Raw genomic sequence first — 115,343 nt, forward strand, 5'->3', positions numbered from 1 at the left:
ATCCGAGTCCACTGGTCATCGGTCAGCAGAGCAGTACGCGACATTCCTCCAGCCTCCCAAACGAATCACGATTCGATTAGGAGACACGCCCTAGGCGCCGGTGTCGAACTTGGTGATCAAACCGAGCACGACGATGCAGGAAATCCACAGCAGGCCGAGAACGAGGGTGATTCGGTTGAGGTTGCGTTCGGCAACCCCGGATGCGCCGAGGTTGGAGGTGACGCCGCCGCCGAACATGTCGGACAGGCCTCCACCTCGACCCTTGTGCAGCAAAATGAGCATGGTGAGCAGGAGGCTCGTAATGCCGAGCAGTACCTGCAACACAACCTGGAGAATGTCCACGAAAACCTTTCACAATGCGATGGGCGCGCGCGGGCCCACCAAGACACTGGCAATTATAGCCTGACGGCCAAGCCCACCGGCGGTTGCCCCTCCGGACGGGCGCGTTGGCGCCTAGATTCCGACGTGTTTCTGGAACCGGACGATGCCCGAGAACTCATTGATGTCGAGGCTGGCACCGCCGACGAGCGCGCCGTCGACGTTGGGTTCGCGCATGAACCCGGCGATGTTGACGGCCTTGACCGACCCGCCGTAGAGGATGCGGGTCTTGTCGGCCACGTCCTGGCCGAGCGTCTCGTTCAGCACGACACGCAGCGCGGCGGCCACCTGCTCGGCCTGCTCGGGCGTCGCGGCCTGTCCGGAGCCGATCGCCCAGACCGGCTCGTACGCCACCACGATGTCAGCGGCCCTGGTGACCCCGGCGAGGGCGGCGCGCAGCTGCGCGACCGGGACGGCGCTCGGGCCGTGCAGTTCGAGGTCCGCGGCGGTCTCGCCGACGCAGATGATCGGGACCAGGTTGTGTGTGAGGGCGGCGACGACCTTGGCCGCGACCTGCTCGTCGGTCTCGGCGTGCAGGGTGCGACGCTCCGAGTGGCCGATGATCACGTACTGGCACTCGAGCTGGGCGAGGAACGCACCGGAGATCTCGCCCGTGTAGGCGCCCGACTCGTGTTCGGAGAGGTCCTGCGCGCCGAAGGCGAGCGGGAGCTTGTCCGCGGCGACGAGGGTCTGCACGGACCGCAGGTCGGTGAACGGCGGGAAGACGGCCACCTCGACGGCGGTGAAGTCGTGCCGCGCGTCCTTGAGGCTCCAGGCGAGCTTCTGCACGAAGGCGATGGCCTGGAGGTGGTCCAGGTTCATCTTCCAGTTGCCCGCAATCAGCGGGGTGCGCCGTGGGTTGATGTTCACTGCCATCCGAGGACCTCCAGTCCAGGCAGGCGCTTACCCTCGAGGAACTCGAGGCTGGCGCCACCGCCGGTAGATATGTGACCGAATTGGTCGTCGTTGAAGCCGAGAATGCGTACGGCCGCCGCGGAGTCTCCCCCGCCGACGACGCTGAGTCCGTCGACCTCGGTGAGCGCCGCCGCGACCCTGCGCGTGCCCTCGGCGAAGGCGGCGAGCTCGAACACGCCCATGGGCCCGTTCCAGAACACCGTCTTCGACGCACGGATGATGTCGGCGAACGCCCGGGCGGAGTCAGGTCCGATGTCCAGGCCGAGGCCGGAGGCGCCGAACGGGGTGTCCTCGATCGCGTCGGCCGCGGTCACCTCGTGTTCGGCGTCCGCGCCGAACTTCGACGCGACGACGATGTCCGTGGGGAGCACGATCTTCACCCCGAGGCGCTCGGCTTCCGCGAGGTAGCCGCGGACGGTGTCCAGCTGGTCGCTCTCCAGCAGGCTGGAGCCGACCTTGTGGCCCTGGGCCGCGAGGAAGGTGAACACCATCCCGCCGCCGATGAGCAGCGAGGTGACCCGGGGCAGCAGGTGCCCGATGACGCCGAGCTTGTCGGAGACCTTCGAACCGCCGAGGACCACCGTGTACGGCGCCTCGGGCTTCTCGGTCAGGCGGTCGAGCACGTCGAGCTCGGTCGCGATCAGCAGGCCGGCCGCGCTCGGCAGGAGTGTCGCCAGTTCGAAGACGCTGGCCTGCTTGCGGTGGACGACGCCGAAGCCGTCCGACACGAGCACGTCGCCCAGTGCCGCGAGCCGGGCGGCGAAGGCCGCCCGCTCGGTGTCGGCCTTGCTGGTCTCCCCGGCGTTGAAACGCAGGTTCTCGAGCACGACGACGCCGCCGTCGGTGAGCCGGGCGACGGCATCCGCGGCCGAGTCGCCGACGGTGTCGGTGGCGAAGGCGACGTCGGCTCCGAGCAGCTCGCCCAGGCGGGCGGCGACCGGGGCCAGGCTGTACTTCGCGTCGGGCGCCCCGTCGGGGCGGCCGAGGTGGGACACGACGACGACCCGGGCGCCCTGGCCGATGAGGGCCTGGAGCGTGGGCAGGGATGCGCTGATCCGGCCGTCGTCGGTGATCCGTCCGCCGTCGAGCGGGACGTTCAGGTCACAGCGGACGATGACGCGTTTGCCCCGGAGCGAACCCAGGGACTCGATGGTGCGCAGCAAACCGCGGCCCCCGGTTAGAGGCGCTCGGCGACGAACTCGGTGAGGTCGACCAGTCGGTTCGAGTAGCCCCACTCGTTGTCGTACCACGAGGCAACCTTGACCTGGTCGCCGATGACCTTGGTGAGGCCGGCGTCGAAGATCGAGGAGTGCGGGTCGCCGACGATGTCGCTGGAGACGATGGGGTCTTCGGTGTAGCTGAGGATGCCCTTGAGGGGCCCCTCGGCCGCGGCCTTGTACGCGGCGTTGACCTCCTCGACCGTGACCGGGCGCGAGGCCGTGACGGTGAGGTCGGTGATCGAGCCGGTCGGGACCGGGACGCGCAGCGCGTAGCCGTCGAGCTTGCCGACGAGCTCGGGGATGACGAGGCCGAGCGCCTTGGCGGCACCGGTCGAGGTCGGGATGATGTTGGCGGCCGCGGCGCGGGCGCGGCGCAGGTCGCTGTGCGGGCCGTCCTGCAGGTTCTGGTCGGCCGTGTAGGCGTGCACCGTCGTCATCAGGCCGCGCTCGATGCCGAAGTTGTCCAGGAACACCTTCGCGAGGGGCGCGAGGCAGTTCGTCGTGCAGGATGCGTTCGAGATGACGTCGTGGACGGCGGGGTCGTAGATGCCCTCGTTCACGCCGAGCACGATCGTGGCAACGTTGTCGCCGGTCGCCGGTGCCGAGACGAGGACCTTCTTCGCGCCGGCGGCGATGTGCTTGCGCGCGGCCTCGGCCTTGGTGAAGAAACCGGTCGACTCGATGACGATGTCGACGCCGAGCGCGGCCCACGGCAGGTTCGCGGGGTCGCGCTCGGCGAGCACCTTGATCGCCTTGCCGTTGACGACGATGGAGTCGCCGACGACCTCGACGGTCGCGTCGAGGCGGCCGTTGGTCGTGTCGTACTTGAGCAGGTGCGCAAGCGTCTTCGTGTCGGTCAGGTCGTTGACCGCGACAATCTCGAGTTCGCTGCCCTTGGCCAAAGCCGCGCGGAAGTAGTTACGACCGATGCGGCCGAATCCGTTGATGCCGATCTTTACAGACACGAATGACTCCATTTACTCAAGGCGCCGACGGCGCAGTTGGGGGTAATCAAAGGTACGGACGGCGCTGTCCCGTCAAGGCTGGGGAACCACGACGCTATGACAGTAGCAGCAGGCCGTTGGTCTTCTCACGGGCGGTTACGAAGCGCGTCTGCACGTTCGACCAGTCGACGATGTTCCAGAACGCCTTGACGTAGTCCGCACGAACGTTGTGGTAGTCGAGGTAGTAGGCGTGCTCCCAGACGTCGAGCATGAGCACGGGAACCGTGCCGGCCGCGAAGTTGGCCTGCTGGTCGAAGAACTGCTGGATGATCAGGCGCGCTCCGATGGAGTCCCAGGCCAGGACGGCCCAGCCGGAGCCCTGCACGCCCAGGGCGGTCGCGGCGAAGTGGGCCTGGAACTTGTCGAACGAGCCGAAGTTGTCGTCGATCGCCGCGGCGAGTTCGCCGGTGGGCTTGTCGCCACCGTCCGGGGACATGTTGGTCCAGAAGATGGAGTGGTTGACGTGGCCGCCGAGGTTGAAGGCGAGGTCCTTCTGGAGCTTGTTGACGTTGGCGAGGTTGCCGGCGTCCCGGGCTTCGGCCAGCTGCGCCAGGGCGGTGTTCGCGCCGGTCACATAGGCCTGATGGTGCTTGCCGTGGTGGAGTTCCATGATGGTGCCGCTGATGCTGGGCGCGAGGGCCGAGTAGTCGTAGGGCAGGTCAGGCAGGGTGTATTCAGCCATTTCAGTTCTCCTCTGGGTGTAGCCGGATGAGTAGCCGGTGCGGAGATTCCGCTGCCGGCGGTGGGCGACCATGACAGTCTAGTCAGGCGTGCGGGTGCCGCTCGCGATGTGTCATCACACGTCGTCGAGGTCCGGCGGAAGGTTGGCGTCGGTGCCCGGAATGCCAAGGTCAACGGCCTTTTTGTCGGCCATGGCGAGCAGACGGCGGATGCGCCCGGCGACGGCATCCTTGGTCATCGGCGGGTCGGCGTGGTGGCCGAGCTCGTCCAGGCTGGAATCCCGGAAGCTCAGGCGCAGCTCGCCGGCGTAGCGCAGGTGTTTGGGGATGTCGTCGCCGAGGATCTCCATCGCCCGGTCGACCCGGGCGCAGGCGGCAACGGCGGCCTGCGCGGACCGGCGCAGGTTCGCGTCGTCGAAGTTGACCAGGCGGTTGGCGGTGGCCCTGACCTCCCGGCGCTGGCGGAGTTCCTCCCAGTTGAGCACGGTGTCCTGGGCGCCCATGTGCACGAGCATGGCGCCGATCGCGTCACCGTCGCGGATGACGACCCGGTGCACGCCGCGCACCTCGCGGGCCTTGGCGACGATTCCGAGGCGCCCGGCGGCGCCTACGAGCGCCATGGCCGCCTCGTTGCCTGGGCAGGTTACCTCGAGGGCCGCCGACCGGCCGGGATCGGTGAGCGAGCCGTTCGCGAGGAACGCTCCGCGCCAGACGGCGGCGACCTCTTCCTTGGAACCCGTGGTGAGACGGTTCGGGAGGCCGCGGATCGGCCGGCGGCGGGCATCCAGCAAGCCGGTCTGCCTGGCCAGGGTCTCGCCGCCTTCGACCACGCGGACGAGGTAGTGGTTGGTGCGGCGCAGGCCGGATGCCGGCACGACCGACACCTCGCTGCGCACGCCGTACAACTCGGCGAGATCCTTGCGCACCCGACGCGCCAGCAGCGCGGTGTCGAGTTCGGATTCGACGGCGATCCGCCCGGAAATCATGTGTAGTCCCCCGGAGAACCGGAGGATTGTCGCTAACTCGGCCGCGCGCACGGTGGTCTTGGAGACCTCGATGCGAGCAAGTTCGTCTTTAACGTCGGCGGTGAGTGCCAATCGTATTTTCCATTCTGTTGTCCGGGCCAGGGTCTTTCGAACCGAAGGCCGTGGTTATTCTCGACCCAGGTCGCGGTGCTTGACGCTGACCGCGACGCCTGGGAATCCTTGGATGAGAGAGGCGAGTTCCTTGGCCATGGCCACGGAGCGGTGTTTGCCGCCCGTGCAGCCGATGGCGATCGTCGCATGCCTCTTGTTCTCGCGCTGGTAGCCGGCGAAGACCGGCTCGAGGGCGGCCGAGTAGTGGGCGATGAAGTCGCGCGCGCCGGGCTGGGAGAGCACGAAGTCGCTGACCTGCGGGTCCTGGCCGGTGAAGGCACGCAGCTCGGGGATCCAGAACGGGTTGGGCAGGAAGCGCGCGTCGGCGATCATGTCCACGTCGGTCGGCACGCCGTACTTGAAGCCGAAGCTGAGGATGGTCACCTGCAGCCCGGCGGCGTCTTCGGCGGCGAAGCGCTCGGTGATGGTGGTGGCCAGCTGGTGAATGTTCAAATCGGACGTGTCGATGACGATGTCGCAGACCTCGCGGACGGCGGCCAGCCGGGTTCGTTCGGCCGTGATCCCGTCGAGCAGGGTCCCGTCGCCCTGCAGCGGATGCGGGCGGCGGACGGACTCGAAGCGGCGCACGAGCACGTCGTCCCGCGCCTCGAGGAAGATGACCCGCACCTGGGTGCCGCTGCGCAGCGACTGCACGATCTCCTGGAAGTCGCTGAAGAACTCGCGGCCTCGGATGTCCACCACGGCCGCGATCTTCGGCAGGGTGCTTCCGGCCCGTTCGACCAGATCGACCAGGGGCCGGAGCATCTGCGGGGGCAGGTTGTCGACGACGTACCAGTCGAGGTCCTCGAGGGCGTTGGCCACCGTCGACCGACCAGCTCCGGACATTCCCGTGACGATCAGCACTTCCTGCTTCTCGATCTCCGCTGTCATTCTGGGCTGCGCCTTTGGTCGTGGTGGGCTGGTTTGTCCAGCCTACCTACCGGCGCGGGCGTTCAGGCGCGTAAATGCTGATGAATCGCGCCCGCGAGGGTCGGGCCGATGCCCCGCACGTCGGCAATCGCCTCCTCGGGGGCTTCCTTCAGCCGGGCCACCGAGCCGAAGTGCGCCAGCAGCACCTTGACCCGGGCCGGGCCCAGACCGGGGATCTCGGCGAGCACCGTCGAGATGTCGCGTTTGCGCCTGGATCGCTGGTGGGCGATGGCGAAACGGTGCGCCTCGTCCCTGATGCGCTGGATCAGGAACAGGGCGTCGCTGTTTCGCGGCAGGATCACCGGGTACTCCGAGTCCGGCAGCCAGATTTCCTCCAGCCGTTTGGCGATGCCGCAGAGCTGGATGCCCGTGATCCCCGCGTCGGCCAGCGCCCGGGCGGCCGCGGACACCTGGGGCTGGCCGCCGTCGACGATCAGGAGGTTGGGCCGGTACCGGAACTTCTTCCGTTTCTGCTCGGCGGACTCGGCCAGGACGGGGTCGGCCAGGGCGAGGTCAGCCAGGGCGAGGTCAGCCCCGGCCTGGTCGTCAGCGGGCACCAGGTAGGCCAGCCGCCGGGACAGCGTGCGGTAGATGGAGTCGGTGTCGTCGGTCGACTCGGGGATGGTGAACCGGCGGTACTCGTCCTTGCGCGGCAGGCCGTCCTCGAAGACCACCATCGAGGCCACGATGTTCGTGCCGCTCAGGTGCGACACGTCGTAGCACTCCATCCGGAGTGGCGCCTCCGCCATTCCGAGGGCTTCCTGGATGTCTTCCAGCGCCTTGGACCGAGCCACGAAGTCGGAGCTCCGCCTGGTCTTGTAGAGCATCAGGGCGTGCCGGGCGTTCTGCGCCGCCGTGGCCAGCAGCGCGGCCTTCTCCCCGCGCTGGGCGGCCACGATCCGCACCTTGCGCCGCGCCAGCCCCGCCAGCAGCGTCTCCAGCGCCTCGGCGTCGTCCGGGAGCTGCGGCACGACGATCTCCCGCGGCGGGGGGCTGTCGGCGCTGTAGGCGGTCTGCATGATCGAGTCGATCAGTTCCCCGGTGGTCACGTCGAGTTCCTTGTCGACCATCCAGCCGCGCACACCGCGGATCCGGCCGCCGCGCACGATGAACAGTTGCACCGCGGCCGCCAGCTCGTCTTCGTCGATGCCGAAGAGATCGATGTCGACGCTGTCCCGCAGCACGACGGCGCTCTTTTCGAGCACGGCATTGAGCGCCATCACCTGGTCGCGCCGCTTGGCGGCCAGTTCGTAGTCCTGGGCGGCCGCGGCGACCTTCATTTCGGCCGTCAGCTTGTTGATCAGCTTCTTGTCCTGGCTGCCCATGAAGCTGACGAACTCGTCGACCCTGGCGCGGTGTTCCTCGATGCTCACCGTGCCGGAACACGGACCGAAACAGCGGCCGATCTGGCCGGCGAAACACGGCTTGCCCGACTGCATGGCCCGCTTGTAGTTGGCGTTGTTGCAGGTGCGGATCGGGAACGCCTTGAGCATCAGCTCGATCGTCTCGTACACCGCCCACACCTTGGGGTACGGCCCGAAATAGCGGGCGCCGCGGATGCCGGTGGTCCGGGTGACCAGCGCGCGCGGCGCCTCGTCGGCGAGCGTCACGGCCAGGTAGGGGTAGGACTTGTCGTCCTTGAACTGCACGTTGAAGGGCGGGTCGAACTCGTTGATCCAGGTCCACTCGAGCTGAAGGGCCTCCACCTCGGTGCCGACGACGGTCCATTCGACGCTGCTGGCGGTGGTGACCATCCGCCGGGTGCGCTCGTGCAGGCTGCTCAGCGGGGCAAAGTAGTTGCTCAGCCGGGCCCGCAGGTTCTTGGCCTTGCCGACGTAGAGGACGCGCCCCGCGGCATCCCGGAACCGGTACACACCGGGGCTGGTGGGGATCTCACCCGTTTTCGGGCGGTAGCTCAGCGCGTCAGACATCGGCTCTCCTGGCGGCGGTCATCGCGGTCGTCAGTCATCGAGCGTCGAGCATCTCCTTGAGGAAGGTGCCAGTGTGGCTGCGCTTCACGGTGGCCAGGTGTTCCGGCGTGCCGCTGGCGAGCACACGGCCTCCCCCGGAGCCGCCCTCCGGGCCTAGGTCGATCACCCAGTCGGCCGATTTGATGACGTCGAGGTTGTGTTCGATCACGACGACGGTGTTGCCCTTGTCGACGAGGCTGTTCAGCACGAGCAGAAGCTTCCGGACGTCCTCGAAGTGCAGTCCCGTCGTCGGTTCGTCGAGGACGTAGACGCTGCGCCCGTTCGACCGGCGCTGCAGTTCGGTCGCGAGTTTGACCCGCTGCGCCTCGCCGCCGGACAGGGTCGTCGCGCTCTGGCCGAGGCGCACATAACCCAGTCCCACTTCGACGAGCGTCTTGAGGAAGCGGTGGATCGCCGAGATGGGTTCGAAGAACTCGGCGGCGTCGCTGATGGGCATGTCGAGCACCTCGGCGATGTTCTTGCCCTTGTAGTGCACGGTGAGCGTGTCGCGGTTGTACCGCGCTCCCCCGCACACCTCGCAGGCGACGTAGACGTCGGGCAGGAAGTTCATCTCGATCTTGATCGTGCCGTCGCCGGAGCAGGCCTCGCAGCGTCCGCCCTTGACGTTGAAGCTGAACCGGCCGGGCAGGTAGCCGCGCGCCTTGGCCTCCATCGTCTCGGAGAAGAGCGTGCGGATCTTGTCGAAGACGCCGGTGTAGGTGGCCGGGTTGGACCGCGGTGTGCGACCGATCGGCGCCTGGTCGACGTGGATGACCTTGTCCAGGTGGTCCAGGCCGGTCACCCGGGTGTGCTTGCCCGGGAGTTTGCGGGCGCCGTTGAGCTTGTTGGCGAGCACGCGGTAGAGGATGTCGTTGACCAGCGAGGACTTGCCGGAACCGCTCACGCCGGTCACCGCGGTGAACGTGCCGAGCGGGAAGCTCGCGGTCACCTTGCGCAGGTTGTTCGCCTCGGCGCCGGTGACGACGATCTGGCGCTCTGGGTCGATTTCGCGCCGCGTGGTCGGCGTCGGGATCGACTTTCGGCCGGCGAGGTAGTCCCCGGTGAGGGACTTCTTGTTGGCGAGCAGGGCCTCGTAGGAGCCGGAGTGCACGACGTGTCCGCCGTTGACGCCGGCGCCGGGGCCGATGTCGACGATCCAGTCGGCGGTGCGGATGGTGTCCTCGTCGTGCTCGACGACGATCAGGGTGTTCCCGAGGTCACGGAGCGCGACGAGGGTTTCGATCAGGCGGCGGTTGTCCCGCTGGTGCAGGCCGATGCTGGGCTCGTCGAGCACGTAGAGCACCCCAGTCAGGCCGGAACCGATCTGGGTGGCCAGGCGGATGCGCTGGGCCTCGCCGCCGGACAGGGTCGCCGCGGCGCGGGCCAGGTTGAGGTAGTTGAGGCCCACCCGGATGAGGAAGTCGAGGCGCACCTTGATCTCGCGCAGCACCTGGGCGGCGATGGTCTGTTCCCGCTCGGTCAGTTCGAGCTTGTTCATGAACGCGCGGGCGTCGGTCAGGCTGAGCTCGCAGACATCCGCGATGCTCGCCTCGTGCACCTTCACCGCGAGCACCTCGGGCTTCAGCCGGGTGCCGTCGCAGACCGGGCAGGGCACTTCGCGCAGGTATTCGCCCCAGCGCTGGCGCTGGGTGTCGGTCTCAGCCTGGAGGTACTGGCGTTCGATGTACGGGACGACCCCTTCGAAGCCGGAGGTGTAGCTCATCTCGCGGCCGTAGCGGTTCTTCCACTTCACCCGCACCTCGAAGTTGTCGCCGCGGAGCACCGCGTTCTGCACCTCGCCGCTGAGGTCGCCCCAGGGGGTGTCGAGGGAGAAGTCGAGGTCCCGGGCGAGCCCGGCGAGGAGCTTCTCGTAGTACTGGAACAGACCCTTGCCCTGGGTGGTCCACGGCAGCACGACGCCTTCGGCGATGCTGAGCTCGGGGTCGCCGAGGAGCAGGTCGGCGTCCACGGACATCCGGGTGCCGAGCCCGGAGCACTCCGGACAGGCGCCGAAGGGGGCGTTGAACGAGAACGTGCGTGGTTCGATCTCGGTCAGCTGCACCGGGTGGTTGTTGGGGCAGGAGAGCTTTTCGGAGAAGCTCCGCCAGGCGGCCTCTCCCTCGAGGTCGATGTAGTTGATCTGCACGAGGCCGGAGGTGAGCTTGAGCGCGGTCTCCAGCGAGTCGGTCAGGCGGCTGAGCAGCTCCGGGCCGGCGACGAGCCGGTCGACAACGACGGAGATGTCGTGCTTGAGCTGCTTCTTCAGGGTGGGCGGCTCGTTGAGCTGGATCTGGACGCCGTCGACGATCGCGCGCGAGTAACCGCCGGCCGCGAGTTCCTTGAACAGGTCGACGAACTCGCCCTTCTTCTGGGAGACGACCGGGCTGAGCACCTGGTACCGGGTGCCGGCCTCCAGCTCCATCAGCTGGTCGGCGATCTGCTGCACGGTCTGCGACTGGATGACCTCGCCGCAGACGGCGCAGTGCGGCACGCCGATGCGAGCCCAGAGCAGACGCATGTAGTCGTAGACCTCGGTGATCGTGCCCACCGTGGACCGCGGGTTGCGGTTGGTGGACTTCTGGTCGATCGAGACGGCCGGGCTCAGACCCTCGATGAAGTCGACGTCGGGCCGGTCGACCTGGCCCAGGAACTGCCGGGCGTAGGCGGAGAGCGACTCGACGTACCGCCGCTGGCCCTCGGCGAAGATCGTGTCGAAGGCGAGCGAGGACTTGCCCGACCCGGACAGTCCGGTGAAGACCACCAGCGAGTCCCTCGGGATCTCAAGGTCTACATTGTGGAGGTTGTGAACGCGCGCACCGCGGACGCTCAGTACGGGCCCGGACTCTACCTTGGTAATTGACACCCATTGAGTCTATTCAGTGCCGCTGACAGCTCGGTGACACCCGGTGCCGCCGGGTGCCGCCCGGTTCGGTCCAGGTGCCCGGTTCAGTCCAGGTGCCCGGCCTTCTCCATGTTGCGGAGTTCGCGCTTGAGCTCGGACAGTTCGTCGCGCAGCCGGGCGGCGAGCTCGAACTTGAGTTCGCCGGCGGCCTCGAGCATCTGCCCGTTCAGGTCGGCGATGATCGACTCGAGGTCGTTCGCGCCGTTGGCGGCCAGGCCGACCCGCTTCCCGCCGGGAGTCGGCGTGCGGCGGCGGGCATCCCGGCCGGCCAGGAGTTCGGCCGTGTCGGCCTCCTCGCGAGCGAGGACATCCGTGATGTCGGCGATTCGTTTGCGGAGCGGCGTCGGGTCGATCCCGTGCAGGGTGTTGTACTCGACCTGCTTCTCCCGGCGGCGGTCGGTTTCGTCGATCGCCCGGGCCATCGACGGGGTGAGCCGGTCCGCGTACATGTGCACCTGCCCCGACACGTTGCGGGCGGCCCGGCCGATGGTCTGGATGAGCGAGGTCGCGGACCGGAGGAAACCCTCCTTGTCGGCGTCGAGGATGGCGACGAGGGACACCTCCGGCAGGTCGAGACCCTCGCGCAGCAGGTTGATGCCCACGAGCACGTCGTAGAGGCCGGAGCGCAGTTCGGTGAGCAGCTCGACCCGGCGCAGGGTGTCGACGTCGGAGTGCAGGTAGCGCACCCGCACCCCGGCCTCGGTGAGGAAGTCGGTGAGTTCCTCGGCCATCTTCTTGGTCAGGGTGGTCACGAGCACGCGTTCGTTGCGTTCGACCCGGAGCCTGATCTGTTCGAGCAGGTCGTCGATCTGGCCGGCGCTGGGCTTGACGATCACCTCGGGGTCGATGAGGCCGGTCGGGCGGATGATCTGTTCGACGATCCCGTCGGCGATGCCCAGCTCGTATTTGCCGGGGGTGGCCGAGAGGTAGACCGTCTGGCCGACCCGGTTCTTGAATTCGTCGAACTTGAGCGGACGGTTGTCGAGCGCGCTGGGCAGCCGGAAGCCGTGCTCGACGAGGGTGCGCTTGCGCGAGGAGTCGCCCTCGTACATCGCGCCGATCTGGGGCACGGTGACGTGGGACTCGTCGATGACCATCAGGAAGTCATCAGGGAAGTAGTCGAGCAGGCAGTGCGGCGCCTCGCCGGGGCTGCGGGCGTCGATGTGCCGGGAGTAGTTCTCGATCCCGGAGCAGAAGCCGATCTGTTCCATCATCTCGAGATCGAAGGTGGTGCGCATCCGGAGACGCTGGGCCTCGAGCAGCTTTCCTTCACGTTCGAGCTGTTCGAGCCGTTCGGCGAGTTCTTCCTTGATGGTTCCGATGGCGCGGTGCATGACGTCAGTGCTGGCGACGTAGTGGGAGCCGGGGAAGACCGAGACGGCGTCGAGCTTGCGCACGATATCGCCGGTGAGCGGGTGCAGGCTGTAGAGGGCCTCGATCTCGTCGCCGAACATCTCGATCCGGATCGCGAGTTCCTCGTACATCGGGATGATCTCGATGGTGTCGCCGCGCACTCGGAAGTGGCCGCGGGAGAAGTCGATGTCGTTGCGCTGGTACTGCATCGAGACGAACTTGCGGATCAGCCAGTCCCGGTCGACCCGCTGGCCCACCTGCAGCGCGACCATCGCCTGGAGGTAGCCCTCCGGCGTGCCCAGGCCGTAGATGCATGACACGGTGGACACGACGATGACGTCGCGGCGGCTGAGCAGCGCGTTCGTCGTCGAGTGCCGCAGCCGTTCCACCTCCGCGTTGATCGACGAGTCCTTCTCGATGAAGGTGTCGGTCTGCGGGACGTACGCCTCCGGCTGGTAGTAGTCGTAGTAGGAGACGAAGTACTCGACCGCATTATTGGGCATCAGCTCACGGAACTCGTTGACCAGCTGGGCGGCGAGGGTCTTGTTGTGCGCGAGCACCAGCGTCGGCCGCTGCACCTGCTCGATCAGCCAGGCGGTCGTAGCCGACTTGCCGGTTCCGGTCGCGCCGAGCAGGACGACATCCGTCTCGCCGGCATTGATGCGGCCGGCAAGCTCCGCGATGGCGGTCGGCTGGTCGCCACTGGGCGTGTACTCGCTGACAACCTCGAACGGGTGCACAGAGCGCGTGGGTTCCATGCGTCTAGTCTACGGAGCGCCTCTGACAGTCGACCGACCGAGCTCCGCGCGCACCCGCTCGTACAGCGCGTCGACCTGGGCGAGGGTGTGCGCGAGCGTGCCGTCGGTGTCGATGACGACGTTGGCGATGGCGAGGCGGTCGGCGGCGCTGGCCTGCGAGCCGATCCGGCGGGCGGCATCCGTTTCGTCCATCCCCCGCAGGTCGACCATCCGGCGCATCCGGGTCTCCTCGTCGGCGTGCGCGACGACGATGAGGTCGAACGGATGCGCGACGTCGGCCTCGACGAGCAGGGGCACGTCGTAGACGACGATCGCGTCGGGGTCGGCCTGCTCTGCCGCCCGGATCAGCTCGTCCGAGAGGGCCCGGACGGCGGGATGCACGATGGCGTTGAGCTGGGCGAGGGCGGCCGGCTCGCCGAAGACCAGCGCGCCCAGGGCCGCACGGTTGAGGCTGCCGTCGGCGTTCAGGACCTCGTCGCCGAAGGTCTCGCGGATCCGGGCCAGGGCATCCGTGCCGGGTTCGACGACGACCCGGGCCAGGTGGTCCGCGTCGATGTGCACGGCCCCGTGCTCGACCAGGCGCCTGGCCACGGTGCTCTTGCCCGATGCGATCCCGCCGGTCAGCCCAATCACGTACACGTCTGCCATGCTAACCGCCCCCACTCGTCGAACCGTGAGTTTGGCACCTTCCCGGCCCCAACGAAGGTGCCAAACTCACGGTTCGGCGAAGGATGTGGAACGAGAAAAACGGAACAGGCCGCACCCCGGAGGGTGCGGCCTGCTTGCGGTGCTGTCGAACTCGTGGTGCTGTGTGACTAGTTGGAGCTGGAGAGCTTCTCGCGAAGTGCTGCCAGTGCCTCGTCGTCCGCGAGGGTGCCGGCGCCGGCAGCCTCGGTGGAGAAGGAGGACCCGGCGGCCGGCGCGACATCGCCGACGGCGATGATCTCGTCGTTCGCGGATGCGACCTGCTTCTTGTGGGCTTCCCAGCGAGCCTGGGCCGCAGCGTAGTCCTGCTCCCACTTCTCGCGCTGGGTTTCGAAGCCTTCGCGCCACTCGTTGGTCTCCGGGTCGAAGCCCTCGGGGTACTTGTAGTTGCCCTTGTCGTCGTACTCGGTGAGCATTCCGTAGAGCGCCGGGTCGAACTCGGTGCCTTCGGGGTCGACGTTCTCGTTGGCCTGCTTGAGGCTCAACGAGATGCGGCGACGCTCGAGGTCGATGTCGATGACCTTGACGAAGACCTCGTCGCCGACGGAGACAACCTGCTCGGCCAGCTCGACGTGCTTGCCGGAGAGCTCGGAGATGTGAACCAGGCCCTCGATGCCCTCGGCGACGCGAACAAACGCGCCGAACGGAACGAGCTTGGTGACCTTACCCGGTGCAACCTGGCCGATGGCGTGGGTGCGGGCGAAGACCTGCCACGGGTCTTCCTGCGTGGCCTTGAGCGACAGGGAGACGCGCTCGCGGTCCAGGTCAACCTCGAGGATCTCGACGGTGACTTCCTGGCCAACCTCGACGACCTCGCTGGCGTGCTCGATGTGCTTCCAGGAGAGTTCGGAAACGTGAACCAGGCCATCGACCCCGCCCAGGTCGACGAACGCACCGAAGTTGACGATCGAGGAGACGACGCCCTTGCGGACCTGTCCCTTCTGGAGGTTGTTGAGGAACGTGGTGCGGCTCTCGGACTGGGTCTGCTCGAGCAGGGCGCGACGCGACAGCACAACGTTGTTGCGGTTCTTGTCGAGCTCGAGGATCTTCGCTTCGATCTCCTGGCCCAGGTACGGGGTCAGGTCGCGAACGCGACGCAGTTCGATGAGCGAGGCCGGCAGGAAGCCGCGGAGGCCGATGTCGACGATGAGGCCACCCTTGACGACCTCGATGACCGAACCGGTGACAACGCCATCGGATTCCTTGATCTTTTCCACATCGCCCCAGGCACGCTCGTACTGTGCGCGCTTCTTGGAGAGGATGAGGCGGCCTTCTTTGTCTTCCTTCTGAAGGACAAGGGCCTCGACCAGGTCGCCGACCTTGACAACCTCGGAGGGGTCAACGTCGTGCTTGATGGAAAGTTCGCGGGAGGGAATGACACCCTCGGTCTTGTAGCCCACGTCGAGGAGAACCTCGTCGCGGTCGATCTTCACTACGGTTCCTTCGATGAGGTCGCCGTCGTTGAAGAATTTCAGAGTCTTTTCGACCGCGGCAAGGAAGTCTTCAGCAGATCCGATGTCGTTGATGGCGACCTGCTTGGGTGCCCGTTCGGTCGTTGCGATTGTCATGTAGTAGTTGCTCCAGGATGGACATAGTTAGGCCACACGCAGAAAGAGGGATCTTTTTTTTACTCCGCGCATGGCAACGGATAGGACGTCACAAACGTGACGTTCAACCTTAGCTGTTTGCGGAGGCGTGCGGCAACCTCGCGGGTGAAAGCTACTTCAGCAGCGCCGAACGCAGCGTGTCGAGGCCGACGCCGCCGAGGTCGAGCGCCTTGCGGTGGAACTCCTTGATCGAGAAGGCGTCGCCCTCACGCTCCTTGTAGGTGTCCCGCAGCTGCTCCCAGATGCGCTGCCCGACCTTGTAGGACGGGGCCTGTCCGGGCCAGCCGAGGTACCGGTTCACCTCGAACTTGACGAAGCTCTCGTTCATGTTGACGTTCTTGCCCATGAATTCGAGGGCGTAGTCGGCGTTCCACGTGCCGGAGTCGTCGGGCAGCGGCTTTTCGAGGTGCACGCCGATGTCGAGGACGACGCGGGCGGCGCGCATCCGCTGGCCGTCGAGCATGCCCAGGCGGTCGGCCGGGTCGTCGAGGTAGCCCAGCTGCTCCATCAGGCGTTCGGCGTAGAGCGCCCAGCCCTCGGCGTGGCCCGAGGTGCCGGCCAGCTGGCGGCGCCAGGTGTTGAGCTTGGCGCGGTTGTAGACGGCCTGGCCGATCTGCAGGTGGTGCCCGGGGACGCCCTCGTGGTAGACCGTGGTGAGTTCGCGCCAGGTGTCGAATTCGGTGACGCCGGCCGGTACGGACCACCACATCCGGCCGGGGCGGGAGAAGTCGTCGGTGGGGCCGGTGTAGTAGATGCCGCCCTCCTGGGTCGGGGCGATCATGCACTCGAGCTTCTTGATCTCGTCGGGGATGTCGAACTGGGTCTCCGAGAGTTCGGCGACCGCGCGGTCGCTGGTCTCCTGCATCCACTTCTGCAGGGCGTCGGTGCCGTGCAGTTTGCGGCTCGGGTCGGTGTCGAGGAACGCGATGGCCTCGAGCACGCTCGCGCCAGGCTTGATCTGGTCGGCGATGCTCTCCTGCTCGGCGACCATCCGGGCGAGCTCCTCCCGGCCCCACTCGTAGGTTTCGTCGAGGTCGATCTTCGCGCCGAGGAACCGGCGCGAGGCCAAGGCGTAGAGTTCGCGGCCGATCGCATCCTTCTCGGTGGCAGCGGGCTGGAGTTCGTCGGCGAGGAAGGCGGCCAGTTTGCCGTACGCGGCCGCGGAGCCCTGGGCGGCGGTGCCCAGGTCCCTGGCCAGGCTGGCGGGCAGGCTGCCCTCGGCCAGCGTGGCATCCGCGGTGAAGTGCGCGAAGAAACCGTCGTTGGCCGCGTGGCGCTGCGCCTGCAGGAGGACCTCCCGGACCTGGCGGCGGGCCGGCGTGACCCCGCGCTCGATGCCGAGGCGGAGCGTCTCGATGTAGCCGTCGATGGCGGCCGGCAGGTTGCCGAGGCGCGAGGAGATGTTCTCCCAGTCGTCGACGGTGGAGGTGGGCATGAGGTCGAAAATCTCGCGGATGCCCTGGGCCGGGGAGGCGATGACGTTCAGGTCGCGCAGCTGCAACTGCGCCTCGGAGCTCTCGACCTCGAGGGCGAGGTCGCTGCGCAGGTCCGTCTGGGTCACCTCGTCGACATCGTCGACCGCCGTCGCCGCATCCAGCTGGGCGATGACGCGCTTCGCGGCCTCGAGGGTGCGTTCGTGGCCGGCCGGCGAGTAGTCGCCGAAGCGGCCGTTGCCCTCGGTCCGTCCGATGTACGTGCCCACGGTGGGGTCGAGCTCGACGAGGGTATCTACCCACTCCTCGGCAATCCGGTCGATTGCCGTCGGGGTGCGCTGGCTGTCATGAGTCATGGGCACGAGCCTAGGACACGGAGTGTCCCTTGAGCGGGAGCCGAACCACAAAGCGCGCGCCGGGCGGCCGGCGACTGCCGCCGACAATCGCCGATTCCGCCGACTGTCGCCGCTGTACCGGGTATTCTCGGCACGAACGGCGACACTCGCCTCGCGGGGGCGCCGCGGACCCCTAGTGCGCCGCGTCATCCCAGTTCTGGCCGCGGCCGACCTGCACGTCCAGGGGGACCAGCAGGTCCGCCGCGGTCGACATGCGGTGGGTGACCACGGCCTGGAGCGCCTCGAACTCGCCCGGTGCCACGTCGAAGACCAGTTCGTCGTGCACCTGGAGCAGCATCCGCGAGCCCATGTCGGAGTCGGCGATGTCCCGGGCGATGCCGTTCATCGCGATCTTCAGGATGTCCGCCGCCGAACCCTGGATCGGCGCGTTCAGCGCGGCCCGCTCGGCGTTCTCGCGGAGCACCCGGTTGGGGCTGTGCAGCTCTGGGAACGGACGCCGACGGCCGAAGATGGTCTCGGTGTAGCCGTCCATCTTCGCCTGTTCGACGACACGGCGGAGGTAGTCGCGCACGGCGCCGAACCGGGCGAAGTAGTCCGTCATCAGCTGCTTCGCCTCGCTGGTCTCGATCCGCAGCTGCCTGGACAGCCCGAAGGCGCTCAGGCCGTAAGCGAGGCCGTAGGACATGGCCTTCACCTTGGTGCGCATTTGGTTGCTGACCTCGTCCGGCGCGACGCCGAAAATCCGCGAACCGACGAAGCGGTGCAGGTCTTCGCCGGCGTTGAACGCCTCGATCAGTCCGGGGTCCCCGGACAGGTGCGCCATGATCCGCATCTCGATCTGCGAGTAGTCGGCGGTGAGCAGGCACTCCGCGCCGACGCCTGCCTGGAATGCCGCCCGGATGCGGCGTCCCTCCTCGGTGCGGATCGGGATGTTCTGCAGGTTGGGGTCGTTCGAGGAGATCCGCCCGGTCGCGGTGCCGATCTGCAGGTAGTTGGTGTGGATGCGCCCGGTCTCGTCGATCGCCTTGTCCAGCGTCTCCACGATCTGGCGCAGCTTGGTGGCGTCGCGGTGTTTGAGCAGGAGGTCGAGGAATGGGTGCGGGTTGCTGGCCTGCAGGTCGGCGAGGGCGCCGGCGTCCGTCGTGAAGCCCGTCTTGTTCGCCCGGGTGCGCGGCATGCCGAGCTGGTCGAAGAGCACCTCCTGCAGCTGTTTGGGCGAGCCGAGGTTCACCTCGCGGCCGATCTCCGCGTACGCGGCCGCGGCGAGCCCGGCGGCCTTGTCGCCCAGTTCGCTGGAGAGCACGGCCAGCTGGTCGTGGGACACGGCGACCCCGGCCAGCTCCATCTCCGCCAGCACCAGGAGAGTCGGCATCTCGATCTCGGTCAGGACCCGGTGCGAGCCCGGGTCGAGCAGCGGCAGCACGGCCGCCGCCAGGCGCAGCGTGTACCAGGCCTGCTGCGGCACTCCCCCGTCGGCGGTCTCGTCCGGCACCAGTTGGTTGGGGTCGTGCACGGGGAGGACCTCGTCGAGGTACCGGGAGACCAGGTCGGACAGGGTCTTGTCCGGGGTTCCGGGGCGGAGCAGCCAGCCGGCGACGAGCGTGTCGACGGTCAGCCCGCCGAACGCCAGCTTGCTGCGTTGGAGCGCCTTGACCTGGTTCTTGGCGTCGTGCATGATCTTCGGCGCGTCGCCGGCCAACCAGGCCTCGAAGGGCGCGTAGTCGGTGCGGTCAGGCTGCCAGGGCAGGTTGAGCGCCTCCGTCTTGCTGGACAGGCCGAAGCCGATCGCCTTGCCGTCCTGCACCTCCACGGTCAGGCCCAGCCCGTCCGGGCAGGCCGCGGTGGAGCGGGTGATCCAGGCGGCGAGTTCCTCGTCGAGCAGGTCGCGCGCGCGCGGGGCGGCCGGCGCGTCGGAGCGCAGTTCCGCCGGGGCGGTCACGATCGCGGCACCGCCGGACGCGGCGTCCCCGCCCTCGAGTTTGATCACGCGTTCGAGCAGGTTTTTGAACTCGAGGCGACCGAAGACGTCCCTGACGGCGGGTTCGTTGATCGGTGCGCGGGCGAGGTCGGGGAGCTCGACCGGCAGGTCGAGGTCGGTGATGAGGTGGTTGAGCCGGCGGTTTCGGATCGCGTTTTCCTTCTGCTCGCGCAGATTGTTGCCGACGACGCCCTTGATCTCGTCGGCGTGTTCGAGGATGCCGTCCAGGCTGCCGTAGAGGCCCAGCCACTTCACGGCCGTCTTCTCGCCGACCTTGGAGATGCCGATCAGGTTGTCGCTGGTCTCGCCGACGAGGGCGGCGACATCCGGATACTGGCCCGGGTCGATGCCGTACTTCTCGCGCACCCGCGCCGGGTCGTACCGGGTCAGCGCCGAGACGCCCTGGCTCGCGGGGTAGAGCAGGGTCACGTTCTCGTTGACCAGCTGGATGGTGTCCCGGTCGCCGGAGACGACGAGCACGTGGTAGCCCTCGGCGGTGCCGCGCACAGACAGGGTCGCGAGGATGTCGTCGGCCTCGTAGTCCTCTTTGGTGAGGGTGGTGATGTTCATCGCGGCGAGGGCCTGCTCGAGCAGGGGCACCTGGCCGATGAACTCCGACGGCGTCCCGGCCCGGGTGCCCTTGTACTCGGGGTACACCCGCGTGCGGAACGAGGCCCGGGAGATGTCGAAGGCGACGGCGATGTGGGTGGGCTTCTCGTTGCGCAGCAGGCTGAGCAGCATCGACAGGAACCCGTGAATGGCATTGGTGTGCTGCCCGTCATGGGTTTGGAAACTGTCCAGCGGCAGGGCATGGAACGCTCGGAACGCCAGGGAATGGCCGTCAATGATCATGAGGGTAGGCTTTTCGGAGTCCAACACACTCCCAGCCTACAAGCGTCCTCGGACCCGGCCGGGCCAGCAATCAAAGGTGAACATGATCAATCAGACCCAGGATTCGCTCGCGTGGGTGCAGGAGCGCGGCGCGGGAGCCCTCGCCGAGAAGATGGGCATCGAGTTTGTTGAATTCACCGTCCAGCGGGCCGTGGCACGGATGCCGGTGGAGGGCAACACGCAGCCGGCGATGCTCATGCATGGCGGGGCATACGTCGTGCTCGGTGAGTCCCTCGGTTCGATGGCGGCGAACCTGCACGCCGGCCCGGGGAAGCTCGCGGTCGGCATCGAGATCAACGCCACCCACACGGGCTCGGCGACCTCCGGCTACGTGACCGGGGTGTGCACGGCGATCCACCTGGGCCGCACGCTCACCACGCACGAGATCGTGGTGACCGACGATCGGGGCCGCCGGTGCTCGACCATCCGCATCACGAACCTGATCAAGGACCTGCCGACGGAGGCCTGACCGCGCGCAGCCGAACGACAGCGGGGCCGGGGTTCTCCCCGGCCCCGCTTCGTCTGAACTTCGCTGCTTCCTGGTTTCGCTGCCTGGCTTCGCTACTTTTTGGCGGAGAGTTGCTCGATGATCGCCTGGGCGACGTCGTGCATGGTGAGGCGCCGGTCCATCGATGCCTTCTGGATCCAGCGGAACGCCTCGGGTTCGGTGAGGCCCATTTTCTCGTTGAGCAGGCCCTTGGCCCGGTCGACGAGCTTGCGGGTCTCGAAGCGCTCGACCAGGTCGGCGACCTCGGCCTCGAGGGTGATGATCTGGCTGTAGCGCGAGAGGGCGATCTCGATCGCGGGCAGCAGGTCGTTGGGGGTGAACGGCTTCACCACGTAGGCGAGCGCGCCGGCCTCGGTCGCCCGTTCGACGAGCTCCTTCTGGCTGAACGCGGTCAGCAGCACGACCGGGGCGATGTGCGCCTTGGTGATGCGCTCGGCGGCCGAGATGCCGTCGAGGTGGGGCATCTTCACGTCCATGATGACCAGGTCGGGCCTGAGCTCCATGGCCAGGGCCACGGCGGTCTCCCCGTCGCCGGCTTCGCCGACCACCTCGAAGCCGTTGTCACGGAGAATTTCGACGATGTCGAGACGGATGAGGGATTCATCCTCCGCAACGACAACGCGGCGGGGAGGAGTGGGGGGAGTCTCTTGGTCGGTCACAGCCAAAAGCCTACGGTATTCTGGGGCAGGTGTTGTGAGCCGGTGTGGCGGAATGGCAGACGCGGAGCACTCAAAATGCTTTGTTCGAAAGGACGTGTGGGTTCGAGTCCCACCACCGGTACCACTGACACCCTGATTGTTGCCGCTCGCGCACACCCACCGCGGGACACCCGCTGAGTCGCGGACAAAGTACCTTCCCGTGCGAATTGAAGGTACTTTCTCCGCAACTCAGCCCCGCGCGGGGTGAACGTCGTGACCCGCCCACCAGGCGAACGCGTCGTCGGCCACGTCGTCGATCCACTCGAACCGGTCCAGCTCGGAGATCTCCGCCCTGGTGAACCAGCCCAGCTGCGAAACCTCGTCCTGCTCGAGCCACTGCACGCCGGAGTTCAGCCGGCAGGCGTAGACGGTCGTGACGTACGACACCCGGTCGCCGTTCGGGCACGTCGTGGCCAGCCGTCGGCCGCCGTAACTGCCGACGACCCCGAGCACGTGCCCGTCGGCGCCGGTTTCCTCCATGAGTTCCCGGCGCACGGCATCCAGCGGTTCCTCGAACGGTTCGATGCCGCCGCCGATGAATCCCCACTTGTCGCCGGCGACGTGCCGGGCGAGCAGCAGGCGTCCGGCGTCGTCGAAGACGGCGGCCGTCACGCCCGGCAGGAGCACGAGGTCGTGCCCGATGTGGCGACGCAGGTGTGAGACGTAATCGGAGGCAGGCATGCGCCCCACCCTACGTTGACACCAGCTGAGTCGCGGACAAAGTACCTTCCCGCGCGAATCGAAGGTGCTTTTTCCGCAACTCAGCCGCGCGCGGGGCCAACCACGCGCCGGACGAACGCTAGTTGCGGGCGTACGCCGGGGCGACCTCGTTGTGGGCGTCACCGACGCGGTGCACGCGGATGTCGTTCGTGGAGCCGACGATTCCGGGAGGGGAACCGGAGATGACCACGACCGTGTCGCCGATCTCGGCGAGGCCCTCACCGAGCAGGATGTCGTCGACCTGGCTGAACATCGAGTCCGTGTGGGTCACCCGGTCGACCAGGTAGGTCTGGATGCCCCAGGTCAGCGCCAGGCGACGGCGGATGCCGGGCTCGGGCGTGAAGGCCAGCATCGGGATCTTCGACCGCAGGCGGGACATCCGCCGGGCCGAGTCGCCCGACTCGGTGAAGATGCAGAGGTACTTGGCCTCGACGAATTCGGCGACCTCGATGGCGGCGAGGGTGATCGCGCCGCCCTGGGTGCGCGGCTTGTTCGTCAGCGGCTGGATGCGCTCCAGGCCGTGCTCCTCGGTCGAGACGATGATCCGGGCCATGGTCTGCACCGTGACGACGGGGTACTCGCCGACGCTGGTCTCCCCGCTGAGCATGACGGCGTCCGCGCCGTCGAGCACGGCGTTGGCGACGTCGGAGGTCTCCGCGCGGGTGGGTACCGGCGCGTGGATCATCGACTCGAGCATCTGGGTGGCGACGATGACGGGTTTGGCCATGCGCCGGGCGATCTCGACGGCCCGCTTCTGCACGATCGGGACTGCCTCGAGCGGCAGCTCGACGCCCAGGTCGCCGCGGGCGACCATGATGGCGTCGAAGGCGTCGATGATCTCTTCGAGGTTGTCGACGGCCTGGGGCTTCTCGATCTTCGCGATCACCGGGACGCGGCGGCCCTCTTCGGCCATGATGTTATGCACCCGGGTGACGTCGGCGGCGTCGCGCACGAACGACAGGGCGATCAGGTCGGCGCCGAGGCGCAGGCCCCAGCGGAGGTCGGCTTCGTCCTTCTCGGACAGCGCCGGGACGTTGACGGCCACGCCGGGCAGGTTGATGCCCTTGTTGTTCGAGACCGGGCCGGCCACGATCACGCGGGTGGTGACGACGATGCCGTCGGTCGCCTCGACCTGGACCTTGACCTTGCCGTCGTCGATCAGCAGGAAGTCGCCCGCCTTCACGTCGAGGGGAAGGCCCTTGTAGGTCGTGCCGGAGAGTTCCTTCGTGCCCAGCACGTCCTGGGTGGTGATCTTGAAGATGTCGCCCACGGCGAGCTCGTAGGGGCCGCCCTCGAACTTGCCGAGCCGGATCTTCGGGCCCTGCAGGTCGACCATCACGGCAACGGCGCGGCCGGAGTCGTTGGCGGCCTTGCGGACGTTGGCGTAGATGCCCTCGTGGACGTCGTAGGTGCCGTGGCTCAGGTTCATCCGGCAGACGTCGACGCCCGCGTCGATGATCGCCCGGATCTGCTCGTAGCTGGATGCTGCCGGCCCGAGGGTGGCGACGATTTTAGCGCGTCTCATACTGGTGGGGCTCCGATTTCCGCGCTGGTGGCGCATTGGGACTTGCGTAAGTTACATCCCCTGGGGGACGTCTAGTTAGAGGGCGAAGGGCCGGTCGGTCGGTTTGACCGGCGACGGCAGCTGGGTTTCGCCTTCGAGGAAACGGTCGACGGCCGCAGCGGCCGCGCGCCCTTCCGCGATCGCCCAGACGATGAGCGACTGGCCGCGGCCCGCGTCGCCGGCCACGAAGATGCCCTCGTGGCTTGTCTGGTAGTCCCCGTCGCGTTCCACGGCTCCGCGTTCGTCGAACGGCAGTTCGAGCTGGTGGCTCAGCTCCTGCGATTCGGGGCCGGTGAAGCCGAGCGCGAGGAGAACGAGGTCGGCGGGGATCTCCCGCTCCGTCCCGGCCTTGGGCACGCGGCGGCCGTCCATGTACTCGGTCTCGGCGACCCGGATGGCCCGGACCTCGCCGGCGTCGTTGGCCAGGAACTCGACCGTCGACGCGAGGAACTGCCTCGTGCCGCCCTCTTCATGGGCGCTCGAGACCTCGAACAGGGTCGGCGACATCGGCCACGGCTGGTGGTCGGGGCGGGCGTCGCCGGGCTGGCGGCCGATGGCCAGGTTGGTGACGGATGCCGCGAGCTGGCGGTGCGCCGTCCCGATGCAGTCCGCCCCGGTGTCGCCGCCGCCGAGCACGACGACATGCTTGCCGGCCGCGTCGATCTGCGAGTCGACGGTGTCGCCCGCGCCGACCCTGTTCTGCTGCACGAGGTATTCCATCGCGAAGTGCACGCCGGGCAGGTCGCGCCCCGGGATGGCCAGGTCGCGCGGGACGAGCGCGCCGGTGGCGATCACGACGGCGTCGTACCGGGTGCGGAGCGCATCCCAGGTGATGTCGACGCCGATGTTCACGCCGGCGCGGAACCGGGTGCCCTCCGCGGTCATCTGGGCCAGGCGGAGCTCGAGGTGCTTCTTCTCCATCTTGAAGTCCGGGATGCCGTAACGCAGCAGCCCGCCGATGCGGTCGTCGCGTTCGTAGACGGCGACCGTGTGGCCGGCGCGGGTGAGCTGCTGCGCGGCGGCCAGGCCGGCCGGCCCGGAGCCGACGACGGCGACCGTCTTGCCGGTCAGGCGACCCGGCGGCTGCGGCTGGACCCAGCCGCTGGCGAACGCCTGGTCGATGATCGACACCTCGACCTGTTTGATCGTCACCGCGGGCTGGTTGATGCTCAGCACGCAGGAGGATTCGCACGGTGCCGGGCAGAGCCGGCCGGTGAACTCGGGGAAGTTGTTGGTGGAGTGCAGGCGCTCGATCGCCTGGCGCCCCTCGTCCCGCCAGACGAGGTCGTTCCACTCCGGGATCAGGTTGCCCAGCGGGCAGCCCTGGTGGCAGAACGGCACGCCGCAGTCCATGCAGCGCCCGGCCTGGCGCTTCAGCACGGCCGCGTCACCCTGCTCGTAGACCTCTTTCCAGTCCATCAGGCGCACGGACACGGGGCGCCGCGCGGGCAGCTCCCGTTCCGTGGTCTTCAGGAAACCCTTCGGGTCAGCCATTGGTTGCCTCCAAAATGCGGTTCCAGACCACGTCGCCGTCGGGGTCGAGGCCTTCGTCCACGGCGTTTTGCCTGGTTTCCAGGACGGCCGCGTAATCGCGCGGCAGAACCTTGACGAACGTCGACATGGTGTTTTCGAGATCGGCCAGGAGCCGGACGGCCAGCTCCGAGTCGGTCTGGTCGCGGTGCTGCTCGAGCAGGTCCCGCACGATTTCCTGGTCGGCGCCGCCGAGAGGCATCAGCACGAGCTCGCCGGAGTCGAGGGCCTCACGGTTGACCATCTCGGTGCGGAGGCCGTGCACGTACGCGGTGCCGCCGGACATGCCGGCTCCGAGGTTGCGCCCGGTGCCGCCGAGGATGACCGCCAGGCCGCCGGTCATGTATTCGAGGGCGTGGTCGCCGACACCCTCGACGACCGCGGTGGCCCCGGAGTTGCGGACCAGGAAGCGCTCCCCCACGATCCCGCGGATGAACATGCTGCCCTGGGTCGCGCCGTAGCCGATGACGTTGCCGGCGATCACGTTCTCCTCGGCCGGGAACACGCTGGCCCGGTCGGGGCGGACGGTGATCTGGCCGCCGGAGAGGCCCTTGCCGACGTAGTCGTTCGAGTCGCCCTCGAGCCGGAGGGTGATGCCGCTGGGCAGGAAGGCGCCGAACGACTGGCCGGCCGAGCCGGTCAGGGTGACGTCGATGGATCCTGACGGCAGCCCGTTTTCGCCGTGCCGGAGGGTGACCTCGTGGCCGAGCATGGTGCCGACGGCCCGTTCGGTGTTGCGGATCGGCAGTTCGATCTCCACGTGGCCGCCGTGTTCGAGCACGCTCGCGCTCCGGCGGATCAGTTCGTTGTCGAAGTGCAGTTCCAGTTCGTGTTCCTGCGGCCGGCCGGACTGGCGCGGCTCGGAGTCCGGGAAGTCCGGACCGATCAGGATGGGCGCCAGATCGAGCCCGGACGCCTTCCAGTGCCGCAGCGCGCCGTTCATGTCGAGCAGCTCACGGTGGCCGACGGCCTCCTCGAGGCTGCGGAATCCGAGTTCGGCGAGGTACTCCCGCACCTCCTGCGCGATGAACTCGAAGAAGTTGACGACGTAGTCGGCCTTGCCGGTGAAGCGCTTGCGCAGTTCCGGGTTTTGCGTGGCGACGCCGACCGGGCAGGTGTCCAGGTGGCAGACCCGCATCATGATGCAGCCCTCGACCACGAGCGGGGCGGTGGCGAAACCGAACTCCTCGGCGCCGAGGAGCGCGCCGACGATGACGTCCCGGCCGGTCTTCAGCTGGCCGTCGACCTGCAGCACGACGCGATCGCGCATGCCGTTGAGCATGAGCGTCTGCTGGGTTTCGGCCAGGCCGAGTTCCCAGGGCGTGCCGGCGTGCTTGAGCGAGTTGAGCGGGCTGGCGCCGGTTCCGCCGTCGTGCCCGGAGACGAGGATCACGTCCGAGAGCGCCTTCGCGACTCCCGCCGCGACCGCGCCGATGCCGGACTGGCTGACCAGCTTGGTGTGGATGCGCGCCTTCGGGTTCGCCCGCTTGAGGTCGAAGATCAGCTGCTTGAGGTCCTCGATGGAGTAGATGTCGTGGTGCGGGGGCGGGGAGATCAGGCCGACGCCGGCGGTGGCGTGCCGGGTGCGGGCGATCCACGGGTAGACCTTGGTGGGCGGCAGCTGGCCGCCCTCGCCGGGCTTGGCGCCCTGCGCCAGCTTGATCTGGATGTCGTCGGCGTGGGTCAGGTACATGCTCGTGACGCCGAACCGACCGGAGGCCACCTGTTTCACCGCGCTGCGGCGCTCGGGGTCGAGCAGTCGATCGAGGTCCTCGCCGCCCTCGCCGGTGTTGGACTTGCCGCCCAGCCGGTTCATGGCGATGGCGAGGGTCTCGTGGGCCTCCTGCGAGATGGAGCCGTAGCTCATCGCGCCGGTGGAGAACCGCTTCACGATCGACTCGACCGACTCGACCTCGTCCAGCGGGACGGCCCGGCGCTGCCCGGTGTTCAGGGCGAACATCCCGCGCAGCGTCATCAGGTTCTCCGCCTGGTCGTCGACGAGCTTCGTGTACTCGCGGAAGATGTCGTAGCGGCGCGTGCGGGTGGAGTGCTGCAGGCGGAAGATGGTTTCCGGGTTGAAGAGGTGCGGCGAGCCGTCCCGGCGCCACTGGTATTCGCCGCCGGTGGCCAGTCGTTCGTGCGCGGTGACGGCGGCGTCCTCCGGGTAGGCCAGGGCGTGGCGGCGTTCGTTCTCGGCCGCGATGACGTCGATGCCGACGCCGCCGAGCTTGCTGGTCGTGCCGGTGAAGTACTGGTCGATGAACGCCTGGCTCAGGCCGACCGCTTCGAAGGCCTGCGCGCCGGCGTAGGAGGAGACGGTGGAGATGCCCATCTTGGACATGATCTTGAGCACGCCCTTGCCCAGCGCGGTGATCACGTTGCGCACGGCCTTCTCGGGCGTGACGGTGGTGATGAACCCGCTGCGCACGAGGTCTTCGCAGGTCTCCATCGCGAGGTACGGGTTGACCGCGGAGGCCCCGTAACCGATCAACAGCGCGATGTGGTGCACCTCGCGCACGTCGCCGGCCTCGACGACGATGCCGACCTTCATCCGGTTCTGCGCCCTGATCAGGTGGTGGTGCACACCGGCGATCATCAGCAGCGACGGAATCGGCGCGAGGTCCTTGTTCGAGTCGCGGTCGGAGAGAACGATGAAGTGGGCGCCGTCTTCGATGGCCTCGTCGACCTCGGCGCACATCTCGGCGATCCGCGCCGCCAGGGCGTCCGGGCCGTCGTCGAAGCGGTAGAGCCCGCGGATCGTCGTCGTGGTCCGGCTGCCCGGCGAGGTGTCGATGTGCTGGATCTTCGCCAGCTCGTCGTTGTCGATCACCGGGAAGTCGAGCACGACCTGCCGGGCGTGCTCCGGTCCGGCGGCCAGGAGGTTGCGCTCGGGCCCCAGCCCCAGTTTCAGGGAGGTGACGACGGCTTCGCGGATGGAGTCCAGCGGCGGGTTGGTCACCTGGGCGAACTGCTGGGTGAAGTAGTCGAAGAGCAGGCGCGGGCGTTCGCTCAGCACCGCGATGGGCGTGTCGGAGCCCATCGCGCCGAGCGGCTCGGCGCCGGTGCGCGCCATCGGCGCGAGCAGGATCCGCACCTCTTCCTCGGTGTAGCCGAAGGTGCGCTGGCGCCGAACGACGGATGCCGGCGGGTGCACGATGTGCTCCCGGTCGGGAAGGTCCTTGAGGTTGATCCGGCCCGCGTCCAGCCACTGTCCCCACGGCTCGCTGCCGGCCAGTTCCGACTTGATCTCGTCGTCCTCGATCAGCCGGCCGGCCTCGGTGTCGACGAGGAACATCTTGCCGGGGCGGAGGCGCCCCTTGCGCACGATCCGGGCCGGGTCGATGTCGAGCACGCCGATTTCGCTGGCGAGCACCACGAGGCCGTCATCGGTGATCAGGTACCGACCGGGGCGGAGCCCGTTGCGGTCGAGGGTGGCGCCGACGAGGGAGCCGTCGGTGAAGACGATCGCGGCGGGGCCGTCCCACGGTTCCATCGACATCGAGTGGTACTCGTAGAACGCCCGGCGCTCCTCGTCGAGGTCGGTCTGGTTCTCCCAGGCCTCGGGAACCATCATCATGACGGCGTGCGGCAGCGAGCGGCCGGACAGGCTGAGCAGTTCGACGACCTCGTCGAAGGAGGCGGAGTCGCTGCCCCCGGGCGTGACGATCGGCAGGAGCGGCGCGAGGTCGCCGAGCAGCTCGGACTGGAGCTGCGACTGGCGGGCGCTCATCCAGTTGCGGTTGCCCTGCACCGTGTTGATCTCGCCGTTGTGCGCGATCATCCGGAACGGCTGGGCCAGCGGCCAGGAGGGGAAGGTGTTGGTGGAGTAGCGGGAGTGCACGAGCGCGAGCTTCGAGACGAAGCGCGGGTCGGAGAGGTCAGGGTAGAACGGCTCGAGCTGCAGCGTCGTGACCATGCCCTTGTAGACGAGCGTGCGGCAGGACAGGGAGGCGAAGTAGATCTCGAGCTCGCGTTCGGCGCGTTTCCGCAGGCGCACGGCCTGGCGGTCCAGGTCGATCCCGCCGATGCTCTCGCCGGATTCGGTGGTGCGGGCGCTCTGCACGTACAGCTGCTGGATGGCGGGCATCGCCGCGCGGGCCAGGTTGCCGACCTCGTCCGGGCGCACGGGGACCTCACGCCAGCCGAGGATGGTGAGGTTCTCCTCCTGGGCGATGCGGGCGATCTCCCGCTTGATCCTGCTGCGGAGCGTCGGGTCGGTGGGCAGGAAGACGTTGCCCACCGCGTAGCGGCCGGCCGGGGGCAGGGCGAAGTCGGCGACCTCGCGCAGGAAGTCATCCGGGATTTGGGTGATGATGCCGGCGCCGTCGCCGGTTCCGGCGTCCGAGCCCACGGCTCCGCGGTGCTCGAGGTTGCGCAGGGCGTCCAGGGCCAGGGTGATGATGTCGTGTCCGGCCGTGCCGCGCAGCGTGGCGACCATCGCGAGGCCGCAGGCGTCGCGTTCTTCGGCGGGGTTGTACAGGCCCTGCGGCTCGGGCGGGCTGCCGAAGCGGGAAAAGGGTGATGTCTGGGCCATGGGACCGTCCTCACGAAATGACTGGCAAGTAGGGACGACTTTGGCCCGCTGGTAGGTGTGACTTGCACGCCGGCCCGTCATGCCGGGACCGGCCGTGGACCGCGTGGAGGGGTTACCGGGCCTGGGGAGGTGAGTCGCGTTTGCTTGTGGCGGCGACGTCACCCGATTCGATGGGTTCGCCGGCTTCGTCGCCGTGATCCTCTGAGTCAAAATCGATGTCGTCAGATTCTACATCAGCGCCCGCGCGCTTCCATTCGCGTCCCGGCACATAGACCGAGAGCGGGACGCCGGTGTGGCGGTGCCGCTGCACGAGGATGATGGCGATTCCCAGCACGACGGCGGCGATCGAGGCCCACACGTTCGTGCGCAGCCCGAGGATGAGCTCGCTCGGATCGACGCGGATGCTCTCGAAGACGCTGCGTCCAAGGCCGTACCAGATCAGGTACACGCCGAAGGCCTTGCCCCAGCGCAGGTTGATCCGGCGCTCGAGCAGGATGATGACGGCCACGCCGGCGAGGTTCCAGATGATCTCGTAGAGGAACGTGGGGTGGAACAGGGTTCCCGGCGGCAGGCCGAGCGGGTAGGCGGCGTTGGTCGATTCGATCTCGAGCCCCCACGGCAGGGTGGTCGGCAGGCCGAACAGTTCGTGGTTGAACCAGTTGCCGAGGCGGCCCATCGCCTGGGCGAGGAGCATTCCGGGGGCGACGGCGTCCAGGAACGCCCAGAAGCGGATACCGGACAGGCGGCAGCCGATGTACGCGCCGACGGCGCCGCCGATCAGCGACCCGAAGATGGCGTTGCCGCCCTTCCAGATGGCGAACACGTCCCAGAGGTTGGCGCCCTCGTAGAAGTAATCACCCGGGTGGGTGAGCACGTGGTAGATCCGGGCCCCGATGATGCCCAGCGGCACCGCCCAGAGGATGATGTCGAGCACGACGCCCGGCTCCCCGCCGCGCCTGGTGAGGCGCCGCGAGGTCAGGATGGTGGCGGCGATGATGCCGGCGAGGATGCACAGCGCGTAGGCGTGGATGCGGAACGGGCCGAGGTCGAAGAAGCTCCACTCGGGGCTCGGGATGCTCAGGGGCATAAACACTGGTGTACAGCCTTTCATCGTGGCGCATGCGTCACTCGGGGGCGGACTGGCGTCCGCCTCGGTCAATTTAGCCTAGTTGGCGGGCCGGAGGTCCCGCGTTCCTGTGGAGAGCCGCTTCGCCAGGGCGGCGACGGCGTCGACTCCCCCGTCTGCCAGCGCCTTGACCAGGGCGGAGCCCACGATCGCGCCGTCGGCGTAACCGAGGATCTCGCGCACCTGCTCCGGGGTGGAAATCCCGACTCCGACGCAGGTGCTGGTCGAACCGGCCGCGCGCAGCCGGTCGACGAGGATGCGGGCGGCAGCGTCGACGTCGGCCCTGGCCCCGGTGATCCCCATCGTGGAGACGGCGTAGACGAACCCTCGGCTCGCGGCGACGGTCTGGGCGAGCCGGGCGTCGGATGACGACGGCGCGGCCAGGAAGACCCGGTCGAGGCCGGTTCGTTCGCTGGCTGCCAGCCACTCGGACGCTTCGTCGGGGATCAGGTCGGGGGTGATCAGGCCGGCGCCGCCGGCGGCGAGCAGGTCGTCGGCGAAACGATCGACGCCGTACTGCACGACCGGGTTCCAGTAGGTCATCACGAGCACCGGCGCGTCGACCTGTGCGGTGATCGCCCTGACGGCCTCGAAGCCGTGGCGCAGCCGGAATCCGCCGGCGAGGGCCTCCTGGGTGGCGGCCTGGATGACCGGGCCGTCCATGACCGGGTCGGAGTAGGGCAGTCCGAGTTCGAGGATGTCGACGCCGTTCCGGACGATCGCCACCGCGGCGTCGATGCTCTCGGTCAGCGTCGGGAAGCCGACCGGCAGGTACCCGATCAGGGCGCCACTGCCGGCCTCCCGGCGGAGGGCGATGGTCTGCTCGACCGACCGTGTGCCGGTTCCGGCGCCGCTCATGACTGGGCCGCCCCGGCGTCGAGGAGGTCGAAGTACCGGCCGGCGGTCTCCATGTCCTTGTCACCGCGCCCGCTCAGGTTGACCAGGATGGTCGCGCCTGGGCCGAGTTCCCGGCCCAGTTCGAGCGTGCCGGCGAGGGCGTGCGCCGATTCGATGGCGGGGATGATGCCCTCCGTGCGGCTGAGCAGGCGCAGCGCGTCCATCGCCTGCGCGTCGGTGACGGGCAGGTAGGTGGCGCGGCCGATGGAGGCCAGCCAGGCGTGCTCCGGCCCGACGCCCGGGTAGTCGAGGCCCGCCGAGATGGAGTGCGACTCGACGGTCTGGCCGTCCTCGTCCTGCAGCAGGAGGCTGCGCGCCCCGTGCAGCACGCCCGGGCTGCCCTTGGTGATGGTGGCGGCGTGCCGGGGCGTGTCGACGCCGTCCCCGGCCGCTTCGTAGCCGTATAGGGCAACCTCCGCGTCGTCGAGGAACGCGTGGAAGATGCCCATGGCGTTGGAGCCGCCGCCGACGCAGGCTGTGACGGCGTCGGGCAGGCCGCCGGTGAGGTCGAGGACCTGCTGGCGGGCCTCCTCGCCGATGATCTTCTGGAAGTCGCGCACCATGGCCGGGAACGGGTGCGGCCCGGCGACCGTGCCGAAGATGTAGTTGGTGTTGCCGACGTTGGTCACCCAGTCGCGCATGGCGTCGTTGATGGCGTCCTTGAGAGTGCGGGAGCCGGACTTGACCGCGACGACCTCCGCGCCGAGGAGGCGCATCCGGGCCACGTTCAGGGCCTGCCGTTCGGTGTCGACCTCGCCCATGTAGACGACGCAGTCGAGGCCGAACAGGGCGGCGGCGGTGGCCGTGGCCACGCCGTGCTGGCCGGCGCCGGTTTCCGCGATCACCCGGGTCTTGCCGATCCGCTTCGTGAGCAGGGCCTGGCCGAGCACGTTGTTGATCTTGTGCGACCCGGTGTGGTTGAGGTCTTCCCGCTTGAGGATGATGCGGGCGCCGCCGGCGTGGGCGGCGAAGCGCGGCACCTCGGTGATGATCGACGGCCGGCCGGTGTAGCTGCGGTGCAGTTCGGCCAGCTCCGCGGCGAACGCCGGGTCTTCGCGGGCGAGGGCGTATTCGGCGCTGAGCTCGTCGAGCGCGGCCATGAGCGACTCGGGCACCCAGCGGCCGCCGAACTCGCCGAAGTAGGGGCCGGATTCTGTGCGTAAGGACATGTATTAAACCGCCAGGAACTCGGTGAGGGTACGGATGGGGTCGCTCGTGACGAGCGCTTCGCCGACGAGGACGACGTCGGCGCCGGCCGCGCGGTAGTGGGCGACATCCGCCGCGGTCTTCACGGCGGATTCGGCGACGCGGACCACGCCGGACGGGATGCGGTCGGCGAGGGTGCCGAACAGGTCCTGGTCGAGTTCGAAGGTCGACAGGTTTCGGGCGTTCACCCCGACGAGGCTCGCGCCGATGTCCAGCGCCCGGTGCACCTCGTCGGCGCTGTGCGTTTCGACCAGGGCGGTCATGCCGAGTTCGCGAACGAGGTCGTGCAGGGACTGGAGGGTGCCCTGGTCCAGGGCGGCGACGATCAGCAGGACGAGGTCGGCACCGGCGGCCCTGGCCTCGAAGACCTGGTACGGGTCACCGATGAAGTCCTTGCGAAGGACCGGGATGCTCACGGCGGCCCGCACCTGCTCGAGGTCGTCCAGCGACCCCTTGAATCGCCGGCCTTCGGTGAGGACGCTGATCGCGCTGGCCCCGCCGAACTCGTACGACACGGCGAGGGCGGCCGGATCGGGGATCTCGGCGAGCTGGCCCCTGGAGGGGCTGGCACGCTTCACCTCGGCGATGATCTTGACGCGGTCGGCCGGCGCGAGGGCGGCGAGGGCGTCTATCGCCGGGGCGCGGGCGAGGGCCGCTGCCTCGACCTCGACGGACGGACGGACGGCCCGGCGCGCTTCGGCGTCGGCGACGGCACCTGCCAGGAGCTCGGTCAGCACTCGGTCAATGACTCTCGGAGGCGGATTTGGAGCCGCCGACGCCGTGGCCGACCTTCGCCATGATCCAACCCACGGCGGCGCCGACGAGCAGGAGCGCGACCGAGGCCCAGACGAGCCACTCCAGCTCGAGGAAGAACGCGACGGTCCCGATGGTGAAGGCGAGCAGCATGATCGTGACAGCGGTCCACGCCGCCGTCGAATGGCCGTGACCGGGGTCCGACTCGAAGCTCATGGTTCTCCTCTTATGCGTTCGTGGTGGGGTGGTGACACTCGCGCGGATGGTGCTGCGCTTCCGGCTAAAACAAGTCTAGCGGCCCGGCGGATGCCGGGTGGTCAGTGCGACTGCCCGGTGGTCGGGTCGTCCCCGCGGCTCAGTTCGTCCCAGTCGTCGACGGCGTCCCGGGGCGGCGCCTCGCCGGTACCGTCGGTGCCGGCGGCACGCACGGGCTCGAGGCGGACGCTCTGGTAGCGCGTCGTCGGGCCGGGCCAGCGCCTCGCCGTGGCGACGATTCCCGCGCCGAGCAGGGCCATGAGGACCCCCGCGGCCAGGGCGACGAACGGCCAGGCGGTCACGCTCGGATCGACGAGTGCGACCGCGATCGATTCCCTGCCGGAGATCCCGGTGGCATCCGTGACCGCCGCGGCGGCGGCCCTGGCGGGGTCGCTGACGGCGAGGAAGCCGCCGAGGAAGACGGAGAGGCCGAGGAGGACCTCGAGCAGGCCCAGGACCACCCGGATGACCGGGCCGGCGATGGTCAGCGCGGCGCCGAGGGCTAGGCCGGCCAGCGCGAGTGCCGTCAGCGCCGGCGAGGCGGTCGACCCGGTTACCTCGAGGTGTTCCCGGGCGGAGCCGCTCGCCTGGACGTCGGCCTGGATCCAGACCTGGGTCCAGGCGAGGAGAGCGAGCCCGCTGGCCGCGAGCACGCCGAGGATGAGCCCGAGTTTCAGGCGCCGGCCGCTGGGCATCAGGAGACCCGCGTCATCGCGTTGGCCACGGCGACCGCGCGGAGCGGCGCGGCGGCCTTGTTCTGCGACTCCTGGTACTCGGACGCCGGGTCCGAGTCGGCGACGAGGCCGCCGCCGGCCTGCACCCGGGCCACCCCGTCCATGATCAGGGCGGTGCGGATGGCGATGGCCAGGTCGGCGTCGCCGGCGAAGCCGAAATAGCCGACCACTCCCCCGTAGACGCCGCGCTGGGCGGGTTCGAGCGAGTCGATGATTTCCAGCGCGCGCGGCTTGGGGGCGCCGGAGAGCGTGCCGGCCGGGAACGTCGCCCGGAAGACATCCAGGGCCGTCTTCGTCGGCAGCAGGTTGCCCTCGACCGACGACACGAGGTGCATGATGTGGCTGAAGCGCTCGACCCGCATGAACTCGGTCACCTCGACCGACCCGGGGGCGCAGACCTTGAGCAGGTCGTTCCGGGCGAGGTCGACGAGCATGAGGTGTTCGGCGCCCTCCTTCGCGTCGGCGGCGAGTTCGGCCTCGAGGTCGGCGTCCTCCTCCGGCGTGGCGCCGCGCGGCTTCGAGCCCGCGATCGGGTGCGTGAACACGCGGTCGTTCTGCACCTTCACGAGCGCCTCCGGCGAGGAGCCGACGATCCAATAGGGCTCGCCGGCGGGCGAGAGCAGGCTGAGCAGGTACATGTAGGGGCTCGGGTTGAGGCTGCGCAGCACCCGGTACACGTCGATCGGATGCGCGCTGCACTCCTGGTCGAACCGCTGCGAGATGACGACCTGGAAGACGTCGCCGTCCCGGATGTGCTGCTTGGCCGTCTCGACGGAGGCGAGGAAGTCGGCCCGTTCCGTGCGGTGCGTCGGGTTGGGCAGGGTGGTCAGGTCGACCTCGGCGAGCCAGGCCTCGGCCGGCTGGGCCAGGCGGGCCTGCAGCGAGTCGAGGCGGTCCTGCGCGCCGGCCCACAGTTCGGTGCCGGTCTCCTGGCCGTCGTTCAGCACGTTGGCGATCAGCTGGACCGTGCCGAACTTGTGGTCGATCACGACGAGGTCGGCGACGAAGCTGAACGCCTGGCCGGGCACCTCATAGTCGGCCGGGGGCTGGTCGGGCAGCCTTTCGATCTGCCGGATGGCTTCCCAGCCGATGAAACCGACGAGGCCGCCGGTGAGCGGCGGGTGGTCCGGCAGCCGCGGGGTCTGCCACCGTTCGTAGAGGTGCGCCAGGGCCGCCAGCGGGCCGAGGCCGGCCGCGTCGCCGAGGGCGCGTTCCTCCGACAGGCCGTAGTCGAGCCAGTGCGATTCCTCGCCTTGCTGCGTGAGCACGCCGAACGAGGACACCCCGACGAAGGAGAACCGCGACCAGATGCCGCCCTGCTCCGCCGATTCGAGCAGGAAGCTGCCCGGCCGGCCGTCGGCCAGCTTGCGGAAGATCCCCACGGGCGTCTCCCCGTCGGCGAACAGCTCGCGCATGACCGGGATCACCCGGTGGTCGGCGGTGAGCTCGGCGAACCGGACGAGGGTGGTGGTGCCGCTGGAACTCATTCCGTAGACCCCGGGGCGGCGTCTCCGGGCGACGCGACGAGTACGTCGAGGCCGCGTCCGTCGAAGCAGGTGCGCGTGCCGGTGTGGCAGGCGACGCCGATCTGTTCGACCGTGACGAGGAGGGTGTCCGCGTCGCAGTCGAGGGCGGCCGAGCGCACGTACTGCGCGTGGCCGGAGGTGTCGCCCTTGCGCCAGTACTCCTGGCGGCTGCGGGACCAGAACGTGACCCGGCCCTCGGTGAGCGTGCGCCGGAGCGCCTCCCGGTCCATCCAGCCGAGCATGAGCACCTCGCGCGTGTCCCACTGCTGGATCACGGCCGGCAGCAGGCCGTCGGTGTTGAAGACGGCCTTCTCGAGGCCGGCCTCTGCGGTCATCAGCGGGCTCATCAGCGCACCAGCATTCCGGCGTCCGCGAGCTCGCGCTTCACGTCGCCTATCGTCAGTTCGCCACTGTGGAAGACGGAGGCCGCGAGCACGGCGTCCGCCCCGGCCGTGATGGCGGGCGGGAAGTGTTCGAGCCGGCCGGCCCCGCCGGAGGCGATGAGCGGAACGGTGCTCAGCTCACGCATGAGGGTGATCAGTTCCAGGTCGAAGCCCTGCCGGGTGCCGTCGGCGTCCATCGAGTTGACGAGCAGTTCGCCGGCGCCGAGGCCGATGGCGGTGCGGGCCCAGGCCAGGGCATCCAGATCGGTCTCGGTGCGGCCGCCGTGGGTCGTGACGACGAAGCCGGACTCGGTGCGCTCGCTGCGTTTCACGTCGAGCGAGAGCACGAGCACCTGGGAGCCGAACCGGTCGGCGATTTCGGCGATCAGCGCGGGGCGGGCGATTGCGGCGCTGTTGATGCCGACCTTGTCGGCCCCGTTCGCCTGCAGCCGGGACACGTCTTCGACGCTGCGGATGCCGCCGCCGACCGTCAGCGGGATGAACACCTGCTCGGCCGTGGCGCGCACGACGTCGTAGGTGGTCGACCGGTTGTCGACGGTCGCGGTGACGTCGAGGAAGGTGAGCTCGTCGGCGCCCTGCTCGTAGTACCGGCGGGCAAGCTCGACCGGGTCGCCGGCATCCCGCAGGTTCTGGAAATTGACGCCCTTGACGACGCGGCCGTTGGCCACGTCGAGGCAGGGGATGACACGGACCGACAGGGTCATGGTTTGGGCTCCACAGTCATATTCTCCACCGGAACCCCGTTACAGGCGGGCGTTGTGGATGGTGGTGACGAGGATGGCCCTGGCGCCGAGCGCGTACAGCTCGTCCATCACGTGGTTGGTGTCGACCCGCGGGATCATCACGCGCACGGCGACCCAGTCCGGGTCGCGGAGCGAGGAGACCGTCGGCGACTCGATGCCGGTGGCGAGCTGGCAGGCCGCGTCCAGCTTGTCGACGGGGACGTCGTAGTCGACGAGCACGTACTGGCGGGCCACGAGCACGCCCTGCAGCCGGCGGAGCAGGGTCTCGATGCCCGGCTTCTCGTTTTCGGAACTGATCAGGACGGCGGTGGATTCGAGGATGACCGGGCCGAAGATCTCGAGGCCGGCCTTGCGCAGGGTCGACCCGGTGGAGACGACGTCGGCGACGGCATCCGCGACGCCCAGCTGCACGGCGGACTCGACGGCGCCGTCGAGGGTGACCAGATCGACGCTGACGTCGTGGGTGGCCAGGAACTTCTCGACCAGGCCCGGGTAGCTCGTGGCGACGCGGAGGCCGGTCATATCGGAGAGCTGCCGGAACCGGCCGGCTGGGCCGGCGAAGCGGAAGGTGGAATCGCCGAAGTCGAGGCTGGCGATCTCGCGTGCCGGGGAGTGCGAGTCGAGCAGGAGGTCCCGGCCGGTGATGCCGACGTCGAGGGCGCCCGAGCCGACGTAGGTGGCGATGTCGCGCGGGCGGAGGTAGAAGAACTCGACCCCGTTGCGCGGGTCGGCGACGACGAGGTCGCGGGGGTCGCGGCGCCCGTTGTAGCCGGCCTCGAGGAGCATTTGGGCGGCGGTTTCGGACAACGAGCCCTTGTTGGGCACGGCAATTCTCAGCATGGTTGCACTCTCTTTGCGCAGTTCAGCGGCGGGGTGGGTCGACGTCGTCATCGAGGTGGCGGGGATCAGCGTCACGGCTGTCGATGTCACAGATGTCGGTAGACGTCGGCCGGGGAGAGACCCTTGGCCAGCATGAGCACTTGCAGGTGGTAGAGCAGCTGCGAGATTTCTTCGGCGGTTTCGTCGTCGCTCTGGAATTCGGCCGCCATCCAGACTTCGGCCGCTTCCTCGACGATCTTCTTGCCAATGGCATGGACGCCGGCATCCAGCTCACGCACCGTCCCAGAACCCTCGGGCCTGGTCAGTGCCTTGTCGCTCAGCTCAGCGAAGAGGTCGTCGAAAGTCTTCACCCTTACAGGTTACTAGTGCGCGTGGGTGTGTTCGTCCGCCGCGGCCCGGAGGCGGGCGATCTGTTCGGCCGGGTCCGCGGCGTTGAAGACGCTGGAGCCGGCCACGAAGGTGTTGGCGCCGGCCTCGGCGGCGATCACGATGGTCTCCTCGGTGATCCCGCCGTCGACCTGCAGCCAGACGTCCAGGCCGCTGGAGCGCACGGCATCCGCGAGCCGGCCGAGCTTGGGCATCGTCGAGGCCATGAAGCTTTGGCCGCCGAAGCCCGGTTCGACGGTCATCACCAGCACCTGGTCGAATTCGGGCAGCAGCTCGAGGTACGGCTCCACGTCCGTCCCCGGCTTCAGGGCGATCCCGGCGCGGGCGCCGATCGAGCGCAGGCGCCGGGCGAGGGCGACCGGGTCGGTGCTCGCTTCGGCGTGGAAGGTCACCGAGAAGGCGCCGGCCTCCGCGTAGCCCGGCGCCCAGCGCTCGGGGTCCTCGATCATCAGGTGCACGTCGAACGGGAGCGGCGACACCTGCAGCAGCCGCTCGACCACGGGCGGGCCGAACGTGAGGTTCGGCACGAAATGGTTGTCCATGATGTCCACATGCACAAGGTCGGCGGACGCGATGCGCCCGAGTTCCCGTTCGAGGTTGGCGAAGTCGGCGGCGAGAATGCTCGGATTGATCCGTGTCGGCATGCCTAAACCCTATCCACCCATCCCCCGATCCCCATCCACCCACGCTCCCCCCTCGCCGAACCGTGAGTTCGGCACCTTCGCGGCGCTCGGGAAGGTGCCAAACTCACGGTTCGGCGGAGGACGGCGGGTCGGCTCTGGCGGGTCGGCTCAGGCGGTGCGCTCCAGCAGGGTGATGAACATCGCGTCGGTCCCGTGCCGGTGCGGCCAGAGCTGCACGCTCGTCGCGTCGCCGGCGAGGTCGAGCGGCGAACGGCTCAGGCCCTGCACGACGGCGGCCGTATCGAGCGCCCTGACCGTGCCCGCTGACTTCTTCAGGGCGGTCGCCACGATCCCGCGGGTCTCGGCGGTGTGCGGCGAGCAGGTCACGTAGGCGAGGACGCCGCCCGGCTTCAGCGCGCCGAGCGCAGCCTCGATCAGGCCCGACTGCAGGTCGGAGAGCTCGGCGACGTCCCTGGGCTGCTTGCGCCAGCGGGCTTCGGGCCGGCGCCGCAGGGCGCCGAGGCCCGTGCAGGGCGCGTCGAGGAGGATGCGGTCGAAGGTTTCCGGGTGCGTCTGGGCGAACGCCGTGCCGTCCTGCTCCCAGACGGGCACGCTCGCCGGCACCGCCTTCAGGGCCTTCCGGACCAGGGTCGCCCTGGCCGGGACCAGCTCGTTGGCGACAAGTTCGGCGCCCCCGGCGATCGCCTCGGCCGCCAGCAGGGCCGCCTTGCCGCCGGGGCCGGCGCAGAGGTCGAGCCAGCGCTCGCCCGGCCGCACCGGGCGTGCCCGGCTGAGGGCGAGGGCGGCCAGTTGGGAGCCCTCGTCCTGTACCCGGATGCGGCCGTCGTGGTCGTTCATGATGTGGACGGGGTCTCCCCCGGCCAGCACGAAGCCGGTCGGCGAGTAGTCGTCGGGGCGGCCGAGTCCCTCGGTCTCCTCCGCCGTTGTCAGGCCGGGCAGCGCCACCATGTTCACCCGCGGCGGCGCGTTGTCGGCGTCCAGCAGTTCCTCGAGCTCGGACTCCCGGCCCTCGGCCTTCAGCGACTGCCGGAACGCGCGGACCACCCAGGCCGGGTGTGAGTACTCGGCGGCCAGGCGGTCATCCGTGCTCGTCGCCTGGGCGAGGATGCGTTCGCGCCATTCTTCGACGCTGGTGCGGGAGATGGTGCGCAGCACGCCGTTGCAGAAGCCGGTCGCGGCGCGGGATCCGACCTGGCGGGCCTGCTCGACGGACTCGTTGACGGCGGCGTGGGTGGCGACCCGGGTGGCGAGGAGCTGGTGTGCGCCGAGGCGGAGCACGTCGAGGATGGCCGGGTCGATCGCGGTGACGGGCCGGCCGGCGGCCTCGGCGATCACCCGGTCGTAGAAGCCCTGCATGCGCAGGGTTCCGTAGGTCAACTCGGTGGCCAGCGCCGCATCGGCGGTGTTCAGCGCCGCCCGCTTGATCCGGGTCGGCAGCAGCAGGTTGGCGTAGGCGTCGGACTCGCGCACCGCGGCGATGACCTCGTAGGCCACACGCCGGGCGGGCTGCACGAACCCGGCCTGCGCCCGAGGGCGCTCGGGGCGGCGGTCCTCGCTCATGAGGCGACCACCTCGTTCGCCGCCACGCCACGCCACCAGTCGATTGCCTTCATTGCCGTCTTTCCCGCCGGCTGCACGGTGATGAGCTCGATCGGCTCCGTCCCCGTTCCCACCAGCACGTGCTTGTCGATCTCGCGAATCACGCCGGCCGTTTGCGGCGGGGCGCCGTAGCCGGGCGCGACCGCGAGGAGTTTCAGCCGAGCGTCGTTCACGACGGTGAACGCACCAGGCTCCGGTGTCACCCCGCGCACGCGGTTGTACACCGCGGTCGCCGGAGCCGACCAGTCGATGTGCGCGTCCTCGAGGGTCAGTTTGGGGGCGAGGGTGACCTCGCCGTGCTGCTTGCTCGCCGACGCGGTTCCGGCGGCGAGCTCGTCCACGACGCCCAGCAGCAGCCGGGCGCCGCTGAAGCTCAGGGACTCGAGCAGGCTTCCGGATGTCGCGTGGCGGCCGATCTGCTCGGTCAGCGTCCCGAAAACGGGCCCGGCGTCGAGCTCCCGCACGAGCTGGAAAACGACGGCGCCGGTTGTCTCGTCCCCGGCCATCAGGGCGCGTTGCACGGGGGCGGCCCCGCGCCAGCGCGGCAGCAGGGAGAAGTGCAGGTTGATCCAGCCGAGACGGGGCACCGACAAAAGCGGTTCTCGCACCAGGCCGCCGTAGGCCACGATCACGCCGAGGTCGGGCCGGAGGGCCGTGATTTCGGCGGTGGCGGCGTCGCCCAGCCGGTTGGCCTTGATCAGCGGGATGCCGAGGGCTGCGGCGGCGACGGCGGTCGGCGAAGGGGTGAGCACGCGTTTGCGGCCGAGCGGGGCATCCTCTCGCGTGATCACGGCGGCGACCTCGTGCCCGGAGTCGGCCAGGGCGGTCAGGCTGGGGACGGCGACCTGCGGGGTGCCCGCAAAGACGAGTTTCATTTAGAGCAGCTCCGGGTCGTCGAATCGTACTCTGAGTGTAGGCGCAGCCCGGAAGGCCGCGCCCTTCGGCCGGCGTCGCCTCGCGGCATTCCGCACCACCTGGGCCTTGAGCGCCGCGGCCACCTGGTCGCCGCTGCCGTAGGCGAAGCGCACGACCGCGCGCACCAGCGGCGCCTCCATGCCGACCGGACCGAGCACGTCGACGTGCGGGATCTCGGCCAGGTCGGCCAGGGCGGCCTCCACGTCGGCCTCGGTTCCGCTGACCGAGGCGACCCGGACCGCCGGCGGGAACCGGAGCTGCCGGCGGTCGGCCAGTTCGGCGGCGGCGAAGGATTCCGGCTGCCACGTGCTCATGGCCCGGGCGAGCGTTCCGCCGACCTCGGCGAGCATCACGGCGGCGCCGGGCGCGGCGAGGGCGGCGGCATTGCACCACCAGCGCAGGCAGTCTTCGCCGACCCGGAGGGACTCGCGGCCGAGCATCCGTTGGCCGTCGAGCAGCAGGATCGCCCGGTAGCCCCCGGCGGCGATCGGCTCCGCCCCCCTGGTCGCGATCACCAACGCCGGTTCGGCGCCGACCTGCTGGATGGGGTGGTCGCCGTCGGCGATGATGATCCGCACGCCGGGAAAGGCCCGGCCGAGGTCCTCGGCGGTTCGGCCGGCGCCGACCGTGGCGACCCGGAAGGTCCGGCCCGCACAGTGCACGCAGCTCCAGTCCGCGGCGAGGGCGCCGCACCAGCGGCAGGACGGGGTCCCGCCGGCGGAGGCGAGGCCGAGCGGACCCTGGCACCGCGTGCACCTGGCCGCCTTCTTGCAGCCCTGGCAGGCGAGCATGGGGGCGTAGCCGGGGCTGGCGACCTGGACGAGCACGGGGCCCGCCTTCAGGGCCTGCCTGGCCGTGTGCCAGGCCGCGGACGGGACACGCGCGGCCCGCGCGAACTGGTCGTCGGCTGCCTGGAACTCGGTCGGGGTGACCTCGGGGTGCCGGCTCGTCGCCGGGTGCACCTCGGCCAGCCAGCCCAGTTCGACCAGGCGCTGGACCTCGACACTGCGCGAGTGGCCGAGCAGGACGAGGGCGCAGCCGGACTGCTCCTGCCGCACGAGGGCGGCGTCCCGGGAGTGCGCGTACGGGCTGAGCGGCTCGGAGTGCAGCGGGTCGCCGTCGTCCCAGAGCGCCAGGAGCCCCAGGTCGGCCGCCGGCGCGTACGCGGCGGAGCGGTTACCGAGGATGATCCGCGGCTCGGGGCCGAGGCAGGCCAGGAAGCTGCGGTAGCGGTCGGGGTTCGGCTGGCGGGCATCCACCCGGCTGACCGAGCCCGCCGGGGCGAGCACGTCGAGGGCAGCCTGCACCTGGTCCTGGTCGCGGTAGTCCGGCACGACCAGGATGGCGGTCCGCCCGGCCTCGAGCGTCTCGACGGCCAGTTCGGCCAGGGTCTTCGCCCAGTGCCCGATCGACGGGCCGGCCGGCAGCGCGACCGGGAACGGCACGGCGGCCATCGCGAGGCGGCGGCGCTTCGCGATGGCGTCTTCGAGCACCCCGGCGCCGTATTCGGAGAAGCGCGCCTCGGACAAGCCAGGCGTGGGTACCGCGGGTTCGTCCTGCCGCGGGTTCGCCTGCGCCTGGTTCGCCTGCGCCTGGATCGCCGGTTCCGCCGCCTGCGCCGCCAGCCACGCCTTCTCCACCCGCACCTGCCGCGGAGGACAGGCCAGGCGGATGACGTCGCTCGCGTTCCCCGCGGAGCGGTCGGCGATCCGCCGGGCGAGCTTCCAGACCTCGGGCGTGAGCACCCGGGCCGGGGACACGACCGCCTCGATGGGGCTGAGGGTGCCGTGGAACTCCGCGTCGGCGTGGCCGGCGTCGGTCAGGCCCGGCAACGCCGCGTCGACGAGCTCGACCAGGTAGCCGTCGACCACCCGGCCGGACGACCGGAACGGCACCCTGACCCGCACCCCGGGCGCGGCGTCCGCGGCCAGTTCGGCCGGGACGCTGTAGTCGAAGAGATGGTCGAGCTGCGGCAGCGGTGAGTCGATGAGCACCCGTGCCACGAGGCCCGGGCGCGTCATCGTGCTCCCCTGAGCATCCCGGCCCTGGTCGGTCAGAGTCCGGCTGCGCTTCTCAGGTCCTCGACGCGGTCGAGCCTCTCCCAGGTGAAGTCGGGCAGTTCCCGGCCGAAATGGCCGTAGGTCGCCGTCTGGGCGTAGATCGGCCGGAGCAGGTCGAGCGAGGCGATGATGGCGCCGGGGCGCAGGTCGAACACCTCGCGGATGGCGGCCGTGATGTCCTTGTCGGGCAGGGTGCCGGTGCCGAACGTCTCGACGTACAGGCCGACGGGCGAGGCCTTGCCGATCGCGTAGGCGACCTGGATTTCCAGGCGCTCGGCCAGGCCGGCGGCGACGGCGTTCTTGGCAACCCAGCGCATGGCGTAGGCGGCGGAGCGGTCGACCTTCGACGGGTCCTTGCCGCTGAACGCTCCCCCGCCGTGGCGGCTCGAGCCGCCGTAGGTGTCGATGATGATCTTGCGCCCGGTCAGTCCGGCGTCGCCCTGCGGCCCGCCGATTTCGAACCGGCCGGTCGGGTTGATCAGGGTGGTGAGGTCGGAGGAGTCGAGTTCGACGCGGGCCAGCACGGGCCGGATGACGAGTTCCTCGACCTCGGCGCGCAGCACCTCGGTCGACACGGACGGGGAATGCTGGGTGGAGAGCACCACGGTCTCGACCGTGCGCGGGATGATGCCGTCGTAGCCGATCGTGACCTGGGTCTTGCCGTCGGGACGCAGGTAGTCCAGCTCGCCGGACTTGCGCACGGCCGCCAGCTGCTCGGCGAGGCGGTGGGCGATCCAGATCGGGATCGGCATCAGCTCGGGCGTTTCCCGGGTGGCGTAGCCGAACATGATCCCCTGGTCGCCGGCGCCCTGGCGGTCGAACGCGTCGAGGCTGGACTGTTCGCGCCGTTCGAAGGCCTCGTCAACGCCCTGGGCGATGTCCGGGGACTGCCCGCCGATGGAAATCTCCACCCCGCAGGACCGCCCGTCGAACCAGACGTCGGACGAGTCGTAGCCGATCTCGGTGATGCACTTGCGCACGATCGACGGGATCTCGACGTAGGCCTCCGTCGTCACCTCGCCGGCGACGTGCACGAGCCCGGTCGTGACCAGGGTTTCCACGGCGACGCGGCTCTGCGGGTCCTCGGCGAGCAACGCGTCGAGGATGCTGTCGGAGATCTGGTCGCAGATCTTATCCGGGTGGCCCTCGGTGACCGACTCGGAGGTGAAGAGGCGAAGATCGCTCATCGGGCCCGTCTCTGTTTCAGGAGAGCCGTGCTCTCGTCAATCGGAAGGATGGTGATCGGGCGTTCCGGCCTGGACGATCACGTCAAGAATGCAATTGGCCACCGACAGTTTCGTGCCGGAAGCCTCATTCACTATATCTCCGCGCCGATCGAGGACGACGATGTCGTTACTCTCCGTGGCGAAGCCCTGTGACCAGCCGACCCTGTTGAGGACGAGGTAGTCGCAGCCCTTCCGGGCGACCTTCTGCCGTCCGAGTTCCAGGCGTGCGGCGGGGTCGGCCTCGGTTTCGGCGGCGAAGCCGACGATGACGGCCGGACGCGGGACCGCCCGTGCCAGGCCGGCCAGGATGTCGGGGTTCTTGACCAGGTCGAGCCGGAACGTGTCGCCGGCCTCGTCTTTCTTGATCTTGTCTGCGCGGCGTTCGGCCGGCCGGTAGTCGGCGACGGCGGCGGCCATGATCACCACGTCGGCGGTCGCCGCGGCGGCCTCGACGGCCGCCTGGAGCTCGAGCGCGGTGCTGACCGGCCGCAGGTCGACGCCGGCCGGCGGCGGCACCTCGAGGTGGGCGGCGACCAGGATGACGGATGCTCCACGCGCCGCGGCGGCCTCGGCGAGGGCGACGCCCTGCCGGCCGCTGGAGCGGTTCCCGAGGTAGCGCACGGGGTCGAGCGGTTCGCGGGTTCCGCCGGCGCTGATCACGATCCGCCGGCCGGCGAGGTCCTGCCCGGCGAGGTCCTGGCGCGCGGAGCCGTCGTCGAGCAGGGCCAGGGCCGCGGCGACGATCGTGTCCGGTTCTTCCATCCGTCCGGCGCCGATGTCGGCGCCGGTGAGCTGGCCAACGCCGGGTCCGACGATCACGACGCCGCGCTCGCGCAGGGTCTTCACGTTGGCGACCGTGGCGGGGTTGTTCCACATTTCGGTGTGCATGGCCGGCGCGATCACGAGCGGAGCCGTGCTGGCGAGGATGGTGTTGCCCAGCAGGTCGTCGGCCAGGCCGGCGGCGAGCTTCGCGATGGTGTTGGCGGTGGCCGGGGCGACGACGATGAGGTCGGCCGACTGACCGATGGCCACATGGCGCACCTCGGCGACGCCCTCGTAGAGGTCGGTGTGCACGGGGTTCCGGGAGATGGCCTCGAGGGTCGGCTTCCCGACGAACCGGAGGGCCGCTTCGGTCGCGACGACGTGCACCGAGTGCCCGGCCAACACGAAAGCGCGCACGATGTTGACGGCCTTATACGCAGCGATGCCGCCGGTTACACCGACGACGATCGTGCGAGCTGACGACATCCTGCGCGCTCGAGCGTGGCGGAGCGGTTATTCGACGATCGGACGGGAGGTGAGCTTGTCCTCGTTGATTTCGCGCAGGGCGACGGAGAGCGGCTTGTCATCGACGGTCGAGTCGACGAGCGGTCCGACGTTGTCGAACAGGCTGCCTTCGTGCAGGTCCGCGTAGTAGTCGTTGATCTGGCGGGCACGCTTGGACGCGAAGATCACGAGGGCGTACTTGGAGTCGACCTTGGTGAGGAGGTCGTCGATGGGCGGGTCAATGATGCCTGTTAGCTTGGTGGCCATTGGGTCACACTCCTTTAGAGCTTTTCGTGCAGCGAAATGACTGCGTGCGCGTCAATTCTGACGCGAGGAAACGAGGTGAGACGGGCGCTACGAAACCGACTGCGCCCTGCGAGTCTGCATCAAGTCTACGACCTCTCGGGCCGCTTCGGCCACGTCGGTGTTCACGACGCTGTAATCGAACTCGCCCTGGGCGGCCAATTCGAGCTTCGCGGTCTCCAGCCGGCGGGCCTGTTCGGCGGAATCCTCGGTGTCCCGCCCGATCAGTCGGCGCACCAGTTCTTCCCAGCTGGGAGGCAGCAGGAAGACCAGCCGGGCCTCCGGCATGGCGCGGCGCACGGCCCTGGCCCCCTGGAGGTCGATCTCCAGGAGCACGCTGCGGCCGGCCTCGATGGCGTCGTCGACGGGACCGCGAGGCGTGCCGTACCGGTAGGCGTTGTGCACGGTCGCCCATTCGAGGAGGTCGCCCGCCTCGATCATCCGGTCGAATTCCGCATCGTCGACGAAGTAGTAGCTGACGCCCTCGACTTCACCGGGGCGCGGCTTGCGGGTCGTCGCGGAGACGGAGAGCAGCACCTCGGGGTAGTGCTCCCGGATGTAGTTCGCCACGGTGCCCTTGCCGACCGCGGTGGGTCCGGCGAGCACGACCAGGCGCGAGTCGGGGGCGCCGCGGCGTCCGGTCGGTTTGGTGGAGAGGAAGTCCCGCAGGCGCTCGCGCTGGTGGGTGCCGAGTCCGCCGAGGCGCTTCGACGGGGAAATCTCCAGCCGGTTCATGAGGCGGCGCATTTTGGTGACTCCGATCGAGGGGATGCTGACCAGCAGCTCGGTCACGCGCAGTCGGCCTTCGACCCCGGTCGGGTCCTTGACCGCGGCGGCGAGCACCTCGAGGGCGGTCCGCTGACCGGCCGCGACCTGGGCCTTGACGGCCGCTCTGGCGCGCCGGGCCGCGACGGCGGCGCGCGATGCCGCCACCCGGTCGACATCGGGTGGGATGGGGCGATTCTCAGCCACGGGCCGCTCCTGTTTCAGCTACTCGGCGCACGATCGCCTCGGCGAGCCGGTCGGGACCGGCCGCGAGCACGCTACGCGATTCACTCACGATAACGCTTCGAGCGTACCCGCCATACAGCAAGTCGATATTGGTGACGTCGGCGCCCTGGTGGCCAAAGCCCGGGGCGAGCACCGGGGTGAGCGCCGCCGACGGCGCTGCGGCGACGTCGATGCCGAAAACGGCGAGGTCGAGGGTCGCGCCGAGCACGACCCCGATCGAGCCGAGCGGCCCGGTCGTGGCCGCCGCGTTACGCTCCCCCACCTCGTCGAGGATCGCCCGGGCGACGCTCCGGCCGGCCCGGGCGCCGTCGGCGACGATGGCCCGCTGGATCACCGCGGCCTCCGGGTTCGAGGTCGCCGAGAGCACGAAGAGGCCCTTGCCGCCGGCCTCCGCGATCTCGATCGCGGCGTCGAGCGATCCGACGCCCATGTACGCGCTGACCGTGATGGCGTCCACTTCGAGCGGCGAACCGGGCGTGAGCCAGGCCTGGGCGTACGCTTCGGCGCTCGTGCCGAGGTCTCCCCGCTTGACGTCGCCGATGACGAGCAGTCCGGCCGACCGGGCATCCGCCAGGGTACGCTCCAGGGCCGCGTAGCCCGCGGAACCGAACCGCTCGAAGAACGCGATCTGCGGTTTGACGATCCCGACGCGGCCGGCGGCGGCCTCGACCACCGTGCGGCCGAACGCTTCTGCTCCCGCCGCGGAATCGGGCAGGTCCCAGTCGGCCAGCAGCCAGGCGTGCGGGTCGATGCCGACGCAGAGCTGCCCGTGCGCGGCGAACGCCTGCCCGAGGCGGTCGCCGAACGGGACGGGCGCGCCGGATGCCTCGCCTGGGGTCACAGCATTGCCGCCTGCAGCGCCGCCGCCCGGGTGCCCGCGTACTCCTGCAGCGAGGTCACCTCGAAGCCGTCCCGGATCGCGTCGATCGAGCCGACCGCCGCGCTGAGCTCGGCGATCGTGGTGAACAGGGGCAGGTCGCCGGCCACGGCGGCCGCACGGATCTCGTAGCCGTCGGCGCGGGCGGAGCGTCCGCTCGGCGTGTTGATGACGATGTCGACCTCTTCGCGCTGGATCAGTTCGACGATCGACACGTCGTCTTCGCCCTTCTCGCTGACCTTCGACACGACGCGGGCCCGGATGCCGTTGCGCTGGAGCACCTCGGCGGTGCCCTCGGTCGCCATGATCTCGAAGCCGAGCTGCTGGAACCGCAGCATGGGCAGGATGATGGCGCGCTTGTCGCGGTCGGAGACCGACACGAAGACGGTTCCGCTGAGCGGGATGCCGCCGTACGCGGCGAGCTGGCTCTTGGCGAAGGCGCGGGGGAAGTCGCGGTCGATTCCCATGACCTCGCCGGTCGAGCGCATCTCCGGGCCGAGCACGGAGTCGACGACGGTGCCGTCGTGGGTGCGGAACCGGTTGAACGGGAGCACGGCCTCCTTGACCGCGACCGGCGATTCCATCGGAACCCGGGAGCCGTCGATCAGCGGCAGCTTGCCCTCGGCCTTGAGCTCGGCGATGGTCGTGCCGACCATGATCAGCGCGGCGGCCTTGGCCAGGGTGATCCCGAGCGCCTTGGCGACGAAGGGCACGGTGCGCGAGGCGCGGGGGTTCGCTTCGAGCACGTAGAGCACGCCGGCGCCGATCGCGAACTGCACGTTGAGCAGGCCGCGCACGCCGATGCCCTTGGCGATGGCCAGGGTGGCCACGCGCACGCGGTCGATCTCGGCCCGGCCGAGGGTCACCGGCGGCAGGGTGCAGCTGGAGTCGCCGGAGTGGATCCCGGCCTCCTCGATGTGCTCCATCACGCCGCCGATGTACAGCTCGTGCCCGTCGTAGATGGCGTCCACGTCGATTTCGATCGCGTCGTCGAGGAACCGGTCGACGAGCAGCGGATGCGACGGGCCGATGATGCCCTGACCCTCCATCCGGGTGAAGTAGTCGGCCAGGGAGAGGCTGTCGTAGACGATCTCCATGCCGCGACCGCCGAGTACGTAGCTCGGGCGGACGAGCACCGGGTAACCGATCTCCTCGGCGACGACGACCGCGCCGGCGTAGTCGATCGCGGTGCCGTTGCGCGGGGCGAGCAGGTTCGCGGCGGCGAGGATGCCGGAGAACAGTCCACGCTCCTCGGCGAGGTCGATCGCATCCGGAGTGGTGCCGAGGATCGGGATGCCTTCCGCCTGGAGGCCCTTGGCCAGGCCCAGGGCGGTCTGCCCGCCGAGCTGCACGACCACCCCGACGAGTTCGCCGCTCTGGCTTTCGGCGTGGATGATCTCGAGCACGTCTTCGAGCGTCAGCGGCTCGAAGTAGAGCCGGTCGGAGGTGTCGTAGTCGGTGGACACGGTCTCCGGGTTGCAGTTGATCATGATGGTCTCGTAGCCGGCCTCGGACAGCGCGAAGGAGGCGTGCACGCAGGAGTAGTCGAACTCGACGCCCTGGCCGATCCGGTTCGGACCGGAGCCGAGGATGACGACCTTCTTCCGGTCGCTGGGCACGACCTCGGTCTCCTCGTCGTAGCTCGAGTAGTGGTACGGCGTGAGCGCGGGGAACTCGCCGGCGCAGGTGTCGACGGTCTTGAAGACCGGGCGCACGCCGAGGATGTGGCGCACCTTGCGCACGTCTGCCTCGCCGAAGCCGCGGAGTTCGCCGATCTGGGCGTCGGAGAAGCCGTGGTCCTTGGCGGTGCGGAGGATGTCCGTGTCGAGCCGTTCGGCGGAGGCGACCTCGTCGGCGACCTCGTTGATCAGCACGATCTGGTCGATGAACCAGGGGTCGATCTTCGTGGCCGCGAAGACCTGCTCCATGCTGGCGCCCTTGCGGAGCGCCTGCTGCACCGTGACGATGCGTCCGTCGGTGGGGATCTCCGCCGCGACGAGCAGCTCCTCGAGCGTGCGGGTCTCCGCGCCCCAGTGGAACGACGAGCCGCGCTTCTCCAGGGAGCGGAGCGCCTTCTGCAGGGCGGAGGCGTAGTTCCGGCCGATTGCCATGGCCTCGCCGACCGACTTCATGGTGGTCGTCAGGCGCTGGTCGGCGGCGGGGAACTTCTCGAACGCGAAGCGCGGAACCTTGACGACGACGTAGTCGAGCGTGGGTTCGAAGCTGGCCGGGGTGACCTTGGTGATGTCGTTGGGAATCTCGTCGAGGCGGTAGCCGAGGGCGAGTTTGGCCGCGATCTTCGCGATCGGGAAACCGGTCGCCTTGCTGGCCAGGGCCGAGGAGCGCGACACGCGCGGGTTCATCTCGATCACGATGACGCGGCCGGTGGCCGGGTCGATCGCGAACTGGATGTTGCAGCCGCCGGTGTCGACGCCCACGGCGCGGATGATGTCGATGCTGATGTCGCGCAGGTGCTGGTACTCGCGGTCGGTCAGGGTGAGCGCCGGCGCGACGGTGATCGAGTCGCCGGTGTGCACGCCGACCGGGTCGACGTTCTCGATCGAGCAGACGACGACGGTGTTGTCGGCCGTGTCGCGCATCATTTCGAGTTCGTATTCCTTCCAGCCGAGGATGGACTCCTCCAGGAGCACCTCGCTGGTGGGGCTGTGGTGCAGGCCGTCGCCGACGTAGCGGCGCAGTTCGACCTCGTCGTAGGCGAAGCCGGAGCCGAGCCCGCCCATGGTGAACGAGGGGCGCACGACGAGCGGGTAGCCGAGGTCGCCTGCGAACCCGACGGCCTCCTCGATCGTGTGGGCGATGTGCGACCGGGCGACGTCGGCGCCGGCGTCGAGGACGAGCTGCTTGAAGACCTGGCGGTCCTCACCCTTCTGGATTGCCTCGAAGCTCGCGCCGATCAGCTCGACGTTGTACTTTTCGAGGATGCCTCGTTCGTGCAGCTGGATGGCCGCGTTCAGGGCCGTCTGCCCGCCCAGGGTCGGCAGGATGGCATCCGGACGCTCCTTGGCGATGATGGTCTCGAGGATCTCCGGGGTGATCGGCTCGATGTAGGTGGCGTCAGCGAAGTCGGGGTCGGTCATGATCGTGGCCGGGTTGGAGTTGACCAGGATGACCCGGACGCCCTCCTCGCGGAGCACCCGGCAGGCCTGGGTGCCCGAGTAGTCGAACTCGCAGGCCTGGCCGATCACGATCGGGCCGGAGCCGATGACGAGGACGCTGTTGATGTCGTCGCGCTTGGGCATTATTTGTTGTCTCCTGCTCCGGCGGCCTTGTGGTGGGCGAGCACCACATCCCTGAACCGATCGAAAAGGTAGTTGGCGTCGTGCGGCCCGGAGGCGGCCTCCGGGTGGTACTGCACCGAGAACGCGGGAATGTCGAGGCAGCGGATGCCTTCGACCACGTTGTCGTTGAGGCTGTAGTGGCTCACTTCCACCCGGCCGAAGCCGGTGCGGGATTCGTGCACGCCCTCGGTGGGCATGTCGACGGCGAAGCCGTGGTTCTGGGAGGTGATCTCGACCTTGCGGGTGGTCTTGTCGAGCACGGGCTGGTTGATCCCCCTGTGGCCGAAGGGCAGCTTGTAGGTGCCGAAGCCGAGCGCGCGGCCGAGCAGCTGGTTGCCGAAGCAGATGCCGAAGTACGGCACGCCGGCCCGGAGCACCTCCTGCAGCAGCTTCACGTGGGCGTCCGAGGCCGCCGGGTCGCCGGGGCCGTTGGAGAAGAACAGCGCGGAGGGCTCCAGCGAGAGCACGTGCTCCGAGGTGACCGACTGCGGCAGGACGAGGACCTCGAAGCCGCGTTCGGCCAGGAAGTTGAGGGTGGAGGTCTTCACGCCGAGGTCGAGCACGGCGACCGAGCCGATCCGCTCCCCCACCGCCGGGATGGAGTACGGCTCGACCGTGGACACCGCGTCGGACAGGTTGCGCCCGCGCATCGAGGCCGTCCGGCGCACCTGCTCGAGCTGCTCGCCGTCGGAGAGTTCGAAGGCCTCGCCGGAGAAGATGCCGGCGCGCATCGCGCCCTCGGAGCGGATGTGGCGGGTGATCGCCCGGGTGTCGATGCCGCTGATGCCGACGACGCCGCCGGATTCGAGGTCGTCGTCGAGGCTCCGCTGGGAGCGGAAGTTCGACGTGACCCGGGAGGGCTCCCGCACGACGAAGCCGGCCACCCAGATCTTGCGGGATTCCATGTCTTCGTCGTTGGCGCCGGTGTTGCCGATGTGCGGCGCGGTCATCAGGACGATCTGGCCGGCGTAGGACGGGTCGGTCAGGGTCTCCTGGTAGCCCGTCATCCCGGTGGCGAACACGATCTCACCGAAGGTTTGGCCTCGGCTGCCGTAGGCGCGGCCGACGTAGCGCCGGCCGTCTTCGAGCACGAGCACGGCCGGCGCCTTCACGGCGCCCGCCCGGTCGGCTGTTTCTGCAGGATTGGCCATGTCAGGCCTCGCTTTCGTCGCGTGCAGCCGGGCCGGTGGCGTCGGCTGCGATGGATCGGATCGCATCAGTGATGCGGTCGCGATCGATGGGGTCGGGGATGCGGAAGTAGCTGTCGACGGAGATGTCCTCGCCGGGCTTCGGTGCGGGTGCGTTCTCTGGCCGGTGCAGGCGCCAGCCCAGCAGCAGCAGCCCGTCGGTCTCGACCACGCGGTCGATGGTCATGGTGGCGGGGGTGAGCAGCTCGATCGCCGCGGCCGGGATGAAGACCGGCTCCTCGCCGGCCAGGCTGAGGTCCACTCCCGCGGCGGTGACCGTGAGCCGGGCCCTGGCGCGGAAACCCAGTCCCCGGATCGCGAGCCGTTCGAGCGGGCGGGCGCGGGGCGTGGTGGCCACGTACAGCACGGGCGCCGAGGCGATCACGGGGGCGTCGGCGCCGGTACCCGGGTGGCCGGCCGCCAGGCCGGCATCCCGGCGGGTGCGCGCCCGCCAGCTCCGCCACATGAGCGCGACGATGCCGAGCAGCACGACGACGACGACGACGGTGGGGGCGACCCTATCCATGGCCGACCTCCGACCGCGCGGCCGCGACCTCGGCGGCCGGGAGCAACGCGCCGTCCAGCACCGTCGGGTATCCCTGGTGGAAGGTGGCCTGCACCCGGCCGGGCAGCGTCATCGCCAGGTAGGGCGAGTTCACGCCCTTGCCGGAGAGGTCACCGGTTCCGAACACCCGGCTGGCCGAGGGGTCGTAGAGCGTGAGCTCGGCGGGTGCGCCCACCTCGGTGCGCCGGCCCTGGCCGTCCAGACGGCCGATCCGGGCGGGGGTGTGCGAGAGCACCCGGGCCACGTCGGCCCAGTCGAGGTGGCCGTTTGCCACGACGGAGGCGTGCACGACGGAGAGGGCGGACTCGAGCCCGACCATGCCGTTGGCGGCCGCATCCCATTCGCAATCCTTCGCCTCGGTCGGGTGCGGCGCGTGGTCGGTGGCGACGATGTCGATGGTGCCGTCGGCGAGGCCGGCGCGCAGGGCCTCGACGTCTTCCCGGCGGCGGAGCGGCGGGTTGACCTTGAACCGCGCGTCGTAGCCGACGACGAGTTCCTCGGTGAGCAGGAGGTGGTGCGGGGTGACCTCTGCTGTGACGTTGATGCCGCGGGCCTTGGCCCAGCGGATGACGTCGACCGAGCCGGCGGTGGAGACGTGGCAGACGTGCAGGCGGGAACCGACGTGTTCGGCCAGGAGCACATCGCGGGCGATGATCGACTCCTCCGCGACGGCCGGCCAGCCGGTGAGGCCGAGCTCGGCCGACAGCGCGCCCTCGTTCATCTGCGCCTTCTCGGTGAGGCGGGGGTCCTGGGCGTGCTGGGCGATGACGCCGTCGAAGGCCTTCACGTACTCGAGGGCGCGGCGCATGATGAGCGGATCGGCCACGCAGGATCCGTCATCGGAGAAGACCCGCACCCGGGCGCGGCTGGCCGCCATGGCGCCGAGCTCGGCCAGTTGCCGGCCGGCCAGGCCCACGGTTACGGCGCCGATCGGCTGCACGGTGACGTAGCCGGCCTGCTCGCCGAGGGCGAGCACCTGCTCGACAACGCCGGCCGTGTCCTGCACCGGTGAGGTGTTGGCCATCGCGAACACGCTGGTGAACCCTCCCCTGGCCGCGGCCTGGCTGCCGGTCAGCACGGTTTCGCTCTGCTCAGATCCGGGCTCACGCAGGTGGGTGTGCAGGTCGACGAGGCCGGGCAGGGCGACGAGCCCGTCGGCGTCGATCGGGCTCGCACCGGCCCGAGACAAACCCGACCCGAGCTCGGCGACGCGGCCGCCGGCGAGCAGGATGTCGCTGCGGGTACCGTCCGGCAGGGTCGCTCCCCGGATCAGGTACTCCACGTTGTCGGCGCGTTCCTTCGGCATCTATGAATCCTCCCGGTCACCGGACAAAAGCAGGTACAGCGCGGCCATCCGCACCGACACGCCATTCGCGACCTGTTCGAGCACGGTCGACCGGGCCGAATCGGCCGCGGCAGACGATATTTCCAGGCCGCGATTCATCGGGCCGGGGTGCATGACAATGCTATCCGCCCGGAGCCGGGCGAACCGCTCGTCGTCGAGCCCCCAGCCGCGGGCATACTCCCGCGGGTTGGGGAAGAAGGAGGCGCTCATCCGCTCGGCCTGGATGCGGAGCATCATGATCACGTCGGGGCCGGCGTCGATCGCGGCGTCGAGGTCGAAGCCGAAGGTCGCCGGCCAGGCGGACGTGTCCGCAGGCAGGAGCGTCGGCGGTGCGACGAAGCCGACCTGGGCGCCGAGGGTGGTGAGCAGCCACAGGTTCGACCGGGCGACGCGGGAGTGCAGGACGTCCCCGACGATGGTCACGGTGACACCGTCGAGGTCCCGGCCCCGCGAGGCGGCCCCGTGCAGGCGCCGGCGGATGGTGAAAGCGTCCAGCAGGGCCTGGGTCGGGTGTTCGTGGGTGCCGTCGCCGGCGTTGATGATGCCCGCGTCGATCCAGCCGCTCTCCGCCAGCACGAGCGGCGCCCCGGAGGCGTGGTGGCGGATGACGACGCCGTCGGCGCCCATCGCGGCGAGGGTCTGGGCGGTGTCCTTGAGGCTCTCGCCCTTCGACACGCTCGATCCCTTGGCGCTGAAGTTGATCACATCGGCGCTGAGCCTCTTCGCCGCGGCCTCGAAGGAGATCCGGGTGCGGGTGGAGTCCTCGAAGAACAGGTTGACGACGGTCTTGCCGCGCAGGGTCGGGAGCTTCTTCACCTCGCGGCCTGCGACATCCGCCATGTCCTCGGCGATGTCGAGGAGCACGATGGCCTCGTCCCGGCTGATCGTCTTGGTCGACAGGAGGTGCCTCATGCGCCGTTGCCTCCTTCGATACTGACGAATTCGTCGCCGTCTGTCTCGGTCAGGTGCAGGTTGATCCGCTCCTCGGTCGAGCTGGGCAGGTTCTTGCCGACGAAGTCGGCCCTGATCGGCAGTTCCCGGTGGCCGCGGTCGACGAGCACGGCCAGGCGCACGATGCTCGGGCGGCCGTGGTCGCCGAGCGCGTCGAGGGCGGCGCGGATGGTGCGGCCGGAGTAGAGCACGTCGTCGACGAGCACGACGGTCTTGCCGTCGATGCTGCCGGGCACCTGGGTCGGCGCGGGGGTGCGGGTGCGGGTGCGGGACAGGTCGTCGCGGTAGAGGGTGACGTCGAGGGAGCCGACGCGGACATCCGTCGCGCTGGGCTCGATCCTCTGGATGGTCTCGAAGATGCGGCGGGCGAGCACGACCCCGCGGGTGGGGATGCCGAGGATGACGAGGTTGTCCGGCCCCCGATTGGACTCGAGGATCTCGTGCGAGATCCGAGTCAACGCTCGGGTGATGTCAGCCTGGGTGAGCACGGTGCGTGCCATCAAACCGACCTCCTTCCCCGTCTCACAGGACGGCTGTTAAAGGATGTCTATTTCTGCCCATGAGCCTAGCACCTGCGCGGCCGCGCCCTAGCCGGTGTGACGGCCCGCGGTTAAGCTGCGGGCATCGACGTACACATCCTTCGAGAGCCGGAGCTGCAGGAAGCAGGTGGCGCCATGTCGACATCGAATCACGAGGCCCGGGGGCCGTCACCGGTCGCCTCCGAAGTGGGGGCGCCGGCCGGCCCGATCAGTTTTGTCCGGCGCCGCGAGATCGAGGAGGTCCATCGCGAGCTCGAGCTCCCCGGCCCCGATCCGCTGCCCACACTGGAGCGCATCCACAAGTACAAGGACGCGATCTTCTCCCAGTATTTCCGGGAGCGGCCGGAGTTCGCCCTGGCCTGGCCGGACAGCCTGTACATCCCCGCGGACGCCGACTACAAGCGCTATTGGATTGCCGCGCCTCCGGCCAGCCACCGATACCGGTACCACTGGGTGAACACCGTCAACGGGCAGCCGTCCGGAAGCGCCGCGTCGGAGGCGACGGGCAACCTGTTCAGCTGGGTCAACGTGTCCGGGCTGAACCCGGGCTACATCGGCTTCGCGGGCACGGGGGTCAGCGTCGTGCCCCAGGCGACCCTGTCCTACGTGAAGGTGAGCGCGGACATCGACGCGGTGACCGAGAGCCGCTGGTGGTTCATGCCCGGCACGACCGCCGGCTTCGCCAACTTCAGCTACCGCGGCACGGCCTACGTGGCCGGCTGGGAGGTCGACCCGGTGACCGGGCAGTGGCAGCTGCTCAAGCCCTTCGGGTCGCGCACCCTGTTCAAGGCGGACGAGAGCGGACAGGGCGGATCGGCGATCAACTCGCAGGTGCACGCCTTCACCGACCTGTCGGCCACCCTGCAGCTGCAGGGTGGGCACAACTATGCGATCGGGGTGGCGTTCGAGGTCGAGATCACCTTCGACTGCCGTGACCGGATCGGTCGCCCGTACAAGAAGCAGCCAGGGGACGACATCAAGCTGTGGGCGTCGATCGCCGGCACCGTCGCCAGCATCACCGTGTCGACCTGACCGGGCCCCTACGCGGACGGGGCGGTCTGCGCGATCCGGCCGAGGAGTCCGTTGACGAACCCGGCGGAGTCATCCGTCGACAGCACCTTCGCGGCCTCGACGGCCTCGTCGATGGCCACCGCGTGCGGCACCGCGTCGTTGTAGAGGATTTCCCAGATGCCGATCCGCAGGATGGCCCGGTCGATGATCGGCATCCGCGACAGGGTCCAGCCCTGCGAGTAGGTCTCGATCAGTTCGTCGATCTCTTCACGGTGGTCGACGATGCCGTCGACGATCTCCCGCGCGTACAGCCAGGAGGCCTGCCGCGCGGGCTCACTGGACGCGCGCTCTGCCTCGGCCGCGAGCGACTCGGGGATGGAGATCTGCCGAACGTCGGCGACGTAGAGGATGTCGATGGCTCGCTTGCGCGCTTTGGTACGGGCGCTCACTAGTTGACGCGGCCCAGGTAGTCACCGGTGCGGGTGTCGACCTTGACCTTGGTGCCCTGCTCGAGGAACAACGGAACCTGGATCTCGTAACCGGTCTCGACCGTGGCGTTCTTGGTGCCGCCGGTCGAGCGGTCGCCCTGCAGGCCTGGCTCGGTGTAGGTGATCTCGAGCACGACGGATGCCGGCAGCTCGACGTAGAGCGGGTTGCCGTTGTGCAGCGCGATGGTCACCATCTGGTTCTCGAGCATGAAGTTCACCGCGTCGCCCACAACGGCTGCCGGGACGTGGATCTGGTCGTAGTCGGAGACGTCCATGAACACGTAGGAGTCACCGTCGGCGTACAGGTACTGGAAGTCCTGGCGGTCGACGTTCTCGGTTTCGATCTTGGCGCCGGCGTTGAAGGTGCGGTCGACGGTCTTGCCGCTGACGACGTTCTTCATCTTGGTGCGAACGAACGCACCACCCTTGCCCGGCTTGACGTGCTGGAACTCGATGACGGCCCAGAGCTGGCCATCGATGTTGAGGACGACGCCATTTTTGATGTCGGCGGTAGATGCCATGGGGAGGGTAATCCGTTCAATTGGGAAGGTGCGCGGCCGATTCGGCCTCAAACGAGCATAGTTGCCCATCCTGAAAGCGCCAAAGGCGCCCCCGCGCTCCCCGCGAAACCGCAGTTGTGCGCGCTAAAACACGCGGATATCGCGCACGACTGCGGTTTCGCGGGGGCTAGCGGGGTTTAGCGGGGCGAGGTGAGGTAGTTCAGGGCGAGGCGGTAGGAGTCGAAGCCGAGGCCGGCGATCACGCCGGTGGCGACGGCGCTGACGACGCTCGTGTGCCGGAACGTCTCCCGGGCGTGCGGGTTGGAGAGGTGCACCTCGATCAGCGGCACGCCGGCCTTGGTGACCAGGGCCGCGGCATCCCGCAGCGCGTAGCTGTAGTGCGTGAACGCGGCCGGGTTCAGGATGACGGGCGTGCCGGCGTCGACGGCCTCGTACAGCCAGTGGATGAGCTCGGCCTCGTCATCGGTCTGGCGCAGGTCGACCGTGACTCCGGCGGGGGCGGATGCGCTCAGCAGGGCCCGCAGTTCGTCCAGGTCGGCCGACCCGTAGACATCGGGTTCCCGGCTGCCGAGGCGCCCGAGGTTCGGGCCGTTCAGGACGAGGACTGTGCTCATTCCCACAGCCTAGGGCAGCGGGCGGCGGGGCACTGCGGCATGACGGCACCGGGGGTACTGTGTGCTCCACCAAACGAAGGAGACCACCATGGCCGGACTAGCACGACGCGAAAAATTCGACATGCCGGAGCCCTTCCGGCGATTCCTCGAGGGCGACTGGGACAACGCCTCGATGAAGGTGGAGGAGTTCCGCGACGGCAACACCCTCGTCGTCAAGGCGGAAATGCCCGGCATCGACCCGGAGAAGAATGTCGACATCTCGGTGAGTGACGGCGTGCTGCACATCCAGGCCGAGCGCGAGGAGAAGAGCGAGCAGAAGCTGAAGGACGGCTACCGTACGGAGTTCCGTTACGGGTCCTTCACCCGGGACATCCCCCTGCCGGTGGGCTGCAAGGAAGAGGACGTGACGGCGACCTACCGCGACGGGGTGCTCGAGGTGCGGATTCCCGTTCCGGAGAAGAGCACGACCTCGTCGAAGATCCCGGTGTCCCGGGGCTAGCGCCCCAGGCTGGCAGGACCGGGGCGCTGCACCAGTCCCCGGGCCACCCGACTCAGTCGAACGAGGTCATCAGCCGGGACCGGATCAGGAAGCGGACCCCGCGCGGAGCCTCGGCGGAGAACCCGCTTCCCCGGCCGGGGACGACATCCACGGTGAGGAAGGTGTGGCTCCAGTACTCGAACTGCTCGGCCGACATCCAGAAGTCGATCGGCTGCGCGTCGCTCCCGGGCCTCGCGATGTCGAGCCGGCCGAGCAGGACGTCCCGGTCGGAGGTGATGAACTCTCCCGCCGGGAAGCACATCGGGGAACTGCCGTCGCAGCATCCGCCCGACTGGTGGAACATGAGCGGCCCGTGCTCGTCCCAGAGGCTGCGCAGCAGGTCAACGGTGGCGGGCGTGAACTCGACCCGCGGGCGGGTCTCGCCGGCGATGGTGATGGATGCCGTGACGGTCGTGTCGGACATGGCCTGGCCCTCCTCGGGCGAGAGAATGCGGCTGAACTGCGGTCCTGCGAGCTGCGGTCCTGGGCGAGGGGACCGCCGGCGACGTGGGCCGCCGGCGGTCCGGGATCGCAAGGGTTAGAAGAAGCCCAGGGCGTTCTCCGAGTAGGACACCAGCAGGTTCTTGGTCTGCTGGTAGTGGCCGAGGGCGAGCTTGTTGTTCTCGCGCCCGATCCCCGAGCTCTTGTAGCCGCCGAAGGCCGCCCCGGCCGGGTAGGCGTGGTAGTTGTTGACCCACACCCGGCCGGCCTGGATGTCCCGCCCGGCCCGGTAGGCCACGTTGCCGTTGCGCGACCACACGCCGGCACCGAGTCCGTACAGGGTGTCGTTGGCGATCGAGATGGCGTCGTCGTAGTCCGTGAAGCTCGTCACCGCGAGCACCGGGCCGAAGATCTCCTCCTGGAACAGGCGCATCTTGTTGTGGCCCTCGAAGATCGTGGGCTGCACGTAGTAGCCGCCGCTGAGGTCTCCGCCGAGGTCGACCCGCTCGCCGCCGAGGGCGAGCTTCGCGCCCTCCTGCTTGCCGATATCGATGTAGGAGAGGATCTTCTCGAGCTGGTCGTTGCTGGACTGGGCGCCGACCTGGGTGTCCGTGTCCAGCGGGTTGCCCTGGACCGCCTTGCGGGTGCGCTCGACCGCGTCGGCCAGGAAGCTGTCGTAGATCGGCTTCTGCAGCAGCGCGCGGCTGGGGGCCGTGCAGACCTCGCCCTGGTTGAAGGCGAAGAGCACGAAGCCCTCCTGCGCCTTGTCGTAGAACGCGTCCTTCTCCTGGGCGACGTCGCTGAAGAAGATGTTCGGGCTCTTGCCGCCCAGCTCGAGGGTCGACGGAATGATGTTGGCGCTGGCGTACTGCATGATCAGGCGACCGGTCGACGTCTCGCCGGTGAAGGCGATCTTGCGGATCCGGTTCGACGATGCGAGGGGCTTGCCGGCCTCGATGCCGAAGCCGTTGACCACGTTGACGACGCCGGCGGGCAGCACATCGCCGATCAGTTCGAGCAGGACGAGGATCGACACGGGGGTCTGCTCGGCGGGCTTGAGCACGACGGTGTTGCCGGCGGCCAGTGCGGGCGCCAGCTTCCAGACGGCCATCAGGATCGGGAAGTTCCACGGGATGATCTGCCCGACGACGCCGAGCGGCTCGTGGAACTGGTAGGAGACCATGTCACCGTCGAGTTCGGCGTGGTCGCCGTCCTGGGCGCGGATCGCGGAGGCGAAGTAGCGGAAGTGGTCCGAGGCGAGCGGGATGTCGGCGTTCAGCGTCTCGCGCACCGGCTTGCCGTTGTCCCAGGTCTCGGCGACCGCGAGGAGTTCGAGGTTCGCGTCGATCACGTCGGCGATCTTGTTGAGGACCGCGGCGCGGGTCGTGGCCGAGGTCTTGCCCCAGGCCGGCGCGGCCTTGTGGGCGGCGTCCAGCGCCAGTTCGATGTCCTCGGCGGTGCCGCGGGCGACCTCGGCGAAGGCCTTCCCGGTGACCGGCGAGATGTCTTCGAAGTACTGTCCCTTGACCGGTTTGACCCATTCACCGCCGATCCAATTCTCATAGCGGGGCTTGAAGGTGACCTTCGAGTCGGGTGTTCCGGGGGCTGAATAGACGGTCATGGCGCTCCTTTGTCGACGACGGTGTCGATGCACGCAGCGTCAGCTGCGGCTCTCCTCGGAGCCTAGGGAGGCAAACGTTGCCCCGGGGTTGCGAAAAGTTGCGGGGTTGCGAGAGGTTGCGCGCCTAACCGAGCTCGGCGTCGATCCGCTTCAACCGGGCCACGACGGTGGCTCGTTTCGGCGACCGGGCGGGCAGCATTTCCAGGCAGGCGCGCCAGACCTCGGTGTCGTAGGTGGCCTCTTCCGTGCGGGCGTACTCGAGCAGGAGTTCGGCGGAGGCGTCACTGAGCATGGCCTCGCGGAGCCGCGAACTGACCTCGGCCCGGATGGCGGCGACGCCCGGAGCCGTGGAACTCGGCAGCACCGGCCCGCGGTAGGCCCCGAGCGCCACCCGGTGGGCGCCGCGTTCGAGGAAGGCGAGCACCCGCTGCGCGTCCAGTTCGATCGGTGTATCGAGCCGGTACGGCCGGGAGCTGATGGTGAAGGTGGGGCCGAGCGGATCGAGGGCCTTGCGCAGCCGCACCATTTCGGCACGGAGGGTGTCGACGCCGGCCGCCTGGTCGCTCAACAGGAGGGCGAGCCGTTCGGCGGAGAGGCCCTCCCGGTGCCAGGCGAGCAGGGTGAGCATCTCGGCGTGGCGGGGGCTGACCTCGAGGGTGGCGCCGCCGAGCTCGAGCTGGCCGTGGTCCCGGCCGAGCACCTGCAGCCCCGCTGGCGCGGCCTTCCGCGGCGGCGGCGGCGCCAGGGCCACCTGGAAACGGGCGGCTGTGCCGCGGTCCGGCGGCAGCCCGAGGCGCTGGATCCGGAGTTCCGCCTCGACGGCGGCGACGGCGGCCTCGACGAGGGGCAGCGTCTGCGGCGCGACCGCCTCGTCCCCGCCGGTGATGTCGATGACGCCGAGCACGGCGCCCGAGTCCGGGTCGCGGATCGGCACGGCCGTGCAGCTCCACGGATGAGCCAGCTGGTTGAAGTGCTCGGCCCGCTGGATTTGGATCCCGTGGTTCAGGGCCAGCGCCGTGCCGGGGGCGCTGGTTCCGACCCGGCGTTCCGACCAGTCGGCGCCCTCGACGAAGAGCATCGCCTCGGCCTTCTGCCGGAGCACGTGGTCGCCGTCGATCCAGAGCAGCCGCCCCGATTCGTCGCCGACGGCCACGATCAGCCCCGCCTCGAAGGCGTGCCGGATCAGCAGGTTGTGCACGACGGGAAGAACCGACGCCAGCGGATGCCGCCGGCGAAGCTCCCGAAGCTGTTCCGCGGTCAGTTCCGGCTCGGCACCGGCCAGCGACGGGTCCACCCGATGCGAGAGCGAACGCTGCCAGGACTCCTGCACGAGTTTGCGCACGCCGGTCGCGGCGGCACGGTCGGAGACCGCGGCCTCGTGGGCCTTCGCCAGCAGCGCGAAGGAGTCCCGCTCGGACTCGACCGGGGAACGGACCGTCCATGGACTGGTCATTCACCCCTCCGTTCTCACTGGTCGACGGCGAGGAGGCCAGCGCCATCGCTCGGGGTCACCATCGTATGCCACGACGCCGACCCGCACACTCGCCGAACCGTGAGTTTGGCACCTTCCCGGGCCCAGCGAAGGTGCAAAACTCACAGTTCGGCGAAGGAAGGTGGCGGGAGTTAGGAGCCGATCTCCTGGTAGGCGGCGAAGAGCAGCGACGTGTCGGGGGCCTCGAGCACCGTCGGCTTGCCGATGTCGTCGAGCACGATGAAGCGCAGCATGCCGCTGCGGGTCTTCTTGTCCCGCTGCATCGTCGCCAGCAGCGTGCTCCACCGGCCGACCGGGTAGCTGACCGGGAGGGTGAGCGATTCCAGGATGCGCCGGTGCCGGTCGGTGGCCTCGTCGGAGAGGCGGCCGCTCAGCCGGGCGAGCTCCGCGGCGAACATCATGCCGACCGCGACGGCCGCCCCGTGCCGCCAGCCGTACCGCTCGGCGTGTTCGACGGCGTGGCCGAGCGTGTGGCCGTAGTTGAGGATCTCGCGCCGGCCGGACTCCTTGAAGTCCTCCCCCGTGATCCGCGCCTTCATCTCGATGGCCAGTTCGACCACCCGGCGGAACTGCGGGGTGTGCGGGTCGGTCACGGCGGCGACATCCGCCTCGATGATGTCGAGGATCTCGGGGACCTGGATGAAGCCGGCCTTCACGATCTCGGCGAACCCGGCGAGGATTTCGTTCCGCGGCAGGTCGTCGAGCACGTCGAGGTCGCAGATCACGGCCGCGGGCGCGTAGAACGTGCCCACCAGGTTCTTGCCCTCGGCCGTGTTGATGCCGTTCTTGCCGCCGACGGCGGCGTCGACCATGCCGAGCACGCTGGTGGGCACCTGGACCAGGCGCACTCCCCGCAGCCAGGTCGCGGCGACAAAGCCGGCCAGGTCGGTCACCGCGCCGCCGCCGAAGCCGATCACGGCATCCGTGCGGCTGAAGTCGGCCTGGCCCATGACCTGCCAGCAGAATGCGGCCACCTCGACCCGCTTGGCGGCTTCCGCGTCCGGCACCTCGGCGATCAGGACCTCGTAGCGATCGAGCAGGCTTTCCCGCAGCGCCACGGCACGCGCCCCGAGCGTGGAGGTGTGCACGATGAGCACCTTGCGCACGTCGGCGCCGAGCTGGTCGGCGACGCCCGCGACCAGGCCGCGCCCGATGAGGACGGGGTAGCGCTCCGGCCCGCTCACCGTGATCACGGTGGTGTCGGCGCCCGCGGTGGGGATGGTGGGTTCGGGTGCTGCTGTTTCGGTCACGATTTCTCTCTGGTCCAGGTCACGATGTCGTCGGCGATGTCGCCGACCGAACGGGTCGATGTGTCGAAGTGGATGTCGGCCAGGGACTCGTAGACCGGGCGGCGTTCGTCGAAGATGCGCTGCCAGTCCTCGATGCCGTTCGCGAGCAGCGGGCGCTTGCGTCCGCGGATGCGCTTGGCCGCCGCGGCCGCGTCGACGCTGAGGTAGACCACGCCGCACCGGCCCAGGTCGGCCCGGGTCTCGCCGTCGAGCACGGCTCCCCCGCCGAGGGAGACGACGGCCTCTTCGGCCAGGGCCTCCGCGACGACCTCACGTTCGATCACCCGGAAGTATTCTTCACCCTCGCGGGAGAAGATCTCGGCGATCGGACCGTACCGGTCCACGATGCGCTGGTCGGTGTCGATGAACGGGACAGACAGGCCACGGGCGACGCGCCGGGCGATCTTCGTCTTGCCCGCCGCCATCGGGCCGATGAAGGCCAGGGGCAGGGCGAGCGGGTCCGGCGACCCTCCTGGTGCCCGCATGGCTACAGCGACGCGTCGCTGGACGCGCCGGTCTTCAGGTTGGCCGGGATGTTCGCGAGGTAGTTCGCCAGGTTCCGCCTGGTCTCGCCGAGGGAGTCTCCCCCGAACTTCTCGAGCACGGAGTTGGCGATGACCAGGGCGACCATCGCCTCGGCGACGACGCCGGCGGCGGGGACCGCGCACACGTCGGAGCGCTGGTGGTGCGCGGGGGCGGCCTCGCTGGTGGCGACGTCGACGGTGCGGAGGGCGCGCGGGATGGTGGAGATCGGCTTCATGCCGGCTCGGACCCGCAGCACGGTGCCCGTGCTCATTCCGCCCTCGGTGCCGCCGGCCTTGTCGCCGGCCCGCTGGATGACGCCGTCGGACTGGACGAGTTCGTCATGGGCGAGCGACCCGCGCCGGGTGGTGCTGAGGAAGCCGTCGCCGACCTCGACGCCCTTGATCGCCTGGATGCCCATCAGCGCCGCGGCGAGCTGGGAGTCGAGGCGGCGGTCCCAGTGCACGAAGGAGCCGAGCCCGGGGGGAAGGTTGTAGGCGAGCACCTCGACGACGCCGCCGAGGGTATCCCCGTCCTTGTGGGCGGCATCGACCTCGGCGACCATCAGCGCGGATGTCTCCGCGTGGAAGCAGCGCAGCGGGTCGGCGTCGAGCGCGTCGACGTCGCTCGGGTGCGGCAGCGGGGCACCCTCGGGCACCCGGACCGGGCCGATCGACAGCGTGTGACTGACCAGGGTGATACCGAGTTCCGCCAGGAACGCGCGGGCGACCGCGCCCAGGGCGACCCGGGCGGCCGTTTCGCGGGCGCTCGCCCGCTCGAGGACCGGACGGGCCTCGTCGAAGTCGTACTTCTGCATGCCCACGAGGTCGGCATGGCCGGGCCTCGGCCGGGTGAGCGGCGATCCGCGGCCGCGGGACAGGGCGGCGGGGTCGACCGGCTCTGGACTCATCACCTCCGACCACTTGGGCCACTCGGTGTTCCCGATGCGCAGGGCGACCGGGCCACCCATGGTGAGCCCGTGGCGCACCCCGCCGGAGAGGGTGAGCTCGTCCTGCTCGAATTTCATGCGGGCGCCTCGGCCGTAGCCGAGTTTGCGGCGCGCGAGGTCGAGGCGGATATCGGTGAGGGAGACCGGGATCCCAGCGGGCAAACCCTCGACAATGGCGATGAGTTCGGGGCCGTGGGACTCTCCGGCTGTGAGCCAACGAAGCATGACCCCTATCCTTCCACAGGCTCCTCACCCAGCGCGCCGCGCATGGACTGCAGGACCTCGTCTTCCCGGGGCAGCGGTTCGAACGGATCGCCGCTCACGAAGACGCGCACCTGGATGAGCGCCTGGTGCAATAGCATCCCGAGGCCCGAGCACACGGTGCCCCCGGCCGCTGCCCAGGACCTGGCCAGCGAGCTCGGCCACGGCGAGTAGCTCACGTCGAACAGGACGGCCCGGCTGCGCAGGTCGGCCGGGAACTCGGCGGCCAGGACCGGCCCGCCCGGCAGCGTGCTGATCACGAGGTCGCTCTGCCGTTCCGGGTCGGCCAGGCTGGTGAGGTTCGCCACCGTGACGACCAGTCCGACGCTGTGGCCCAGCTCGACCAGGGGTGCGGCCTTCGACGGCGTGCGCACGATCACTTCCACGGATTCCGCTCCCAGTTCGGCGGCGGCCAGGAGCGCCGACGCGGCGGTGGCGCCGGCGCCGAGCAGCGTGACGTGCGTGGCGCGGGTGACGCCGGCGTCGGCGAGGGCGCGGACGAGTCCGGTGACATCCGTGTTGAACCCGGTCAGGGTGCGCCCGGTTTCGGTCTGCCCGACGAGGACGGTATTGGCCGCCTTCGTGACGGTGGCCATCCGGTCGAGGCCGTTCAGCAACGGCATGACCTCGTGCTTGAGCGGCATGGTGAGCGAGAGTCCGCGCCAGTCGGGCTCGAGGCCGGCGAGGAACGCCGCGAGCTCCCCCGCGCGCACCTCGATGGCGTCGTACCGCCAGTTGAGGCCCAGGGCTGCGTAGGCGGCCCGGTGGAGCGCCGGGGACTGGGAGTGTGCGATCGGCGAGCCCAGCACGGCGAGGCGCTGGACCGGCTGGTTCGGCAGTTCGTTAGCCATATTCGGGGTGGTCCTTCATCCAGGCCAGCCATTTGGCGACGGCGACTTCGTGATCCTTGAGCGTGGCCGAGAAGATCGTCTCGCCCGTGTCGAGGTTCCAGGACACGAAGTATAGCCAGGGCCCGTCGGCGGGGTGCAGGGCCGCGTCGATGGCCAGGTCCCCTGGATTCGAGATCGGCCCGGCCGGGAGCCCGGGGTGCACGTAGGTGTTGTACGGGTTGCCCGCGTCGGCGCGCTCGGAATCCGTCGTGGTGGCCAGGTGGGTGTTGCCCGTGCGGTAGGTCACGGTCGCGTCGGACTGGAGCAGCCCGCTCGGCCACAGCTGGGGGTTGAGCCGGTTGTAGAAGACCCGCGAGACCTTGTAGTAATCCTCGCGGAGCCCCGCCTCCCGTTGGATCAGCGCAGCCATGGTGATCGTCGTCCATCGCTTGTCCGCGGTCACCCCGGCATCGTCGAGAGCCTTGAACTGCCGGTCGACGAGGGTCTTGATGGCATCGTGGGCGGTCACGCCGGGCGTGAAGTTGTAGGTCGCCGGGAAGACGAATCCCTCCAGGCTGGTCGCCTCGGCGGGCAGGCCGAAGGAGGCGACGTCTTTCGCCGCGGCCTGAATGTCGGCCAACGGAACCTCCGTGCCCTCGGAGAGCGACTGCAGGGCGACGGCCGCGGTGGTGCCCTCGGGGATGACGACGGTGTGTTCGAGCTTGTTCTTCTTGTCGAGCAGCGCGTCGAGCGCCGAGCGGGCGCTCATCTTCGTGGCCAGCTGATACGCGCCGGGCTGGAAGACCGGTGCCGGTGATTCGGCGAGCAGCAGCTTGTAGAAGGCCGCGTAGCTCTTGACCACATCCGCCTTCGCCAGGGCAGCGGCGACGTCCTCCCCGGTGTCGCCCTCGTGGATCATCACGACGAGTTCCTTGTCGCCGGTGCCCTCGTAGTCGGCCGGTCCCTGGGTGGCGGCGAAGAGCTGGGCGATCGGCCCCTGCAGGATGACCGCCGCGACCGCGAGGAGCGCGACGAACACGAGCAGCACGGCCAGGCAGCCCCACGCTCCGCGGCGGCTCCTGACCACCCGTCGCGGCCCGGTGGGCGCCTCGGCGCGGCCACCGGACCGGCCGCCGCGGGACTCCCGGGCGGCCCGGCGCGAACCGGCGGCGTCGGCGGGTGTCGAAGCGGATGCCGCTCCGGGACCGCCGCCCTGCGTCTCCGTCGCCCCGGTCAGGAGGTCTTCCCAGCCGCTGGTCGGATCGTCACCGGACGAACGATCGGGCTCGGGTGGGGTCTGCGACACGGTGTTACGGCCTTTCGAGCGGGTCGGCGGACGGCTCTCTCGTCGGATCAACGGGCGTGCCGGGGGGCTTGCCCGAGGCTCGCTCGGTGTCCAGAGCGTGTTGCAGAATTATAGTCGCGGCCACCTGATCGATCACTGGGCGGTGGGTCCTGGCCTTGCGCCCGGAGGCCCGCAGGACCGATTGCGCGGCGACGGTCGAGAGGCGCTCGTCCACCAGCCGCACGGGCACGGGCAGGGCCCGGTGCAGCTCCTCCGCGAAGCCGATCGCGTCGGTCGTCGAGGCCGTCGTCCGGCCCGAGAGCGCCAGCGGCAGGCCGACGATGACCTCCATCGCCTCGAGTTCGCTCACGACGGCGAGGATCCGGGCGATGTCGGCTCCCGCTTGGCCGCGGGTGACGGTTTCGACCGGTGTCGCGAGCATGCCGTGGGCGTCGCTCCGGGCGACCCCGATCCGGGCGGTGCCGACGTCGACCCCGACCCGCACGCCGTGACGCACGCGCTTAGCGGGCCACGGCCGTGCGAACGGCTTCGAGGGCGCTGGGGATCGCGGCGACGTCGGTGCCGCCGCCCTGTGCGAGGTCGTCCTTGCCGCCGCCGCCGCCGCCGAGGATCCCCGCGACCTGCCTGGCCAGCGCCCCGGCCTTGTGGCCGGCGTCGCGGGCGGCCTGGTTGGTGGCGACGATCACGACCGGCTTCTCACCGACCGTCGCGGCGAGGGCCACGATCGACGGCTCGCTGCCGAGCCGCTCCCGGGTGGCCGTGACGAGCATCCGCACGTCGTCGGCGGAGGCGAGGGTGCCCAGGTTCTCCGCCACGAGCGTGACCGCCCCGGCCCGGGCCGCCGTCGCCGCGAGGGCGGGGACGCGGTCGGAGAGGGCGCGTGCCTCGTAGGCGGCGATCTTCTTCTCGGCGGCCTTGAGGTTCTGCATCAGGTCGTTGATCCGCTCCGGCAGCTGCTCCTTGGGCGTCTTCAGGTTCGCGGTGAGCTGCGAAACGATCGCCCGTTCGGCGGCCAGGTCCCGGAACGCCTCGAGCCCGACGAGCGACTCCACTCGGCGGTTCGTCGAACCGACGGATGCCTCGCTGACCAGGTTGATCATGCCGATCTCCGCGCTCGTGGAGACGTGGGTTCCGGCGCAGAGCTCGCGCGACCAGGGGCCGCCGATGTCGACAACGCGCACGCGGTCGCCGTACTTCTCGCTGAACAGCGCCATGGCGCCGAGGGCCTTGGCGTCGGTGAGGTTCATTTCCCGGGTGACCACCTCGAGGTTGTCCCGGATGGCGTTGTTCGAGATCTCCTCGATCTCGCTGCGGGTCGCCGGGGACAGCGCCTGGTTCCAGGAGAAGTCGAGACGGAAGAACCCGGCCTTGTTGTAGGAGCCGGACTGGTGCGCGTTCGGGCCGAGCACCTGGCGGAGGGCGGCGTGCAGGATGTGCGTGCCGGAGTGAGCCTGGCGCGCCCCGCGGCGCCAGTCGGCGTCGACGACGCTGGTCGCGCTGTCGCCAACGCCGACCTCGCCGGAGCTGACCCGCACCTTGTGGCTGATCAGGCCGGCGACGGGCTTCTGCACGTCGAGGACCTCGAGCTCGTAGCCGGGGCCGACGATCAGGCCCGCGTCGGCCTCCTGGCCACCGGATTCGGCATAGAGCGCGGTCTCGGCGAGGACCACCTCGGCGATCTCACCGGCCACGGCACTGGTCACGGAAACGCCGTCGACGATGAGGCCGAGCACGCTTGATTCGGTCTGCAGGCTCTCATAGCCGGTGAAGACGGTCGCGCCGTGGGCGCGGAACTCGCTGTAGACGGACAGGTCGGCGAGGGTGGTCTTCTTCGCCTTCGCGTCGGCCTTGGCCATGGCGCGCTGCTTCGCCATCAGCGTGTCGAAGGCGTCGCGGTTGACGCGGAGGCCCGCCTCTTCGGCCATCTCGAGGGTGAGCTCGATCGGGAAACCGTAGGTGTCGTGCAGCAGGAACGCGGTGTCGCCGGGCAGTTCGGCCTTCGCCGCCTTCCTCGTCTTCGCGACGGCGAGGTCGAGCACAGCGCTGCCGCTGGTCAGGGTGCGGAGGAAGGTCTCCTCTTCGGCGTACGCGGCCTGGCTGATCCGGTCGTAGTCGGCCTTGACCTCGGGGTACGCGGCGCTCATCGCGTCCCGGGACGCGGGGAACAGCTCGGGGAACGTCGCCCCTTCGACGCCGAGGAGGCGCATGGCGCGGACGCTGCGGCGCATCAGGCGGCGCAGGATGTAGCCGCGGCCCTCGTTGGACGGCATGACGCCGTCGCTCATCAGCATCAGCGAGGAGCGCACGTGGTCGGCGACGATGCGCATCCGCACGTCGTCTTCATGGTCGGCGCCGTAGGCACGCCGGGCGAGCGCGGCGGCGCGGTCGAGGACCGGGCGGACCTGGTCGATCTCGTACATGTTCTCGACGCCCTGCTTGAGGAAGGCGACGCGCTCCAGGCCCATGCCGGTGTCGATGTTCTTCTTCGGTAGGTCGCCGAGGATCTGGAAGTCGTCCTTGCCGCTGCCCTCCCCGCGGAGGTACTGCATGAAGACGAGGTTCCAGATTTCGACGTAGCGGTCGTCGTCGGTGGCCGGGCCGCCGTCGGCGCCGTAGGCGGGGCCGCGGTCGAAGAAGATCTCCGAGCACGGGCCGGCCGGGCCGGGCTGGCCGGTCGACCAGTAGTTGGATTCCTTGCCGAGGCGCTGGATGCGGTCGGCCGGCACGCCGAGCGCGCGCCAGTAGCCGAACGCCTCGTCGTCGTCGAGGTAGATCGTGACCCAAAGGTCCTTCTCGAGGAAGCCGTAGCCGCCCGCCGCCTCCGGCGTGGTGAGGAGTTCCCAGGCGTACTGGATCGCCTTCTCCTTGAAGTAGTCGCCGAAGGAGAAGTTGCCGGCCATCTGGAAGAAGGTGCCGTGGCGGGGGGTCTTGCCGACCTCTTCGATGTCGTTGGTGCGGATGCATTTCTGCACGCTGGTGGCGCGCGGGTAGGGCGGCGGCACCAGGCCGGTCAGGTACGGCACGAACGGGACCATGCCGGCCACGGTAAAGAGGAGGGTGGGGTCGTCGCTGACGAGGGAGGCCGACGGCACGACCGTGTGTCCACGATCGGCGAAGAAGTCGAGCCAGCGCCCGCGAATATCAGCAGTCTGCATGGGTTCCGTTGCTATGAGTGGAGCGAAAGGTGGAGGGAGGTGCCGCTACGGGTTCGTCACATCGTCGAGGGCCTTTTCGACGTCGCTGAGGGCGGCGCGGAGTTCGGCCTCCCGCTGGCGGTAGCCGTCCGAGATGGCTTCACCGAACTCGCGCGCCTTCGTGTCGAGGTCGTTGAAGAACTGCTTGCCCTGCTGGGTCTTGTTGGCCTCGTGGGCGACGACGAAGCCGACGGCTACGCCGACGGCCAGCCAAATGACATTCTTCATTTCGAAACTCCCTGATGTGTGTTGCGGCTGTGTGGCGACTCGCGTCGAAGACGCAACGATCTCTTTCCAGCGTAGCGGTCTAGGCGCGAGGGCGGCGGGAGCCCGAGGGGCGGCCCAGCCTGAACGCGGCGCGCACGCCGGCCGAGAAGCCCGCCAGCTTGACCAGCGGGCCACCCACCGTTGCCGCGAACAGGGCGACGAGCGCGGCCGCGTTGCCGGTGGCATCCGCGACGTTGCTGGTGATCGTGTCGACGCGGGCGAGCTGCTGGTTCGTCTCCCGGATGGTCGTCGTGCCTTCCTGGAGCAGGGGGGTGACCTCGTGGCTGAGCTCGCGGATGGCCAGCGTCGTCTCGTCGAACACGCGTCCGAGCTTGACCAGCGGCAGGGCGAGGATGCCCACCAGGACCGCGAAAACGCCCGCGGCGATCAATCCGGCGATATCTCCACCTGACATTGACAACACTCCCATTCCGGAATCGGCATGCAACCGCCGCGACATACGCGAAGGGCGGACCACCCACTGGGTGATCCGCCCTCAAGCGTAGTTCAGACGCGGCACCCCAGGGGGGTGCGCGGTGAGCTAGCGCGCCGCGTAGTACTCGACGACGAGCTGAACTTCACAGGTCACGGGGATTTCGACGCGCTTCGGGCGACGCACGAGGCGGGCCTGCAGCTTGTCGAGTTCGACCTCGAGGTAGACCGGGAGCTTGGGGAGCAGGTCGACGTGGCCGCCGGCGGCCGCAACCTGGAACGGCTCCATGCCCTCGCTCTTGGGCTTGACGTGCATGAGCTGACCCGGCTTCACGCGGAAGGAGGGACGGTCGACCAACTGGCCGTCGACGAGGATGTGACGGTGCACGATCATCTGGCGGGCCTGGGCGGTCGTGCGGGCGATGGCCGAACGCACGAGGAGGGCGTCGAGACGGGTCTCGAGGATCTCGACCAGGTTCTCACCGGTCAGGCCCTGGGCGCGACGGGCTTCCTGGAAGGCGATCTTGAGCTGGGCCTCGCGGATGCCGTACTGGGCACGCAAGCGCTGCTTTTCGCGCAGGCGCACGGCGTAGTCCGAGTCGGTCTTGCGCTTGGTGCGGCCGTGCTCGCCCGGAGCGTACGGACGCTTCTCGAGGTACTTGGCGGCCTTAGGGGTCAGGGCAATGCCCAGAGCGCGCGACAGGCGGGTCTTGCTACGGGTACGTGACTTGGTAGACACGGGTTCCTTTCGATGGAGACTCAAACACGGGGAAGCCAGGGCGCACACCTGGGAAAAGCACGTGCGTCATGGGAGATCAGAGGGGTGGTGCCACGGGACGCTCGGCTACAGAGCGAATCCCATCCAAACCGGAGTTGGGCGCAGCCGCACGCCAAGACCGGTTGTAGGCAGCCTCAAGACTAACACAGCGACTAGCTTCCGCGGATGATCCGGCGCAGCTTGGCGAGGCGGGACGAGACCTCGCGCTCGTGGCCGTGTTCGGTGGGTTCGTAGTAGCGCACGGTCTTGAGCTCGTTCGGCGGGTACTGCTGCGCCAGCACGCCCAGCGCGTCATCATGCGGGTACTTGTAGCCCTTGCCGTGGCCGAGCCGCTTGGCGCCAGGGTAGTGCCCGTCGCGCAGGTGCTTGGGCACCCGGCCGGTCTTCCCGGCCCGCACGTCCGCGATCGCGGCATCCAGGGCCAGGTAGGCGGCGTTGGACTTCGGCGCCGTCGCCAGGTGCACGACGGCCTGGGCGAGCGGGATCCGGCCCTCCGGCATGCCGATGTACTGCACGGCGTCCGCTGCGGCTACCGCGATCACGAGGGACTGCGGGTCCGCCATGCCGATGTCTTCGGAGGCGAGCACGATGATCCGGCGGCAGATGAAGCGCGGGTCCTCCCCCGCCTCGATCATCCGGGCCAGGTAGTGCAGCGACGCGTCGACGTCGGAACCGCGCACCGATTTGATGAAGGCGCTGATCACGTCGTAGTGCTCATCGCCGTTGCGGTCGTAGCGCAGCAGGGCGCGGTCGACGGCGAGGGAGACGATCTCGGTCGTGATCACGGGCCGGGCGTCCGTGCCCGCGTCGGTGCCCGCGTCGGTGGTCGCGGCACTTGTCGTGGCGGCACTGACGGATGCCGCCTCCAGGGCAGTGAGCGCCCGCCGGGCATCGCCGGAGGCGAGCCGGATGATGGCGGCCCTGGCCTCGCCGTCGAGGACGAACCTGTCCGCCAGGCCGCGCGGATCGACGACGGCACGGTCGACGACGATGCCGAGGTCCTCGTCGCTGAGGGTTTCCAGGGTGAGCAGCAGGGACCGGGACAGCAGCGGCGAGATGACCGAGAAGGAGGGATTCTCGGTCGTCGCTGCGACGAGGATGATCACGCCGTTCTCCACGCCCGGCAGCAGGGCATCCTGCTGGGCCTTGCTGAAGCGGTGGATCTCGTCGAGGAAGAGCACCGTCGACAGGCCGTAGAGATCGCGGCTGGTGCGCGCCTCTTCCATCACCTGGCGGACATCGCGCACGCCGGCGGACACGGCGGAGAGCTCGACGAACCGTCGCCCTGAGCTGTGTGCGATGGCCTGGGCCAGGGTCGTCTTCCCGGTGCCGGGCGGGCCCCAGAGGATGACCGAAACCGAGCCGCGCTCCCCCGTCTTGTCGCTGGCCAGGCTGACCAGCGGGGAGCCCGGGGTCAGCAGGTGCCGCTGACCGGCGACCTCGTCGAGGCTTTTCGGGCGCATCCGCACGGCGAGGGGGGTTGCGCCACTGCGCAGTCCCGGTTGGGCATCCGACATTCCTCCAGCGTAGTTTGTGCCGCCGACTCGCGGTCCCCGCGCGGCACTTTGCCCGCCCCGCTCCCGATGCGTAGAGTTCAAGCGGCAGCACCCGTGCCCCTTTGTGTCTACCCGCCGGCGGCGGCTCCTGGAGGATTGACGTGGTTCCGAGCACCAAGCAAGACCGGGCGTCCCGCGAGGCCAGGGCCAGGGCGCGTGCCTACCAGGCGAGGCGCGCCGTGCACGAGCACCAGCAGAAGCGTCGGAAACGCGACAATGTCATCGCCTGGAGTGCGCTCGGCCTGGTCCTGATCCTCGCCGTCGGCGCCCAGCTTCTCTTCTTCTCCGGCGGCCCCGGCACCCCGGTGCCGAGCGCGAGCCCCACGCCCACGCCCAGCGCCTCGGCCCCGGCCGGCGCGAACACGGGCGACGTTCCGCCCAGCACCCTCGCCGAGGGTCGCACCTGGACGGGGTCGCTCACCCTCAACAGCACGAAGCTCGGCTTCGAACTCGACGGCAAGCTCGCCCCGCAGGCCGTGTCCTCCACGGTCGATCTGGTCAAGTCCGGCTTCTACGACGACGTCTCCTGCCACCGGCTCACCACCGGCGGCTTCTTCGTACTCCAGTGCGGCGATCCCGACGGAACGGGCGCGGGCGGCCCCGGTTACAGCTACGGCCCGATCGAGAACGCGCCGGCGGACAACGTCTACCCGGCCGGCACGATCGCCATGGCCCGCCAGGGCGGCAACGGCTACAGCATGGGCAGCCAGTTCTTCATCGTCTACAAGGACACGACCATCCCGGCCGACGCTGCCGGCGGCTACACGGTCCTCGGCAAGATCACCAGCGGACTCGACGAGTTGACCGCGAAGATCACGGATGCCGGGGTGAAGGACGGCAAGACGGACGGCGCCCCGAAGGTCCCGACCACGATCACGGCGATAACAGTTCAGTAGTTTCACGCGAGCGACGCGCGGGCTTGCAATAGGCTGGGTGCAGTATGCCCCGTTCGGGGCCACGCAACGACTCAGCAAGGTGAGGCTCTTGACTCCGACAGATCAGCAACCATGGGGTCGCGTAGACGAAACCGGCACGGTTTACGTGCGCGAAACGACGGGCGAGCGCGCCGTCGGCCAATACCCGGACGCCACCCCGGAAGAGGCCCTGGCCTACTTCGAACGCAAGTACGTCGAGCTGAACGGGCAGGTCACCCTGCTCGAACAGCGCGCCAAGGGCGGCGCGCCTGCCGCTGACATCGCGAAGACCGTCGCCAACCTGACCGCCACGGTGGCCACCGCCAACGCCGTCGGCAACCTGGCCGCCCTCGCCGAGCGCCTCGCCGCCCTCGGCGGCGCCGTGACCGAACTCACCGAGCAGCAGGGCGCCGAAGCGAAGGCCGCGGCCGGCGCCGCGCTCGCCGAACGTGCCGCGATCGTCGAAGAGGCCGAGCGCCTCGCCGCCGAGGACCCCGCCAAGACCCAGTGGAAGCAGACGAGCGCGGCGCTCGACGAACTGTTCACCAAGTGGCAGGCCCACCAGCACGACGCCCCGCGCATCCCCAAGGGCGAGGCCAACGAGCTGTGGAAGCGCTTCCGCGCGGCCCGCACGACCATCGAACAGAACCGCAAGGCATTCTTCGCGGAACTGGACAGCGCCCACAAGGACGTTCGCACGCGCAAGCAGCAGCTGATCGAGAAGGCCGAGGCGCTCGCGCCCAAGGGCGCCGACGGCATTCCGGCCTACCGGGCCCTCCTGGACGACTGGAAGAACGCCGGCCGCTCCGGCAAGAAGCAGGACGACGCCATGTGGGCGAAGTTCAAGGCCGCCGGCGACGTCCTCTACGGTGCCAAGGGCGAGATCGATGCCCAGGACAACGAGGAGTTCGCCGGGAACCTCACCGCGAAGCTCGAACTGCTGACCGAGGCGGAGACGCTGCTGGCCGAGACCGACCGCGCCAGGGCGCGCGAGACCCTCACGTCGATCCAGCGTCGTTGGGACGCCATCGGCAAGGTTCCCAGGGACCAGGTCAAGGTCGTCGACGAGCGCCTGCGCAAGGTGGAAGCCGCCGTGCGCAAGCTCGACGACGAGCACTGGAAGCGCAACAACCCGGAGACCAAGGCCCGCGCCGAGGGTCTCGCCGGCCAGCTGAACGACGCGATCGCCAAGCTCGAGGCCGAGCTCGCCGCGGCCGAGGAGAGCAAGGATGCCAAGGCGATCGCCGAGGCCACCGAGGCTCTCGAGACCCGCAAGGCGTGGCTGAAGGCCATCGGCCAGTAGTCCCCAGCGAGAAGATTCCGGTGATCTGTCCACAGATCACCGGAATCGTGCGTTAAGCGCCCGGCCGGTCCGCATCCTTGTCGCATGACCGGCCTGCTCGCCCCGGTGCTCACGCCGGATGATCTTCCCCTCGCCGAGCTGTGCGCCGCTCGCCTCGACGGCGAGGTCTACCCGCTGGTTGACTCATGGTGCCCGGTCGACGAGGTGGACGGGCCGGTCGTCCGGGCCCTCGCCGCCGGCCAGCTGGTTCCTCCCCGGGCGATCGCCGAACGGATGACCGCCGCCTGGGTGTACGGCCTCGTCGCCGAACCGGGCCGGCACCAGTTCTGCGTCGACCACGGCGCGCGCACCCACGTGCCGCCGTCCCAGCGCCTGCAGCTGCGGGAGGTGCACTGCGCTGCGGAGGAGACCCGGGTCATCGCCGGGCTGCGGGTGACCACCCCGCTGCGCACGGTCGTCGACCTCGCGAGGTCGCCCGCACCGGGCGCTGCCGGCACCGACGCGGAACCTGGCCTGGTTGCCCTGCTGGCGGCACTCCTCCGGCTCGGCGGTTTCGCCGACGCCGACGCCGCGGAGCAGCTGTGCCGGCGCCAAAACCTGCCGCATAAGGTGATCGCGCTGGCTCGGCTCGCCGCAGCGCAGGCCCTGCTCGAGCATCCACTGTGACCGTTCGGGGCCGGTTCGCCGCGGATGTCCCCCGAGAGTCGCCGTTCACGCAGAGAATCGCCGCTAGAACGGCGACTCTCGGCAGTTACGGCGATTGTCGGCGTCCCACCCTGAGCGGTCCCGCGCGGTGAGCGAGCGCCTAGCCGTCGCTGACGCGGTAGACGTCGTACACGGCGTCGATGCGGCGCACGGCGTTCAGGACCCGGTCCAGGTGGGTCACGTCGCCCATCTCGAAGACGAACCGGCTGAGGGCAAGCCGGTCGCTCGAGGTGTTGACCGTGGCGGAGAGGATGTTGACGTGGTGCTCGGACAGCACCCGGGTCACATCCGAAAGCAGACCCGACCGGTCGAGCGCCTCGATCTGGATGTGCACGAGGAAGAGGCTCTTCGAGGTGGGGGCCCACTCCACGTCGATCATCCGCTCGGGCTCCTTGAGCAGCGACTGAACGTTGTGGCACTCGGCCTGGTGCACCGACACCCCGGAACCGCGGGTGATGAAGCCCACGATCTTGTCCCCGGGAACCGGGGTGCAGCAGCGGGCCAGTTTGACCAGGATGTCCGGCGCGCCGCGGACGAGCACTCCGGAGTCGCTGTTACGCAGGGTCTGGGTGCGGCCGCGGGGTGCGACCGGCAGGTCGGTGTTGTCGCTCTCCTCGACGCTCTGCAGCGAGGCGACGACCTTCTCGAGCACGGACTGGGTCGAGACGTGCCCCTCGCCGACGGCGGCGTACAGCGCGGAGACGTCCTCGTACTTCATCATCGCGGCGACTTCGGCGAACGAGTCCTGGTTCATCAGCTTCTGCAGCGGCAGGTTCTGCTTGCGCATGGCCCGGGCGATCGAGTCGCGGCCCTGCTCGATGGCCTCGTCGCGGCGTTCCTTGGTGAACCACTGGCGGATCTTGTTACGGGCCCGCGGGCTCTTGACGAAGTTCAGCCAGTCCTGGCTGGGGCCGGAATCGGGATTCTTCGAGGTGAACACCTCGACGACGTCGCCGGTCTCCAGTGCGCTCTCCAGCGGGACCAGGCGCCCGTTGACCTTGGAGCCCATCGTGCGGTGGCCGACCTCGGTGTGCACGGCGTAGGCGAAGTCGACCGGGGTGGCGCCGGCGGGCAGGCCGATGACGCGCCCCTTCGGCGTGAACACATAGACCTCTTTGGCGCCGATCTCGAAGCGCAGCGAATCGAGGAACTCCCCCGGGTCGGCGGTCTCTGCCTGCCAGTCGGAGATGTGCGCCAGCCAGGCCATGTCGGTGTCGCTCTGCGGGCCGGGGCCGCTGCTCTTGCCGGTGGTCTGGTCCTTGTACTTCCAGTGCGCGGCGACCCCGAATTCGGCGCGCTGGTGCATCTCCTGGGTGCGGATCTGGATCTCCACCGGGCGGCCGTTGGGCCCGAGGACCGTCGTGTGCAGCGACTGGTAGAGATTGAATTTGGGGGTGGCGATGTAGTCCTTGAACCGGCCGGGCAGCGGCGTCCACCTCGCGTGGATCGCGCCGAGCACGGCGTAGCAGTCGCGCACCGAGTTGACCAGCACCCGGATGCCGACGAGGTCGTAGATCTCGTCGAACTCGCGGCCGCGCACGACCATCTTCTGGTAGATCGAGTAGTACTGCTTCGGACGCCCGGCGACCTTGCCCCGGATCCGGGCGGCCTTGAGGTCGTCGTTGATCGCGTCGATGACCTGCTGCACGAATTCCTCGCGCTGGGGCGTGCGCTGCCTGACCAGGCTCTCGATTTCCGCGTAGAGCTTCGGGTACAGCACCGCGAAGGAGAGGTCTTCGAGCTCCCACTTGATCGTCTGGATCCCCAGCCGGTGCGCCAGCGGCGCGTAGATCTCCAGCGTCTCGGTCGCCTTGCGCGAGGCCGACTCCGCCGAGACGAAGCCCCAGGTGCGCGCGTTGTGCAGGCGGTCCGCGAGTTTGATGATCAGCACCCGGATGTCCTTGGACATCGCGACGATCATCTTGCGCACGGTTTCGGCCTGGGTGCTGTCGCCGTACTTGACCTTGTCGAGCTTGGTGACACCGTCGACGAGCATCGCGATCTCGTCGCCGAAATCGGCCCGCAGCTGGTCGAGGGTGTACTCCGTGTCCTCGACCGTATCGTGCAGCACGGCCGCGGCGATGGTCTTCGGCCCGATGCCGAGGTCGGCCAGGATCTGGGCGACGGCCACCGGGTGGGTGATGTACGGCTCGCCGCTCCGCCGGACCTGGCCCTCGTGGGCGCGTTCGGCCGCGGTGTAGGCGCGTTCGATGATCGCGAGGTCGGCCTTGGGATGGTGCATCCGCACGGTCTTGATCAGGGTGTCAACGGCCCCGACCGGCTGGGCGCGGGAGAAGATGCGCGGCACCAGGCGGCGCAGTGAAGCGGTGGATGGCGTCGTTGTCTCCGTCATCGCTTCACCTCACTCTCCCTGGCCTATTATCGCTGATCCAGCCGACAACATCGCCATGGGCGCCTGACCAGTCCTCCGGGGCGCAAGCCGCTGCGTGTGCGGCGGCCGGCGCGTCCGGAGTCAGGCTCATACGGTCAGGTTCTCCGGTGACTTCGCGGTGACGCCCGCCTTGGCGCGGAGGGCGAGTGCCTTCTTGTCGCGCTTGCGGATGGCCGGCTCCGCGGTGCGGAGCTGGGCGTACAGCGGAGCGGCCAGGAAGATCGTCGAATACGTTCCGACGAAGATTCCGATCAGGAGCGCCAGGGCGATGTCGCGCAGGGTTCCCGCGCCGAGCACGAAGGCTCCGATGAACAGGATCGACGCCACCGGCAGCATGGCCACGACGGAGGTGTTGATCGAGCGCACCAGGGTCTGGTTCACGGCGAGGTTGACCGACTCCGCGAACGTGCGGCGGGACTCCGATCCGTCCTCCGCCGTGTTCTCCCGGATCTTGTCGAAGACCACGACGGTGTCGTAGAGCGAGTAGCCGAGGATCGTGAGGAAGCCGATGACGGCGGCCGGGGTGATCTCGAAGCCGGTGAGTCCGTAGAAGCCCGCCGTGAGGACCAGGTCGTGCAGGAGCGCGATCATCGCCGAGAGCGACATCTTCCAGGTGCGGAAGTACAGCGCCATGACGATGAAGGCGAGCACGAGGAACACCAGCAGGCCGCGGAGCGCCTGGCCGGTGATGTCCGCGCCCCAGGACGGGCCGATGAACGAGGAGGTGACCTTGGTTTCCGGGACGTTGTAGGCCGCGGCCAGGGCCGCGCGCACCTCGCGGGACGCCGAGGACTCCAGCTGGTCGGTCTGCACCCGGATGCCCGTGGTGCTGACGGTGGAGATCTTCGGCACGGCCGCAGGGTCGACGCCGGCGACGGCCTCGGCGGCCGGGGCCTGGTCCTGGGTCTTGACCTCGGAGACGACGAACTCGGAGCCGCCGGTGAATTCGATGCCGAAGACGAAGCCGCCGCGGAGCAGCGGGCCGACCACGGCAATCAGGATCATCACGCCGGCGATCAGGTACCAGAGTTTGCGGCGGCCGACGATGTCGAAGGAACGCTTCCCGGTGTAGAGGTCGTTGCCGAACTGGGCGAAGCTGGCCATTAGGAATCCTTCCCGTCGGTCGACCGATCCGTGCTGGAACCGACCATTTCTGATGCCTTGCGTTCGGCGATGGTCTGGCGCTTCGCTGCTTCACGGCTCGATGAGGCGGACTTCGAGGTGGAGACCGCCGGGGACGGAGCGAACTTGGCGCGTCCCCGGTAGACGGCGCCCAGCGCCCGCGGATCGAGTCCGCTGAACCGGTGGCCCTCGTTGAAGAAGCGCGTGCGTGCCAGCAGTTGCAGCATCGGGTGGGTGAACAGCATCACGACGATGAGGTCGACGATGGTGGTGAGTCCGAGGGTGAAGGCGAATCCGCGCACGTTGCCGACGGCCAGGATGAACAGCACGGCCGCGGCCAGGAAGTTGACCGCGTCGGAGACGACAATCGTGCGGATGGCGCGCTTCCAGCCTGATTCGACGGCGGACTCGAGTCCGCGTCCGTCCCGCAGTTCGTCTCGCACCCGTTCGAAGTAGACGATGAACGAGTCGGCGGTGATACCGATCGCCACGATCAGACCGGCGACGCCGGCCAGCGAGAGTCGGTAACCCTCCCGCCAGGACAGGATCGTGATCAGCAGGTAGGTGATCACCGCGGCGACTACCAGTGACGCGACGGTGACGAGACCGAGCAGCCGGTACTGTGCGAGCGAGTACAGCACGACCAGGATGAGGCCGATCAGGCCGGCGATGAGACCGCTGGTCAACTGGGCCGAGCCGAGTGTCGCGGAGATCGTGTCCTGGCTCTGCACGGCGAAGCTGAGCGGCAACGCACCGAACTTCAGCTGGTCGGCAAGCGACTTCGCGGACGCCTGGGTGAAGTTTCCGCTGATCTGCGGCTTGCCGTCGGTTATGACCGCGAGCGTGCGCGGCGCGGAGATGACGCTGCCGTCGAGCACGATGGCGAACTGGTTCTGCACGCCCTGCAGCCCGCTCAGGCGGGTGGTCACGGTGGCGAAGTCCTTGGTGCCTTCGCCGTCGAAGACCATGTTCACAACCCATTCGCCGGTGGTGGCACCGGACTGGGTGGTCTTCTGCCCGCTGGACGCGTCCGAGATGTTGGCCCCGCTGACCTCGACCGGGCCGAGCACGTACTTGACGGAGCCGTCCGTCTCACAGGTGACGAGCGGCTTGTCCGCCGGCGCGACGACGGCCGTTTCTATCTTGCTGCAGTCGAAGGCGTCGTACTGGGCCTGGAGCGCCGGGGTGACGTAGTTCAGGTCGCTGGCGTTGGTGGGCTTGACGCTCGGCGTGCTGGGCAGGCTGCCGGGGTCGACACTGGGCGTCGGGGTCGGCGTCGCGGTCGCTTCCTCGCCGCCGACGGCGGCGCCGGACGGGGCCGCGGCCAGGAGCACCGGCCGGAACTCGAGCTTGGCCGAGGATTCGATCCGGTTGATCGTCGCGTCATCCGGGGTGCCCGGGATCGACACGACGATGTTCTTGCCGCCCTGGGTGTTGATCTCCGACTCGGAGACGCCCGCGGAGTCGATGCGCTGCCGGATGATCGACACGGCCTGGTTCAGTTGCTCGGGCGAGACGGAGTCCCCGGACTCGAGCTTGGGAGCCAGGATGATCTGGGTGCCGCCCTCGAGGTCGAGCGCGAGCTTGGGCGACCAGGAGCCGCTCCCGCCGATGACGCCGGCCGTGTTGAGGGCGATCAGGCCGACGATGATCACGCCTAACCAGGTCAGGGAACGCCAGGCCTTCTTGACCGGGGACGACTTTGCCACCTGTGACTCAGCTTTCTATGCTCGTGCCCGCGCCCGTGAGGGCGCGGGCACGGGAGAGGGGTTGGGTTACGCGTCGCCCTTGGTGGGCTTGCTGCCGTCGGTGCCGTCTTCGCCGGCTGTACGCTGGCCGAACTCCGGCTCGCCCATGACGGTGCCGTGGTCCTGGTTGAGCTCGGCGATGGGAGCGTCTTCCGTTTCGGCGACGGTGGGCTCGACGACGCGGGCGATCGTCTGGCGGTGGATGTTGACCACGGTGCCGGGGGCGATCTCGAGGGCAACCTTGTTCTCGGCCTCGTCGATCGAGACGATGGTGCCGTACATGCCGAAGTTGGTCATGACATCCGCGCCGGCGACCATCTGCGACTGGAGGGCCTCGAGGTCCGCCTTGCGCTTGCGCCCATTGCGGAACATGAAGAACACGAGGACCGCCAGGACGGCGAGCATGAGGATGGTAGTGATGTCTGGCATGAAACTGAGGGACCTTCCGATTGCGGTACGACGACCGCGACAGGTGAGTGCGGATCGCTGCGAACCAACTTGAATTATAGGGGATCGAGGTGAGGGGCAGCCTGAGGGCCACTGAGACCGAAGTGTTGCCACGCCGCGGGTGTTGCCACCCGCCCCCTCGGGGTGCGCGTGAGGAAGCCTATCCGCACCAGGAAGGGCTCGACGACCGCTTCGATGGTTTCGGACTCCTCACCCACGGAAACCGCCAGGGTATTCAGGCCAACGGGACCTCCCCCAAAACGGGTGAGGATGATCCGCATGACCTCCCGGTCGAGGCGATCCAGACCGATCGGGTCGACGTCGTACAGCTCCAGTGCGGCGTGGACCGCGGCCAGGTCGGCTTCTCCCCCGTGCACGAGGGCGTAGTCGCGCACGCGTCGAAGGAGCCGGTTCGCGATGCGGGGGGTGCCCCGGCAGCGGCCGGCGATCTCGGCGAGTGCCTCACGGCCGATTCGCAGGTCCAGCAGCTTCGCCGCCCGCGCCAGTACCTGCTCCAGCTCGCCCTCGGAGTAGAACTCGAGGTGCGCTGTGAAGCCGAAGCGGTCCCGCAGGGGGTTGGGCAGCATGCCCGAGCGAGTCGTCGCGCCCACGAGGGTGAACGGGGCCAGCTCGAGCGGCACGGAGGTCGCCCCCGCCCCCTTGCCCACCATGATATCGATGCGGAAGTCTTCCATCGCCAGGTAGAGCATCTCTTCGGCGGAGCGCGCCATCCGGTGGATCTCGTCGATGAACAGCACCTCGCCGGGCACGAGCGAGGAAAGCACCGCCGCGAGGTCGCCGGCGTGCTGGATGGCCGGACCGCTGGACATGCGCAACGGGCGATTGCCCTCGTAGGCGACGATCATGGCAAGGGTCGTCTTGCCGAGCCCTGGCGGGCCGGCGAGCAGGATGTGGTCGGGGGTGCGGCTCTGCATGGTCGCCGCGGTGAGCAGGAGCTGCAGCTGGCCGCGCACCTTCTGCTGGCCGACGAATTCGGCCATGCTGCGCGGCCGGAGGGCGCCTTCGAAGGCGAGTTCCGCATCCCCTTCGAGCGCCGGGTTCGTCACTTCGACGCCCGGGTCGTTGGCCAGGCCCGGAGCGTTCACGAACGGCGCGCCGATGCCTGGTGTGCGGGGCTCTGGTGTGCCGGGCCCAGCCGGGCCAGGGCCAGCCGCAGCACGGTGGCGACGCCGGGTTCCGTGCCGGATGCCTCGGATCCGGATGGGTCTGCAAGCGTTTCGTCGACGGCCTGCGCGGCGACACGTTCCGACCAGCCGAGGCCGATCAGGGCGGCCTGGACGTTCGCGGCGACCGTGGCCTGCCCGGCCGGGCGCACGCCCGTCGGCGCCCCGCTGGCGACCGCGACCTTTCCGGCCAGGGACAGCACGATGAGCTTCGCCGTCTTGGGTCCGATGCCGCTGACCTTGCGGAACACCGCGTCGTCTTCGCCCTGGACGGCCAGGGCGATCTGATTGGGCGTCAGCACGCCGAGCACGCCGAGGGCGGACTTCGGGCCCACCCCGGTGACGCCGACGAGCAGTTCGAACACCGCAAGCTCCTCGGCCGTGGGGAACCCGTACAGGGTGAGCGAGTCTTCGCGCACGATCAGCGTGGTCGCCAGCCGGGCCTCGTCGCCGGTCCGCACCGACAGCGCGGTGGTCGGGGTGACCTGGAGGGCGAGGCCGATGCCGCCGACCTCGATCACAACGGTCGAGCCCAGGGCGGACAGGACGGGGCCACGTACGGAGGAGATCACCGCTTAAGACTACGGGGCGGCGCCGACACGGACGCGCTGCGCTCCGCGGCGAGCCATGCTTTCTGGGCGGGTGTCTGGGGCGCCGGGGCGAGCGAGCCGGCAGTCGGCAGGGTTCCGCCGGAGGCGCCGGTACGCCAGGCGTGGCAGATCGCGAGGGCCAGGGCGTCGGCGGCATCAGCGGGTTTCGGGATCTCGGCGAGGCCGAGGATCCGGGCGACCATGGTGCCGACCTGCTTCTTGTCGGCCGCGCCGTACCCGGTGATGGCCGCCTTGACCTCGCTCGGGGTGTGCAGGGACACCGGCAGGCCCCGCCGGGCAGCGAGCGTGAGCGCGACCCCGCTGATCTGCGCGGTGCCCATCACTGTGCTCACGTTGTGCTGCGCGAACACGCGCTCGATCGCCACGAATGCCGGCTGGTGGCGGTCGAGCATGTCCTCGATTCCGTCGCTGATCAGCAGCAGGCGGCGCTCGAGGGGAAGGCCGGGGTCGCTCCGCAGCACGGTGACGTCGACGAGCGTCGCCGAGCGATTCCCCGAGACGTCCACGACGCCGACACCGCAGCGTGTGAGGCCAGGGTCGATCCCGAGCACCCTGACCGGCATCGCGGCGTTACTCTGACTCGGCCTGGAGCTCCGCCTGGACCTCGGGCGACAGGTCGTAGTTGCTGTAGATGTTCTGCACGTCGTCGAGTTCCTCGAGGGCGTCGATGAGGTGGAACACCTTGCGGGCCGTCGCGGCATCCACCTCGACCTTGAGGGATGGCACGAACGCGATGTCAGCGGAGTCGTAGTCGATTCCCGCCTCCTGCAGCGCCGTGCGGGTCGCGACCAGGTCGTGCGCCTCGCTGAAGACCTCGAACTTGTCGCCGTCGTCGACGACCTCTTCGGCGCCGGCGTCGAGGACCGCGAGGAGGACGTCATCCTCGCTGAGCCCCTCGCCCTTGGGGACGACGACGATGCCCTTGCGGTGGAAGTTGTAGGCGACGCTGCCCGGGTCGGCCATGTTGCCGCCGTTGCGAGTGACCGTCGTGCGCACCTCGGCCGCCGCGCGGTTCTTGTTGTCGGTGAGGCACTCGATCATGATGGCCACGCCGTGGGCCGCGTAGCCCTCGTACATGATGGTCGTGTAGTCGACGGCATCGCCGGTCAGGCCGGCCCCGCGCTTGACGGCGCGATCGATGTTGTCGTTCGGCACCGAGGTCTTCTTGGCCTTCTGGATGGCGTCGACCAGGGTCGGGTTGCCGGAGAGGTCCGCGCCGCCCATGCGGGCCGCGACCTCGATGTTCTTGATCAGTTTCGCGAAGGCCTTGGCGCGCCGAGAGTCGGTGATCGCCTTCTGGTGCTTCGTTGTCGCCCATTTGGAATGCCCGGACATACGTCTCCCGTGTGTGCTTGTCTGCTGTGCTGGTGTGCGCTCGTGCGCCCGGCGGCATGCCGGCCGCCCTGCGTGGTCGTGGCACCCGCTGGGTGCCCGCCCATTCTAACCCGGGGCATCCCGAACGAGCCGGAAGGCTCAGCCGAGCAGCCTGTGCAGGGTGCGCAGGTTCCGGGTCGTCGTGCTGGAGCGGTAGCGGGTCTTGCCGCTCAGCTTGCTGAACGGGCTCGTGATGCCGACCGCCCTGCGGACCTCCCAGTACAGCACCCCGTCCCCCGCGCTGACCCGCTCGTCGGCGGGGTCGAGTCCGTCGGCGGCGGCCGCGAGCTCGGCCAGGACGGCGTCGTCGGAGCCGAAGACGACGTATGGATGCCAGCCGTCCCGGTCGGCCTCGAACGGGTAGTCCCGCGCGATCCGGGCGAGGGTCTCCACGTCCCGCAGCACGATCCAGGCCCGGTAGCCGAAGGTCTCGGACAGGGCGGCTTCGATCCGGGACTTGATCGCGGCGGCGTCGGGTTCGGTGTCGGTCCCGGTATCGGTGTCGAAGAGCACGTTCCCGCTGGCGAGCACGGTCTTCACGCCGGTGTAGCCGAGCTCCCGGAACAGGTCCGCGAGCGGCGCCATGGTGATGGTGATGCCGTTAACGTTGATGCCGCGCAGCAGCGCGACGTACCTGGTCACGACGCGGCCCGGCCGCCCGCTTCGGCGCCCGACACCATCCGGAGGAAGTGTTCGTGGAAGCGGTGCTCCCCCGTGATTTCCGGGTGGAAGGAGGTGCCGAGCAGGTTGCCCTGTTGCACGGCGACGCAGCGTCCGTCGGCGAGCCTGGCCAGCGCCCTGACCCGGGGCCCGACGACCTCGACGACCGGGGCGCGGATGAACAAGGCGTGCACCGGGGGCGCGCCCAGCACAGGGACGTCCAGCTCCGTCTCGAACGACTCGGCCTGGGACCCGAACGCGTTGCGGCGCACCGAGATGTCGAGTCCGCCGATGCTCTGCTGGCCGGCAATGCCGTCGAGCACGGTGTCGGCGAGCATGATCAGGCCAGCGCAGGTGCCGTAGACGGGCAGGCCGCTGCGCACGGCATCCCGCAGCGGCCCGGCGAGGCCGAACGTGCGGGAGAGCTTGTCCATGACGCTGGACTCGCCGCCCGGGATCACCAGTCCGCTGACGCGGGCCAGTTCCTCCGGGCGACGAACGAGTTCCACCTCCGCGCCGAGTGCCCGAAGGACCTCGGCATGCTCACGAAAGTCGCCCTGCAGGGCGAGAACTCCAACTGTCATGGACGGCGCTGTTACCAGCCGCGCTCGGAGAGGCGGTGCGGTGCGGCCAGGTCGGCCACGTTGATGCCGACCATGGCCTCGCCCAGTCCGCGGGACACCTCGGCAACCACGCTCGGGTCGTCGAAGAACGTGACGGCCTTGACGATCGCGTTGGCCCGGGCCTGCGGGTTGCCCGACTTGAAGATGCCGGAACCGACGAAGACGCCGTCGGCGCCGAGCTGCATCATCATGGCCGCGTCGGCGGGCGTGGCCACGCCGCCGGCCACGAACAGCACGACGGGAAGCTTGCCGGTGGCGGCGATCTCCGCGACGAGTTCGTAGGGCGCCTGGAGCTCCTTGGCGGCGACGTACAGTTCGTCCTTGCTCAGTGCGGACAGGCGGGCGATCTCGCCCTTGATGGTGCGGATGTGCTTGGTGGCCTCGGAGACGTCGCCGGTGCCGGCCTCGCCCTTGGACCGGATCATGGCTGCGCCCTCGGTGATGCGACGGAGCGCCTCGCCCAGGTTGGTCGCGCCGCAGACGAACGGGGTCTGGAAATTCCACTTGTCGATGTGGTTGACGTAGTCGGCCGGGCTCAGCACCTCGGACTCGTCGATGTAGTCGACCTTGAGCGCCTCGAGGATCTGCGCTTCGACGAAGTGGCCGATGCGGGCCTTCGCCATGACCGGGATGGACACCTCGGCGATGATGCTGTCGATCAGGTCGGGGTCGCTCATGCGGGCGACACCACCCTGGGAACGGATGTCGGCGGGCACGCGCTCGAGGGCCATGACGGCGACAGCGCCGGCATCCTCTGCGATACGTGCCTGCTCTGCGGTGACGACGTCCATGATGACGCCGCCCTTCAGCATCTCGGCGAGGCCGCGCTTGACGCGGCTCGAGCCAAACTGCTCGGCGGAAGTGTTCTCAGTCATTTGTTAATTCTATTCCTTGCGTGGTGGTGCACCGGTGCAGCGGACCGCTGCCTGACAGGGGGACGTGGAGATGGAAGGGAAAAGCGACAGCGAAGGGGAAAAAAGTGAAGAACTAGCCCTCGTCGATCGGCCAGCCGGCGGCGACCTCGCGGCGCACGTCGCCCAGCAGGCGGGGAATCGCCTTGGTGCCGGCGATGATCGGGAAGAAGTTCGAGTCGAGGGCCCAGCGCGGGACGATGTGCTGGTGGAGGTGCTCCGCAATGCCGGCGCCGGCGATCCGTCCCTGGTTCATCCCGATGTTGAAGCCGTCGCAGTGCGAGACGCTCTTCAGCACGCGCATCGCGACCTGGGTCAGGCTACCGATCTCGGCGATCTCCTCCGGCGTGGCCTCGTCATAGGTCGCAACATGGCGGTACGGGCAGACGAGCAGGTGGCCGCTGTTGTAGGGAAACAGGTTGAGCAGCACGTAGGCGTGCTTGCCGCGGGCGACGATGAGAGCCTTCTCGTCGTCCATGCTGGGCGCCAGGCAGAACGGGCAGTCATCCGGATGCGGCTGCTGGCCCTCCTGGATGTAGACCAGGCGGTGGGGCGTCCAGAGCCTCTGGAAGGCGTCCGGCACGGCCGCGAAGTCGGAGGAGTGCTCCACCCCGTCGAACTCGTCAGTCACCTCTGCCATGTCAGATCTGTCCCTGGCCCGTCACCTGCGCGCGCGAGCGGATGGACTCCACGATGCGGCTGATAGCGTCGTCCACCGGCACACCGTTCTCCTGGCTGCCGTCGCGGAAGCGGAAGCTGACCGAGCCGTTATCCCGGTCCTCCTCGCCGACGATCAGCTGGAACGGGACCTTCGCCTTGGTGTGCGTGCGGATCTTCTTCTGCATCCGGTCGTCGGAGTTGTCGACCTCGGCGCGCACGCCGGCCGCCTTGAGCCGGGCGATGATCTCGTCCAGGTACGGGCCGTACTGCTCGGCCACGGGGATGCCGACCACCTGCACCGGAGCCAGCCAGACCGGGAACGCCCCGGCGTAGTGCTCGGTGAGCACGGCGAAGAACCGTTCGATCGAGCCGAACAGGGCGCGGTGGATCATCACCGGGCGCTGGCGGGAGCCGTCGGAGGCCGTGTATTCGAGGTCGAAGCGCTCGGGCAGGTTGAAGTCCAGCTGGATCGTGGACATCTGCCAGGTGCGGCCGATGGCGTCACGCGCCTGCACCGAGATCTTCGGGCCGTAGAACGCCGCTCCGCCCGGGTCGGAGACGAGTTCGAGGCCGGATGCCTCGGCGACCTCGGCGAGGGTCTGCGTGGCCTCGTCCCAGGCCTCGTCGGAGCCGACGAACTTCTTCGGGTCCTTGGTGGAGAGCTCGAGGTAGTAGTCCTCGAGTCCGTAGTCGGAGAGCAGCTGCAGCACGAAGTTGAGCGTGCTGGTCAGTTCCTCCTTCATGTTGTCGCGGGTCGTGTAGATGTGCGCGTCGTCCTGCGTCATGCCGCGCACCCGGGTGAGGCCGTGCACCACGCCGGACTTCTCGTAGCGGTAGACCGAGCCGAACTCGAACAGGCGCATCGGGAGGTCGCGGTAGCTGCGGCCGCTGGAGCGGAAGATCAGGTTGTGGAACGGGCAGTTCATCGGCTTGAGGTAGTAGTCGACGCCCTGGCGGGTGACGTGGCCGTCGGCGTCGCGCTCCTCGTCGAGGTGCATCGGCGGGAACATCCCGTCGGCGTACCAGTCGAGGTGGCCGGAGGTCTCGAACAGGTTCGACTTGGTGATGTGCGGTGAGTAGACGAAGTCGTAGCCGGCCTCGACGTGCCGCTTGCGGGAGTAGTTCTCCATCTCCTGGCGGATGATGCCGCCCCGGGGGTGGAAGACGGGCAGGCCGGAGCCGATCTCCTCGGGGAAGCTGAACAGGTCGAGTTCAGCGCCGAGCTTGCGGTGATCGCGCTTGGCGGCCTCTTCCTGGCGGGCCTGGTACGCGCGGAGTTCGTCCTTGGTGGGCCAGGCGGTGCCGTAGACGCGCTGCAGCTGCGGGTTCTTCTCGGAGCCGCGCCAGTACGCCGCGGCCAGGCGGGTGAGCGAGTAGCCGTTGCCGATCATCCGGGTGTTGGGCAGGTGCGGGCCGCGGCAGAGGTCCTTCCAGACCGTTTCCCCCGTCTTCGGGTCGACGTTGTCGTAGATGGTGAGCTCGGCGCCGCCGACCTCGACCGACTCATTGTCGCCGCCGAGTTCGGTGGTCGAGCCCGCCCCGACCCCCTTGATGCCGATCAACTCGAGCTTGTACGGCTCGTCTGCGAGTTCGACGCGGGCCTCCTCGTCGGAGACGACGCGGCGCACGAAACGCTGCCCGGACCGGATGATCCGATCCATGGCCTTCTCCAGCGCCTTGACGTCCTCCGGGGTGAACGGCTCCGCCACGTCGAAGTCGTAGTAGAAGCCGTCGGTGACGGGCGGGCCGATGCCGAGCTTCGCCGCCGGGTTGATCGTCTGCACGGCCTGCGCGAGCACGTGCGCGGCGGAGTGACGGAGGATGTTGAGTCCGTCGGCCGAGTCGATGGTGACGGGCTCGACGGCATCCGTGGGCGTCACCATCGTCGCCAGGTCCCTGAGCTCACCGTTGACGCGCATCGCGACAACGGACCGGTCGGTGAAAAGCTCAAAGCCGTCAACCACGTGTATGACTCCCTAGTTTTGCGAACCCTTCAACTTTAGTGGCGCGCGCGGGGAGTCTCGCAGCGCGCCCCAACGACGAGGCTCAGCCGGCCAGGTCGAGCGGTGCGATCAGCCCGGCTCCCGGTCGCTTGCGCAGCAGGTGCCGCACGAGTTCGGGCGAGCCGGCGAGCACCTTGACGCCGCCGGGACGGCCGGACGTGACGGAGTCGAAGGCGATCGCGATCGCGATCGCCTCGAGCCTCGTCCCGGTGTCGAGGAGCCGGGACAGGCCCGCGGCGGTCTTCCGGTTCAGGTAGCCGACCGGGCGGCCGGCGGCGGCGTGCACGGCGATGGCGTTGCCGTCGTGGGCGTTGTGCGGTTCGCGGACGAGCGACACGGGTGATCCTGGCTGCAGCAGCCCTTCGCGAACGGCGGTCTTGTGCACGTCCACTCCGCCGAGATCGACGGTCCAGATGCCCAGGCGCCGGAGGTGGTGGTTGCCGACGGCGACGAGCTTGCCGGTCGTGGGTTCGGTGAGCCGCAGCTCCCCCGTGTGCATCTGCAGGTAGAGGGTGGGCAGGCCGTCCCGGTCGGTGACCAGAAGCTCTTCCCAGTCTTTGCTCGGGAGGTAGTGTTCGCCGCCGGGCGCGCCGGACCGGGCGACGGAGTCGGCCAGGACCGCAATCGGGGCGGGCTCGCGCGCCTGGTCCCGGGCCGCGGGCACCGCGGGCGCCCTCTGGGCACGTATCGGCAGCCGGAACATGCCTGTGGCGCGACGAGCGGCTAAGAGCAAGTACTCCATCTGCGAACCTCCTCCTAGAGAGTGGCGCAGCGCCCGATCGGGCCGGTATCCCCAGTCCGGGCGTCGCCCCAGGCCCGTGAGGGGTCGCAAATCGACCTTCGACCGGCCCCTGAAGGTCGATTTGCGACCCCTCACGCGCCGGCGCCGGGGCAAAGAAAAAACCCCCGAGTTACCGGGGGTTTGTCTGTGGGCGATACTGGGATCGAACCAGTGACCTCTTCCGTGTCAGGGAAGCGCGCTACCGCTGCGCCAATCGCCCATTTCTCTGAAATCTCTTCCACAGAATGGAGGTGGATACGGGATTCGAACCCGTGTATACGGCTTTGCAGGCCGCTGCCTCGCCTCTCGGCCAATCCACCCTGGGTTCACCACCAAAGAGAATCGGCCTTTCGGCCGATTCAATTCGAGCGGATGACGAGATTCGAACTCGCGACCCTCACCTTGGCAAGGTGATGCGCTACCACTGCGCCACATCCGCAACTTGTCTGCGTTTCCGCTGACTTGAAAGACTCTAGCCGATACTTCGGCCGAGTTCCAAACCGAGCGAACGCGGCGTGTTGCCCCTGTCTCGATGTGGTCCGCCCGCCCCGTCTGGTCTAGTATCGTGAGTCGCGGTTGAACTTGTTTCAGCGCAAGAGGGCGATTGGCGCAGTTGGTAGCGCGCTTCCTTCACACGGAAGAGGTCATCGGTTCGAGTCCGGTATCGCCCACCAAGAAAAGCCCCGGCCAGCCGGGGCTTTTTTGTTCCCCCGCGGGCCCCCGCGCCGCCGGGTCCGACGGGAAACAGGACACACTCAACTAGCCTGAGAGCGTTGCGGAGAACCGCGCACACGCTTGAGGAGCGATGACGATGAACTCAGCCGCCGGCGACAAGACTTCACTCGAAGAGCTCTACCAGGACCTGCATCAGAACCCGGAGCTGTCGTTCGCCGAGCACCGCACCTCGGCGCTCATCGCCGAGCGGATGCTCGCGCTCGGGCTCGAGGTCACGACCGGCATCGGCGGCACCGGCGTCGTCGGCGTGCTCACGACCGGCGACGGACCCGTGGTCATGCTGCGGGCGGACATGGACGCCCTGCCGGTGCTGGAAGACACCGGCCTGCCCTACGCGAGTACCGCCCGCGGCGTCGACGGCGACGGCGCCGACGTGCCGGTCATGCACGCCTGCGGGCACGATGTCCACATGGCCTGCCTGCTGGGCGCCGTCGAACAGCTGGTCGCCGCGCGGGCGCACTGGTCCGGCACGGTTGTCGCCCTTTTCCAGCCCGGAGAAGAAAACGGCGGCGGCGCGCAGGTCATGGTCGATGACGGTCTGTACGAGAAGATTCCGGTGCCCGATGTGGTTCTCGGCCAGCACGTCTTCCCCCTGCCCGCCGGGTCGCTCGGCGCTCATTCCGGCCCGGCGATGGCCGCCGTGGACACTCTCAACGTGCGCATGTTCGGACGGGGCGGCCACGGCTCCGAACCCGAGTCGACCATCGACCCGGTGGTCATGGCCGCCGCGACCGTGATGCGCCTCCAGGGCGTCGTGGCTCGTGAGGTGGGCCCCCAGGAGACCGCGGTGGTCTCGGTCGGCAGCCTCCACGTGGGCACGAAGAGCAACATCATCTCGGACGAGGCCCGGCTGGGCCTCAGCATCCGCAGCTTCGACGAAGGCGTGCGCAGCCGTGTCCTGGCGTCGGTTGAGCGAATCATCAACGCCGAATCGATGGCGTCCGACGCCCCGAGGCCGCCCGAGTTCAGCTACGCCGAGCGGTACCCGGTCACGGTCAACGATCCGATCGCCACCGCACGCACGACGGCCGCCTTCCGGGCGGCCTTCGGCGAGGAGCGCCTGTTCGACCCGGGTGCGATCGCCGGGAGCGAAGACGTGGGCAACCTCGCCTCGGCCGCGGGCGCTCCCCTGGTCTATTGGTTGCTCGGTGGCTGCGATCCCGGGGAATATGCGGCGGCAGAGGCGGCGGGGACCATCCGGAGCGACATCCCGTCGAACCACTCCGCGTACTACGCGCCGGTGCCGCGGCCCACGCTCGCCACCGGGGTCGAGGCGCTGGTCGTCGCCGCGCGGGAGTGGCTGGGCAACCCGGCTCGCTGAGAGCCCGCACGACCCCAGGCCCCCGATCACGGTCACCACGGCCCGCACTGGCGCAGTCCCGGCCGCGGGACGATGATGTCCGCATGCCCCGCGCACCTGGGCGCCGGGGCCGCCGAGGAGGTGCAGGGTCGTGGTCGTCTTTTCAGACCGGGTCGCTGCCGGCAGGCAGCTGGCCGGTCGGCTCGAATACCTCCGCGGTGAGGACGTCGTGGTCCTGGGGCTTCCCCGCGGCGGGGTGCCGGTGGCGTTCGAGGTCGCGGAGGCGCTGGGCGCTCCCCTGGACGTGATCGTGGTGCGCAAGCTCGGCGTGCCCTTCCAGCCCGAACTCGCCATGGGGGCCATCGGCGAGGGCGGAGCCCGGGTTCTCAACGACCGCGTGCTGAAGCAGATCCCGGTCACCGAACAGGAGATGCGCGCGGTGGAGGAACGCGAACGCGCCCTGCTCACCTCCCGGGTGGCGAGCTTCCGCGGCCGGCGCGAGCGGGTCCCGCTGACCGGTCGCACCGCGGTCATCGTCGACGACGGCATCGCGACCGGGGCCACGGCGCGGGTCGCCTGCGAGGTCGCCCGCCACCTCGGCGCCGCGAAGGTGGTCCTGGCGGTACCGGTGGCGCCGGCAGACACCATCCGCACCTTCCCCGAGGCGGACGAGATCGTGTGCATCTCGACGCCGGAGTTCTTCGGCGCGGTCGGCGCGTTCTATCGCGACTTCTCGGCGACGAGCGACGACGAGGTCGTCGCTCTGCTCGAGGCCGCAGACCAGCGGATGCGCCGCACCCGCGCCGACGCGCCCGATTTCGACGGCGACGTGCAGATCCCGCTTGGCGCCTTCGCCCTCGAGGGCCACCTCCACCTGCCCGAGCCCGCGACGGCCGTGGTGTTGTTCGCCCACGGCAGCGGCAGCAGCCGGCACAGTCCCCGGAACCGGTTCGTCGCCGAGGTGTTGCAGCGGGCCGGGCTGGGCACACTGTTGCTCGACCTGCTGACGCCCGAGGAGGAACTGGACCGGGCGAACGTGTTCGACATCGAGCTGCTCGCCCACCGGCTCGCCGCGGCGACGCGGTGGCTGAAGAGCAGACCGGACGCCGCGTCCTGCTCCATCGGCTACTTCGGGGCCAGCACGGGCGCGGGGGCCGCCCTCTGGGCTGCCGCCGACGAGGGGGCGCGGATTTCCGCGGTCGTGTCCCGCGGCGGCCGGCCCGACCTGGCCGCGCCTCGACTGGCGCAGGTGCAGGCGCCCACCCTGCTGATCGTGGGCAGCTTCGACCACACGGTCCTCGAACTCAATCGCTGGGCCCAGGCCCAGCTGACCTGCCCGAACGACCTCGCCGTCGTCGAGGGCGCCACCCACCTGTTCGAAGAGCCGGGCACCCTGACCGAGGCCGCCGCCCTCGCGCGCGACTGGTTCGTGCGCCACCTGCTGGCCGGCGACGAGCCGACATGACCGGCGACACCGGGCGACACCCCGACGATGCGCACCCGGGCGGCTCGGCGGCCGCGCGGGAGATGCGCGCCCTGGCCCGTCCGCTGAACGGCGTCGACGACCTCGACCCTCTGGTCGAGCGGATCACTGGTGCGCGCTTCGTCTGCATCGGCGAAGCCTCGCACGGCACGCACGAGTACTACCGGTGGCGATGCCTCCTGGCGCGGAGGCTCATCGAAGAACGCGGCTTCACCTGGATCGGCGTCGAGGGAGACTGGCCGGACTGCTGGCGCATCAACCGGTGGCTCCGGGGCCAGGCGGACCGGGAGCTCGACGCGCGCGGCCTGCTCGCCCGGTTCGAGCGCTGGCCGACCTGGCTGTGGGCCAACGAGGATGTCGCCGAGTTCCTCGCCTGGCTGCGCGAGTGGAACGCGGGCCGGCCGCCCGCGGAGCAGGTTGGCTTCTACGGGCTCGACGTGTACTCGCTCTGGGACTCCCTGCGAGAAATCATCGCGTGGCTGCAGGTCAACGAACCCGGGGCGATGGACACGGCGCGCCAGGCCTGGCGCTGTTTCATGCCCTACCGCGAGGATCCGCACAGCTACGCGTGGAGCACCCGGCTGGTGCCCGAGACCTGCGAGGCCGACGTCGTCGCCCTGCTCGTGGAGGTGCGGCGCCGCGCGGGCGTTCGGGCGGGGTCCGACGAGGACGCCTTCGATGCCGCGCAGAACGCCGAGGTCGCCGCCAACGCCGAGCGCTACTACCGGATCATGGTGCGCGGTGACCGCGACTCGTGGAACATCCGGGACCACCACATGGCCGACACCATCGATCGGCTGGCGGCGCACCTCGGGCCGCAGTCGAAGGGCATGATCTGGGAGCACAACACGCACGTCGGTGACGCGAGGGCCACGGACATGGCCCGCGACGGCCTCGTCAACGTCGGGCAGCTCGTGCGTGAACGCCACTCCATTGATGGTGTGGTGCTCGTGGGCTTCGCCTCGCACCAGGGCTCGGTGCTTGCAGCCGCCGCCTGGGGCTCGCCCGAACTGGCGCTCCCGGTTCCGGCGGCCGTCCCGTCCAGCCACGAGGGCATCCTGCACAGCGTGCTGGGAACGGATGCCCTGCTCGTGTTCCCCGACGACCGCGCCGGCCCCTGGCTCGGCGCGTGGCTGCCCCACCGGGCCATCGGCGTCGTCTACCAGCCCGGCCACGAAGCCGGCAACTACGTGCCGACCCGGATGGGCGGCCGCTATGACGCGCTGATCTGGCTCGAGGAGACCACCGCGCTGGTGCCCCTGCACCACGAGCCGCGCCCGGAAGAGCCAGAGTACGAGACGGAACCCACCGGCTTCTAGGAGCTCCTCAAGGCTTCCAGATGCTCCTCAACGGGTGCCGGACAGGAGGTAAGGGATGAAGATCGCCCTCGTCGGCGATGTCATGCTCGGGCGGCTCGTCAACGACGCCCTCGGCGACGTCGAGTTCACGGGCGCCGGGCCGGAGTATCCCTGGGGCTCCACCCTTCCCCTGCTGCGGAGCGCCGACATCCGGATCGGCAATCTCGAGTTCGTCCTGTCCGACGACGGCACCCCCTGGCCCGCGAAGGTCTTTCGCTTCCGCTCGGACACGAGGAATGTGGCGAGCCTCACCGCGGCCGGCTTCACCGTCGTGTCGCTGGCCAACAACCACGTGCTCGACTTCGGTGCGGAGGCCCTGAGGGACATGCTCGGCACCCTCGACCGGCACGGGATCCTTCACTCCGGCGCCGGGGTCGGCCTCGAGGACGCCCGCCGGCCGGCAATCTGCAAAGCGCAGGCACTCAGCGTGGGCTTGCTGGCGGTCACCGACAATGAGCCGGGCTGGGCGGCCGAGGCTGCCGCACCGGGCGTTCACTTCGTGCCCATCGACCTCGGCGACCACCGGGCCGGTGAGCTCCTCGCACTCGTCCGGCGCACCCGCGGCCGGGTGGACCTCCTCATCGTCTCCGCCCATTGGGGCGGCAACTGGGGCTTCGAGGTGCCGGGCGACCATCGCACGTTCGCCCGCGCCCTCATCGACGCCGGCGCGGACGTCGTCTACGGGCACTCACCGCACGTCGTTCGCGGAGTGGAGGTCTACCGCGGCCGGCCGATCATCTACAGCGCCGGCGACTTCGTCGACGATTACGCCGTCGACCAGTTCGCCCGGAACGACCAGTCGTTCGTTTTCCTGCTGGAGACGGACGCCGGCCTCCCCCGGGACCTGCGCCTGTACCCCACGGTCATCCTCGATTTCCAGGCCCGCCTCGCCCGGGGCAGCGCGCGGGCGATCGCGCGGCGCATGCAGGCGCTGTGCGGCGACCTCGGAACGCCGGCGACCTGGTCGGAGGACGAGGCGTGCCTGACGATTCCGCTGGGAGGCTGAGCCGCTCCCCCGGCAAACCCGGTCAGGACAGGATGTCCTTGGTCACGAACCGGCCATAGGCGAGGGCCCCGAAGACCGCCGCGTACCCGGCCTGGAGCAGGGCGTTGTCGCCGAAGGAGGTCCAGGCGATCGGCTGGCGCAGCAGGTCGGCGAAGTCGAGCCAGTAGTGGCTGAACAGCCACGGGTGCAGCCACTCGAGCTGGGGCAGCGCGCCCAGCACCTGCGCCACGACCGACAGCACGATGGTGGCGGCCATGGCGCCCACCGGCACGACGGTCAGGGTGGAGATGAACAGCCCGATGGCCGAGAGTCCGAGCAGGGACACGGTGACGTAGCCCGCCACCAGGAGCGACCTCAGGATGCTCTCGCCCACGCTGATCGTGTCGCCGGAGAGCAGGGTGACCGGCCCGACCGGGAAGAGCGCGGCGCCGATGAGAGCCCCGGATACGACGACCGTCAGGGTCGCGGCCAGGCAGAACGCCGCCGCTCCCGCGAACTTGACGAGCAGCAGCCGCACCCGACCGGCCGGGACGACGAGGAGGTATCGCAGGGTGCCGAGGTTCGCCTCGCCGGCAATGGTGTCGCCGGCGACGACCCCCACGGTCAGCGGCAGGAACAATGGGATGCAGACAACGAGCGCGGTGATGCCGACGAAGAGTCCGTTCTGGGTGACGCGGTCGAGGAACGGCGGGCCTCGTCCGGGCTCCGGCGGCGACGACGACAACCGCACGGCCACGGCGATCAGCACCGGAACTGCCGCCAGCGCGAGCAGCATCGCCCAGGTCCGCCGGCGGCGGAACAGCACGGCCAGCTCGGAGGCGAACAGGTCCCAGCCGACGGCGGGACGCGCGCACGGCAGGTTCCCGGCCCGGACGAGCGGATCACTGGGCAATGTCGAACCCCTCCCCCGTCAGCGCCACGAAACGGTCCTCGAGGCTCGCCCGGTCGACGCTGAACGCCCGCACCCGCACGTCGCCGGCGACGAGCGCTGCGACGATGGCCTCCGGGGCGGTGCTCCCCGGAGCCAGCGGCGCGCTGACCACACCGTCGTCGTCGCCGGCCCGCCCGGGCGGTTCCGTCTGCTCCGGCACGAGTCCGAGCGCGGCGAGCACGCGGAGCGCGCCGGCGATATCGGGGGTGCGCACGCGCACGCGCGCCTCACCCGCCCGCCGCAGGTCGTCGAGGGTTCCCTGGGCGACCAGTCTGCCGACGCTCATCACCGCAACGTGCGTGCACATCTGCTCCACCTCCGCGAGCAGGTGGCTGGACACGAACACCGTCGTGCCCTCGGCCGCGAGCGACCGCACCAGGTTGCGCACCTCGCGCGTGCCCAGCGGGTCGAGTCCGTTGGTCGGTTCGTCCAGCACCAGCAGCTCGCGCGGCATCAGGAGGGCGTTGGCCAGCCCGAGCCGCTGCTTCATCCCCAGCGAATACGCGCCCACCTTCTTGCCCGCCGCATGGCCGAGCCCGACCCGGTCGAGCGCCTCGCGGACTCGCGCTCGCCGGGTGGCCGAGGGGGCGTACCGGTCGGCCGAGTCGAGGCGGTGCAGGTTCGCCGCGCCGGAGAGGAACGGGTAGAAGCCGGGGCCCTCGACCAGCGCGCCGACGTGCGGGAGCACGTCCTTCAGCCGCCGGGGCATTTCCTGGCCGAGCACGCTGACCTGCCCGCTGGTGGCCGCCGCCAGGCCGAGGGCCACCCGGATCGTTGTGGTCTTGCCCGAGCCGTTCGGTCCGAGGAATCCGAATACGGAGCCTCGGGGCACGGCGAGGTCGATGCTGTTGACGGCCGTCTGGTGGCCGAACCGCTTGGTCAGCCCCCGGGTTTCGATCGCCAGTTCGGCGGCGGGGTGCCTGCCGTCACCCACCCGCGGCCGCGGCCTGCAGCCGCGAGACGGGAACGGACCCGGCGAACACGCGCCCGTCGTCCGTGATCAGCACGTTCACCAGCGACGTGGAGAGCAGCCGGCCCCCGTCGACGGCCTCCGTGGCCTGGGCGTACAGCGGCGAGGCGGTCAGCTCGGCGGGGACGGATCCGGCGGGCAGTCCCACGACGCTCTCCCAGCCGGTGCCGCTGACGGTGCCCGGGAAGTCGCCGTGCTCGGTGTCCTTCTGGGGCGTGCCTTCCTGTGGCGTACCCTCCGGCAGCGCCTGCTCTCGGACGTCGGCCCCGGCCGGGGGCTGGAAGTCGAACAGGGCGGCATCCGGCTTCGCCAGCGACAGCGCGGTGAACGCGAGTTCAAACGCCGGCTCGGTCTCGCCGCGGGCCTGGACCTTGACGCGGAGCGGCAGCCCGGTTTCGGAGTCGACCGCAATCGACACGGCGCCGACCAGGGTGCCGTTTCCGCGCGGGGTGAGGACGAGGTCGTAGGCGGTGCGTCCGGCCACCTCGGTGTCCGCGTCGACGCTCACTTCGGTGCTCGGGTCGAGTTCCGCGAGCAGCTTGTCGGCCAGCTGGGCCGGCGTCTGCGGGCTGCCGGGCGCCGGAGCCGGCCGGGACCCGGCGTCGGCCGGGAGGGTCAGGTGGGTGGCCTCGTTGTCCTTGGAGTCGTAGAGCCACACGTCGGTGCCGTTGACGATGAGGTCACGTTCGGCGAGCCGGCCCATCACCTGCACGCGGGCCTGGCCGGGGCCGTCGAGGTAGACCCGTGCCGTGTGCGTTCCGGTGAGCAGCTCCAGGGCGGAGGCGGCGTCGTCGCCGGCTGCCGATCCGCCCATCGACAGGTCCGGCAGCCCCAGCCGGGATGTCTGCTCGAGGGTTCCCGAGAGCGTGTCGACCGTGCTGTCGCCGATCATCGCCAGCACCTCCTGCGGCGTCTTGTCCGGCAGGTTGACGGCCGCGCCCGCCTCCAGCGGAACGGCCAGCGCGCCTGCGGCGATGACCGCGGATGCCGCCGCGGCCGGTACCCAGCGGAGCCAGACTCGAGTCATGACACTCCCCCTCCTGGAAGGACTTGGTGACTCCAGATTACGCTTCGAGCGGGCTGATGGCACGCCTTCCCAGCCCGCTCCCAGCGGCCCGCGCCGTTACTTGCGCAGCCCGATGCTGACGTAATAGACCTGCCCGTCGTCCAGCCTGACGCCGATGCCGTAGTAGTTGCCGCCGGCCGGTGTCTTCCAGTTGTAGATGTACTGGGAGCCGTCGGCGCGGAAGGTCAGTCCGGTGTCGGCCGTGATGGTGTAGACGGTCTCGTCGATCGGCATGGTCATCACCGCGCCCTTGACCGGGGTGAGCCAGACCGGCGCCGCGTTCGACAGCACCGGAGATCCGTCCGCCTTCATCAGCTGGAACTTCACCGGGATGGTGCTGCCGCCCTTGAACACGCTGGTCGAGACGCCGACCTGGTGCGCGGTGTCGTTGATCGGCTGCAGGAACCCGTCGAAGCGGTAGATCACCTGGTAGCTGCCCGTCGTCGTGACGGTGTTACCGGCGGCGTCGGTGGCGGTGGCGGTCCAGGTGAAGGTGCCGACGCCGTTCGGGCGTCCGCCGGTCACGGTCACCGTGCATGGTCCGGCCAGGCCGGAGACCGTATCGGTGGCCGTGCAGGTCGCGGCCGGGGCAGAGCCGAGCAGGTAGAACCCGCCGGCCACGTTGACGTTGGTGATGGTCGGCGCGGAGGAGTCGATCCTGATGCCTGACAGGGTGGCGGCGGCCGTGTTGCCCGCATTGTCGGACACCGTGCGGGTGACCGTGTTGGTCCCGTTGTCGGTCAGCGTCACGTCGGCCGGGCAGGCGGTGATCCCGGAGAGGGCGTCGGCGCAGCCGAACCGCACCGTGACCGGCCCGGTGTACCAGCCGTTGGCGCCCTGGGTGCCGCTGACGATCGTGGCCGTGATGGTCGGCGCGGTCTTGTCCAGCTTCACCGTGGCCGAATCCCGGCCGATGTTGCCGGCGGTGTCCTGGGCCTGGCCCTGGATCGTGAGCCCCGTCACGGGCGTCTCGATGCCGACGCTCACCGGCGCCGTGATGGACGAGGCCACCAGGCCGGAGCCTGCGTCGTCGTCCCGGGCCGAGAAGGTGACGGTGACGTCGCTCTTGTTCCAGTCGTTGCCGTTGGGCAGGGGCGAGAGCACGTGGGAGACCGTCGGGGCGATGTTGTCCCACTTGAGGGCGACTCCGCCGGCTGTCTCCCGGTTGCCGGCGTTGTCGACGGCGAAGTAGCTCACGGTGCCCGTGCCGCTTCCGGCCAGCGGCACGCTGAGCGTGATAGTCGAGCCGGCTGCGACCTGCGGGTCGCCGCCGTCGACCGTGTAGTGGATTTCCCGGACCCCGGACAGCCCCGCCTGGTCGACCGCGCTGAGCACGACCGTCGCGTGGTCGCCGGTGCAGTAGTCGTTGGTCCGGCTGCACTGGTTGTCGGCCGTGGTGTCGGGGGCCAGACCATCGATGTTGATGCCGCCGACGGTCAGGACCGCACTGTCGTTGCCGGCATTGTCGGTGGCCGGGTCGCTGGTGACGCTCTGCCCGGCACCGTTGCCGCTGACCACCCGGCTTGTCGGGCACAGGGCGATTCCGGACAGAGCGTCGGTGCAGGCGTAGCCCACGGTGACCTGGCCCTGGTACCAGCCGGCGGCGTTGGGCTGCGTGGTCGCCTGGCCTTCGAGCACCGGGGCGGTGCGGTCGATCCGGATGCCCGTCACCATCGCGTGCTTTTCGTTCCCTGCGCGGTCGGCCACGTCAGCCGAGGCGCCGAGGTCCGCTCCTTCGCCGGTGAGCAGGCTGTCCGCAGGCTGCTGGGCGATCCCGGACAGGCCGTCGATGCCGGTCCAGCCGATCGTCACGTCGCCCTGGTACCAGCCGGCGCCGTTCGGACCGGTCGTGGGGGTGCCGGAGAGCGTCGGCGCGGTCTTGTCGACGCTGATCGGACCGACCGTGGCCGAGTTAGTGTTGCCGGCGACATCGGCCGACGTCCCGGACACCAGCTGGCCGGCTCCCTCGTTGGCGACGGGGCTGTTCGGCCCGCAGCCGGCGACGCCGGAGTCAGCGTCGGCGCAGGTGAAGGTCACGTCCACGTCGGTGTTGTTCCAGCCGAAGCCGTTGGCGACGGGGCTGGCCGCGCCGGCGATCGACGGCTTCACGTCGTCCACGTCCACGGACAGGTCCCGCTTCGCCTCAGTGTTGCCGGCCTGGTCGACGCTCCAGTAGGTGACGGTGTGGCGGCCGGTGGCCAGGTCGGTCAGCAGGGGCTGGCCGTAGGCGAGGGCGGGGCCGTCGTCGATCGTGAGGTAGGTCGCGGCGACGCCGGACCCGGAGTCGGTCGCCGAGAGTTCGACGGGAACGGCGCCGGTCAGGAACCAGCCGGACGCGGGGGCATCCGGGTTGACCACCGTCGTCACGGGGGCGACGCGGTCCACCAGGAAGGTGAGCGTGTTGGCGCCCTCGGCGTTGCCGGCGACGTCTCTGCTCCAGAACGTCACGGTGTGCGTGCCCTGGCCGCCGACGGCGAACGGGGCGGTGTACTCCTCCGCGTCCTGGCCGTCGAGGCGGTAGAAGGTCGTAGCGATTCCGGACACCGCGTCCAGGCCCTCGAGGGTCACCGACACGACGCCGGTGTACCAGCCGTTGGAGTGGGTACCGGACAGGCTCGCGCCCGTGGTCGGAACCTCCTGGTCGATGCGGATGCCGGCCACGGTGTCTTCGGCCGTGTTGCCCGCGATGTCGGTTGCCGTGCCGCCCGCCGTGTTGGTGCCGTTGCCGGTGAGTGTCACGTCGTCGGGGCAGGAAGCGACGCCGGAGAGGGCGTCGGAGCAGTCGAAGTGCACCGCCACCGGTCCGAGGTACCAGCCGTTGGCGCCGGCGGTCCCGGAGGCGATCCCGCCGATGATGCCAGGCGCCGTCTTGTCGAGCCGGACCGTGACCGCGTCGGTGCCGACGTTGCCTGCGGTGTCCTCCGAGGAGCCGGAGACGAGAAGGCCCGCCTGCGGGGTCTCGGCGTCGACGGTCACCGGGGCCGTCACGCTCGCCACGCCGGATCCGGGATCGTCGTCGGTGGCCTCGAAGGTCACCGTGACGTCGCTCCTGTTCCAGGCGCTTGCGTTCGGCACGGGCGAGAGGGTGTGGGACACCGTCGGGGCGATGTTGTCCCATTTGAGGTCGACGGTGTTCGCGGTTTCGGCGTTGCCGGCGTTGTCGACGGCCCAGTAGCTGACGGTGCCCGATCCGCTGCCGCTGAGGGGAACGGTGACGGTCGCGGCAGACCCGGCGGCCACCTGCACGGCGGCGTTGCCGATCGCGTAGTGGATCTCCCGGACGCCGGAGAGCCCGGCCTGGTCTTCGGCGCTGAGCACGACGGTGGCCGTCTGGCCCTTGCACCAGCCGCTCACCTCGGTGCACTGGTTGTCGGCCGAGCTGCTCGGGGCGGTGGCGTCGATGTTGATGTCGCCGACGGTCAGGCCGGCGGCGTCGTTGCCGGCCTGGTCGGTGGCCGGCCCGCTGGTGACGCTCTGCTGGGGGCCGTTACCGCTGACCAGTTCGCTGGTGGGGCAGACCGCAACCCCGGACAAGAGGTCGCTGCAGGTGAAGTCGACGGTGACCTGTCCCCGGTACCAGCCGGCGGCATTGGGCTCGGTGGTCGCCTGTCCCTCGATGACCGGCGCGGTGCGGTCGATCTTCACGCCGCTCACCGTTGCGGACGTCTCGTTCCCGGCACGGTCGGACACGATCGCGGAGGCGCCGAGGTCGGCGCCCTCGCCGGTGATGACGCTGTCGGCCGCCTGGTCCTCGATGCCGGACAGCAGGTCGGCGCCGGTCCAGTCGATGGTCACGTCGCCCCGGTACCAGCCGGCCCCGTTGGCGGTGGTCGTGGCCGCACCGGAGAGGGTCGGCGGGGTCTTGTCGATGCGGATCGGGCCGACCGTGGCCGAGTTGGTGTTCCCGGCGATGTCCGCCGTGACTCCCTCGGCCAGCTGGTCCGCGCCCTCGGCGCCGAGGGAGACGTCGGGGCCGCAGGCGACGTCCGGGTCGATGCCGGAGACGGCATCCGTGCAGCTGAACGTCACGTCCACCGCGGTGTTGTTCCAGCCGAAGCCGTTGGCGGCCGGGGAGGCCTCGCCGGTGATCGTCGGTCGGACCGTGTCGACCCAGACTGTCGTCGACCGTGCAGTCTCGGCGTTGCCGGCCAGGTCGACACTCCAGTACGTGATGCTGTGCGAACCGACGGCCAGCTGGGTCTCGAACGGCTGGCCGTAGGCGAGGGTGGGGCCGCCATCGATCGAATAGTAGGTGGCGGCGATGCCTGATTCGACGTCGGTCGCGTCGAAGGCGACCGGAATGCCGCTCGTCACGAACCATCCGCTGGCCGGTGAGATCGGGTTGATCACCGTGGTGATCGGGGGTGCACCGTCGATTTTCACCGTGATTTCGTTGCCGATCCTGGCCTCGAGGTTACCGGCCACATCGACGCTCCAGAAGGCGATGCTGTGCGTGCCGCGCGTTGTGAACAGGAACGAGCCGACGTAGGCCTGCGCGTCACCGCCATCAACGCTGTAGTAGGTCACGTCGATCCCGGACAGGGCGTCCTGGGCGCTCAGGGTGACGGTGACGTCGTCCGCGTACCAGCCGCTGGCCAGCGGCGCGGGGACGCTCGCGCCGGTCGTCGGGGCGGTGCGGTCGATGGTGATCCCGCTGACGGTCTTCGTGGCCGTGTTGCCGGCCACATCGGTGCAGGAGCGGGTGGAGACCAGGTCGTTCCCTTCGCCGTCGACCACGTCGTCGGTGGGCGGCGTCGCGACCCCGGAGAGCGCGTCGGTGCAGGTCCAGTCGACGGCCACATCATCGGTGTGCCAGCCGGCCGGGAAGGAGGCCGTGAGAACGGGCGCGGTCTTGTCGACGTTGATGCCGGTGAGCTCGGCGCTCGCGCTGTTGCCCGCGGCGTCGGTGGCCGTGCCGGAGGCCGACTGGTTCTCCCCCTCGCCCAGGACCGTGGCCGCGGGCGAACTCGCGATTCCGGAGAGGGAGTCTGCGGCTTCGAAGGACACCGTGACGTCGTCGCGGTACCAGGCCGCGCCGTTCGGTGCGCGGTCGGCGCCGGCGGAGACCGTCGGCGGCGTCTTGTCGATGCTGACGACGGCGGTGTTTCCGGCGGAGTTGCCGGCGTTGTCGGTGGCGGTTCCGACAACCTGCTGCGACGCCCCCTCGGTGCTCAGGGTGGCCGGTGCTGTGCAGCCGGCGATGCCGGATCCCGAGTCGGTGCAGAGGAAGGTCACGGTGACGTCCGCGTTCGTCCAGGCGCCGTCGCTGTAGCCGACCGGCGCGAAGGTGTGGCCGATGGTGGGTGCGGTTTTGTCGATCTTGACGTGCGCGGTGCGCGTCTCCTCGACGTTCCCGGCGACGTCAGTGCTGTGGAAGGTCACGATGTGGTCGCCCTCGGCGGCGAGCGTGAAGCCGGTGCCGCTTTGCGCCGGGCCTCCATCGACGGCATACGAGGTGGATGCGACGCCGGAGAGGTTGTCACCCGGGGAGAAGGACACGGTGACGTTTCCGTTGGTCCAGATGTTCGAGGTTCCGCTGATGCCGGTCGTCGGCGGCGTCCGGTCGATCCTGACGGCCGGGCTCGTGGCGTTGCGGATGTTGCCGGCCAGGTCGCCCACGCTGGCGCCGATGGTCAGTCCCGTTCCCTCGCCCGAGATCGTGCCGGACGCGGGGGCGGCGCCGGCGAGGCCGGACAGCGCGTCGGTAGCGGTCCAGTCGATGGAGACGTCTCCGCGGTACCAGCCGGCACCGTTGGGCTGGGTGGTTGGAGCGCCCGTCAGTGACGGCGCCGTCTTGTCGATGTTGATGCCGGTCACGCCCGAGGTGTTGGTGTTGTCGGCGTTGTCGACGGCGGTCCCGGGGACGGACTGGTTCGCGCCCTCGGCGGAGAGCACGACGGACCCGCCGCCGGTGCAGGTCTTGATTCCGGAAAGTGTGTCAGCGCAGGTGAATCCGACGGTGACGTTGGTGTTGTTCCAGCCGGCGCCGTTGGCCGCTGGGCTGCGGCTCGCGTCGATGGATGGCGCGGTCTTGTCGAGCTTTACGGTCACGGATCCGTTCCCGGCGTTGCCCAGCCGGTCGGCTGCGGTGGCTGTCTTGACGGTGCCGATGATTGCCGTGTTCGCGTTGACAGAGTCCGTCGAGGGCGTGGGTGCCGATGACATGCCGGAGCCGGCGTCGCTCGCGGACCAGGTGATTCCGACGTTCGCCTTGTTCCAGCCGGCCGCATTGGGCGCCGGGGCAAGGGCCGCGGTCACAACCGGTCCGGTGTTGTCGAGCGTGTACGAGCCCTGGGCCGAACTCGACGGGCCGGTGCATTTGCCTTGCGCGTTGACGTTTGGTGAGGCGGCGGCGGTCACCGTTTGGCTTCCGTTTCCCGCGCCGGCGGTCGTGGTGAACGTCCAGCTTGTCTTCCCTGTCGCCGACATGTCGCCGGCGGCGAACGCGCCGACGACCTCGACGCATTTCGTGTCGCTGCTCGTGGTGACGGTCAGTGTCAGCGCGCCGCCCTGCCTGGCGTAGAGGACTCCCCCGACCGACACCGTCCCGGTGCCGCCCGAGAAGACAGCGCTGTTCGCGGTCGACGCGAACGCTGGCGGGGCGCCCAGCAGCCCGAGCACCAGCGCGAGCGTGGCGATCACGGCGAGCCGGGCGCGAGTGCGGCCCCCGGAGAAAAAGCGTGCGCGAATGGGGCTGCCGCCTGAAACCTGCATGGGGTCCTCCGGGTATGGCAGGCTTCGGGTCCCTGCCAAGGCCCACAGTCTCTTGGGGGCGTTGGCACCCGGTCAAGGGGGGTCAAACCCCCCATCGAGGGGGTCGAGATGTCCCCCTTAGGGGGTAGACGCTATGCCGCTCCTGAGTTTTCCTCACCCACAACTTCCTGTCGTAGTTCGGCGCTGATCGCGGTGCCGATGAGGGTCTCCGGCTCGGTCACGTAAGTGTGCCCGGTCGGGGTGGTCCAGGTCAGGGTGCCTGTTCCGTCGGTGGCCTGGCTGACCTTCCAGCCGGCCTCGTGCTTGAGGGCGTGGCTGGCGGGGCACAGGTGGGCGAGGTTGTTGTGGTCGGTCCGTCCGCCGAACGCCCAGTCGAGGCCGTGGTCGATGTCGGAGCGGCTGGCCGCCCGGCTGCACCCGGGGTGCCGGGAGGTGCCGTCGCGCACCTGTAGCATCGTGCGGAGCGACGCGGGGATCGTGTACCGGTCCCGGCCGACCGAGAGCACCGCGCCGGTCTCGGGGTGGGTGAGGATCCGCACCGCGCTCGGGCACTTCGCCGCCAGCGCCCGGGCCGTGTCCGGATCGATCGGCCCGTACCCGTCGAGATTGCCCGGCTCCTCCGTCACACCGAGCAGAGTGAGCATCGGGACGGTCACGAGCAGGTTCGGCCGGAGCCCGCTCAGCGGGTCTGCGCCGGCCGCGCCGGCCTTCGCCGTGCAGCCGAGGTCGGCGCAGCCGGACTCGGTGCATCCGGTCTCGGTGCATCTCGTCGTGCAGGCGGGGTCCAGGAGCAGGCCCCGGAGCACGTCCGCGCGCAACTGGGTGAGCGTGCGCGGCTCCTCCGGCCCCTGTAATTTGATCGCCCGGTCGGTGACCTGGTTGTAGACCCCGAGCGCGTCCGAAGCGGGCAGGTAGGCGCTGAGCCAGGCCATCCCGTCCCGGGCCGGGTCGAACCGCACAGCCCGGAAGGCCACGCTTCGCAGGTGCCGGGCGGTGATCGAGCCCGGATCGATCCGTTCCCGCAGCTTCTTCGTCTTCCTTTCGAACTGGGCCGCCGTCAACCGGCCGGCTGACGGCAACGCCTCCTGCTCCAGCCGCCTGGCCGCCTCGGCCGGTAGGCCGGCGGTCTCGTTGGCCAGGATGATCGCCTGCCGGTAGCCGATCTGCCCGGCGGCCAGGGCCGCGAGGGTGTCGGGCAGGTCGTGGACCAGGGCCCGGCTGCTCTCCAGCAGGCCAGACGCGGTCGACGCCGGGATCCGCAACGCGCAGGCCAGCTCGGCCACCAGCGACCGGCGGGTCAGGGCGGGGCCGAATGCGCTGCCGCCGAGCTCCCGCTCGCTGCAGACCCGGGCGGCCTCGATCGCGACCACCCGGGCCGCAGCCTGGACCGCCATCGCCCGGTCGATCGCGGTGACCTCGTCGATCAGGACGCCGAGCTCCTCCAAGTGGACAGCTGTCGGTGTCAGCGGGCCAGGATCGGGGGCGACACCCGGGTCGGTGCCCGGGCCGGCACCCGGGTCGGTGCCCGGGTTCGGGCCGGCCGGGAGGGCCCGACCGGGTGGTTCCTTGTTGGTTTTCATACGCCAACGGTACGGCGAACCACCGACATTCCACGGCCCGTAAACAGCCCCTGACCGGCCCTTGTGGATAACCTCGCGCTGCCAGGACCTGTGGAGGACAATCACCGGAACCGCCCCGGCGCACCCCGCACGCCGCGCATCCCCGCGGGACCCACGCACCCTCGCCGCTCCCCCTCACCCCGCGAGAGTCGCCGTTCCTGCCGAGAATCCCCGCCGCAACGGCGACTCTCGGCGGAAACGGCGACTTTCGGCAGACCGGGCCGGCTGGTCCGGATCCCCCGATAACGCAAAAAATCCCGTCAAGGGACCGGACTGATCCGGATCCTTGACGGGGATTCTCACGGTGTTCGGGTCCACCGCCAGTTCCACCAGTGTGACCCACCCGAACCCTCGGTGGGAGGGGGTAGACATCCGGGGCCGGGACGGCTATTAACCAGTTGTCCGCGCGGCCTATTTGGCCGCGCGGACATTCGCTGGACGGGAGTTGCTAGACCCGGTCGAGGGCGTAGCCCTCCTCGCCGTGCACGATCGTGTCGATCCCGGCGAGTTCGTCTTCGCTCTTGATCCGGAACCCGATGGTCTTCTCGATCGCCAGGCCGAGGATGTACGCCACGATGAACGAGTAGACGAGGACCGAGAAGGCCGCGATCGCCTGCACGGCCAGCTGGCCGAGGTCGCCGCCGGTGAAGAGGCCGGTGCCCATAGCGAAGAAGCCCAGGTACAGGGTGCCGATCACGCCGCCGATGAGGTGGATGCCGACGACGTCGAGGGAGTCGTCGAAGCCGAGCTTGAACTTCAGTTCGATCGCGAGGGCACACACGGCGCCGGCGATCGCGCCGAGGAGGAGCGCCCAGCCGGGCTCGAGGTTCGCGCAGGCCGGGGTGATCGCGACCAGGCCGGCAACGGCTCCGGAGGCGGCTCCCACCGAGGTGGCCTTGCCGTCCTTGAACTTCTCGACGATCATCCAGCCGAGGATCGCGGCCGCGGTCGCACCGAAGGTGTTGATGACGATGATGCCGACGTTCTCGAGGCCGTTCAGCCATTCCGCTCCGGCGTTGAAGCCGAACCAGCCGAACCAGAGCACGGCCGCGCCGATCAGGACGAGCGGAACGTTGTGCGGCTTGGTGATGCCCTTCTGGAAGCCGACGCGCTTGCCGAGGACCAGGGCGAGGGCCAGGGCCGCCGCGCCGGCGTTGATGTGCACCGCGGTACCGCCGGCGTAGTCGATGACGCCGGGGAGGCCGAGGGTTTCACCGAGGCTCATGATCCAGCCGCCGCCCCAGACCCAGGCCGCAACGGGGAAGTAGACGAGAGTGGCCCAGATCCCGGCGAAGATCATCCAGGAGCCGAACTTGGCCCGGTCGGCGACGGCGCCCGAGATCAGCGCGACGGTGATGATGGCGAAGGTCGCGCCGTAGGTCGCGCCGAGCAGGTCGGTGTTCCCGCTCTCCCCTGAGGCGAGGGCGGCGAGGCCGAAGTCCGAGAACGGGTTACCCGCGAACTGCAGCGGACCGTCGACGGCGCTCATGTTGAAGCCGTAGAGGATCCACAGCACGCTGATCAGCCCCAGTGCCCCGAAGCTCATCATCATCATGCTGACGACGCTCTTCGCCTTCACCAGTCCGCCGTAGAAGAACGCGACTCCCGGAGTCATAAACAGCACCAGCGCGGTTGCTGTGATCCCCCATGCAATGCTTCCCGTGTCCATAGATTGTCCTCACACCTCTCGAATGTTTGCAGGGTGCACCGCGAGGTCCAAAAATGAACGCAGGTGATCGGCGGCCAGGACTCGGGTACGGCATCAGTCTGCGACGCCGAGGTTTCGCCGGCCCTACCGCAGTGTTTCGGGCCGGTTACGCGCGAGGCCCGTGCGTAAATAGCGTGTTTCGCCGAATCAATCGGCGTGCGGCGGCAACTCCCCCGTCGTCAGCGCCACCATGCGCGACTGGGCACGCAGGTACTTCTTCCGGTATCCGCCGGCCATCATCTCGGCGTCGAAGACCTCGCCGAGCGGCAGGCCGCTGGCGATGATCGGGATTTCGGCGTCGTAGACCCGGTCGATGAAGGCCACCAGGCGCAGGGCATCCGTCTGGTCGGTCAGCAGGAACACGTCGGTCAGGGCGATGACGTCGACCGCCTGGATCATCTTGATGTACTTCGACGGATGCACCGTGCCGAGGTGCCGGATCAGAGCTCCGAAGCCGTCGTCGGTCACGCGCGACCCGCGCTCGAGCAGCGTTCCGACCATGTGGCGGAGCGACTCGTCCGGAACCGCGACGGCGTTGCCCGCGGTGTCGCGGCGGCGGTAGTCGAGACCGTCGATCCGGACGGTCTCGAAGTTCGCGGACATGGCCTGGATCTCGCGGAGGAAGTCCACCGCGGCGAACCGGCCCTCGCCGAGGGAGTTCGGGGGCGTGTTGGAGGTGGCCGCCACCCGGGTGCCGGTGGCCACGAGCTCCCCGAGCAGCCGCGTCATCACCATCGTGTCGCCCGGGTCGTCGAGTTCGAATTCGTCGATGCAGATCAGCCTGGCGCCCCGGAGCTGCTTCACCGTGTTGGCGTAGCCGAGCGCGCCGACGAGCGCGGTGTACTCGATGAACGTGCCGAAGTACTTGGGACCGGGGGCCGTGTGCCAGAGCGCGGCGAGCAGGTGGGTCTTGCCGACGCCGAAGCCGCCGTCCAGGTAGATCCCCGGCAGGTCGTCCTTGGGCTTCCGGGTGCGGGAGAAGAATCCGCTGGGGCGCTGCGAACGCCAGGCCTGGGCGAACGAGTTCAACCGCTCGACGGCCTCGAGCTGGGACGGGAAGTTCAGGTCCGGCCGGTAGGACTCGAACGAGGCGTGCTCGAACTGCGGCGGGGGAACCAGCTCGGCGACGATCTCGGCCCCGGTGATGCTCGGGGATCGGTCGACGAGCCGAAGGGCCTGGCGCTGGGCCTCTGGGGCCATGGGGGAACACCCGTTTCTTCTCTGGAGCGATCACCGCGGCGAACCCTGTGGCGATCACCGCGATGCGGTCTGCGCCCACACCGCGTAGATTTAACGTGTGGGCAGGTGACAAGCCTAATCCGCACACAATCCCTAGCTCGCGCCGCGTCAGTCGCCCTCCCGGAGGTTCCCCATGTCCGTTGAACTCGATCCGTCCCCGAAGTTCACCGCGTACGCCCACCCGGAGCGCCTCGTCTCCACCGAATGGCTGCAGAAGCACCTCGGCACGCCCGGGCTCGTCGTCGTCGAGTCCGACGAGGACGTGCTGCTCTACGAAACCGGGCACATCCCCGGGTCGGTCAAGATCGACTGGCACACCGACCTCAACGACCCGGTCGAACGCGATTTCATCGGCAGCGAGGAATTCGCCGCCATGATGGGCTCCAAGGGCATCTCCCGCGACTCCACCATCGTCGTCTACGGCGACAAGAGCAACTGGTGGGCGTCCTACGCCCTCTGGGTGTTCACCCTCTTCGGCCACGAGGACGTGCGCCTGCTCGACGGCGGCCGCGACAAGTGGGTCGCCGAGGGCCGCGACCTGACCCGGGACACCTCGGTCGTGAAAAAGAGCGCGGACTACCCGGTCGTCCCCCGCGACGACGCCCCGGTCCGCGCGTTCAAGGACGACGTGCTCGCCCACTTCGGAAACCCGCTGATCGACGTGCGCTCCCCCGAGGAGTACAGCGGCGAACGCACCCACATGCCGGCCTACCCGGAGGAAGGCGCCCTCCGCGGCGGGCACATCCCCTCGGCCGTCTCCGTGCCGTGGGCCCGCGCCGCTGCGCCAGACGCCACCTTCCGCCCCCGGGACGAACTCGACGCGATCTACCGCGAGGAGGCCGGCCTGGCCGAGGGCGATAACGTGATCGCCTACTGCCGCATCGGCGAGCGGTCCAGCCACACCTGGTTCGTCCTCACCCACCTGCTCGGCTTCCCGGGCGTGCGCAACTACGACGGTTCCTGGACCGAGTGGGGCAACGCCATCCGGGTTCCGATCGTCCTCGGCACCGAGCCGGGCGCCGCTCCGATGGCACGCTGATGGCCGCGGTGGAGCTGCCGCAGCAGCTGGCGGAGATCCGGGACGGGTTCCTCGAACTCGAGGAGAAGGACCGCCTCCTCCTCCTGCTCGAGTTCGCCGACGAGCTGCCCGAGCTGCCCGAGCGATTCGCGGACCACCCTGACCTGCTCGAGCGAGTGGTCGAATGCCAGTCCCCGGTCTATATCTTCGTCGAGGTGGACGAGGCGGGCGCCGTGCACCTGCACGCCACCGCGCCCCGCGAATCGCCGACGACCCGGGGTTTCGTGTCGATCATCGGCCAGGGCGTCGAGGGGCTGACCGTGGAGCAGGCGCTGGCCGTGCCCGACGACTACCCGAGCTCCCTCGGGATCACCAGGGCCGTCTCGCCGCTGCGGATGCGCGGGATGACGGCCATGCTCGCCCGGACCAAGCGCCAGCTGCGGGCGCTGGCGGCTGCGTGAGCCTCACCCGGGTCTTCCCGCCCGAGGCCGGCGCCCCCGCGCCGACGCTGGACGGGATGGAGGCGGCCGGCCGCGACTGGCTCCTGGCCCACTACGGCCGCGGCGACGGTCCGTACCTGCGCGTCAACATGATCGCGAGCCTCAACGGCAGTGCGACCGGCGACGACGGCACGTCCAACACGCTGACCAGCCGGCTCGACCGGCGAATCCTCGGCGTCATCCGGGAGTTGTCCGATGTCGTCCTCGTCGGCGCGGGCAGTGTGCGCGCAGAGGGGTACGTCGTGCCCGCGAAGGCGGCCCTGGCCGTCGTCACCTCCAGCGGCGACCTCAGCGGGCACCGACTCGACGCCCGGCCGGTCGACGCGGCGGGGCATCCGGTGCTCGTCCTGTGCGCCCGAAGCGGCCTCGAACGCGCCCGGGCCTCCGCGGGGACCCGGGCGACGATCGTGCCCCTCGACGACGAGGGCGGCGAGATCAAGGTGGCGGCGATCCTCCACGCCCTGGCCGACCGGGGCCTCGGCCGGATCGTCTGCGAGGGCGGCCCGGTGCTCGCGGGTCGGCTCTTCGCGGCGGACGTCGTCGACGAGTTCTGCCTGTCGACGAGCCCACAGGTGACGCTGGGCGGCCGACCGCTGCTCGACTCCCCGCTGCTCGATGCCGCGCTGCCCGACTCCGCCGGCGACGGGTCCACTCGGTTTAGTCTTCGCCAGCTGCTGGTGGATGATGCGGGGGCGACGTATGCCCGCTGGGAGCGAGCGCGTCCAGCCACTGCCTGATGGCCCGGTTCCAGCCCTCCGGGTCGTAATTCCACAGCTTGGTGTGCCGGGCGATGGTGAACGGGACGAAGGTCACGAGGTCGGGCCGGCGCAGCGCCAGGGCCCGTGAGCCGGCCGACGGCACGTAGCCGTCGTCGTCGCTGTGCATCAGCAGGATCGGCAGGGAAAGCTCATCGGCCCTGGCCACGACATCCAGCCGCCGGAAGTCGATCGGGCTCGCCTGGCCGGTGAGCAGTCCGCCCCAGCGTTGCCCCATCACCCTCATCGCCCCGGCCATGATCGGCGCGGGGAACCCGAGCGCCTCTCCGTGGAAGCTCACGACATCGGCCCAGTCGACGACCGGGGAATCGAGCGCGACGCCGGCCAGGATGTCCCGGTGCTCGGTGCGGCTTGCCGCGTGCAGGGCGATGGCGCCGCCCATCGACCAGCCCATCAGCACGACGCTGGTCGCCCCCCGGCTCCGGGCGAAGCCGATGGCCTCCTCCACGTCCAGCCATTCGGTGTCGCCCAGCCCGTAGCGGCCGTCGAGGCTGGCGGGCGCCTCCCGGTCGTTGCGGTACGACACGAGCAGCGAGGTGTAGCCCGCCTCCCGGAAGGCCGGCACGGCACGCAGGGTTTCCGCGCGCTGCACGCCCCGGCCGTGCACCTGGATCACCCAGCGGCCGTCGGGCTCCGCCGCGGGGATCAGCCAGGCCGGCGCGTCGCCGAGCCCGGTCGGGATGACGACATCCTCGAACGGGAAGCCGAGGTCCGCGGGGCTGAGGAAGTGGTAGCCGGCCAGCCGACCGAGCCGCGCGCCCGCCAGGTCCCCGAAGTCGACGGCGGTGAGCCGGCGGGTGACGCCGTCGGCGTCGCTCCGGATGATCTCGCCCACCCGTGCGTGCCCGGTCTCGTCGGTGAACCAGAGGCTGTACTCGCCCCGAAGCACGGTATCGGGGGTGGTCTGCAGGGTGATCGTGCCGGCCTCGAGGTCGACGCCGAGG

At 69.4% G+C, this 115,343-nt stretch carries 97 protein-coding genes and 5 tRNA genes (1 of these 102 running past the window's edge); 15 read left to right on the plus strand and 87 right to left on the minus strand.

The window, feature by feature from the left end:
• Positions 1 to 90: 90 nt before the first annotated feature.
• From secG to polA, 14 genes are all read right to left on the minus strand, one after another.
• Complete coding sequence (gene secG, locus E3O23_RS01990) at positions 91 to 342, minus strand: preprotein translocase subunit SecG (protein WP_134487536.1); 252 nt, start codon at positions 340 to 342, stop codon at positions 91 to 93.
• Positions 343 to 453: 111 nt separating this feature from the next.
• Positions 454 to 1,254, minus strand: coding sequence for a triose-phosphate isomerase (tpiA, locus tag E3O23_RS01995; RefSeq protein ID WP_174776580.1), 801 nt, complete (start codon positions 1,252 to 1,254; stop codon positions 454 to 456).
• Positions 1,245 to 2,453 (minus strand): phosphoglycerate kinase, encoded by a 1,209-nt coding sequence (locus E3O23_RS02000; protein ID WP_174776583.1) that lies wholly within the window; start codon positions 2,451 to 2,453, stop codon positions 1,245 to 1,247. The genes tpiA and E3O23_RS02000 overlap by 10 nt, the downstream gene beginning before the upstream one ends.
• A gap of 17 nt (positions 2,454 to 2,470) precedes the next feature.
• Positions 2,471 to 3,478, minus strand: a complete 1,008-nt coding sequence (gene gap, locus E3O23_RS02005; RefSeq protein ID WP_134487542.1) for a type I glyceraldehyde-3-phosphate dehydrogenase — start codon at positions 3,476 to 3,478, stop codon at positions 2,471 to 2,473.
• A 94-nt stretch (positions 3,479 to 3,572) separates the two neighbouring features.
• Positions 3,573 to 4,199, minus strand: a complete 627-nt coding sequence (locus E3O23_RS02010) for a superoxide dismutase (protein ID WP_134487545.1) — start codon at positions 4,197 to 4,199, stop codon at positions 3,573 to 3,575.
• Between the two features lie 114 nt (positions 4,200 to 4,313).
• Positions 4,314 to 5,294 (minus strand): DNA-binding protein WhiA, encoded by a 981-nt coding sequence (gene whiA, locus E3O23_RS02015; RefSeq protein WP_134487548.1) that lies wholly within the window; start codon positions 5,292 to 5,294, stop codon positions 4,314 to 4,316.
• A 54-nt stretch (positions 5,295 to 5,348) separates the two neighbouring features.
• A complete protein-coding gene (gene rapZ, locus E3O23_RS02020) occupies positions 5,349 to 6,224 on the minus strand; it encodes an RNase adapter RapZ (protein WP_134487551.1) in 876 nt (291 codons plus the stop codon).
• A 62-nt stretch (positions 6,225 to 6,286) separates the two neighbouring features.
• Entirely contained in the window at positions 6,287 to 8,194 is a 1,908-nt protein-coding gene (gene uvrC, locus E3O23_RS02025; RefSeq protein ID WP_134487554.1) for an excinuclease ABC subunit UvrC, read from the minus strand.
• 34 nt (positions 8,195 to 8,228) lie between these two features.
• On the minus strand, positions 8,229 to 11,096 hold the full coding sequence (gene uvrA, locus E3O23_RS02030; RefSeq protein WP_134487557.1) for an excinuclease ABC subunit UvrA: 2,868 nt from the start codon (positions 11,094 to 11,096) through the stop codon (positions 8,229 to 8,231).
• An 83-nt stretch (positions 11,097 to 11,179) separates the two neighbouring features.
• Entirely contained in the window at positions 11,180 to 13,246 is a 2,067-nt protein-coding gene (gene uvrB, locus E3O23_RS02035) for an excinuclease ABC subunit UvrB (RefSeq protein WP_134487560.1), read from the minus strand.
• Between the two features lie 9 nt (positions 13,247 to 13,255).
• On the minus strand, positions 13,256 to 13,885 hold the full coding sequence (gene coaE / locus E3O23_RS02040; protein WP_134487828.1) for a dephospho-CoA kinase: 630 nt from the start codon (positions 13,883 to 13,885) through the stop codon (positions 13,256 to 13,258).
• Positions 13,886 to 14,061: 176 nt separating this feature from the next.
• On the minus strand, positions 14,062 to 15,519 hold the full coding sequence (gene rpsA, locus E3O23_RS02045) for a 30S ribosomal protein S1 (protein ID WP_134487564.1): 1,458 nt from the start codon (positions 15,517 to 15,519) through the stop codon (positions 14,062 to 14,064).
• Positions 15,520 to 15,670: 151 nt separating this feature from the next.
• Positions 15,671 to 17,347 (minus strand): DUF885 domain-containing protein, encoded by a 1,677-nt coding sequence (locus E3O23_RS02050; protein ID WP_134487567.1) that lies wholly within the window; start codon positions 17,345 to 17,347, stop codon positions 15,671 to 15,673.
• Positions 17,348 to 17,519: 172 nt separating this feature from the next.
• Positions 17,520 to 20,177, minus strand: a complete 2,658-nt coding sequence (gene polA, locus E3O23_RS02055; protein ID WP_241983280.1) for a DNA polymerase I — start codon at positions 20,175 to 20,177, stop codon at positions 17,520 to 17,522.
• 82 nt (positions 20,178 to 20,259) lie between these two features.
• On the opposite strand from polA, the gene E3O23_RS02060 reads away from it, so the two are divergent.
• Complete coding sequence (locus tag E3O23_RS02060) at positions 20,260 to 20,685, plus strand: hotdog fold thioesterase (RefSeq protein ID WP_134487573.1); 426 nt, start codon at positions 20,260 to 20,262, stop codon at positions 20,683 to 20,685.
• A 92-nt stretch (positions 20,686 to 20,777) separates the two neighbouring features.
• Here the strand turns inward: E3O23_RS02060 and E3O23_RS02065 are convergent, their stop codons facing one another.
• Positions 20,778 to 21,383, minus strand: a complete 606-nt coding sequence (locus E3O23_RS02065; protein ID WP_092322006.1) for an ANTAR domain-containing response regulator — start codon at positions 21,381 to 21,383, stop codon at positions 20,778 to 20,780.
• Between the two features lie 38 nt (positions 21,384 to 21,421).
• On the opposite strand from E3O23_RS02065, the gene E3O23_RS02070 reads away from it, so the two are divergent.
• Positions 21,422 to 21,507, plus strand: a tRNA-Leu gene (locus E3O23_RS02070).
• Positions 21,508 to 21,611: 104 nt separating this feature from the next.
• On the opposite strand, the gene E3O23_RS02075 is transcribed toward E3O23_RS02070, so the two are convergent.
• From E3O23_RS02075 to pyrR, 30 genes are all read right to left on the minus strand, one after another.
• Positions 21,612 to 22,103 (minus strand): NUDIX domain-containing protein, encoded by a 492-nt coding sequence (locus tag E3O23_RS02075; protein WP_134487576.1) that lies wholly within the window; start codon positions 22,101 to 22,103, stop codon positions 21,612 to 21,614.
• 118 nt (positions 22,104 to 22,221) lie between these two features.
• Positions 22,222 to 23,667: a pyruvate kinase gene (gene pyk, locus E3O23_RS02080; protein ID WP_134487579.1), complete on the minus strand. Its 1,446-nt coding sequence runs from the start codon at positions 23,665 to 23,667 to the stop codon at positions 22,222 to 22,224.
• Between the two features lie 75 nt (positions 23,668 to 23,742).
• Positions 23,743 to 25,200 (minus strand): glutamate synthase subunit beta, encoded by a 1,458-nt coding sequence (locus E3O23_RS02085; RefSeq protein WP_134487601.1) that lies wholly within the window; start codon positions 25,198 to 25,200, stop codon positions 23,743 to 23,745.
• Positions 25,193 to 29,770 (minus strand): glutamate synthase large subunit, encoded by a 4,578-nt coding sequence (gene gltB, locus E3O23_RS02090; protein WP_134487604.1) that lies wholly within the window; start codon positions 29,768 to 29,770, stop codon positions 25,193 to 25,195. The genes E3O23_RS02085 and gltB overlap by 8 nt, the downstream gene beginning before the upstream one ends.
• 112 nt (positions 29,771 to 29,882) lie before the next feature.
• Positions 29,883 to 30,857: a prolipoprotein diacylglyceryl transferase gene (gene lgt, locus E3O23_RS02095; protein ID WP_134487607.1), complete on the minus strand. Its 975-nt coding sequence runs from the start codon at positions 30,855 to 30,857 to the stop codon at positions 29,883 to 29,885.
• Between the two features lie 78 nt (positions 30,858 to 30,935).
• The gene (gene trpA, locus E3O23_RS02100; protein ID WP_134487609.1) at positions 30,936 to 31,754 is read right to left on the minus strand and encodes a tryptophan synthase subunit alpha; all 819 of its coding nucleotides are present in this window, start codon (positions 31,752 to 31,754) and stop codon (positions 30,936 to 30,938) included.
• Positions 31,751 to 32,962 (minus strand): tryptophan synthase subunit beta, encoded by a 1,212-nt coding sequence (gene trpB / locus E3O23_RS02105; protein WP_134487612.1) that lies wholly within the window; start codon positions 32,960 to 32,962, stop codon positions 31,751 to 31,753. The genes trpA and trpB overlap by 4 nt, the downstream gene beginning before the upstream one ends.
• A gap of 3 nt (positions 32,963 to 32,965) precedes the next feature.
• Positions 32,966 to 33,736: an indole-3-glycerol phosphate synthase TrpC gene (gene trpC, locus E3O23_RS02110; protein WP_134487615.1), complete on the minus strand. Its 771-nt coding sequence runs from the start codon at positions 33,734 to 33,736 to the stop codon at positions 32,966 to 32,968.
• A gap of 4 nt (positions 33,737 to 33,740) precedes the next feature.
• Entirely contained in the window at positions 33,741 to 33,968 is a 228-nt protein-coding gene (locus E3O23_RS02115) for a DUF6704 family protein (RefSeq protein ID WP_134487618.1), read from the minus strand.
• 101 nt (positions 33,969 to 34,069) lie between these two features.
• Positions 34,070 to 34,702, minus strand: a complete 633-nt coding sequence (locus tag E3O23_RS02120; RefSeq protein ID WP_134487620.1) for a Trp biosynthesis-associated membrane protein — start codon at positions 34,700 to 34,702, stop codon at positions 34,070 to 34,072.
• Complete coding sequence (locus E3O23_RS02125) at positions 34,702 to 36,228, minus strand: anthranilate synthase component I (RefSeq protein ID WP_134487623.1); 1,527 nt, start codon at positions 36,226 to 36,228, stop codon at positions 34,702 to 34,704. The genes E3O23_RS02120 and E3O23_RS02125 overlap by 1 nt, the downstream gene beginning before the upstream one ends.
• Entirely contained in the window at positions 36,225 to 36,602 is a 378-nt protein-coding gene (gene hisI / locus E3O23_RS02130; RefSeq protein WP_134487626.1) for a phosphoribosyl-AMP cyclohydrolase, read from the minus strand. Before hisI ends, E3O23_RS02125 begins: the two co-directional genes overlap by 4 nt.
• Positions 36,603 to 36,613: 11 nt before the next feature.
• On the minus strand, positions 36,614 to 37,375 hold the full coding sequence (gene hisF, locus E3O23_RS02135; RefSeq protein WP_134487629.1) for an imidazole glycerol phosphate synthase subunit HisF: 762 nt from the start codon (positions 37,373 to 37,375) through the stop codon (positions 36,614 to 36,616).
• A gap of 39 nt (positions 37,376 to 37,414) precedes the next feature.
• On the minus strand, positions 37,415 to 38,254 hold the full coding sequence (hisG, locus tag E3O23_RS02140; protein ID WP_134487831.1) for an ATP phosphoribosyltransferase: 840 nt from the start codon (positions 38,252 to 38,254) through the stop codon (positions 37,415 to 37,417).
• An 86-nt stretch (positions 38,255 to 38,340) separates the two neighbouring features.
• Positions 38,341 to 38,604, minus strand: coding sequence for a phosphoribosyl-ATP diphosphatase (locus tag E3O23_RS02145; protein WP_134487631.1), 264 nt, complete (start codon positions 38,602 to 38,604; stop codon positions 38,341 to 38,343).
• A gap of 12 nt (positions 38,605 to 38,616) precedes the next feature.
• A complete protein-coding gene (rpe, locus tag E3O23_RS02150) occupies positions 38,617 to 39,285 on the minus strand; it encodes a ribulose-phosphate 3-epimerase (RefSeq protein WP_134487634.1) in 669 nt (222 codons plus the stop codon).
• Positions 39,286 to 39,432: 147 nt separating this feature from the next.
• Complete coding sequence (locus E3O23_RS02155) at positions 39,433 to 40,845, minus strand: RsmB/NOP family class I SAM-dependent RNA methyltransferase (RefSeq protein WP_134487637.1); 1,413 nt, start codon at positions 40,843 to 40,845, stop codon at positions 39,433 to 39,435.
• Entirely contained in the window at positions 40,842 to 41,759 is a 918-nt protein-coding gene (gene fmt, locus E3O23_RS02160) for a methionyl-tRNA formyltransferase (RefSeq protein ID WP_134487640.1), read from the minus strand. The genes E3O23_RS02155 and fmt overlap by 4 nt, the downstream gene beginning before the upstream one ends.
• Complete coding sequence (locus tag E3O23_RS02165) at positions 41,760 to 43,820, minus strand: primosomal protein N' family DNA-binding protein (RefSeq protein WP_134487643.1); 2,061 nt, start codon at positions 43,818 to 43,820, stop codon at positions 41,760 to 41,762.
• A 32-nt stretch (positions 43,821 to 43,852) separates the two neighbouring features.
• Positions 43,853 to 45,046: a methionine adenosyltransferase gene (gene metK / locus E3O23_RS02170; RefSeq protein WP_134487646.1), complete on the minus strand. Its 1,194-nt coding sequence runs from the start codon at positions 45,044 to 45,046 to the stop codon at positions 43,853 to 43,855.
• A 36-nt stretch (positions 45,047 to 45,082) separates the two neighbouring features.
• Complete coding sequence (gene coaBC / locus E3O23_RS02175; protein ID WP_134487649.1) at positions 45,083 to 46,333, minus strand: bifunctional phosphopantothenoylcysteine decarboxylase/phosphopantothenate--cysteine ligase CoaBC; 1,251 nt, start codon at positions 46,331 to 46,333, stop codon at positions 45,083 to 45,085.
• A gap of 27 nt (positions 46,334 to 46,360) precedes the next feature.
• On the minus strand, positions 46,361 to 46,618 hold the full coding sequence (gene rpoZ / locus E3O23_RS02180; RefSeq protein ID WP_092322037.1) for a DNA-directed RNA polymerase subunit omega: 258 nt from the start codon (positions 46,616 to 46,618) through the stop codon (positions 46,361 to 46,363).
• 87 nt (positions 46,619 to 46,705) lie between these two features.
• Positions 46,706 to 47,626 (minus strand): guanylate kinase, encoded by a 921-nt coding sequence (gmk, locus tag E3O23_RS02185; RefSeq protein ID WP_134487652.1) that lies wholly within the window; start codon positions 47,624 to 47,626, stop codon positions 46,706 to 46,708.
• Positions 47,619 to 48,506 (minus strand): orotidine-5'-phosphate decarboxylase, encoded by an 888-nt coding sequence (gene pyrF, locus E3O23_RS02190; protein ID WP_134487655.1) that lies wholly within the window; start codon positions 48,504 to 48,506, stop codon positions 47,619 to 47,621. The genes gmk and pyrF overlap by 8 nt, the downstream gene beginning before the upstream one ends.
• Entirely contained in the window at positions 48,503 to 51,802 is a 3,300-nt protein-coding gene (gene carB, locus E3O23_RS02195; protein ID WP_134487658.1) for a carbamoyl-phosphate synthase large subunit, read from the minus strand. The genes pyrF and carB overlap by 4 nt, the downstream gene beginning before the upstream one ends.
• The gene (gene carA / locus E3O23_RS02200) at positions 51,802 to 52,992 is read right to left on the minus strand and encodes a glutamine-hydrolyzing carbamoyl-phosphate synthase small subunit (RefSeq protein ID WP_174776581.1); all 1,191 of its coding nucleotides are present in this window, start codon (positions 52,990 to 52,992) and stop codon (positions 51,802 to 51,804) included. Before carA ends, carB begins: the two co-directional genes overlap by 1 nt.
• A 1-nt stretch (position 52,993) precedes the next feature.
• The gene (locus E3O23_RS02205) at positions 52,994 to 53,554 is read right to left on the minus strand and encodes a PH-like domain-containing protein (protein ID WP_134487660.1); all 561 of its coding nucleotides are present in this window, start codon (positions 53,552 to 53,554) and stop codon (positions 52,994 to 52,996) included.
• The gene (locus E3O23_RS02210) at positions 53,547 to 54,899 is read right to left on the minus strand and encodes a dihydroorotase (RefSeq protein ID WP_134487663.1); all 1,353 of its coding nucleotides are present in this window, start codon (positions 54,897 to 54,899) and stop codon (positions 53,547 to 53,549) included. The genes E3O23_RS02205 and E3O23_RS02210 overlap by 8 nt, the downstream gene beginning before the upstream one ends.
• A complete protein-coding gene (locus E3O23_RS02215; RefSeq protein ID WP_134487666.1) occupies positions 54,900 to 55,850 on the minus strand; it encodes an aspartate carbamoyltransferase catalytic subunit in 951 nt (316 codons plus the stop codon).
• Positions 55,847 to 56,392 (minus strand): bifunctional pyr operon transcriptional regulator/uracil phosphoribosyltransferase PyrR, encoded by a 546-nt coding sequence (gene pyrR, locus E3O23_RS02220; protein ID WP_134487669.1) that lies wholly within the window; start codon positions 56,390 to 56,392, stop codon positions 55,847 to 55,849. Before pyrR ends, E3O23_RS02215 begins: the two co-directional genes overlap by 4 nt.
• 171 nt (positions 56,393 to 56,563) lie before the next feature.
• On the opposite strand from pyrR, the gene E3O23_RS02225 reads away from it, so the two are divergent.
• Positions 56,564 to 57,460, plus strand: a complete 897-nt coding sequence (locus E3O23_RS02225) for a hypothetical protein (RefSeq protein WP_134487672.1) — start codon at positions 56,564 to 56,566, stop codon at positions 57,458 to 57,460.
• A gap of 8 nt (positions 57,461 to 57,468) precedes the next feature.
• Here the strand turns inward: E3O23_RS02225 and nusB are convergent, their stop codons facing one another.
• The 3 genes from nusB to E3O23_RS02240 all read right to left on the minus strand — a co-directional run bounded on the left by nusB (position 57,469) and on the right by E3O23_RS02240 (position 59,062).
• Complete coding sequence (gene nusB, locus E3O23_RS02230; RefSeq protein WP_134487680.1) at positions 57,469 to 57,888, minus strand: transcription antitermination factor NusB; 420 nt, start codon at positions 57,886 to 57,888, stop codon at positions 57,469 to 57,471.
• Entirely contained in the window at positions 57,888 to 58,448 is a 561-nt protein-coding gene (gene efp, locus E3O23_RS02235; RefSeq protein WP_134487683.1) for an elongation factor P, read from the minus strand. Before efp ends, nusB begins: the two co-directional genes overlap by 1 nt.
• Positions 58,449 to 58,624: 176 nt before the next feature.
• Positions 58,625 to 59,062 (minus strand): type II 3-dehydroquinate dehydratase, encoded by a 438-nt coding sequence (locus E3O23_RS02240; protein WP_134487686.1) that lies wholly within the window; start codon positions 59,060 to 59,062, stop codon positions 58,625 to 58,627.
• An 88-nt stretch (positions 59,063 to 59,150) separates the two neighbouring features.
• Here E3O23_RS02240 and E3O23_RS02245 point away from each other — a divergent pair, with 88 nt between their 5' ends.
• Positions 59,151 to 59,561 (plus strand): Hsp20/alpha crystallin family protein, encoded by a 411-nt coding sequence (locus tag E3O23_RS02245; RefSeq protein WP_134487689.1) that lies wholly within the window; start codon positions 59,151 to 59,153, stop codon positions 59,559 to 59,561.
• A 52-nt stretch (positions 59,562 to 59,613) separates the two neighbouring features.
• On the opposite strand, the gene E3O23_RS02250 is transcribed toward E3O23_RS02245, so the two are convergent.
• The 14 genes from E3O23_RS02250 to E3O23_RS02315 form a co-directional block, all read right to left on the minus strand.
• Positions 59,614 to 60,024, minus strand: coding sequence for a DUF779 domain-containing protein (locus E3O23_RS02250; protein WP_134487692.1), 411 nt, complete (start codon positions 60,022 to 60,024; stop codon positions 59,614 to 59,616).
• Positions 60,025 to 60,138: 114 nt separating this feature from the next.
• Complete coding sequence (gene exaC, locus E3O23_RS02255) at positions 60,139 to 61,662, minus strand: acetaldehyde dehydrogenase ExaC (RefSeq protein WP_134487695.1); 1,524 nt, start codon at positions 61,660 to 61,662, stop codon at positions 60,139 to 60,141.
• 124 nt (positions 61,663 to 61,786) lie between these two features.
• Positions 61,787 to 63,115 carry a GAF domain-containing protein gene (locus E3O23_RS02260; RefSeq protein ID WP_134487698.1) on the minus strand — a complete coding sequence of 443 codons (1,329 nt, stop codon included), beginning with the start codon at positions 63,113 to 63,115 and terminating at the stop codon, positions 61,787 to 61,789.
• 170 nt (positions 63,116 to 63,285) lie between these two features.
• Positions 63,286 to 64,404 (minus strand): 3-dehydroquinate synthase, encoded by a 1,119-nt coding sequence (gene aroB, locus E3O23_RS02265; RefSeq protein ID WP_198415103.1) that lies wholly within the window; start codon positions 64,402 to 64,404, stop codon positions 63,286 to 63,288.
• On the minus strand, positions 64,401 to 64,928 hold the full coding sequence (locus E3O23_RS02270; protein WP_174776582.1) for a shikimate kinase: 528 nt from the start codon (positions 64,926 to 64,928) through the stop codon (positions 64,401 to 64,403). Before E3O23_RS02270 ends, aroB begins: the two co-directional genes overlap by 4 nt.
• A gap of 2 nt (positions 64,929 to 64,930) precedes the next feature.
• Positions 64,931 to 66,139, minus strand: coding sequence for a chorismate synthase (aroC, locus tag E3O23_RS02275; RefSeq protein WP_134487701.1), 1,209 nt, complete (start codon positions 66,137 to 66,139; stop codon positions 64,931 to 64,933).
• A 5-nt stretch (positions 66,140 to 66,144) separates the two neighbouring features.
• Positions 66,145 to 67,026 (minus strand): shikimate dehydrogenase, encoded by an 882-nt coding sequence (locus E3O23_RS02280; RefSeq protein WP_134487704.1) that lies wholly within the window; start codon positions 67,024 to 67,026, stop codon positions 66,145 to 66,147.
• On the minus strand, positions 67,019 to 68,311 hold the full coding sequence (gene mltG / locus E3O23_RS02285; RefSeq protein WP_241983281.1) for an endolytic transglycosylase MltG: 1,293 nt from the start codon (positions 68,309 to 68,311) through the stop codon (positions 67,019 to 67,021). Before mltG ends, E3O23_RS02280 begins: the two co-directional genes overlap by 8 nt.
• 4 nt (positions 68,312 to 68,315) lie before the next feature.
• Positions 68,316 to 68,807, minus strand: a complete 492-nt coding sequence (gene ruvX / locus E3O23_RS02290; RefSeq protein ID WP_134487706.1) for a Holliday junction resolvase RuvX — start codon at positions 68,805 to 68,807, stop codon at positions 68,316 to 68,318.
• Positions 68,808 to 68,811: 4 nt separating this feature from the next.
• A complete protein-coding gene (alaS, locus tag E3O23_RS02295; RefSeq protein WP_134487709.1) occupies positions 68,812 to 71,466 on the minus strand; it encodes an alanine--tRNA ligase in 2,655 nt (884 codons plus the stop codon).
• A gap of 45 nt (positions 71,467 to 71,511) precedes the next feature.
• Positions 71,512 to 71,733 carry a hypothetical protein gene (locus tag E3O23_RS02300; RefSeq protein WP_134487712.1) on the minus strand — a complete coding sequence of 74 codons (222 nt, stop codon included), beginning with the start codon at positions 71,731 to 71,733 and terminating at the stop codon, positions 71,512 to 71,514.
• A gap of 79 nt (positions 71,734 to 71,812) precedes the next feature.
• A complete protein-coding gene (locus E3O23_RS02305; RefSeq protein ID WP_134487715.1) occupies positions 71,813 to 72,187 on the minus strand; it encodes a DUF948 domain-containing protein in 375 nt (124 codons plus the stop codon).
• Positions 72,188 to 72,313: 126 nt separating this feature from the next.
• Positions 72,314 to 72,943, minus strand: coding sequence for a 30S ribosomal protein S4 (gene rpsD / locus E3O23_RS02310; protein ID WP_134487718.1), 630 nt, complete (start codon positions 72,941 to 72,943; stop codon positions 72,314 to 72,316).
• A 191-nt stretch (positions 72,944 to 73,134) separates the two neighbouring features.
• Positions 73,135 to 74,499, minus strand: coding sequence for a replication-associated recombination protein A (locus E3O23_RS02315; protein WP_134487721.1), 1,365 nt, complete (start codon positions 74,497 to 74,499; stop codon positions 73,135 to 73,137).
• 140 nt (positions 74,500 to 74,639) lie between these two features.
• Between E3O23_RS02315 and E3O23_RS02320 the strand changes: the two genes are divergently transcribed.
• From E3O23_RS02320 to E3O23_RS02330, 3 genes are all read left to right on the plus strand, one after another.
• On the plus strand, positions 74,640 to 75,434 hold the full coding sequence (locus E3O23_RS02320) for a peptidylprolyl isomerase (RefSeq protein WP_134487724.1): 795 nt from the start codon (positions 74,640 to 74,642) through the stop codon (positions 75,432 to 75,434).
• A gap of 88 nt (positions 75,435 to 75,522) precedes the next feature.
• Positions 75,523 to 76,755: a DUF349 domain-containing protein gene (locus tag E3O23_RS02325; protein WP_134487727.1), complete on the plus strand. Its 1,233-nt coding sequence runs from the start codon at positions 75,523 to 75,525 to the stop codon at positions 76,753 to 76,755.
• An 84-nt stretch (positions 76,756 to 76,839) separates the two neighbouring features.
• Entirely contained in the window at positions 76,840 to 77,421 is a 582-nt protein-coding gene (locus E3O23_RS02330) for a hypothetical protein (protein ID WP_134487730.1), read from the plus strand.
• Between the two features lie 139 nt (positions 77,422 to 77,560).
• Here E3O23_RS02330 and E3O23_RS02335 read toward each other — a convergent pair whose 3' ends face one another.
• The 17 genes from E3O23_RS02335 to E3O23_RS02415 all read right to left on the minus strand — a co-directional run bounded on the left by E3O23_RS02335 (position 77,561) and on the right by E3O23_RS02415 (position 92,415).
• Positions 77,561 to 79,813, minus strand: coding sequence for a RelA/SpoT family protein (locus tag E3O23_RS02335; protein WP_134487733.1), 2,253 nt, complete (start codon positions 79,811 to 79,813; stop codon positions 77,561 to 77,563).
• A 126-nt stretch (positions 79,814 to 79,939) separates the two neighbouring features.
• Entirely contained in the window at positions 79,940 to 80,956 is a 1,017-nt protein-coding gene (gene secF, locus E3O23_RS02340; RefSeq protein WP_134487736.1) for a protein translocase subunit SecF, read from the minus strand.
• Complete coding sequence (gene secD, locus E3O23_RS02345) at positions 80,956 to 82,683, minus strand: protein translocase subunit SecD (RefSeq protein ID WP_134487739.1); 1,728 nt, start codon at positions 82,681 to 82,683, stop codon at positions 80,956 to 80,958. The genes secF and secD overlap by 1 nt, the downstream gene beginning before the upstream one ends.
• 66 nt (positions 82,684 to 82,749) lie before the next feature.
• On the minus strand, positions 82,750 to 83,151 hold the full coding sequence (gene yajC, locus E3O23_RS02350; protein WP_134487742.1) for a preprotein translocase subunit YajC: 402 nt from the start codon (positions 83,149 to 83,151) through the stop codon (positions 82,750 to 82,752).
• A 74-nt stretch (positions 83,152 to 83,225) separates the two neighbouring features.
• Entirely contained in the window at positions 83,226 to 84,260 is a 1,035-nt protein-coding gene (ruvB, locus tag E3O23_RS02355) for a Holliday junction branch migration DNA helicase RuvB (RefSeq protein ID WP_134487846.1), read from the minus strand.
• 11 nt (positions 84,261 to 84,271) lie between these two features.
• Positions 84,272 to 84,925, minus strand: coding sequence for a Holliday junction branch migration protein RuvA (ruvA, locus tag E3O23_RS02360; RefSeq protein WP_134487745.1), 654 nt, complete (start codon positions 84,923 to 84,925; stop codon positions 84,272 to 84,274).
• Entirely contained in the window at positions 84,922 to 85,527 is a 606-nt protein-coding gene (ruvC, locus tag E3O23_RS02365) for a crossover junction endodeoxyribonuclease RuvC (protein WP_134487748.1), read from the minus strand. Before ruvC ends, ruvA begins: the two co-directional genes overlap by 4 nt.
• Positions 85,528 to 85,534: 7 nt before the next feature.
• The gene (locus E3O23_RS02370) at positions 85,535 to 86,299 is read right to left on the minus strand and encodes a YebC/PmpR family DNA-binding transcriptional regulator (RefSeq protein WP_134487751.1); all 765 of its coding nucleotides are present in this window, start codon (positions 86,297 to 86,299) and stop codon (positions 85,535 to 85,537) included.
• Between the two features lie 138 nt (positions 86,300 to 86,437).
• Positions 86,438 to 86,980, minus strand: a complete 543-nt coding sequence (locus tag E3O23_RS02375; RefSeq protein ID WP_134487754.1) for a DUF1697 domain-containing protein — start codon at positions 86,978 to 86,980, stop codon at positions 86,438 to 86,440.
• Positions 86,977 to 87,582 carry a pyridoxal 5'-phosphate synthase glutaminase subunit PdxT gene (pdxT, locus tag E3O23_RS02380; protein ID WP_134487757.1) on the minus strand — a complete coding sequence of 202 codons (606 nt, stop codon included), beginning with the start codon at positions 87,580 to 87,582 and terminating at the stop codon, positions 86,977 to 86,979. Before pdxT ends, E3O23_RS02375 begins: the two co-directional genes overlap by 4 nt.
• An 11-nt stretch (positions 87,583 to 87,593) precedes the next feature.
• The gene (pdxS, locus tag E3O23_RS02385) at positions 87,594 to 88,496 is read right to left on the minus strand and encodes a pyridoxal 5'-phosphate synthase lyase subunit PdxS (RefSeq protein ID WP_134487760.1); all 903 of its coding nucleotides are present in this window, start codon (positions 88,494 to 88,496) and stop codon (positions 87,594 to 87,596) included.
• A gap of 112 nt (positions 88,497 to 88,608) precedes the next feature.
• The gene (locus tag E3O23_RS02390; protein ID WP_134487763.1) at positions 88,609 to 89,172 is read right to left on the minus strand and encodes an HIT family protein; all 564 of its coding nucleotides are present in this window, start codon (positions 89,170 to 89,172) and stop codon (positions 88,609 to 88,611) included.
• Between the two features lies 1 nt (position 89,173).
• A complete protein-coding gene (gene thrS, locus E3O23_RS02395; RefSeq protein WP_241983286.1) occupies positions 89,174 to 91,111 on the minus strand; it encodes a threonine--tRNA ligase in 1,938 nt (645 codons plus the stop codon).
• A gap of 127 nt (positions 91,112 to 91,238) precedes the next feature.
• Positions 91,239 to 91,937, minus strand: a complete 699-nt coding sequence (locus E3O23_RS02400; RefSeq protein ID WP_198415104.1) for an HIRAN domain-containing protein — start codon at positions 91,935 to 91,937, stop codon at positions 91,239 to 91,241.
• Positions 91,938 to 92,124: 187 nt separating this feature from the next.
• Positions 92,125 to 92,196 (minus strand) — tRNA-Val (locus E3O23_RS02405).
• A 26-nt stretch (positions 92,197 to 92,222) separates the two neighbouring features.
• Positions 92,223 to 92,296 (minus strand) — tRNA-Cys (locus E3O23_RS02410).
• A gap of 47 nt (positions 92,297 to 92,343) precedes the next feature.
• Positions 92,344 to 92,415 (minus strand) — tRNA-Gly (locus E3O23_RS02415).
• A 159-nt stretch (positions 92,416 to 92,574) separates the two neighbouring features.
• Between E3O23_RS02415 and E3O23_RS02420 the strand changes: the two genes are divergently transcribed.
• The 5 genes from E3O23_RS02420 to E3O23_RS02440 all read left to right on the plus strand — a co-directional run bounded on the left by E3O23_RS02420 (position 92,575) and on the right by E3O23_RS02440 (position 97,858).
• Positions 92,575 to 92,650, plus strand: a tRNA-Val gene (locus E3O23_RS02420).
• A 131-nt stretch (positions 92,651 to 92,781) separates the two neighbouring features.
• Positions 92,782 to 94,032: an amidohydrolase gene (locus E3O23_RS02425; RefSeq protein ID WP_241983282.1), complete on the plus strand. Its 1,251-nt coding sequence runs from the start codon at positions 92,782 to 92,784 to the stop codon at positions 94,030 to 94,032.
• Positions 94,033 to 94,162: 130 nt separating this feature from the next.
• The gene (locus E3O23_RS02430) at positions 94,163 to 95,476 is read left to right on the plus strand and encodes a phosphoribosyltransferase (RefSeq protein WP_134487769.1); all 1,314 of its coding nucleotides are present in this window, start codon (positions 94,163 to 94,165) and stop codon (positions 95,474 to 95,476) included.
• On the plus strand, positions 95,473 to 96,813 hold the full coding sequence (locus E3O23_RS02435) for an erythromycin esterase family protein (protein ID WP_134487772.1): 1,341 nt from the start codon (positions 95,473 to 95,475) through the stop codon (positions 96,811 to 96,813). Before E3O23_RS02430 ends, E3O23_RS02435 begins: the two co-directional genes overlap by 4 nt.
• Positions 96,814 to 96,868: 55 nt before the next feature.
• Complete coding sequence (locus tag E3O23_RS02440; protein WP_134487775.1) at positions 96,869 to 97,858, plus strand: CapA family protein; 990 nt, start codon at positions 96,869 to 96,871, stop codon at positions 97,856 to 97,858.
• A 22-nt stretch (positions 97,859 to 97,880) separates the two neighbouring features.
• Here E3O23_RS02440 and E3O23_RS02445 read toward each other — a convergent pair whose 3' ends face one another.
• From E3O23_RS02445 to zapE, 7 genes are all read right to left on the minus strand, one after another.
• Entirely contained in the window at positions 97,881 to 98,717 is an 837-nt protein-coding gene (locus E3O23_RS02445; protein ID WP_134487854.1) for an ABC transporter permease, read from the minus strand.
• A gap of 22 nt (positions 98,718 to 98,739) precedes the next feature.
• Positions 98,740 to 99,723, minus strand: coding sequence for an ABC transporter ATP-binding protein (locus tag E3O23_RS02450; protein WP_241983283.1), 984 nt, complete (start codon positions 99,721 to 99,723; stop codon positions 98,740 to 98,742).
• Positions 99,716 to 100,786, minus strand: a complete 1,071-nt coding sequence (locus tag E3O23_RS02455) for a LolA family protein (RefSeq protein ID WP_134487778.1) — start codon at positions 100,784 to 100,786, stop codon at positions 99,716 to 99,718. The genes E3O23_RS02450 and E3O23_RS02455 overlap by 8 nt, the downstream gene beginning before the upstream one ends.
• Positions 100,787 to 100,882: 96 nt before the next feature.
• Positions 100,883 to 107,539: an OmpL47-type beta-barrel domain-containing protein gene (locus E3O23_RS02460; protein ID WP_134487781.1), complete on the minus strand. Its 6,657-nt coding sequence runs from the start codon at positions 107,537 to 107,539 to the stop codon at positions 100,883 to 100,885.
• Between the two features lie 131 nt (positions 107,540 to 107,670).
• Positions 107,671 to 109,119 carry an HNH endonuclease signature motif containing protein gene (locus E3O23_RS02465; RefSeq protein ID WP_134487784.1) on the minus strand — a complete coding sequence of 483 codons (1,449 nt, stop codon included), beginning with the start codon at positions 109,117 to 109,119 and terminating at the stop codon, positions 107,671 to 107,673.
• Between the two features lie 487 nt (positions 109,120 to 109,606).
• Entirely contained in the window at positions 109,607 to 110,827 is a 1,221-nt protein-coding gene (locus E3O23_RS02470; RefSeq protein WP_134487787.1) for an ammonium transporter, read from the minus strand.
• Positions 110,828 to 111,013: 186 nt separating this feature from the next.
• Complete coding sequence (gene zapE / locus E3O23_RS02475) at positions 111,014 to 112,066, minus strand: cell division protein ZapE (RefSeq protein WP_134487790.1); 1,053 nt, start codon at positions 112,064 to 112,066, stop codon at positions 111,014 to 111,016.
• Between the two features lie 172 nt (positions 112,067 to 112,238).
• On the opposite strand from zapE, the gene E3O23_RS02480 reads away from it, so the two are divergent.
• The 3 genes from E3O23_RS02480 to E3O23_RS02490 are packed head-to-tail and all read left to right on the plus strand — an operon-like array spanning position 112,239 to position 114,360.
• Entirely contained in the window at positions 112,239 to 113,144 is a 906-nt protein-coding gene (locus tag E3O23_RS02480; RefSeq protein ID WP_134487793.1) for a sulfurtransferase, read from the plus strand.
• Positions 113,144 to 113,584 carry a SufE family protein gene (locus E3O23_RS02485; RefSeq protein WP_134487796.1) on the plus strand — a complete coding sequence of 147 codons (441 nt, stop codon included), beginning with the start codon at positions 113,144 to 113,146 and terminating at the stop codon, positions 113,582 to 113,584. The genes E3O23_RS02480 and E3O23_RS02485 overlap by 1 nt, the downstream gene beginning before the upstream one ends.
• Positions 113,581 to 114,360: a dihydrofolate reductase family protein gene (locus E3O23_RS02490; RefSeq protein WP_134487799.1), complete on the plus strand. Its 780-nt coding sequence runs from the start codon at positions 113,581 to 113,583 to the stop codon at positions 114,358 to 114,360. Before E3O23_RS02485 ends, E3O23_RS02490 begins: the two co-directional genes overlap by 4 nt.
• On the opposite strand, the gene E3O23_RS02495 is transcribed toward E3O23_RS02490, so the two are convergent.
• On the minus strand, positions 114,281 to 115,343 hold the 3' portion of the coding sequence (locus tag E3O23_RS02495) for an alpha/beta hydrolase family protein (RefSeq protein ID WP_134487802.1). Its footprint extends 185 nt past the window's final position; only the last 1,063 of its 1,248 coding nucleotides appear in the window; the start codon falls outside the window, past its right edge — the gene reads right to left on this strand; its stop codon occupies positions 114,281 to 114,283. The genes E3O23_RS02490 and E3O23_RS02495 overlap by 80 nt on opposite strands.

The sequence above is a fragment of the Cryobacterium tagatosivorans genome (assembly GCF_004402215.1).
Classification (GTDB): domain Bacteria; phylum Actinomycetota; class Actinomycetes; order Actinomycetales; family Microbacteriaceae; genus Cryobacterium; species Cryobacterium tagatosivorans.

Excerpts from the sequence above, each read along its gene's own strand:
- tpiA (WP_174776580.1), bottom strand. The coding sequence starts at position 1,254 with ATGGCAGTGAACATCAACCCACGGCGCACCCCGCTGATTGCGGGCAAC.
- E3O23_RS02010 (WP_134487545.1), bottom strand. The coding sequence starts at position 4,199 with ATGGCTGAATACACCCTGCCTGACCTGCCCTACGACTACTCGGCCCTC.
- rapZ (WP_134487551.1), bottom strand. The coding sequence starts at position 6,224 with ATGACAGCGGAGATCGAGAAGCAGGAAGTGCTGATCGTCACGGGAATG.
- uvrC (WP_134487554.1), bottom strand. The coding sequence starts at position 8,194 with ATGTCTGACGCGCTGAGCTACCGCCCGAAAACGGGTGAGATCCCCACC.
- uvrB (WP_134487560.1), bottom strand. The coding sequence starts at position 13,246 with ATGGAACCCACGCGCTCTGTGCACCCGTTCGAGGTTGTCAGCGAGTAC.
- rpsA (WP_134487564.1), bottom strand. The coding sequence starts at position 15,519 with ATGACAATCGCAACGACCGAACGGGCACCCAAGCAGGTCGCCATCAAC.
- E3O23_RS02050 (WP_134487567.1), bottom strand. The coding sequence starts at position 17,347 with ATGACTCATGACAGCCAGCGCACCCCGACGGCAATCGACCGGATTGCC.
- polA (WP_241983280.1), bottom strand. The coding sequence starts at position 20,177 with ATGATCATTGACGGCCATTCCCTGGCGTTCCGAGCGTTCCATGCCCTG.
- E3O23_RS02060 (WP_134487573.1), top strand. The coding sequence starts at position 20,260 with ATGATCAATCAGACCCAGGATTCGCTCGCGTGGGTGCAGGAGCGCGGC.
- E3O23_RS02075 (WP_134487576.1), bottom strand. The coding sequence starts at position 22,103 with ATGCCTGCCTCCGATTACGTCTCACACCTGCGTCGCCACATCGGGCAC.
- pyk (WP_134487579.1), bottom strand. The coding sequence starts at position 23,667 with ATGAGACGCGCTAAAATCGTCGCCACCCTCGGGCCGGCAGCATCCAGC.
- E3O23_RS02085 (WP_134487601.1), bottom strand. The coding sequence starts at position 25,200 with ATGGCTGACCCGAAGGGTTTCCTGAAGACCACGGAACGGGAGCTGCCC.
- gltB (WP_134487604.1), bottom strand. The coding sequence starts at position 29,770 with ATGGCCCAGACATCACCCTTTTCCCGCTTCGGCAGCCCGCCCGAGCCG.
- lgt (WP_134487607.1), bottom strand. The coding sequence starts at position 30,857 with ATGCCCCTGAGCATCCCGAGCCCCGAGTGGAGCTTCTTCGACCTCGGC.
- trpA (WP_134487609.1), bottom strand. The coding sequence starts at position 31,754 with ATGAGCGGCGCCGGAACCGGCACACGGTCGGTCGAGCAGACCATCGCC.
- trpB (WP_134487612.1), bottom strand. The coding sequence starts at position 32,962 with ATGTCCTTACGCACAGAATCCGGCCCCTACTTCGGCGAGTTCGGCGGC.
- E3O23_RS02115 (WP_134487618.1), bottom strand. The coding sequence starts at position 33,968 with ATGAGCTTCGAGTCGGACCCCGGTCACGGCCATTCGACGGCGGCGTGG.
- E3O23_RS02120 (WP_134487620.1), bottom strand. The coding sequence starts at position 34,702 with ATGCCCAGCGGCCGGCGCCTGAAACTCGGGCTCATCCTCGGCGTGCTC.
- E3O23_RS02125 (WP_134487623.1), bottom strand. The coding sequence starts at position 36,228 with ATGAGTTCCAGCGGCACCACCACCCTCGTCCGGTTCGCCGAGCTCACC.
- hisI (WP_134487626.1), bottom strand. The coding sequence starts at position 36,602 with ATGACCGCAGAGGCCGGCCTCGAGAAGGCCGTCTTCAACACCGACGGC.
- hisF (WP_134487629.1), bottom strand. The coding sequence starts at position 37,375 with ATGACCCTGTCGGTCCGTGTCATCCCCTGCCTCGACGTGGCCAACGGC.
- hisG (WP_134487831.1), bottom strand. The coding sequence starts at position 38,254 with ATGCTGAGAATTGCCGTGCCCAACAAGGGCTCGTTGTCCGAAACCGCC.
- rpe (WP_134487634.1), bottom strand. The coding sequence starts at position 39,285 with ATGCCGACACGGATCAATCCGAGCATTCTCGCCGCCGACTTCGCCAAC.
- E3O23_RS02155 (WP_134487637.1), bottom strand. The coding sequence starts at position 40,845 with ATGAGCGAGGACCGCCGCCCCGAGCGCCCTCGGGCGCAGGCCGGGTTC.
- fmt (WP_134487640.1), bottom strand. The coding sequence starts at position 41,759 with ATGAAACTCGTCTTTGCGGGCACCCCGCAGGTCGCCGTCCCCAGCCTG.
- E3O23_RS02165 (WP_134487643.1), bottom strand. The coding sequence starts at position 43,820 with ATGACGCGCCCGGGCCTCGTGGCACGGGTGCTCATCGACTCACCGCTG.
- metK (WP_134487646.1), bottom strand. The coding sequence starts at position 45,046 with ATGAGCGATCTTCGCCTCTTCACCTCCGAGTCGGTCACCGAGGGCCAC.
- coaBC (WP_134487649.1), bottom strand. The coding sequence starts at position 46,333 with ATGTCGTCAGCTCGCACGATCGTCGTCGGTGTAACCGGCGGCATCGCT.
- rpoZ (WP_092322037.1), bottom strand. The coding sequence starts at position 46,618 with ATGGCCACCAAGCTAACAGGCATCATTGACCCGCCCATCGACGACCTC.
- carB (WP_134487658.1), bottom strand. The coding sequence starts at position 51,802 with ATGCCCAAGCGCGACGACATCAACAGCGTCCTCGTCATCGGCTCCGGC.
- carA (WP_174776581.1), bottom strand. The coding sequence starts at position 52,992 with ATGGCCAATCCTGCAGAAACAGCCGACCGGGCGGGCGCCGTGAAGGCG.
- E3O23_RS02205 (WP_134487660.1), bottom strand. The coding sequence starts at position 53,554 with ATGGATAGGGTCGCCCCCACCGTCGTCGTCGTCGTCGTGCTGCTCGGC.
- E3O23_RS02210 (WP_134487663.1), bottom strand. The coding sequence starts at position 54,899 with ATGCCGAAGGAACGCGCCGACAACGTGGAGTACCTGATCCGGGGAGCG.
- E3O23_RS02215 (WP_134487666.1), bottom strand. The coding sequence starts at position 55,850 with ATGAGGCACCTCCTGTCGACCAAGACGATCAGCCGGGACGAGGCCATC.
- E3O23_RS02225 (WP_134487672.1), top strand. The coding sequence starts at position 56,564 with ATGTCGACATCGAATCACGAGGCCCGGGGGCCGTCACCGGTCGCCTCC.
- efp (WP_134487683.1), bottom strand. The coding sequence starts at position 58,448 with ATGGCATCTACCGCCGACATCAAAAATGGCGTCGTCCTCAACATCGAT.
- E3O23_RS02240 (WP_134487686.1), bottom strand. The coding sequence starts at position 59,062 with ATGAGCACAGTCCTCGTCCTGAACGGCCCGAACCTCGGGCGCCTCGGC.
- E3O23_RS02245 (WP_134487689.1), top strand. The coding sequence starts at position 59,151 with ATGGCCGGACTAGCACGACGCGAAAAATTCGACATGCCGGAGCCCTTC.
- E3O23_RS02250 (WP_134487692.1), bottom strand. The coding sequence starts at position 60,024 with ATGTCCGACACGACCGTCACGGCATCCATCACCATCGCCGGCGAGACC.
- exaC (WP_134487695.1), bottom strand. The coding sequence starts at position 61,662 with ATGACCGTCTATTCAGCCCCCGGAACACCCGACTCGAAGGTCACCTTC.
- E3O23_RS02260 (WP_134487698.1), bottom strand. The coding sequence starts at position 63,115 with ATGACCAGTCCATGGACGGTCCGTTCCCCGGTCGAGTCCGAGCGGGAC.
- E3O23_RS02270 (WP_174776582.1), bottom strand. The coding sequence starts at position 64,928 with ATGCGGGCACCAGGAGGGTCGCCGGACCCGCTCGCCCTGCCCCTGGCC.
- aroC (WP_134487701.1), bottom strand. The coding sequence starts at position 66,139 with ATGCTTCGTTGGCTCACAGCCGGAGAGTCCCACGGCCCCGAACTCATC.
- E3O23_RS02280 (WP_134487704.1), bottom strand. The coding sequence starts at position 67,026 with ATGGCTAACGAACTGCCGAACCAGCCGGTCCAGCGCCTCGCCGTGCTG.
- alaS (WP_134487709.1), bottom strand. The coding sequence starts at position 71,466 with ATGCAGACTGCTGATATTCGCGGGCGCTGGCTCGACTTCTTCGCCGAT.
- E3O23_RS02300 (WP_134487712.1), bottom strand. The coding sequence starts at position 71,733 with ATGAAGAATGTCATTTGGCTGGCCGTCGGCGTAGCCGTCGGCTTCGTC.
- E3O23_RS02305 (WP_134487715.1), bottom strand. The coding sequence starts at position 72,187 with ATGTCAGGTGGAGATATCGCCGGATTGATCGCCGCGGGCGTTTTCGCG.
- E3O23_RS02315 (WP_134487721.1), bottom strand. The coding sequence starts at position 74,499 with ATGTCGGATGCCCAACCGGGACTGCGCAGTGGCGCAACCCCCCTCGCC.
- E3O23_RS02330 (WP_134487730.1), top strand. The coding sequence starts at position 76,840 with ATGACCGGCCTGCTCGCCCCGGTGCTCACGCCGGATGATCTTCCCCTC.
- E3O23_RS02335 (WP_134487733.1), bottom strand. The coding sequence starts at position 79,813 with ATGACGGAGACAACGACGCCATCCACCGCTTCACTGCGCCGCCTGGTG.
- secF (WP_134487736.1), bottom strand. The coding sequence starts at position 80,956 with ATGGCCAGCTTCGCCCAGTTCGGCAACGACCTCTACACCGGGAAGCGT.
- yajC (WP_134487742.1), bottom strand. The coding sequence starts at position 83,151 with ATGCCAGACATCACTACCATCCTCATGCTCGCCGTCCTGGCGGTCCTC.
- ruvC (WP_134487748.1), bottom strand. The coding sequence starts at position 85,527 with ATGCCGGTCAGGGTGCTCGGGATCGACCCTGGCCTCACACGCTGCGGT.
- E3O23_RS02370 (WP_134487751.1), bottom strand. The coding sequence starts at position 86,299 with ATGTCCGGGCATTCCAAATGGGCGACAACGAAGCACCAGAAGGCGATC.
- pdxT (WP_134487757.1), bottom strand. The coding sequence starts at position 87,582 with ATGACAGTTGGAGTTCTCGCCCTGCAGGGCGACTTTCGTGAGCATGCC.
- pdxS (WP_134487760.1), bottom strand. The coding sequence starts at position 88,496 with ATGACTGAGAACACTTCCGCCGAGCAGTTTGGCTCGAGCCGCGTCAAG.
- E3O23_RS02390 (WP_134487763.1), bottom strand. The coding sequence starts at position 89,172 with ATGGCAGAGGTGACTGACGAGTTCGACGGGGTGGAGCACTCCTCCGAC.
- thrS (WP_241983286.1), bottom strand. The coding sequence starts at position 91,111 with ATGCGCGTCAACGGTGAGCTCAGGGACCTGGCGACGATGGTGACGCCC.
- E3O23_RS02400 (WP_198415104.1), bottom strand. The coding sequence starts at position 91,937 with ATGGAGTACTTGCTCTTAGCCGCTCGTCGCGCCACAGGCATGTTCCGG.
- E3O23_RS02425 (WP_241983282.1), top strand. The coding sequence starts at position 92,782 with ATGACGATGAACTCAGCCGCCGGCGACAAGACTTCACTCGAAGAGCTC.
- E3O23_RS02435 (WP_134487772.1), top strand. The coding sequence starts at position 95,473 with ATGACCGGCGACACCGGGCGACACCCCGACGATGCGCACCCGGGCGGC.
- E3O23_RS02440 (WP_134487775.1), top strand. The coding sequence starts at position 96,869 with ATGAAGATCGCCCTCGTCGGCGATGTCATGCTCGGGCGGCTCGTCAAC.
- E3O23_RS02455 (WP_134487778.1), bottom strand. The coding sequence starts at position 100,786 with ATGACTCGAGTCTGGCTCCGCTGGGTACCGGCCGCGGCGGCATCCGCG.
- E3O23_RS02460 (WP_134487781.1), bottom strand. The coding sequence starts at position 107,539 with ATGCAGGTTTCAGGCGGCAGCCCCATTCGCGCACGCTTTTTCTCCGGG.
- E3O23_RS02465 (WP_134487784.1), bottom strand. The coding sequence starts at position 109,119 with ATGAAAACCAACAAGGAACCACCCGGTCGGGCCCTCCCGGCCGGCCCG.
- E3O23_RS02470 (WP_134487787.1), bottom strand. The coding sequence starts at position 110,827 with ATGGACACGGGAAGCATTGCATGGGGGATCACAGCAACCGCGCTGGTG.
- zapE (WP_134487790.1), bottom strand. The coding sequence starts at position 112,066 with ATGGCCCCAGAGGCCCAGCGCCAGGCCCTTCGGCTCGTCGACCGATCC.
- E3O23_RS02480 (WP_134487793.1), top strand. The coding sequence starts at position 112,239 with ATGTCCGTTGAACTCGATCCGTCCCCGAAGTTCACCGCGTACGCCCAC.
- E3O23_RS02485 (WP_134487796.1), top strand. The coding sequence starts at position 113,144 with ATGGCCGCGGTGGAGCTGCCGCAGCAGCTGGCGGAGATCCGGGACGGG.